The sequence below is a fragment of the Massilia sp. genome (assembly GCF_032106685.1).
Taxonomy (GTDB): Bacteria; Pseudomonadota; Gammaproteobacteria; order Burkholderiales; family Burkholderiaceae_D; genus Telluria.
The window spans coordinates 57,198-158,184 of record NZ_DAMCPG010000007.1 but is presented as its reverse complement, the minus strand read 5'-3'; the positions used below and the strand labels follow the sequence as shown (position 1 = coordinate 158,184).

74 protein-coding genes and 1 other RNA gene (1 of these 75 running past the window's edge) are annotated in these 100,987 nt (G+C 66.5%); 38 read left to right on the top strand and 37 right to left on the bottom strand.

All coding sequences use genetic code 11. From position 1 onward, the window contains the following. Positions 1-150 precede the first annotated feature (150 nt). The 3 genes from lpdA to aceE form a co-directional block, all read right to left on the bottom strand. A complete protein-coding gene (gene lpdA / locus RT688_RS06880) occupies positions 151-2,007 on the bottom strand; it encodes a dihydrolipoyl dehydrogenase (RefSeq protein ID WP_313704100.1) in 1,857 nt (618 codons plus the stop codon). A gap of 12 nt (positions 2,008-2,019) precedes the next feature. After that, on the bottom strand, positions 2,020-3,666 hold the full coding sequence (aceF, locus tag RT688_RS06875; RefSeq protein ID WP_313704099.1) for a dihydrolipoyllysine-residue acetyltransferase: 1,647 nt from the start codon (positions 3,664-3,666) through the stop codon (positions 2,020-2,022). 75 nt (positions 3,667-3,741) lie between these two features. Then, positions 3,742-6,438, bottom strand: coding sequence for a pyruvate dehydrogenase (acetyl-transferring), homodimeric type (gene aceE, locus RT688_RS06870; protein ID WP_313704098.1), 2,697 nt, complete (start codon positions 6,436-6,438; stop codon positions 3,742-3,744). Positions 6,439-6,912: 474 nt separating this feature from the next. On the opposite strand from aceE, the gene folD reads away from it, so the two are divergent. From folD to RT688_RS06845, 5 genes are all read left to right on the top strand, one after another. Next, complete coding sequence (gene folD / locus RT688_RS06865) at positions 6,913-7,821, top strand: bifunctional methylenetetrahydrofolate dehydrogenase/methenyltetrahydrofolate cyclohydrolase FolD (RefSeq protein ID WP_313704097.1); 909 nt, start codon at positions 6,913-6,915, stop codon at positions 7,819-7,821. A 67-nt stretch (positions 7,822-7,888) separates the two neighbouring features. Continuing rightward, complete coding sequence (locus RT688_RS06860) at positions 7,889-9,973, top strand: M3 family metallopeptidase (protein ID WP_313704096.1); 2,085 nt, start codon at positions 7,889-7,891, stop codon at positions 9,971-9,973. A gap of 81 nt (positions 9,974-10,054) precedes the next feature. After that, entirely contained in the window at positions 10,055-10,480 is a 426-nt protein-coding gene (locus tag RT688_RS06855; protein WP_313704095.1) for a DNA polymerase III subunit chi, read from the top strand. Further along, positions 10,477-10,809, top strand: coding sequence for a hypothetical protein (locus RT688_RS06850; RefSeq protein WP_313704094.1), 333 nt, complete (start codon positions 10,477-10,479; stop codon positions 10,807-10,809). The genes RT688_RS06855 and RT688_RS06850 overlap by 4 nt, the downstream gene beginning before the upstream one ends. A gap of 303 nt (positions 10,810-11,112) precedes the next feature. Continuing rightward, positions 11,113-12,249 (top strand): branched-chain amino acid ABC transporter substrate-binding protein, encoded by a 1,137-nt coding sequence (locus RT688_RS06845; protein WP_313704093.1) that lies wholly within the window; start codon positions 11,113-11,115, stop codon positions 12,247-12,249. A 222-nt stretch (positions 12,250-12,471) separates the two neighbouring features. Here RT688_RS06845 and RT688_RS06840 read toward each other — a convergent pair whose 3' ends face one another. Then, the gene (locus RT688_RS06840; protein WP_312551878.1) at positions 12,472-12,780 is read right to left on the bottom strand and encodes a c-type cytochrome; all 309 of its coding nucleotides are present in this window, start codon (positions 12,778-12,780) and stop codon (positions 12,472-12,474) included. A 178-nt stretch (positions 12,781-12,958) separates the two neighbouring features. Here RT688_RS06840 and RT688_RS06835 point away from each other — a divergent pair, with 178 nt between their 5' ends. Further along, positions 12,959-13,183 carry a TIGR04438 family Trp-rich protein gene (locus RT688_RS06835; protein ID WP_313704092.1) on the top strand — a complete coding sequence of 75 codons (225 nt, stop codon included), beginning with the start codon at positions 12,959-12,961 and terminating at the stop codon, positions 13,181-13,183. A gap of 115 nt (positions 13,184-13,298) precedes the next feature. Here the strand turns inward: RT688_RS06835 and ilvD are convergent, their stop codons facing one another. Beyond that, positions 13,299-14,984, bottom strand: a complete 1,686-nt coding sequence (ilvD, locus tag RT688_RS06830; RefSeq protein ID WP_313704091.1) for a dihydroxy-acid dehydratase — start codon at positions 14,982-14,984, stop codon at positions 13,299-13,301. A gap of 125 nt (positions 14,985-15,109) precedes the next feature. Between ilvD and RT688_RS06825 the strand changes: the two genes are divergently transcribed. Continuing rightward, positions 15,110-16,000, top strand: coding sequence for a LysR family transcriptional regulator (locus tag RT688_RS06825; RefSeq protein ID WP_313704090.1), 891 nt, complete (start codon positions 15,110-15,112; stop codon positions 15,998-16,000). Position 16,001: 1 nt separating this feature from the next. Then, positions 16,002-16,835 (top strand): prolipoprotein diacylglyceryl transferase, encoded by an 834-nt coding sequence (gene lgt, locus RT688_RS06820; RefSeq protein WP_313704089.1) that lies wholly within the window; start codon positions 16,002-16,004, stop codon positions 16,833-16,835. A gap of 143 nt (positions 16,836-16,978) precedes the next feature. On the opposite strand, the gene RT688_RS06815 is transcribed toward lgt, so the two are convergent. Beyond that, entirely contained in the window at positions 16,979-17,782 is an 804-nt protein-coding gene (locus tag RT688_RS06815) for a sulfite exporter TauE/SafE family protein (protein ID WP_313704088.1), read from the bottom strand. A 156-nt stretch (positions 17,783-17,938) separates the two neighbouring features. Continuing rightward, complete coding sequence (gene senA / locus RT688_RS06810; protein ID WP_313704087.1) at positions 17,939-19,168, bottom strand: selenoneine synthase SenA; 1,230 nt, start codon at positions 19,166-19,168, stop codon at positions 17,939-17,941. Positions 19,169-19,287: 119 nt separating this feature from the next. On the opposite strand from senA, the gene RT688_RS06805 reads away from it, so the two are divergent. After that, positions 19,288-19,602: an EthD family reductase gene (locus RT688_RS06805; RefSeq protein WP_313704086.1), complete on the top strand. Its 315-nt coding sequence runs from the start codon at positions 19,288-19,290 to the stop codon at positions 19,600-19,602. Positions 19,603-19,666: 64 nt separating this feature from the next. Here the strand turns inward: RT688_RS06805 and RT688_RS06800 are convergent, their stop codons facing one another. From RT688_RS06800 to RT688_RS06775, 6 genes are all read right to left on the bottom strand, one after another. Beyond that, entirely contained in the window at positions 19,667-20,053 is a 387-nt protein-coding gene (locus RT688_RS06800) for a hypothetical protein (protein ID WP_313704085.1), read from the bottom strand. Next, a complete protein-coding gene (locus RT688_RS06795; RefSeq protein ID WP_313704084.1) occupies positions 20,050-20,367 on the bottom strand; it encodes a metalloregulator ArsR/SmtB family transcription factor in 318 nt (105 codons plus the stop codon). The genes RT688_RS06800 and RT688_RS06795 overlap by 4 nt, the downstream gene beginning before the upstream one ends. Positions 20,368-20,574: 207 nt before the next feature. After that, positions 20,575-21,036, bottom strand: a complete 462-nt coding sequence (locus RT688_RS06790; protein WP_313704102.1) for an EVE domain-containing protein — start codon at positions 21,034-21,036, stop codon at positions 20,575-20,577. Positions 21,037-21,128: 92 nt separating this feature from the next. Beyond that, positions 21,129-21,310, bottom strand: a non-coding RNA gene (gene ssrS / locus RT688_RS06785) — 6S RNA. A gap of 46 nt (positions 21,311-21,356) precedes the next feature. Then, positions 21,357-21,668: a cell division protein ZapA gene (locus RT688_RS06780; protein WP_312550970.1), complete on the bottom strand. Its 312-nt coding sequence runs from the start codon at positions 21,666-21,668 to the stop codon at positions 21,357-21,359. Then, positions 21,665-21,904, bottom strand: coding sequence for a hypothetical protein (locus tag RT688_RS06775; protein ID WP_313704083.1), 240 nt, complete (start codon positions 21,902-21,904; stop codon positions 21,665-21,667). Before RT688_RS06775 ends, RT688_RS06780 begins: the two co-directional genes overlap by 4 nt. 541 nt (positions 21,905-22,445) lie before the next feature. On the opposite strand from RT688_RS06775, the gene groES reads away from it, so the two are divergent. The 5 genes from groES (at position 22,446) to RT688_RS06750 (ending at position 27,043) form a co-directional block, all read left to right on the top strand. Further along, complete coding sequence (groES, locus tag RT688_RS06770; protein WP_313704082.1) at positions 22,446-22,736, top strand: co-chaperone GroES; 291 nt, start codon at positions 22,446-22,448, stop codon at positions 22,734-22,736. A gap of 44 nt (positions 22,737-22,780) precedes the next feature. Beyond that, on the top strand, positions 22,781-24,427 hold the full coding sequence (gene groL / locus RT688_RS06765; protein WP_312550976.1) for a chaperonin GroEL: 1,647 nt from the start codon (positions 22,781-22,783) through the stop codon (positions 24,425-24,427). Positions 24,428-24,547: 120 nt separating this feature from the next. Next, positions 24,548-25,006: a UPF0158 family protein gene (locus RT688_RS06760; RefSeq protein ID WP_313704081.1), complete on the top strand. Its 459-nt coding sequence runs from the start codon at positions 24,548-24,550 to the stop codon at positions 25,004-25,006. A 157-nt stretch (positions 25,007-25,163) separates the two neighbouring features. Then, positions 25,164-26,438, top strand: a complete 1,275-nt coding sequence (locus RT688_RS06755; protein ID WP_313704080.1) for an oligosaccharide flippase family protein — start codon at positions 25,164-25,166, stop codon at positions 26,436-26,438. Between the two features lie 128 nt (positions 26,439-26,566). Beyond that, positions 26,567-27,043: a hypothetical protein gene (locus RT688_RS06750; protein ID WP_313704079.1), complete on the top strand. Its 477-nt coding sequence runs from the start codon at positions 26,567-26,569 to the stop codon at positions 27,041-27,043. A gap of 517 nt (positions 27,044-27,560) precedes the next feature. Here the strand turns inward: RT688_RS06750 and RT688_RS06745 are convergent. Both RT688_RS06745 and RT688_RS06740 read right to left on the bottom strand, forming a co-directional pair. Then, on the bottom strand, positions 27,561-29,423 hold the full coding sequence (locus RT688_RS06745) for a glucokinase (protein ID WP_313704078.1): 1,863 nt from the start codon (positions 29,421-29,423) through the stop codon (positions 27,561-27,563). Continuing rightward, positions 29,423-31,066, bottom strand: coding sequence for an alpha-glucosidase family protein (locus RT688_RS06740; RefSeq protein ID WP_313704077.1), 1,644 nt, complete (start codon positions 31,064-31,066; stop codon positions 29,423-29,425). Before RT688_RS06740 ends, RT688_RS06745 begins: the two co-directional genes overlap by 1 nt. A 268-nt stretch (positions 31,067-31,334) precedes the next feature. Here RT688_RS06740 and RT688_RS06735 point away from each other — a divergent pair, with 268 nt between their 5' ends. Together RT688_RS06735 and RT688_RS06730 are read left to right on the top strand one after the other, a co-directional pair. After that, entirely contained in the window at positions 31,335-32,930 is a 1,596-nt protein-coding gene (locus RT688_RS06735; protein WP_313704076.1) for an oligopeptide:H+ symporter, read from the top strand. 270 nt (positions 32,931-33,200) lie between these two features. Next, positions 33,201-35,921, top strand: a complete 2,721-nt coding sequence (locus tag RT688_RS06730) for an alpha-1,6-glucosidase domain-containing protein (RefSeq protein WP_313704075.1) — start codon at positions 33,201-33,203, stop codon at positions 35,919-35,921. Between the two features lie 33 nt (positions 35,922-35,954). Here RT688_RS06730 and RT688_RS06725 read toward each other — a convergent pair whose 3' ends face one another. Further along, positions 35,955-37,613: a response regulator gene (locus RT688_RS06725; protein ID WP_313704074.1), complete on the bottom strand. Its 1,659-nt coding sequence runs from the start codon at positions 37,611-37,613 to the stop codon at positions 35,955-35,957. A gap of 7 nt (positions 37,614-37,620) precedes the next feature. Beyond that, positions 37,621-39,066, bottom strand: a complete 1,446-nt coding sequence (locus RT688_RS06720) for an ATPase domain-containing protein (protein WP_313704073.1) — start codon at positions 39,064-39,066, stop codon at positions 37,621-37,623. A 258-nt stretch (positions 39,067-39,324) separates the two neighbouring features. Here RT688_RS06720 and RT688_RS06715 point away from each other — a divergent pair, with 258 nt between their 5' ends. Then, entirely contained in the window at positions 39,325-40,071 is a 747-nt protein-coding gene (locus tag RT688_RS06715) for an AAA family ATPase (RefSeq protein WP_313704072.1), read from the top strand. A gap of 13 nt (positions 40,072-40,084) precedes the next feature. Here RT688_RS06715 and RT688_RS06710 read toward each other — a convergent pair whose 3' ends face one another. The 8 genes from RT688_RS06710 to RT688_RS06675 form a co-directional block, all read right to left on the bottom strand. Continuing rightward, positions 40,085-40,531 carry a GNAT family N-acetyltransferase gene (locus tag RT688_RS06710; protein WP_313704071.1) on the bottom strand — a complete coding sequence of 149 codons (447 nt, stop codon included), beginning with the start codon at positions 40,529-40,531 and terminating at the stop codon, positions 40,085-40,087. Between the two features lie 4 nt (positions 40,532-40,535). Next, a complete protein-coding gene (gene glk / locus RT688_RS06705; RefSeq protein ID WP_313704070.1) occupies positions 40,536-42,389 on the bottom strand; it encodes a glucokinase in 1,854 nt (617 codons plus the stop codon). Positions 42,390-42,494: 105 nt separating this feature from the next. After that, entirely contained in the window at positions 42,495-43,370 is an 876-nt protein-coding gene (locus tag RT688_RS06700) for a hypothetical protein (protein ID WP_313704069.1), read from the bottom strand. A 94-nt stretch (positions 43,371-43,464) separates the two neighbouring features. Next, positions 43,465-44,100 carry an SAM-dependent methyltransferase gene (locus RT688_RS06695; protein ID WP_313704068.1) on the bottom strand — a complete coding sequence of 212 codons (636 nt, stop codon included), beginning with the start codon at positions 44,098-44,100 and terminating at the stop codon, positions 43,465-43,467. A gap of 57 nt (positions 44,101-44,157) precedes the next feature. Beyond that, positions 44,158-45,192 carry an alpha/beta hydrolase gene (locus tag RT688_RS06690; RefSeq protein WP_313704067.1) on the bottom strand — a complete coding sequence of 345 codons (1,035 nt, stop codon included), beginning with the start codon at positions 45,190-45,192 and terminating at the stop codon, positions 44,158-44,160. 297 nt (positions 45,193-45,489) lie between these two features. Further along, positions 45,490-47,184: an alpha-amylase family glycosyl hydrolase gene (locus RT688_RS06685; protein ID WP_313704066.1), complete on the bottom strand. Its 1,695-nt coding sequence runs from the start codon at positions 47,182-47,184 to the stop codon at positions 45,490-45,492. Between the two features lie 28 nt (positions 47,185-47,212). Continuing rightward, positions 47,213-48,844 (bottom strand): alpha-D-glucose phosphate-specific phosphoglucomutase, encoded by a 1,632-nt coding sequence (locus RT688_RS06680; RefSeq protein WP_313704065.1) that lies wholly within the window; start codon positions 48,842-48,844, stop codon positions 47,213-47,215. Positions 48,845-49,114: 270 nt separating this feature from the next. Continuing rightward, a complete protein-coding gene (locus RT688_RS06675) occupies positions 49,115-50,443 on the bottom strand; it encodes an MFS transporter (protein WP_313704064.1) in 1,329 nt (442 codons plus the stop codon). A gap of 276 nt (positions 50,444-50,719) precedes the next feature. Here RT688_RS06675 and RT688_RS06670 point away from each other — a divergent pair, with 276 nt between their 5' ends. Both RT688_RS06670 and RT688_RS06665 read left to right on the top strand, forming a co-directional pair. Beyond that, on the top strand, positions 50,720-52,009 hold the full coding sequence (locus RT688_RS06670) for an MFS transporter (protein WP_313704063.1): 1,290 nt from the start codon (positions 50,720-50,722) through the stop codon (positions 52,007-52,009). A 15-nt stretch (positions 52,010-52,024) separates the two neighbouring features. After that, positions 52,025-52,882: an alpha/beta hydrolase gene (locus RT688_RS06665; RefSeq protein WP_313704062.1), complete on the top strand. Its 858-nt coding sequence runs from the start codon at positions 52,025-52,027 to the stop codon at positions 52,880-52,882. Between the two features lie 144 nt (positions 52,883-53,026). On the opposite strand, the gene RT688_RS06660 is transcribed toward RT688_RS06665, so the two are convergent. Together RT688_RS06660 and RT688_RS06655 are read right to left on the bottom strand one after the other, a co-directional pair. Beyond that, entirely contained in the window at positions 53,027-54,865 is a 1,839-nt protein-coding gene (locus RT688_RS06660; RefSeq protein WP_313704061.1) for a DEAD/DEAH box helicase, read from the bottom strand. 277 nt (positions 54,866-55,142) lie between these two features. Continuing rightward, positions 55,143-57,815, bottom strand: a complete 2,673-nt coding sequence (locus RT688_RS06655; RefSeq protein ID WP_313704060.1) for a TonB-dependent receptor — start codon at positions 57,813-57,815, stop codon at positions 55,143-55,145. Positions 57,816-58,401: 586 nt separating this feature from the next. Between RT688_RS06655 and RT688_RS06650 the strand changes: the two genes are divergently transcribed. From RT688_RS06650 to RT688_RS06640, 3 genes are read left to right on the top strand one after another with little or no spacing between them, the layout of a single operon-like run. Then, positions 58,402-60,264, top strand: a complete 1,863-nt coding sequence (locus RT688_RS06650) for a glycoside hydrolase family 13 protein (RefSeq protein ID WP_313704059.1) — start codon at positions 58,402-58,404, stop codon at positions 60,262-60,264. Beyond that, positions 60,264-62,588: an amylo-alpha-1,6-glucosidase gene (locus tag RT688_RS06645; RefSeq protein ID WP_313704058.1), complete on the top strand. Its 2,325-nt coding sequence runs from the start codon at positions 60,264-60,266 to the stop codon at positions 62,586-62,588. The genes RT688_RS06650 and RT688_RS06645 overlap by 1 nt, the downstream gene beginning before the upstream one ends. Positions 62,589-62,599: 11 nt before the next feature. Then, positions 62,600-65,524 carry an MGH1-like glycoside hydrolase domain-containing protein gene (locus RT688_RS06640; RefSeq protein ID WP_313704057.1) on the top strand — a complete coding sequence of 975 codons (2,925 nt, stop codon included), beginning with the start codon at positions 62,600-62,602 and terminating at the stop codon, positions 65,522-65,524. Here RT688_RS06640 and RT688_RS06635 read toward each other — a convergent pair. The 3 genes from RT688_RS06635 to RT688_RS06625 all read right to left on the bottom strand — a co-directional run bounded on the left by RT688_RS06635 (position 65,521) and on the right by RT688_RS06625 (position 68,538). After that, positions 65,521-66,492: a diacylglycerol kinase family protein gene (locus RT688_RS06635; protein ID WP_313704056.1), complete on the bottom strand. Its 972-nt coding sequence runs from the start codon at positions 66,490-66,492 to the stop codon at positions 65,521-65,523. The genes RT688_RS06640 and RT688_RS06635 overlap by 4 nt on opposite strands. Before the next feature lie 172 nt (positions 66,493-66,664). Beyond that, positions 66,665-67,189, bottom strand: coding sequence for a GNAT family N-acetyltransferase (locus RT688_RS06630; RefSeq protein ID WP_313704055.1), 525 nt, complete (start codon positions 67,187-67,189; stop codon positions 66,665-66,667). 62 nt (positions 67,190-67,251) lie between these two features. Then, positions 67,252-68,538: an amidohydrolase family protein gene (locus tag RT688_RS06625; RefSeq protein ID WP_313704054.1), complete on the bottom strand. Its 1,287-nt coding sequence runs from the start codon at positions 68,536-68,538 to the stop codon at positions 67,252-67,254. 197 nt (positions 68,539-68,735) lie between these two features. On the opposite strand from RT688_RS06625, the gene RT688_RS06620 reads away from it, so the two are divergent. From RT688_RS06620 to RT688_RS06605, 4 genes are all read left to right on the top strand, one after another. Continuing rightward, complete coding sequence (locus RT688_RS06620; protein WP_313704053.1) at positions 68,736-69,518, top strand: phasin family protein; 783 nt, start codon at positions 68,736-68,738, stop codon at positions 69,516-69,518. 108 nt (positions 69,519-69,626) lie between these two features. Further along, positions 69,627-71,378, top strand: coding sequence for an ABC transporter ATP-binding protein (locus RT688_RS06615; RefSeq protein WP_313704052.1), 1,752 nt, complete (start codon positions 69,627-69,629; stop codon positions 71,376-71,378). Further along, a complete protein-coding gene (locus RT688_RS06610) occupies positions 71,368-73,167 on the top strand; it encodes an ABC transporter transmembrane domain-containing protein (protein ID WP_313704051.1) in 1,800 nt (599 codons plus the stop codon). Before RT688_RS06615 ends, RT688_RS06610 begins: the two co-directional genes overlap by 11 nt. A 227-nt stretch (positions 73,168-73,394) precedes the next feature. Beyond that, positions 73,395-75,419, top strand: coding sequence for a GGDEF domain-containing protein (locus RT688_RS06605; RefSeq protein ID WP_313704050.1), 2,025 nt, complete (start codon positions 73,395-73,397; stop codon positions 75,417-75,419). A gap of 346 nt (positions 75,420-75,765) precedes the next feature. Here RT688_RS06605 and RT688_RS06600 read toward each other — a convergent pair whose 3' ends face one another. The 6 genes from RT688_RS06600 to RT688_RS06575 form a co-directional block, all read right to left on the bottom strand. Further along, positions 75,766-76,131, bottom strand: a complete 366-nt coding sequence (locus RT688_RS06600) for a hypothetical protein (RefSeq protein ID WP_313704049.1) — start codon at positions 76,129-76,131, stop codon at positions 75,766-75,768. 73 nt (positions 76,132-76,204) lie between these two features. Next, positions 76,205-77,056, bottom strand: coding sequence for a hypothetical protein (locus tag RT688_RS06595; protein ID WP_313704048.1), 852 nt, complete (start codon positions 77,054-77,056; stop codon positions 76,205-76,207). A gap of 75 nt (positions 77,057-77,131) precedes the next feature. Beyond that, positions 77,132-80,746, bottom strand: a complete 3,615-nt coding sequence (locus tag RT688_RS06590) for a tubulin-like doman-containing protein (protein WP_313704047.1) — start codon at positions 80,744-80,746, stop codon at positions 77,132-77,134. A gap of 17 nt (positions 80,747-80,763) precedes the next feature. Beyond that, a complete protein-coding gene (locus RT688_RS06585; RefSeq protein ID WP_313704046.1) occupies positions 80,764-81,213 on the bottom strand; it encodes a hypothetical protein in 450 nt (149 codons plus the stop codon). 12 nt (positions 81,214-81,225) lie between these two features. Next, positions 81,226-82,710: a hypothetical protein gene (locus tag RT688_RS06580; protein ID WP_313704045.1), complete on the bottom strand. Its 1,485-nt coding sequence runs from the start codon at positions 82,708-82,710 to the stop codon at positions 81,226-81,228. Then, complete coding sequence (locus tag RT688_RS06575; RefSeq protein WP_313704044.1) at positions 82,707-84,188, bottom strand: hypothetical protein; 1,482 nt, start codon at positions 84,186-84,188, stop codon at positions 82,707-82,709. Before RT688_RS06575 ends, RT688_RS06580 begins: the two co-directional genes overlap by 4 nt. A 211-nt stretch (positions 84,189-84,399) precedes the next feature. Here RT688_RS06575 and RT688_RS06570 point away from each other — a divergent pair, with 211 nt between their 5' ends. From RT688_RS06570 to RT688_RS06545, 6 genes are all read left to right on the top strand, one after another. Further along, entirely contained in the window at positions 84,400-85,491 is a 1,092-nt protein-coding gene (locus RT688_RS06570) for a hypothetical protein (RefSeq protein ID WP_313704043.1), read from the top strand. Positions 85,492-85,516: 25 nt separating this feature from the next. Further along, positions 85,517-86,695: an ATP-binding protein gene (locus tag RT688_RS06565; protein WP_409521889.1), complete on the top strand. Its 1,179-nt coding sequence runs from the start codon at positions 85,517-85,519 to the stop codon at positions 86,693-86,695. A gap of 37 nt (positions 86,696-86,732) precedes the next feature. Further along, entirely contained in the window at positions 86,733-87,572 is an 840-nt protein-coding gene (locus tag RT688_RS06560; protein ID WP_313704041.1) for a phytanoyl-CoA dioxygenase family protein, read from the top strand. A 205-nt stretch (positions 87,573-87,777) separates the two neighbouring features. Further along, a complete protein-coding gene (locus tag RT688_RS06555; protein ID WP_313704040.1) occupies positions 87,778-89,049 on the top strand; it encodes a glucan 1,4-alpha-maltotetraohydrolase domain-containing protein in 1,272 nt (423 codons plus the stop codon). Positions 89,050-89,401: 352 nt separating this feature from the next. Further along, positions 89,402-90,217: a HipA domain-containing protein gene (locus RT688_RS06550; protein ID WP_313704039.1), complete on the top strand. Its 816-nt coding sequence runs from the start codon at positions 89,402-89,404 to the stop codon at positions 90,215-90,217. Positions 90,218-90,219: 2 nt separating this feature from the next. After that, complete coding sequence (locus RT688_RS06545) at positions 90,220-90,648, top strand: helix-turn-helix transcriptional regulator (RefSeq protein ID WP_313704038.1); 429 nt, start codon at positions 90,220-90,222, stop codon at positions 90,646-90,648. A gap of 91 nt (positions 90,649-90,739) precedes the next feature. On the opposite strand, the gene RT688_RS06540 is transcribed toward RT688_RS06545, so the two are convergent. Beyond that, on the bottom strand, positions 90,740-91,981 hold the full coding sequence (locus tag RT688_RS06540) for a Gfo/Idh/MocA family oxidoreductase (protein ID WP_313704037.1): 1,242 nt from the start codon (positions 91,979-91,981) through the stop codon (positions 90,740-90,742). Between the two features lie 240 nt (positions 91,982-92,221). Here RT688_RS06540 and RT688_RS06535 point away from each other — a divergent pair, with 240 nt between their 5' ends. The 6 genes from RT688_RS06535 to RT688_RS06510 all read left to right on the top strand — a co-directional run. After that, positions 92,222-93,103 carry an alpha/beta hydrolase gene (locus RT688_RS06535; protein WP_313704036.1) on the top strand — a complete coding sequence of 294 codons (882 nt, stop codon included), beginning with the start codon at positions 92,222-92,224 and terminating at the stop codon, positions 93,101-93,103. Between the two features lie 149 nt (positions 93,104-93,252). Next, the gene (locus RT688_RS06530; RefSeq protein ID WP_313704035.1) at positions 93,253-95,646 is read left to right on the top strand and encodes a M1 family metallopeptidase; all 2,394 of its coding nucleotides are present in this window, start codon (positions 93,253-93,255) and stop codon (positions 95,644-95,646) included. Between the two features lie 201 nt (positions 95,647-95,847). Then, positions 95,848-98,235, top strand: a complete 2,388-nt coding sequence (locus tag RT688_RS06525) for a M1 family metallopeptidase (protein ID WP_313704034.1) — start codon at positions 95,848-95,850, stop codon at positions 98,233-98,235. Further along, entirely contained in the window at positions 98,232-98,762 is a 531-nt protein-coding gene (locus RT688_RS06520; protein ID WP_313704033.1) for a DUF6702 family protein, read from the top strand. The genes RT688_RS06525 and RT688_RS06520 overlap by 4 nt, the downstream gene beginning before the upstream one ends. Further along, a complete protein-coding gene (locus RT688_RS06515; RefSeq protein ID WP_313704032.1) occupies positions 98,759-100,816 on the top strand; it encodes a TonB-dependent receptor domain-containing protein in 2,058 nt (685 codons plus the stop codon). Before RT688_RS06520 ends, RT688_RS06515 begins: the two co-directional genes overlap by 4 nt. A gap of 85 nt (positions 100,817-100,901) precedes the next feature. After that, a protein-coding gene (locus tag RT688_RS06510) for a 2OG-Fe dioxygenase family protein (protein ID WP_313704031.1) crosses the window boundary here: on the top strand, positions 100,902-100,987 show its start. The gene runs 652 nt beyond the window's last position; 86 of the gene's 738 nt are visible here — the first part of the coding sequence; its start codon is at positions 100,902-100,904; its stop codon lies beyond the right edge, outside the window.

The following is a 100,987-nucleotide window of genomic DNA, read 5'->3' as shown; positions in this document are numbered from 1 at the left end:
CCTCGTCGCTGGTCTGGATACATACTCAGACCACGCCGCAGCTCGGCAGTTCAATCAAACCAACAGGTAACGGTGACAGCGCCACGAAAAAAAACGGGACCATCCGGTCCCGTTTTCCTTGCCAGTGCGACGTTGCCGCCTGGCTGCCGATCAGCGCTTGCGCGGCGGCGGCAAGTCGGTGCAGACGCCCTTGTAGACCTCCGCCGCCATGCCGATCGACTCGCCCAGGGTCGGGTGCGGGTGGATGGTCTTGCCGATGTCCACGCCGTCCGCGCCCATCTCGATGGCCAGCGCGATCTCGCCGATCATGTCGCCGGCGCTGGTGCCGACGATGGTGCCGCCGATGATGCGGTGGGTTTCGGCGTCGAACAGCAGCTTGGTGAAGCCTTCCGCGCGGCCGTTGGCCACCGCGCGGCCCGAGGCGGCCCACGGGAAGTGGCCCTTCTCGACCGCGATGCCCTTCTGCTTGGCTTCGTCCTCGGTCAGGCCGACCCATGCCACTTCCGGATCGGTGTAGGCCACCGACGGGATCACCTTGGCGTCGAAGAATGCCTTCTCGCCGTGGGCGGCTTCGGCCGCGACGTGGGCTTCATGCACGGCCTTGTGCGCCAGCATCGGCTGGCCCACCAGGTCGCCGATGGCGAAGATGTGCGGCACGTTGGTGCGCATCTGGCCGTCGACCGGGATGAAGCCGCGGTCGGTGACCGCCACGCCGGCCTTGTCGGCGGCGATCTTCTTGCCGTTCGGGCTGCGGCCCACGGCCACCAGCACCAGGTCGTAGACCTGCGGCGCGGGCGCTGCCACGCCTGCCTCGGCCGACTCGAAGGTCACCTTGATCCCTTCCGGCAGCGCTTCCACGCCGACCGTCTTGGTCTTCAACATGATGTTGTCGAAGCGGTGGGCGTTGAACTTCTGCCAGACCTTGACGGCCTCGCGGTCCGCGCCCTGCATCAGGCCGTCCATCATCTCGACCACGTCGATGCGCGCACCCAGGGTCGAGTACACGGTCGCCATTTCCAGGCCGATGATGCCGCCGCCGATGACCAGCATGCGCTTGGGCACCTGGCGCAGTTCCAGCGCGCCGGTCGAGTCGACGATGCGCGGATCTTCCGGCACGAAGGGCAGCTTCACGACCGCGGAACCGGCGGCGATGATCGCTTTCGCGAACTTCACGACCTTCTTCGCGCCGTCCGGGCCGGTAACTTCGATGTGGTTCGGGCTGAGGAACTGGCCCACGCCCTGCACCACGTTGACCTTGCGCGCCTTGGCCATGCCGGCCAGGCCGCCGGTCATGGTCTTGATGACCTTGTCCTTGTAGGCGCGCAGCTTGTCGATGTCCACGTCCGGCTTGGCGAAGGAGACGCCAAGGTCGGCCATGTGCGCGGTCTCGTCCATGATGTGCGCCACGTGCAGCAGCGCCTTCGACGGGATGCAGCCCACGTTCAGGCAGACGCCGCCGAGGGTGGCGTACTTCTCGACCAGCACCGTGTTCATGCCGAGGTCGGCCGAACGGAAGGCGGCCGAGTAGCCGCCGGGGCCGGCGCCCAGCACCATCATGTCGCATTCGACGTCGACCTGGCCGCTGTAGCTGGCCGCGTTCGGGGCGGACACGGCGTTCGGTGCGGCGGCGTCGGCTTTATGGGCCGGCGCGTAGGAATCGGTCGGGGCTGCGGCCGCGGTCGGCGCCACGGCTTGCGCGCCGATCTGGGCGGCAGGCGCAGCCGATGCGGCCGGCTTGGCTTCGGCAGCCGGAGCCGCAGCACCCGCACCGCTTTCCTCGACGGTCAGCAGCAGCGAACCTTCGTTCACCTTGTCGCCGACCTTGACCTTCAGTTCCTGCACCACGCCGGCGTGGGTCGACGGAATCTCCATCGAGGCCTTGTCCGACTCGACGGTGACCAGCGACTGGTCGACCTTGATCGTGTCGCCCGGCTTGACCATCAGTTCGATGATCTCGACGTCCTTGAAGTCGCCGATGTTCGGGACCTTTACTTCAACAGTACTCATGCTCGGCGCTCCTTACAGAAGGGTCTTGCGCAGGTCGGCCAGGACGTCGGCCAGGTAGGCGGCGAAGCGCGCGGCGCCGGCGCCGTCGATCACGCGGTGGTCGTACGACAGCGACAGCGGCAGCATCAGGCGCGGCTGGAAGGCCGAGCCGTCCCAGACCGGCTTCATCGCCGACTTCGACAGGCCGAGGATCGCGACTTCCGGTGCGTTGATGATCGGCGTAAAGGCGGTGCCGCCGATGCCGCCCAGCGACGAGATGGTGAAGGTCGCGCCCTGCATGTTCGCCGGCGAGAGCTTGCCTTCGCGCGCCTGGCTTGATAGTTCGCCCATTTCGACGGCGATCTGCGAGATGGTCTTCTTGTCGGCATCCTTCACGACCGGGACCACCAGGCCGTTCGGGGTGTCGGCGGCGAAGCCGATGTTGTAGTACTGCTTGACGATCAGGCTGGCGCCGTCTTCCGACAGCGACGAGTTAAATTGCGGGAACTTCTTCAGCGCGGCGACCGACGCCTTGATGACGAAGGCCAGCATGGTCAGCTTGACGCTTGATTTCTGCTTGGCCAGCGCCGCGTTCGAATCGACGCGGAACTGCTCCAGGTCGGTGACGTCGGCGTCCTCGAAGTGGGTCACGTGCGGGATCATGACCCAGTTGCGGTGCAGGTTCGGACCGGAGATCTTCTTGATGCGCGGCAGGGCCACGGTTTCGGTCGGACCGAACTTCGAGAAGTCCAGCGACGGCCATGGCAGCACGTCCAGGCCGACGCCCGAACCGCCTTTCGCAGGCGCCGCGGCGGCCTGCGGCGCGGCCATCACGCCCTTGACGAAGTTCTGCACGTCCTGCTGGGTGATGCGGCCTTTCGGGCCGGTGCCCGGCACGCGCGCCAGGTCGACGCCCAGTTCGCGGGCGAACTTGCGGATCGACGGCGAGGCGTGGGCTTTCGAGCCGGTGACGCCCTGGGCTGGCGCGGCTGCCGGCGCGGGCGCGGCGGCAGGGGTAGCAGCAGGTGCGGCAGCAGGGGCCGATGGTGCGGCGGCGGCAGGCGCCGGAGCCGGAGCAGCAGGTGCAGCGGCTGCGCCGCCAGTCGACTCGACCAGCAGCACCAGCGAACCCTTGGCGACCTTGTCGCCGACCTTGACCTTCACTTCCTTGACGGTGCCGGCGTGGCTGGACGGGATCTCCATGCTCGCCTTGTCCGATTCGACGGTGATCAGGGACTGGTCGACCTTGATCTGGTCGCCCGGCTTGACCATCAGTTCGATGACTTCGACTTCCTTGAAGTCGCCGATGTCCGGCACGGTGACTTCGACGATGCCGCCAGCGGCCGCAGGGGCAGCGGCAGGCGCAGGGGCGGCTTCAGCGGCCGGTGCTGCGGCTGGCGCCGGCGCTGCGGCAGCAGCCGGCGCAGGCGCGGCGGCGTCGCCGGCTTCCTCGAGCAGCAGCACGAGCGAACCTTCGGCAACCTTGTCGCCGACCTTGACTTTGACTTCCTTGACCACGCCGGCATGGCTCGACGGGATTTCCATCGATGCCTTGTCCGATTCGACGGTCACGAGCGACTGGTCGACCTTGATCGTGTCGCCCGGCTTGACCATCAGCTCGATGACCTCGACTTCCTTGAAGTCGCCGATGTCAGGGACTTTGACTTCCACAATGCTCATAGTGTTAGCTCCGTTATTTTTGATATGGGTGCACCGGCATGCGCCAGCCACAGGGACTGGCGCACACCATGAGCATTACTGGGTCACCGGATTCGGCTTGTTGGCGTCGATGCCGTACTTGGCGATCGCCTGGGCCACGACGGCCTTGTCGATCTTGCCTTCGTCGGCCAGCGCGCGCAGGGCGGCGACGGTGACGTAGTAGCGGTTCACCTCGAAGAACTCGCGCAGCTTGACACGCGAATCCGAGCGGCCGAAGCCGTCGGTGCCCAGCACTTTATAGGTGCGGTCCTTCGGCATGTAGGCGCGGATCTGCTCGGCGAACATGCGCATGTAGTCGGTGGTCGCGACGATCGGGCCGGTGGTGTTTTGCATCAGCGAGGTCACGTAAGGCACGCGCTGCTCGGCATCCGGATTCACCATGTTCCAGCGCTCGGCATCCTGGCCGTCACGGGCCAGCAGCGTCAGCGACGGCGCGGACCAGATGTCGGCGGCGACGCCCCAGTCGTTCTTCAGCAGCTCGGCGGCGAAGATCGATTCGCGCAGGATGGTGCCGCAGCCGATCAGCTGGACGCGCATCGAGGCTTTCTTGTCGCCCTCCTGGAACAGGTACATGCCCTTCAGGATGCCCTCTTCCTGGCCTGGCTTGAGGCCCGGCTGCTCGTAGTTCTCGTTCATGATGGTGATGTAGTAGAACACGTCTTCCTGTTCTTCGACCATGCGGCGCAGGCCGTCACGGATGATCACCGCCACCTCGTGGCCAAAGGTCGGGTCGTACGGCAGGCAGTTCGGGACGGTCGCCGCGATGATGTGGCTGTGGCCGTCCTCGTGCTGCAGGCCTTCACCGTTCAGCGTGGTGCGGCCGGCGGTGCCGCCCATCAGGAAGCCGCGCGCACGGATGTCGCCCGCCAGCCAGACCAGGTCGCCCACGCGCTGCATGCCGAACATCGAGTAGAACGTGTAGAACGGGATCATGGTGCGGTTGTTCGACGAGTACGAGGTCGCCGCGGCGATCCACGAGCTCATGCCGCCCGCTTCGTTGATGCCTTCCTGCAGGATCTGGCCGGCCTTGTCTTCGCGGTAGTACATGACCTGGTCCTTGTCGACCGGTTCGTACAGCTGGCCCTGCTGGTTGAAGATGCCGATCTGGCGGAACAGGCCTTCCATGCCGAAGGTACGCGATTCGTCGACCAGGATCGGGACGATGCGCTGGCCCAGGCTCTGGTCCTTCAAGAGGCTGGTCAGCACGCGCACGTAGGACTGGGTGGTCGAGATCTCGCGGCCCGGCGCGGTCGGCTCGAGCACGGCCTTGAACGACTCCAGCGGCGGCACGACCAGGGCTTCGTCGGCCTTCGAGCGGCGCTGCGGCAGGTAGCCGCCGAGGGCCTGGCGGCGCTCGTGCAGGTACTTCATTTCAGGCGCGTCGTCGGACGGCTTGAAGAACGGGATCTCGGCCAGCTTGTCGTCCGGGATCGGGATGTTGAAGCGGTCGCGCATTTCGCGGATCGCTTCGTCATCGAGCTTCTTGGTCTGGTGCGCGGTGTTGCGCGCCTCGCCCGACTTGCCCATGCCGAAGCCCTTGACGGTCTTCACCAGCAGCACGGTCGGCGAACCCTTGTTCTCCTGCGCGTTCTTGAAGGCGGCGTAGATCTTGTGCGGGTCGTGGCCGCCGCGGGTCAGGCGCCAGATGTCGTCGTCGCTCATGTTGGCGACCATCTTCAGCAGCTCGGGGTGCTTGCCGAAGAAGTGCTTGCGCACGTAGGCGCCATCCTTGGCCTTGTAGTTCTGGTATTCGCCGTCGACGGTTTCCATCATCACGCGCTGCAGGATGCCGTCCTTGTCTTTCGACAGCAGGGCATCCCACTGCGAGCCCCAGATGACCTTGACGACGTTCCAGCCGGCGCCGCGGAAGTCCGCTTCCAGTTCCTGGATGATCTTGCCGTTGCCGCGCACCGGGCCGTCCAGGCGCTGCAGGTTGCAGTTGACGACCATGACCAGGTTGTCGAGACGCTCGCGCGCGGCCATGCCGATCGCGCCCATCGATTCCGGCTCGTCCATCTCGCCGTCGCCGCAGAAGACCCAGACCTTGCGGTTGTCGGTCTTGGCGATGCCGCGCGCGTGCAGGTACTTCAGGAAGCGCGCCTGGTAGATCGCCATCAGCGGGCCGAGGCCCATCGACACGGTCGGGAACTGCCAGAAGTCCGGCATCAGTTTCGGGTGCGGATACGAAGACAGGCCCTTGCCGTCGACTTCGCGGCGGAAGTTCAGCAGCTGGTCTTCGCTCAGGCGGCCCTCCAGGAAGGCGCGCGCGTAGATGCCGGGCGAGCTGTGGCCCTGGATGTAGAGCAGGTCGCCGCCGTGCTCTTCGGTCGGAGCGTGCCAGAAGTGGTTGAAGCCGATGCCCAGCATGTTCGCCAGCGAGGCGAAGGAGGAGATGTGGCCGCCCAGGTCGCCGTCGGCGCGGTTGGCCTTGACCACCATCGCCATCGCGTTCCAGCGCATCCACGAGCGCAGGCGCTCTTCGTATTCGAGGTTGCCCGGGCAGTTCACGTTCAGGTGGGCCGGGATCGTGTTCACGTAGGCGGTGTTGCTCGAGAACGGGATGTGGGCGCCGCGGCGGCGCGCCAGGTCGACCAGGCGCTCCATCAGGTAGTGGGCGCGCTCGGTACCTTCGTTTTCGATGACCGCCTCGAGCGCGTCGAGCCATTCCTTGGTCTCGAGGGCGTCCGGGTCATTGGCGGCCTGGGCCGTCAATTGATCGAGTTGAGCTGACATATCAGTGCGTCTCCTTGGTTTGTGCCCCACCCCGATCCCCAGATCGCCGGCGGCGGATTTGATGAACAGTAAACATGAAATTAAGCCGTGCGATTCTACCAGTGCACTTAGGCTTTTTCAAATTACGATATTTCGTTTCATAATATGGAATTACCAATGCAAGACGGGTTTCGTAGGGTGGGTTCTTGAACCCACGCGGTATGAACGCATGCATCATCGCGCCGCAACCGCCGGCCCGTGAATGCGATCAGGCCGTTGTCATGTAACGCGATAACGCATCGTTTCGACCGCGTGGGTTCAAGGACCCACCCTACACCCTATACGGCGTGGACACAGATGCCTGTCGTGGCCAAGTCCACCCTACGAAAGCCATCAGCTCTCCCATCGGTAAATATGACAACGAAGCGCGCAGCGCGGCGCGCGATACCCGTGCCGGCCTTATAATTTCATCTTTGTCCAGTGATGAGCCCCACCATGCCAGCCCAACTGATCGACGGAGTCAAACTTTCCCAACAACTGCGCGCCGATATCGCCGAGCGCGCGGCCAAACTCGCCGCTGCCGGCCAGCAGCCGGGCCTGGCCGTGATCCTGGTCGGCGAAGACCCGGCCAGCCAGGTCTACGTGCGCAACAAGGTCAAGGCCTGCGGCGACGTCGGTTTTCATTCGGTGCTGGAAAAGTACGACGCCGACCTGACCGAGGCTGCCCTGCTGGCGCGCATCGCCGCCCTGAACGAGGACCCGAGCATCCACGGCATCCTGGTGCAGATGCCCCTGCCCAAGCACATCAACCCGAGCAAGGTCATCGAGGCGATCGCCACAAGCAAGGACGTCGACGGCTACTCGGTGCTGTCGGCCGGCGAACTGGTCGCCAACCTGCCGGGCTTCCGCCCCTGCACGCCCTACGGCTGCATGAAGCTGATCGAATCGACCGGCTACGACCTGCGCGGCAAGCATGCGGTCGTCATCGGCCGCTCGAACACCGTCGGCAAGCCAATGGCCCTGCTGCTCTTGCAAGCCAACGCCACCGTCACCATCTGCCATAGCGCAACGCCGGACCTGGGCTACCACACCCGCCAGGCCGACGTGATCGTCGCCGCCGTCGGCCGCCGCAACACCGTCACCGCCGACATGGTCAAGCCGGGCGCGATCGTGATCGACGTCGGCATGAACCGCGACGACGCCGGCAAGCTGTGCGGCGACGTCGACTTTGCCGGCGTCAGCGAAGTGGCCGCCCACATCACGCCGGTGCCGGGCGGTGTCGGTCCGATGACGATCACCATGCTCCTGATGAATACCGTCGAGTCCGCGGAGCGCGTGCTCGGCAAGCGCCAGGAACAGTTGGCCCAGGCCACGGGCATGGATCCGAAACCGGGCGTTGCATAATGTAAATCAGCTCGAACGAGCGGAATCGCTCCAGCGAGCGATTCCGGAACCCCTAGGAAGGAACACCATGAGCATTGACACCAGTAATCCCCTTCTCGATTTCTCGGGCCTGCCGCGCTTCGACCTGTTCCGTCCGGAACACGTCACGCCAGCCATCGAGCAACTGATCAAGGAAGCCACCGAGGTGGTGGCCAAGCTCGAAGCGCCGAGCGACAACGTGACCTGGGACAATTTCGTGGTGCCGCTGGAAGAAGCGACCGAACGCCTGGGCCGCGCCTGGGGCATCGTCAACCACCTGAACCACGTGGCCGACACGCCCGAGCTGCGCGCCGCCTACAACGAGAACCAGCCGAAGGTCACCGAGTTCTGGACCATCCTGGGTCAGAACGAGCTTCTCTTCGACAAGTACAAGGCGATCCGCGCGAATCCGGACTTCGTCAACCTGTCGCCGGCCAGGAAGCGCATCGTCGAGAACGCCCTGCGCGACTTCCGCCTGGGCGGCGCCGAACTGCCCGCCGACAAGAAAGAACGCTTCGCCGCGATCCAGGAACAGCACGCGGCCATTTCCACCCGCTTCTCTGAAAACGTGCTCGACGCCACCAACGACTACAAGCTGGTCGTCGAGAACGAAAGCGAACTGGCCGGCATCCCCGACGACGTGAAGGCCGCCGCGCGCGCCGCGGCCGAACGCGAAGGCAAGGCCGGCTGGCAATTCACCCTGCATTTCCCGTCCTACTTCCCGGTACTGCAGTTCGCCGACAACCGCGCCCTGCGCGAAACGATCTACCGCGCCAGCGCCACCAAGGCGTCGGACGCCGGCACCGTGTTCAGCGAACTGGAAAAGTGGGACAACACCGGGAACATTGCCACCCTGCTCAAGCTGCGCGACGAGGAAGCCAAGCTGCTCGACTACCGCAACTTCGCGGAAGTGTCGCTGGTGCCGAAGATGGCCGAAAGCCCGGAGCACGTGATCGGCTTCCTCGAAGACCTGGCGCGCCGCGCCCGTCCCTTCGCCGAAAAGGACCTGCTTGAGCTGCGCGCTTTCGCGAAAGACGAGCTCGGGATCGATGACATGCAGGCCTGGGACGTGGCCTATGCCTCGGAAAAGCTGCGCGAGAAGCGCTATGCCTTCTCGGCCCACGAAGTGAAGGAATACTTCCCCGAACACAAGGTGATCGAAGGCCTGTTCAAGGTCGTGCAAAATTTGTTCTCGGTGCAGATCCAGCCGGACGATGCGCCGGTCTGGCACCCGGACGTGCGCTTCTACCGCATCGAGCGCGACGGCGAGCTGGTCGGCCAGTTCTATTTTGATCTGTACGCGCGTGCCGGCAAGGGCCAGGGCGCGTGGATGGACGACGCGCGCGGACGCCGCACCACCACCGGTGGCATCATCCAGACCCCGGTCGCCTATCTGACCTGCAACTTCACCCCGCCCGCCACGGTGGACGGCAAGCTGCAGCCCTCGCTGTTCACGCACGACGAAGTCACGACCCTGTTCCACGAATTCGGCCACGGCCTGCACCACATGCTGACCGAAGTCGAAGAGCTGTCGGTGTCGGGCATCTCGGGCGTCGAGTGGGATGCGGTCGAGCTGCCTTCGCAGTTCATGGAAAACTTCTGCTGGGAGTGGGACGTGCTGCAAGGCATGACCGCCCACGTGAAGACGGGCGAACCGCTGCCGCGCGCGCTCTACGAGAAGATGTTGGCGGCGAAGAACTTCCAGTCGGGCATGCAGACCCTGCGCCAGGTGGAATTCTCGCTGATCGACATGCATCTGCACTACGACTTCGACCCGAACAGCCAGCAGACCGTGCAGGAACTGATCGACGACGTGCGCCAGAAGTTCGCGGTCCTGATCCCGCCGTCCTTCAACCGCTTCCAGCACTCCTTCGGCCACATCTTCGCGGGCGGCTATGCGGCCGGCTACTACAGCTACAAGTGGGCCGAGGTACTGTCCGCCGACGCGTATGCGGCGTTCGAAGAGGCGGTCGAAGCCGGTGGCGGCGAGATCTCGGTCGAGACCGGGCGCCGCTTCCAGCGCGAAATCCTGGCGGTCGGCGGCTCGCGTCCGGCGCTCGAATCGTTCAAGGCCTTCCGCGGCCGCGAACCTTCGATCGACGCCCTGCTGCGCCATAACGGCATGAACGGCTGAGCCAGGCCTAGTCAGCAATAAACCACGGCCCGCCCACGGTTGAACACCGTTGGCGGGCCGTTCGCATTACAATCCTGAACCATGACCCGGATCGACTTCCATACCAACATTCCCGACAAACTGAGCTACGCCTGCCGCCTGGCGCGCAAGGCCTGGTCGACGCGCGCCAAGCTCGTGCTGCTGGCCGAGGACGCGGCCCAGGCCGCCGCCCTGAACGACGCCCTGTGGACCTTGTCGGAAACGGATTTCATCCCGCATGTGCTGGCCGGCGACCCGCTGGCGGAGCAGACGCCGATCATCGTCACCGACCGCGAGGACGTGGCATTGCCGCACTACGAGATGCTGGTGAACCTGACGCGGCGCACGCCCGGCACGTTTGCCCAGTTCGCCCGCGTGTTCGAGATCATCTCCACCGACGAGCAGGATGCCGCCGCCGGCCGCCAGCGCTACGTCGCGTACAAAAAGCAGTCCTACCCGTTGACCCACTTCGTCGCAGGACAATCATGAGCCAGAACCCGGCCTTCGATAGCAGCATTCCCGTGTTGACCGAGGTTGTGCTCGACCCCCTGGTGCTGGAACCGGTGCCGGGATCGGGGCCGGCCGAGTCCGCGGCGCCGGCCGCCGAGCCCGCCCCCGTGCAGGAAGCGGCGCCGGACTGGGACGAACTCGAACGCCGGATCGCCGAGCGTGTCGTGCAGCAGCTGCAATCCCAGATCGACGCCGTCGTGCGCGGCGCACTGGCCGCGACCAACGAGCAGATCCGCCAAGGCGTGCGCCAGGCGGTCGAGCAGGTCGTGGCGCAGCAGGTGGCGGCGGTGCAGTTCGGGCAGAAATAGGTGGCGTAGGGTGGGGTCTCGACCCCACCGACCGCTGCCGACGCCTACTCGATGCGCCGGCTCCCGCCCGGCGCGCCGCGTCCCACGCCTTTTGCACGCGATTCGACCTCCCAAACGTACAACCGCGTGGGGTCGAGACCCCACCCTACCGAAAACCGGCTCCTGCCGTGGTGCCTCGCCATTGGCCCTCTTTTCCCGCTTTCCCCCGCCCGATTTTTGTTGTACCTTTTTCTCTGCATTAACCCGTAACCGGCGCACGCTGGCGGTCTAGCGCAATGGCGCCATCCCCACTTTGGAGAACACATGACCACCAAGCTCATCCTCCTGGCCGCCGCGCTGGCCGCCGCCGGGACCGCCGCCGCCCAGCAAGTCGTGAAGATCGGCCACGTCAGCCCGACCTCGGGCCCGGTCGCCCACCTCGGCAAGGACATGGAAAACGCGGCGCGCCTGGCGATCGACGACCTCAACGCCAAGGGCCTTACCCTGGGCGGCCAGAAAGTCACCTTCCAGCTCGTCGCCGAGGACGACGCCTCCGATCCGAAACAGGGCACGGCCGTGGCCCAGAAACTGGTCGACGCGAAGGTCAAGGGCGTGGTCGGCCACCTGAACTCGGGCACCTCGATTCCGGCGTCGAAAATCTACAACGAGGCCGGCATCCCGCAGATCTCGCCGGCCACCACGGCGCCGCAGTACACGCGCCAGCGCTTCCCCGGGACGTTCCGCGTGGTCGCCGACGACAGCAAGCTCGGCGGCACGCTGGCCAGGTATGCGGTCGACACCCTGAAGGCGAAGAACATCGCCGTCATCGACGACCGCACCACCTATGGCCAGGGCGTGGCGACCGAGTTCGTCAAGGGCGCCAAGGGGCCGGGCGTGAAGATCGTCGGCAAGGAGTTCACCAGCGCCACCGCGACCGACTACACCGCGATCCTGACCTCGATCCGCGCGAAGAAGCCCGACCTGGTGTTCTTCGGCGGCATGGACGCGGTCGGCGGGCCGATGCTCAAGCAGATGAAGAACCTGGGCATCACGGCCCGCTTCATGGGGGGCGACGGCGTCTGCACCGACGCGCTGGGCCGGCTCGCGGGCGACGCCGTCGGTATCGAAGGCAAGGTGATCTGCGCCGAGGCCGGGGGCGTGACTGGCGCGGAACAGGAAAAAACCATGGCCGACTTCCGCGCCCGCTTCAGGCAAAAGACCGGCAAGGACGTGCAGCTCTACGCACCCTACGTGTACGACGCGGTGATGGTGATGGCCAGCGCGATGCAGAAGGCCGGCTCGGCCGAACCGTCGAAATACCTGCCCGAACTGAAGAAGATCGCCTACCGCGGCGTGACCGGCGACATCCGCTTCGACGCCAAGGGCGACATCGAGAACGGCGCGCTGACCCTGTTCACCTACAAGGATGGGAAGAAGGCGAAACTGGATGTGATCCGTTGAGTTGTTGCCGGCGCGACGTAGGGTGGGCACTCCGTGCCCACGCGGTGATCGTTAGCAGCAAGATCGCCGCGTCCGGTATCGGAGCCGCCAACCATCACCGCGTGGGCAGCGCAGGCGCCACGATATATCACCCGGCCCGGGTCGAGCTGCCCACCCTACGTTCTGCGCCAACAATAAAAAAGCGCGCCACCAGGGCGCGCTTTTCGCGAGATTCGACGCGGATTACTTGGTGGCCAGCACCCATTTCACCAGGCTGCGCGCTTCGGCTTCGCTCACCTGCGGATTGGCCGGCATCGGGACCGGACCCCAGGCGCCCGAACCGCCTTTCATGACCTTCTGCACCAGTTTGTCTTCGGCGCCCTTCTGGCCGGCGTATTTGGCGGCAACGTCCTTGTAGGCCGGGCCGACCAGCTTGGTCGCCGCGGCGTGGCAAGCCATGCAGTTTTTCGCCTTTGCCAGGTCGGCTTGCGCGAATGCGCTCGAGGATGCGAGGGCCGACAACACTACGCACAACATCAAGGACCGTTTCATCTAAGACTCTCCATGGTTAACTAATTGCATTCTACCGCGTTTCCCAGCAAGGACATGCTGTGGTCACACTCTGTAACGACGCTTACGTTTTGATGCCGAGGCATTTCCACCACACATGAGCATTTTGCCACAGAGCATCGAAATCTTTGTAAGATGCTGGGATCCTGGAGAAATGACCATGCCCCTGATCCTGTTGATTGCCGCCCTGGTGGGCTTGCGCTTTTTTGAAGTGTGGCGCTTCGCCGAACTGTCCTGGTGGTGGATCGTCGGCCTGATGGTCTTCGCCTTCGTCTGGTTCGAGTACGTCGAAAAGCTGCTCGGCTGGGACAAGAAGAAGGCCCATGACGAGGACGAGAAGCGGCGCCGGGCGCGGGTGAAGAAGTCGTTCGACCAGCGCAAATGAACACCGGGGAGCGTTTTATCCTTCCCGATGCATTCGCCCGGAGCCGGCTTCGCCACAACGCGCCCGTGCGTTGAACGCGTGGACGGCATAGCCGTCCACCCTAAGCTCCTTTCGCTCAACCGGTCACGGCGCCCTTGCTTGCACTCGACGCCAGCGCCGCGAACTTGGCCAGCACCCCGCGCGTATAACACGGCGCCGGACGGGTCCAGGCGGCGCGGCGGCGGGCGATTTCGTCTTCCGGCACGTTCAGTTGAATGAGCAGCTGGTTGGCGTCGATCGTCACCGAATCCCCTTCCCGCACCAGCGCAATCGTCCCGCCCTCGAAGGCTTCCGGCGCCACGTGGCCGACCACCATGCCCCAGGTGCCGCCCGAGAAGCGGCCGTCGGTGATCAATCCCACCGATTCGCCCAGGCCCTTGCCGATCAGCGCGCCGGTCGGCGCCAGCATTTCCGGCATGCCCGGCCCGCCCTTCGGGCCCAGGTAGCGCAGCACCAGCACGTCGCCCGGCTGGATGCGGTTGCCGAGGATCGCGTCCATCGCCGTGTATTCGTCGTCGAACACGCGCGCAGGACCCGTGATGGCCGGATTCTTCAGGCCGCTGATCTTGGCCACCGCCCCTTCCGGCGACAGGTTGCCCTTCAGGATCGCCAGGTGGCCCTGGGCATACAAGGCCTGGTCGATGGGGCGGATCACGTCCTGGCCGGCGCGCGGTGTCGAAGGCACGTCGGCCAGTTCCTCGGCCAGGGTGCGCCCGGTGATGGTGACGCAGTCGCCGTGCAGCAGGCCGGCCTCGAGCAGGATCTTCATCACCTGCGGCACGCCGCCGGCATGGTGCAGGTCGGTCGCGACGTACTGGCCGGACGGTTTCAGGTTGCAGATGACGGGCACGCGCAGGCGCACGCGCTCGAAGTCGTCGAGCGTCCATTCGACCTCGGCGGCGTGGGCAATCGCCAGGTAGTGCAGCACGGCGTTGGTCGAGCCGCCAGTGGCCATGATCAACGACACCGCGTTCTCGATCGATCGGCGGGTGATGATGTCGCGCGGCTTCAGGTCGCGCTTCACCGCCTCGACCAGCACGCGCGCCGACTCGGCCGCCGAACCGACCTTTTCGTCGTCGGGATTGGCCATCGTCGACGAATACAGCAGCGACATGCCGAGCGCCTCGAACGAGGACGACATGGTGTTGGCCGTGTACATGCCGCCGCAGGAGCCCGACGATGGGCAGGCGTTCCTCTCGATGCCGTCGAAGTCTTCCTGGCTCATGCGCCCGGCCGTGAATTCGCCGACCGCCTCGAAGGCCGAGACAATCGTCAGGTCCTTGCCTTTCCAGTGGCCCGGCTTGATGGTGCCGCCGTAGACGTAGATCCCCGGCACGTTCGCGCGCGCCAGGGCGATCATCCCGCCCGGCATGTTCTTGTCGCAGCCGCCGATGACGACCACGCCGTCCATCCATTGGCCGTTGACGCAGGTCTCGATGCAGTCGGCGATGACTTCGCGCGAGATCAGCGAGAATTTCATGCCCTCGGTGCCCATCGACATGCCGTCGGAAATGGTCGGGGTACCGAACACCTGCGGGTTGGCGCCGGCTTCCTTGATGGCGGCGATGGCGACGTCGGCCAGCTTCTGCAGGCCGGCATTGCAGGGCGTGATCGTCGAGTGACCATTGGCCACGCCGATCATCGGCTTGTCGAAATCTTCCTTCTGGTAACCCATCGCGTAGTACATCGAGCGATTCGGGGCGCGGGCGACACCTTCGGTGACGTTGCGGGAGCGGCGGTTGTAGCGTGGCTTCTCGGGCATGGTGGCCTCCTTGAACACGTCTTGCGAGCATGCCTTGCGCGCCACGCGGCGTCAAATGTAAGATTTGCCGGGCTGTGATATGACAGGCATATCAATGATGACTAAATCCATGGAAACGCATATCGATGAATCTTGAACTGCGCCAGCTGCGCTACTTCGTGACGGTGGCCGAAGAGCTGCATTTCGGCCGCGCCGCCACGCGCCTGCACATGACCCAGCCGCCGCTGTCGCAGGCGATCGCGGCGCTGGAGGACAACCTGGGCGCGCCGCTGTTCCTGCGCACCCGGCGCCAGGTCGCGTTGACGCCGGCCGGCGCCGCCCTGCTGCCCGAGGCGCGGCGCCTGCTCGATCAGGCCGCAGGCATTCCGGAACTGGTGCGCCGCGCGGCCGCCGGGGAATCCGGACGACTGGCCTTGTCCTTCGTCACGCCGGCCGACTACAGCGTGCTGCCGCCGCTGCTGCGCGACTACAGCGCGGCCTTTCCGAAGGTCGAGCTGGTGCTGCGGGAAGCGACGACCGACGTCCAGGTCGATGACTTGCTGCACGGACGCATCGATGCCGGCCTCCTGATCCCGCCGCTGCCGGACAAGGCCCGCGACCTGCTCGACTACGCCAGCGTGCTCGAGGAACCGCTGGTGCTGTGCGCCCCAGGCGGGGTGCTGCCGGACGACGGCAAGCCGGTCGACCTGCGCACGCTTCCTCCGCTGCCGCTGATCGTCTTCCCGCGCAAGAGCGCGCCCAGCCTGTACGACGCCATCCTCGGCTGCTTCCGCGACGCCGGCCTGACGCCGGCCATCGGCCAGGAAGCGATCCAGATGCAGACCATCGTCAGCCTCGTGTCCGCGGGCATGGGCTTGGCACTTGTGCCACAATCCGTGTCGAACCTGTTGCGCCCCGGCGTAGAATACCGTGCCCTTGCCAACCCGACACCGCTGGTCGAACTCGGCTTGGCCTGGCGGCGCGACAACGCTTCTCCGGTGCTGCGGGGCTTTTTGGAATTACTGAGGAAGACATAATATGCTGGTACACCCGAATCCGGACCCGATCGCGTTCTCGATCGGCCCCGTGGACATCCACTGGTACGGCCTGATGTACGTGCTCGCGTTCGCGATGTTCATCATCCTGGGACGCGTGCGCATCAAGCAGCCGCACATCGCCGCGCAAGGCTGGAAGAACGAGGACCTGGACGACATGCTGTTCTACGGCATGCTCGGCGTCGTGCTCGGCGGCCGCCTGGGCGAAGTGCTGTTCTACCAGCCGGGCTATTTCTTCGCCAACCCGCTCGAAATCTTCAAGGTCTGGAAGGGCGGCATGTCCTTCCACGGCGGCTTCCTGGGCGTGCTGATCGCCATGGCCCTGTGGGCCCGCAAATCGAAACGCAACATCCTCGACGTCTACGACTTCATCGCCCCGATGGTCCCGCTCGGCTACGCCGCCGGCCGCCTGGGCAACTTCATCAACCACGAACTGCCGGGCCGGGTTGCCGACGCCAGCCTGCCGTGGGCGATGCGCTGGCCGAATCCCGACGGCATCGGCTATCTCGACACCCTGCGCCACCCGTCGCCGCTCTACCAGATGCTAATCGACGGCATCCTGGTGTTCCTGATCCTGTGGCCCTACGCGCGCAAGGCGCGCCCGCGCCTGGCCGTCGGCGCCATGTTCACCCTGCTCTACGGCTGCGCGCGCTTCTTCACCGAATGGTTCCGCGTGCCGGACTGGGAAACCACGGTGATGGGACTGCCGATCACCTCGGGCCAGGTGCTGTCGCTGCCGATGATCGTCGCGGCGCTGGTCATGCTGGCCTGGGCGTATTCGTCGAAGGATGGACGTAGGGTGGTCGGCTCCACCTGATCGCGTGAGCAGACTGCGGCTTGCGCGCCGCCCACGCGTTCAACCAGCGGATGAGCAGCTGCACGAGCATTCAAGCGTGCGTTGAACGCGTGGACGGCGGCGCAGCCACAAGCCGTTCATACGCACGGGCGCAGCCGTCCACCCTACGAGGCCGCCTTCCAGAACATGTAGGCCGCCAGCGCGTACAGGATCACCGCGAACACTTTCTGCAAACGCCGCACCGGCATCCGGTGCGCGGTCCGCGCGCCGACCGGCGCCATCGCCACGCTGGCAGCGACGATAATCAACAGCGCCGGTACGTAGATGAAGCCCAGCGAATAGTCGGGCAGGCCCGGTTCGCCCCAGCCATAGAACACGTTCGCCAGCGTGCCGGCAAAGGCGATCGGGAACCCGAGCGCGGCGCTGGTGGCGACCGCGTTGTGGATGCGCACGTTACACCAGGTCATGAAGGGCACCGAGACGAAGCCACCGCCCGCCCCCACCAGCCCCGCCAGGATGCCGATCACGCCGCCCGCCGCGAACATGCCGGGCGCCTTCGGTAAATCGCGCGCCGCCGCCGGCTTCTTGTTCACCAGCATTTGCGTGGCCGAGAAAGCGACGAAGGCGCCGAAGAAGAAGGACAGCATCGACGTATTCATCTGCTTGCCGATCCAGGGCCCGATGGTCGAGCCGACCAGGATGCCGGGCGCCAGCAATTTCACGATGTCCCAGCGCACCGCGCCATGCTTGTGGTGCGCGCGCACCGAGGACAGCGAGGTGAACATGATGGTGCCGAGCGAGGTCGCGATCGCCATGTGCACCACCAGTTCGTGCGGCACCTGGCGCGCGTCGAGGATCATGGTGATGAAGGGCACCAGGATCATGCCGCCGCCGATGCCGAGCAGGCCGGCGGCGAATCCGCCGAAGCAGCCCATGGCCAGCAGGGCCAGGATCAGCAGCGGGTCCATGCCGCCTCCCTGCCGGTGCGGGTGGACGGGTGCGCGCCGCTGCGCGGCGCAGCGGGGGACGGCGAAGAGAGGACTGGCATCGACAACATCATGGCCTTTCGAACATGCAAGAAATGCATACTAGTCGATGGCCCGCGAATTGTCGAAGCGGCCGGCTCAGGCGGCACAGGTGCGAAAGCCGACGAAGATGTCGTCGCGGCCGGGCAGGTAGAAGTTGCGGAAGTGCGCAGAATGCAGGCGCGCCGGCGTGGCGAAGGACGCGCCGCGCACGGACTGGCAAGCGCCGAACGACGGCGCCGAATACTCGCGGTAGCGGTCCGGGACGAAACCCGCATACGGTTGGAAGCGCGATGCCGTCCATTCCCACAGGCCGCCCCAGGCAAAGCCGGGCCGGCCGGCCTGCGCCGCATACTCCCACTCTTCTTCCAGCGGCAGGCGCCGCCCCGCCCAGCGGCAATAGGCCTCGGCCTCGTGCAGGCTGACGTGACGCACCGGCTCGGCCGGATCGAGCGCCATCCGGGCGCCGAAGCGCACGGTGCTCCAGCCCGCTCCTTCCGGCTGCCAATAACGTGGCGCCGCGCGCTGCTGCGTCCTCAGCCAGGCGCGTCCGGCCTCGCTCCAGTGCCCTTCCTGCCGGTAGCCGCCATCCTCGACGAAGGCGAGGTAGGCCGCGTTCGACACCAGCCCGGCGTCGATCGCGAACGGCGCGACCTGGCAAGGCGCCACCTGCCGTTCGTTGTCGAACACGAAGCCGCGGGCCTGCTCCCCGCCGCGCAGGAAGCTGGCAGCATCGAATGCGATGTCGCCGGCTGAGCGGGCTTCCCCGCCGCGCGCGGCGGCATCCGCGAATCCGGCGGGGGCCGGCGCGCCCAGCGTCTGCAAGGTGTACAGCAGGGCTTCGCCATGCATGTCCTCGTGCGCGAGGGCCAGGCGCCAGGGATACAGCGCAGCGTCGTCGTCCGGCGCGTCGTCCGGCGCGTCGTCCTGCATGCGCGCCAGGCGCTCCAGCATCCGGTCCAGCACCTCGCGGCAATACGATTGGATCGCGCCTGGCGCGGGCAGGCCCAGCGCCCAGCGCGTGTCGTGGGCCACCGCGTTCGAGTCGAACCAGTCGTCGCCGTGCGGTAGCAAGGACTGGCCGATGGCTTCGCCCGGCGCGCTGCCGGTGGCTGCGCGCAGGACGTACCATTCCGCGAACCAGGCGACGTGCCCCAGTTCCCACAGTGGTGGATTCAGGATGGCAAGGCGCGGCACCCGCGCCACACTGTCGTAGCCGGCCGCCGCCAGCGCGTCGAACAGGGCCAGCGTGCGCCGGCGCGCATCGCGCAGGGCGGCGTCGAGCGCGCGCGGTCCCATTCGCCGGAACGATGCATGGTCTTCTGTCATGCAGCCATTGTACGGGCAAGTACGCATGCCCCCGCGCCCGACGCGCCGCTTGCAAAGCGCCCGCCATCGGTGCACGATGTCTTCCCATACTTGAGTTACCCACCACCAGGAGGCAGGCGATGATCAAGGTAAGCGTGATGTACCCGAACGGCCCGGAAGCCCGATTCGACGAAGTCTATTACCGGGATCAGCACATGCCCATGGTAAAAAGACTGATGGGTGACTACTGCAAGTACTACACGGTCGACAAGGCGATATCGGCCGGCTCGCCGGACGCGAACGCGCCCTACATCGCCATGGGCCACCTGTTCTGCGATTCGGTCGATGCCTTCCAGGCCGGCTTCGGTCCGCATACCAGGGAAATCATGGCCGACATTCCGAACTACACCAACCAGAAGCCGGTGATCCAGATCAGCGAAGTACTGGTCGGATAAACGGGCGCCCAGTCGTTTTGCCGTGCGCCGGTGAGGCCGCCAATGTCGCAATCACGATGCCTCTTCAGGCCCGGGCCGGGCCGGCGCAGCGCAGGATCGCCGCCAGCAGGGACAGTCCGAGCAGGCTGCCGCCGATCAGGTGCATCGAGGCCAGCGGCGCGAACAGCGCTGCCAGCATGTAGCCGAGGCCGCCCAGCACCAGGCTCCAGCCGGCGAAGCGGCGTGCGGCCTGTTCGCGTTCGGGTGCGCAGCGCAGGCGGGCCAGGCTGGTCAGCGACTTCGGGATCACGTTCGCGTAGAAGACGACGATGGCGCCGAGCAGCACGCCCATGAAGCGCGGCGCCACGTCGGCGTCGAGGTAGTCAGGCGTGGCCCAGCGCAGCGCGCCGGCAACGGCGAGGATGAGTCCCGCGCCCAGCAGCGCACGGCCATACGGTAGAGCAGCGTTCATGGTTTCTCCTGTGTCGATCGAGCTTCGGGATGGCCGTCGTCCGGCCGCGTGACCTGCAATCCAAACGTCCGGGCAAACGCCAGCAGCGCCTCCTCGAGCACCGACAGCTTGAGGCGATAGGTGACGTTGCGCCCCTGCTTCTCGGCGTCGATGAGACCGGCCGACACGAGCACCGCGAAGTGCGCCGACATGGTCGGCTTGGAGACATCGAACATCTCCGCGAGTTCGCCCGCGCCGATCGGGCCGCGCTCCTGCAGCAGTTGCAGGACCTTGCGGCGGGTCGGATCGGACAGGGCTTTGAAGACGGTGCTCATGGTTTGATTATTAGCCAATTATCTAACAATAGCAAGTAAATTCGGGTGGCGATGGGCGATCTGACGGTGCGGACGGCGGCTGGACTGGAAGCGAAACGGGGAGTAGCGCGGTCGCCCGACGGGTTCTTGGCTGGCGTCGCGTCGATGCGCGCGGCTCCTGAACGCGTGGGCAGCGAAGCTGCCCACCCTACGGATCAGGCGGCGAAATCAGTTGCGGATCAATTCGAGGATCCTGTTCCACTGGCCGGGCGTCACCGGCGAAATGGACAGGCGGCTGCCTTTCTGCAGCAGGACCATGTCTTCGAGTTCGGGAATGGCGCGCATCTCGGACAGCGGCAGGTAGCGGCCCTGCTCCACCGCCTTAACGTCGACGGAAATCCAGCGCGGCTGTTCGCGCGTGGCTTTCGGGTCGAAGTATTTTCCCTTGCTGTCGAATTGCGATGCGTCGGGATACGGGCCGCTTGCGACCTGCGCGATTCCGGCGACGCCGGGCACCGGGCAACTGGAGTGGTAAAACAGGACCCCGTCGCCGGGTTGCATCGCATCGCGCATGAAATTGCGGGCCTGGTAATTGCGAACGCCGAACCAGGCGACCGTTTGCCCGGGTGCGGCCAGCACATCGTCGAAACTCACTTCGTCCGGTTCCGATTTCATCAACCAATAGCGCATCGCTGCTTCACTCCACGAAAAGACACGCTTTTCCAAAAGCGCGCGGACATAAAAAAACGGCTGCGTGCAGATGCGCGCAACCGTTTTCGGAATAATGCCCCGCCTGTGCCGTTTATGCCGGCATCCCAGAACCTGACGGTTCAAGGTGGTCGCAGTTAGCTCAATTTCGGGTTCGTCGGACTAGCGACGCTCACGCCCATCGAACATAATCCCGCAACCGATGCACAAAAATGGTTCAAGGAATATATGGCAATCTCGAACACCGCAGGGTGCCTCGCAGTTTACTCGCTTGAACGGGCATGTCAAACGAATTTGGACTGTCAGGGCAAATTTTCTTGCGGCGCCAGGGCCTGGTCGAGCACGCTATGCATGGCGGCGAGCTTTTGTTTCACTTCCAGCATCGTCATGTCCGACAGCGGCCCCTGCGGCGACTTGACCGACAGGAATTCGGCAGCCACGCTCAGCGCCGCCATGACGGCGATGCGGTCGGTGCCCTTCACCTTGCCGGAGTCGCGCAGCGCGATCATCTTGCCGTCGAGATAGCGCACGGCGTCGCGCAGCGTCGCCTGCTCGCCTTCCTTGCAGGCCAGGCGGTAGGGCTGGCCCATGATCGTCACATCCAGGTAAATCATCGGGTGGCCTCGGTGTCGGTCGGTTCGGCGTCTTCTTCCTCGGCCGGCGCGGGCAATTGCTCGATCACGGCTTCCAGCCGGCGCTGGGCCTCGACCAGACGCTCGAGGAGCGCCGCGTTCACTTCGTTGAGCAGGACGTTGGTCTGCTGCAGATGCGCATTCTCGCTGCGCAACGCCCCGACGAGCTCGGCGAGCCGCTCGATCTTGTCAGATAGGTCTTGGAATTCGGAAATCATTCGTAACTATAGGTCTGATAAGGTTTGACAGTCAACAGGATAGCGTGTTGTGCGGGCCTTCGTAGGGTGGACACCTGTGTCCACGCGGATTGAACTCATGCGAACCACTCGGCATCCGCCAGCCGGTCCCTTTGCGGATCGATGACGGCGGAGGCGCCGCCACGCAAGCGATGAGACAGCGTGGACACAGGTGTCCACCCTACAAATGCATTCTGACCTCCCTTGATTTCACTCAAGTACCCCGGCAACAGTGCGTCAACGCAGAATGTTTCAGTGCTAACCTTGCCGCCTTGTGTCCGCGGGATGAGCCCTTCGGGACAACGGCCGCGTCACCTCGACGGTTTGCGTATGCACAAACGGCCGGGTGAATTTCACAACGGGTGCGCTTGAAATGCCCCATTATCGTCCCTATAATTAGCACTCGTTAGTAGAGAGTGCTAACAACTCTTTCGAGCCGCAGCGCAGATACGGAAAACCCGGGCGCTGCGGCATACAACGCAGATAAATAGCTAGTCCAAACCACTGAATAAAGGAGTTTTGCATGAACCTTCGCCCTCTGCACGATCGCGTTATCGTGAAGCGTCTCGACCAGGAAACCAAGACTGCCTCGGGCCTGATCATCCCTGATGCAGCGGCGGAAAAGCCAGACCAGGGTGAAGTCCTGGCCATCGGCAACGGCAAGGTGCAGGACAACGGCCAGGTGCGCGCGCTGGAAGTCAAAGTCGGCGACCGCGTCCTGTTCGGCAAGTACTCGGGCCAGGCCGTCAAGGTCGATGGCCAGGAGCTGCTGGTGATGCGCGAAGAAGACATCATGGCCGTTCTGGTCTCGTAATCCTCCCTGAATAAAACAGTTCACGAATAACTGGAGAAATACACATGGCAGCTAAAGAAGTAGTGTTCGGCGACGCAGCGCGCGCCAAGATGGTCGAAGGCGTCAACATCCTCGCCAACGCAGTCAAGGTCACCCTGGGCCCGAAAGGCCGCAACGTCGTGCTCGACCGCGCATTCGGCGCACCGACCGTCACCAAGGACGGCGTCTCGGTCGCGAAAGAGATCGAACTGAAAGACAAGCTCATGAACATGGGCGCGCAGATGGTCAAGGAAGTCGCTTCGAAGACCAGCGACAACGCCGGCGACGGCACCACCACCGCGACCGTGCTGGCACAAGCCATCGTGCGCGAAGGCATGAAGTTCGTTGCCGCCGGCATGAACCCGATGGACCTGAAGCGCGGCATCGACAAGGCCGTCACCGCGACCGTCGAAGAACTGAAGAAGATCGCCAAGCCGTGCACCACCTCGAAGGAAATCGCCCAGGTCGGCGCGATCTCGGCCAACTCGGACGCATCGATCGGCGAGCGCATCGCTGAAGCGATGGAAAAAGTCGGCAAGGAAGGCGTCATCACCGTCGAAGACGGCAAGTCGCTGAACGACGAGCTGGACATCGTCGAAGGCATGCAGTTCGACCGCGGCTACCTGTCGCCGTACTTCATCAACAACCCGGACAAGCAAGTCGCCATCCACGAGAACCCGTTCGTCCTGCTGTGCGACAAGAAGATCTCGAACATCCGTGACCTGCTGCCGGTGCTGGAGCAAGTTGCCAAGGCTGGCCGTCCGTTGATGATCATCGCCGAAGACATCGAAGGCGAAGCGCTGGCGACCCTGGTCGTCAACAACATCCGCGGCATCCTGAAGACCGTTGCAGTGAAAGCCCCTGGCTTCGGCGACCGTCGCAAGGCCATGCTGGAAGACATCGCCATCCTGACCGGCGGCCAGGTGATCGCCGAAGAAGTCGGCCTGACCCTGGAAAAGGTCACGCTGGCGGAACTGGGCCAGGCCAAGCGCATCGAAGTCGGCAAGGAAAACACCATCATCATCGACGGCGCCGGCTCGGCTGAAGCGATCGAGGCACGCGTCAAGCAAGTGCGCGTCCAGATCGAAGAAGCGACCTCGGACTACGACCGCGAGAAGCTGCAGGAACGCGTGGCCAAGCTGGCCGGCGGCGTCGCAGTGATCAAGGTTGGCGCTGCCACCGAAGTCGAAATGAAGGAAAAGAAAGCACGCGTCGAAGACGCCCTGCACGCAACCCGCGCTGCCGTCGAAGAAGGCATCGTTCCGGGCGGCGGCGTGGCCCTGCTGCGCGCGCGCGCCAACCTGAACATCCAGGGCGATAACCCGGACCAGGACGCAGGCATCAAGATCGTCCTGCGCGCCATGGAAGAGCCGCTGCGCATGATCGTCCAGAACGCCGGCGAAGAAGCGTCGGTCGTCGTCTCGGGCGTGCTGGCTGGCCAGGGCAACTATGGCTACAACGCCGCCAACGGCACCTACGGCGACATGGTCGAAATGGGCGTGCTGGATCCGGCCAAGGTCACCCGTTCGGCCCTGCAAAATGCAGCGTCGATCGCCGGCCTGATGCTGACCACCGACTGCATGGTCTCGGAAATCGCCGAGGACAAGCCGGCCGGCGGCATGGGCGGCATGGGCGGCATGGGTGGCATGGGCGGCATGGACGGCATGATGTAATTGTCGTCGGCCCGACGGTCCGGCGCCTTTCGGTACCGGACTGCCAGCCCCACACAAAAGCCCGCAGGTTCGCGCCTGCGGGCTTTTTCTTTATCGAATTTTTTGATCGGTAACATGATCATGCCGCCCCTCCCCGCCATCAGCCTGGACGCCCTGCGCAACGCCCTGCTCTTCATCGACGACATGGACGGCGGCGCCGAAGCCTGGGTCGACCGCCGCAGCGGCGCCGTGCACATCGTGGCCGAGGGCCTCGATCCCGACGAACTGGCCCTGCCGGACGACCTCGGCGACCCGGAACACTTTCTCGCCCTGCCCCCTTCCCACGATCTGTACGCCGAGCGCGAGCTGGCCTTCGACTTCGTTGCCGGGCGCCTGCCGGCCGACGAGCGCCTGGTGCGCGCCATGTTCACCAAGAAAGGCGCCTACCGCGCGCTGCGCGCGCTGCTGGCCGAGCGCGGCGTGCTCGAAGACTGGTATCGCTGCAAGGACACTGCCATCGACGCCGCCCTGGCCGACTGGTGCGGCGACAACGGGCTACGCCTGCAAGACCCGCGTCGCCAGGACGGACAGGCTTCTTAACACCGTTTTACATGGATTTACATGGCGCACGCGATGCGGATGAAAGACCGCGTCGCACGCCCACGTACCATCTGCTCAACATCTAGCAAACTGAGCAGATTATGGTCATGATCGACGCTGGCCCCTGTCGCGGCCCATCGAACGCAACGGTCGCCCCATGAGCAGGCCGCGGTCCGACTTCTGGAAGAACGTGCTCACCGTGCTGGCAGGAGCGACTGGCGCCCAGGTCTTGCCGCTGCTGGCCGCGCCGCTGCTCACCCGCATGTGCACGCCGGCCGAGATGGGCGCCTTCAGCGTCTGGCTGGGTGTGATCGTCGTGAGCTCGAGCGCCGCCACCCTGCGTCTCGAGGCGGCCATGGTCCTCGACCACGACAACGCCCAGCAAGGCATCTGCTTCGGCGTGGTCGCCTATTGCGCGACCGTGCTGGCCCTCGCGCTCACGCTCGTCATGCTGGCCGGGCACGCGCTCGGCCTGCCCGTGCTGCGCGCCATGTCCTGGTTCGAACTGCTCAGCGTCGGCGCCGGCACCTGGCTCACCGCCACCATGCAGACCACGCTGGCGTACGCCGCCTCGCACAACCTGTTCGCCAAGGCCGCGAAGGCGAAGGTGCTGCAATCCGCGACCATCGCCGTGAGCCAGCTTGCGCTGCTGTATGCCGGATGGAACAGCACCGGTCTGCTGACGGGACAATTGATCGGGCTCGTCGCTGGACTTTGGGCCGCGCGGCGCCTGCTGGCGCCGCCCGCGGCGAGTTTCGGGCTGACACTCGACCGCGGCCAGCGCGCCTATTTCATCAAGCACCAGGCCTTCTGGCGCTATTCCCTGCCCTCGAGCCTGCTCAACAGCCTGGTCGGCTACCTGCCGCTGTTCATGATCGGCATCCACCACGGCGCCCTGGCCGCCGGCCTGTTCGCCCTGACCCAGCGCGTGCTGGCCGCGCCCATCGCGCTGATCGCCGCCTCGATCCGCGACGTCTTCAAGCGCGAGGCGGTGCACCAGTTCCAGTCGCTCGGCCATTGCCGCGACGCCTACCACGCCACGTTCAAGGCCCTGGTGCTGCTCGCCCTGGCGCCCTCGCTGGTCCTGTTCCTGTTTTCTCCCGAATTGTTCGGCTGGGTATTCGGCCCGGCCTGGCGGCCGGCCGGCGAGCTGGCGCGTATCCTGGCCCCGCTGTGCTTCCTGGGCTTCATCGCCAGTCCCTTGAGCTACGTGTTCTTCGTCGCCGGCAAGCAGAAGATGGAACTGCTGTGGCAGGTCGCGCTGTTCCTGATGACCTTCAGCGTGTTCATCGCCCCGTTAACGCTGCACCAGAGCCTGCTGATGTACGCGATCGGCCGCTCCTTGCTGTACCTGGTCTATTTGTACCTGTCGCACCGCTACGCGCGCCTGGGCGCCATCGCGGCCGTCGCCTCGTCCTCGCCGAACCCCTGACCGGGCAGCCGGCCAGGCGCGCGCCCGGCAGTGTGATCGATGGCGCCACCTTGATCTGCCTGCAGGGCCGATTTGCCCCCTGCCCGGCCTTCGTTTAGTATGGCCGTTCGTTTCCACGAGGTTTCATCATGACAACACGCGGCACCCGCACCGCCCCTACCGCCTTCCTTCGCCTGCTCATCGTTCCCGCCGTGCTCGGCATCGCCCTGGCGGGCTGCAAGCAAGAGCCGAAGCCCGCGCCGCCGCCCAAGCCGGTGGCGCAGCAGAAGGCCGAGCCGATGGTGACCAGGGAACAGGCGATGGCGACGCTGATGGCGCTGCCGGAAGTGAAGACCTGGTCGGCCGAGATCGAAAGGCGCTCGAAGGGCAAGGCGCACGGCGCCATCATCGAGGACGACCAGCAGCCGCGCACCATCAACGGGCGCCAGTACTGGCAACTCAGTTTCGTCGAGAACCGCGCCGACAAGGTACAGCGGTGCGAAAGCTTCCTGGTGGCGCAGACCGGCAACCAGATCCTGGTCGAAGACTTCGAGAACGATGCGGTGATGTCGCTGGACGACTGGCGGCGCGGGATCCACCGGATCCAGTTGAAGTCGGCGGACTGACGATGCCTGCCGGGCACGATTGAGCGGCATCAAGCTCGACCTTGGAGCGCCCGGTATCGTGATCGGGCCGCTGACCGATCGCCACCGTTTCGCGGTAGACGCGTGGCCCACTCCTCCCTCGGTTGGCGGCACCTGCCGCCTGATCATTTCGCGCTTTTCGACTCGCGGCGCTGTTTCGATCTTCACGCGCCGTAGCGCGTGGGCACGAGTGCCCACCCTACGAAAACCCGGACTGCCGGCGTTTTTTCGATTCGCATGCGTCGTACCGCGTGGGCACAGGTGCCCACCCTACGAAAACCCGGGCTACCGGCGTTTTTTCGACTTGCGTGTGCCGTACCGCGTGGGTACAAGTACCCACCCTACGGCAACCCGGCTTTTCGTAGGGTGGACTCCCGAGTCCACGCGGTACAACCCGTGAACACCACCTGCGGTACACGGTAGTTTCGTAGGGTGGGTACTTGTACCCACGCCGTCTCACCGCTTGCATGCCGCAGCCGGCGCACGGCAGTCCGAAAAATCACCCGCCCAGATGCGAAATCAGCATCCTGCGCTGCTCGACCTCGCCGGCTTCCTCCTCGCGCCCATTGTGCGCGTCCACCGACAAGCCCACCGCCATGATATCGATGAGCAGCAGCTGCAAGATCCGCGAGATCATCGACAGGAAGCTGGTGCTGTCCTCTGCGTGGTCGACCGCCAGGCAGACACTGGCCTTGCGCGCCAGCGGCGACTGGCTGTTGCCGATGGCGATGACGTCGGCGCCGGCGGCGCGGGCGATGTCGACCGCCTGCAGCAGCTCGGGCAGGCGGCCCGAATTCGAGATGGCGATCACCACGTCGCCCGGCCCCAGCAGATCGGCCGCCAGCGCGAACAGGTGGGCGTCGCCGTACAGCGCCGTCGGAATCCGGAAACGGAAGAATTTATGCTGGCCATCGAGCGCCACCACGCGCGCGTTGCCCATCGCGTAGAACTCGACGCGCCGCGCGCGGCTCACCAGGTCGATCGCGCGGTCGAGCGAGCGCACGTCCAGGCCGTCGCGGAACTTCAGGATCGCCGACACGGTGTTGTCGATCACCTTGGCCGACAAATCGTGGGTGCTGTCGTTGTTGCGCACCTGGCTGTGGCGCACCGGGATGGCGCCGGTCAGGCTGCTCGCGAACTTCAGCTTGAAGTCGGCCAGGCCGAGGAAGCCGAGCGAGCGGCAGAAGCGGATCACGGTCGGCTGGCTCACTTCCGCCAGGCGCGCGATGTCGGCGATCGGCTCGTTCAGCACCAGGCGCGGCTGCTCCAGCACCAGGCTGGCCACGCGCTGCTCGGCGGGCGTCAGTTCCGGCTGCAGGTGCTTGATGCGCTCCATCAGCGTGTTGGCGCCGCTGCGTCCGCGCAGGTGCTCGGACAGGATGGTCGCCACGCCGTGGAAGGCCGGGTGCGGCGTGGTGATGACGTAGGTCGGAATGCTCGACAGGTAGCTCGAGAACCTGCCTTTTGCTTCGAAGCGGGCCCGGAACGGCGAGCGCGCGAAGTACTCGGTCATGCGCGGCACGATGCCGCCGCCGATGTAGACGCCGCCGAAGGCGCCCAGCGTCACCGCCAGGTTGGCCGCGGCGCCGCCCAGCATGCCGCAAAAGACTTCCAGCACCTCCAGGCACAGCGGGTCGGCGTCGTCGAGCGCGCCGGCGACGATCTGCGCCGCCGTGCGCGGCAGCGTCTCGGCTAGCTCGTTACGCTGGGCCAGCGCCAGGTACATCAACTCCATGCCCGGCCCCGAGATCAGGCGCTCGTTCGAGACGTGCTGCCACTCGCGCCAGGCGTACTGCAAGATCGCGAACTCGCGCTCGTCGCCCGGCGCGAAGTTCACGTGGCCGCCCTCGCTGCCCAGGGTGACGAAGCCGTCGGCGGTCGGGATCAGGCCCGACACGCCCAGGCCCGTACCCGGCCCGAGCACGCCGATCACGGAACCGGCGGCCGGCTTGCCCTCGCCGACCTGCAGCAGGTCCTCGGGCCGCAGCACCGGGATCGCCATCGCCAGCGCCGTGAAGTCGTTCACCACCAGCAGCGTCGACAGGCCCAGTTCGCGCCGCAGCGCCTCGGTCGAGAACTCCCAGGCGCGGTTGGTCATGCGCACCTGGTCGCCATGCACCGGATTGGCCACCGCGAAGGCGGCGTGGTGCAGGCCCGGGTCGGCATGCTCGGCCAGGTAGTGACGCAGCAGCGGCACGATGCCGTCGAAGCGTTCGCATTCGAGCACCGCGACCGAGCGGAACACGCCGGGCGCGCTCTGCAGCGCGAAGCGCGCATGCGTCGCGCCGATGTGGGCCAGCAGGCGCGGGCCGTCGGCGAACGCGGTGCGCGCGAACTTCTCGGGCTCCTGCCCGCTCTCCATCAGGCGACCTTGCCTTGCGGGGCCCGACCGAACCAGGCGCCGTAGGCCGGCAGCGTGACGCGGCCGTTGGCGGCCTCGCCCGGCAGGCCGTGGCCTTCGAGGACCTGCGCAGCGGTGCTCTCCGGCCAGTCGAACGACACCGGCGCGTTCGACAGGTTGAAGGCGGCGAGAATGGTCGGCTCGCCGTCCAGCGTGCGGCGCAGCGCCAGCACCGGTTCCGGCGCATCGAAGAAGGAGATGCCGCCGCGGGTCAGCTGCGGCAGCGCCTGGCGCCAATGGATGATGCGGCGCGCGGCGTTCAGGGCCGAATCCTTGTCGGCTTCCTGCACCGAGGCGGCCGCGGCGATGTGCGGCGCGGCTGCCGGCAGCCACGGTTTGCCGGTGGTGAAGCCGGCGTTCGGGGTCTCGTTCGTCCACGGCATCGGCGTGCGGCAGCCGTCGCGGCCCTTGAACTCCGGCCAGAAGGTGATGCCGTAGGGGTCCTGCAGCAGTTCGAACGGCACGTCCGCTTCCGGCAGCGCCAGCTCGTCGCCCTGGTACAGGCAAGGCGTGCCCTTCAGCGACAGCTGCATCGCCAGCACCATGGCCGCGAACGCGCTCGGTGCGTCCTCGCCCTTCCAGCGCGTGACGACGCGGATGGCGTCGTGGTTGCCGACCGACCAGGAAGCCCAGCCGCCCTGCACGCGCGCCTCGAATTCCTCGACCTGGGTGCGGATGTGCTTCGCCGTGAATTCCGGGGTCAGGAGGTTGAAGCTGTAGGCCATGTGCAGCTTGTCGCCGTCCGCCGTGTACTCGGCCATGCAGGCCAGGGCGTCGTCGGCGCCGACTTCGCCGATCGACACCGCGCCGTATTCGTTCAGCAGCGCGCGGATCTTCTGCAGGAAGGCGATGTTCTCCGGGCGCGTCTTGTCGTAGATGTGCGACTGCATGCCGTAGGGGTTGACGTCGGTGACGGACGCCGTATCGCGCTTGGTCGCCGGCGGGTTGCTGCGCAGCTCGGTGTCGTGGAAGTGGTAGTTGCAGGCGTCCATGCGCACGCCGTCGACGCCGCGTTCGAGCCAGAAGCGCAGCGCGTCCAGGTGGGCCTGCTGCACGTCTGGGTTATGGAAGTTCAGTTGCGGCTGGCTGACCAGGAAGTTGTGCATGTAGTACTGCTTGCGGCGCGTGTCCCACTGCCAGGCGGAGCCGCCGAAGACCGACATCCAGTTGTTCGGCGGATTGCCGTCCGGTGCGGCGTCGGCCCAGACGTACCAGTCGGCCTTGGCGTTGTCGCGGCTGGAGCGGCTTTCGACGAACCAGGGGTGGGCGTCGGCGGTGTGCGCCATCACCTGGTCGATCATGATCTTCAGGCCCAGGCTGTGCGCCTTGGCGACCATGGCGTCGAAGTCGGCCAGGGTGCCGAACAGCGGATCGACGTCGCAGTAATCCGAGATGTCGTAGCCGAAGTCCTTCATCGGCGACTTGAAGAAGGGAGACAGCCAGACGATGTTCACGCCCAGGCTGGCGATGTAGTCGAGCTTGGCGGTGATGCCGGGGATGTCGCCGACGCCGTCGCCGTTGGTGTCGAGGTAGCTGCGCGGGTAGACCTGGTAGATGATGGCTTCGCGCCACCAGTCGTTCTGTTGCGTGGGAGTCTGGGTCATGACGGGAGATCCGGTAAGTTTCGATGAGTAAGTCGACAGCTGCTTTTTACGCAATATACAGCAGCTTTTTCAACTTTACAATCTGGCCCGAATGCCCGTATTTATGCAAATTTCCTTTGCATTCAATGGCTTGTATTCAAATAGTATTTGCAACTAGCTCAACAAAAGTAGCTAAACTACGGTTCAGTTGATGGAGCATTATTTTCCTGTTGCAAAGACCCTGCTGGCGTCATAGCATCCCGGGTTACTTCACTTCCAGGACGAGTCCATGAACCAGCCGACCACGCCCTCATCCAGCGGGCGCATGCCCCGCCAGATCCCGTACATCATCGCCAACGAAGGTTGCGAGCGCTTCAGCTTCTACGGGATGCGCAACATCCTGACGCCCTTCCTGATCTCGACCCTGCTGCTGTTCCTGCCGGAGTCCGAGCGCACCGGCGAGGCCAAGCACGTCTTCCACACCTTCGTCATCGGCGTCTACTTCTTCCCGCTGCTGGGCGGCTGGCTGGCCGACCGCTACTTCGGCAAGTACAACACCGTGTTCTGGCTCAGCCTCGTGTACTGCGCGGGCCACGCCTGCCTCGCCATTTTCGAAGACAACGTCAAGGGCTTCTATCTCGGCCTGGCCCTGATCGCGCTCGGCTCGGGCGGGATCAAGCCGCTGGTGTCGAGTTTTGTGGGCGACCAGTTCGACCAGACCAACAAGGACAAGGCGAAGATCGTGTTCGACGCCTTCTACTGGATCATCAACTTCGGCTCCTTCTTCGCTTCGCTCCTGATGCCGCTGTTCCTGAAGAACTACGGCCCCTCGGTCGCCTTCGGCATCCCGGGCATCATGATGTTCATCGCGACCATGGTGTTCTGGAGCGGGAAGAAGAAGTACGTGCACGTGCCGCCGGCCGCGCCGAACCCGCACTCGTTCTCGCGCGTCTCGCGCACCGCCCTGTCGACCAACGGCCCGGGCCGCACCGTGGCCATGGTCGGCGTGTTCGGCGCGATCGCGTCGCTGCTGATGTCGCCGCAGTGGGGCTTCGTGATCGCGGCCTGTACCGCCCTGGTGCTGCTGCTGGCCTTTGTCGGCGCCGGCATCTCGATGCAGCTCGAACGCGCGCGCGGCCACCATCCGGACGAAGCGGTCGACGGCGTGCGCGCCGTGCTGCGCATCCTGGTCGTGTTCGCGCTGGTCACGCCGTTCTGGTCGCTGTTCGACCAGAAAGCCTCGACCTGGATCGTGCAGGCCAATTCGATGACCACCCAGTTCTCGGTGTTCGGCAACGAGTTCACCCTGCTGCCGGCCCAGATGCAGGCCCTGAATCCGCTGCTGGTGATGCTGCTCATCCCCTTCAACAACCTGGTGCTGTTCCCGATGCTGGAAAAGTTCGGCCTGCGGCCCACGGCGCTGCGCCGCATGACGGCCGGCATCGCCTTCTCGGCCCTGTCCTGGCTGGTGATCGGCGCGATCCAGGTCTCGATGGACGCCGGCACCCCGACCTCGATGGCCTGGCAGATCCTGCCCTACGCGCTGCTGACGATGGGCGAAGTCCTGGTCTCGGCCACCGGCCTGGAATTCGCCTACAGCCAGGCCCCGGCCTCGATGAAGGGCGCGATCATGGCGCTGTGGAGCCTGGCCGTCACGGTCGGCAACCTGTGGGTGCTGGTGGTGAACGCGGCGGTCAAGAACGACGCCGTGGTCAACTCGATCGCCGACTCGGGCCTGTCCGTGATCGCTTTCCAGATGTTCTTCTTCGCCGGCTTCGCGGCCCTCGCCGCGATCGCGTTCGGGTTGTACGCCAAGCGCTACAAGATGGTGGACCACTACCGCAGCACCGAAGGCGCCAAGGCGCCGGCGGCGGCCAAGGTCTGACTCGTCTCCTGCGGCGGGAGTGCCCGCCGCACCACGTAGGGTGGGCGGGGCTCCCGCCCACGCGGTGATCGCTACCGGCTCCGATAACGCGCCTGATGATCTCCCTGCCAACGTCCACCGCGTGGGCGGCACGGCCGCCCACCCTACAAACCGGGGCCTTCAGCAAACCTAGTAAAATTACATCAGCAGTCGCCGCCGGCTCAGCTGATCTCCTAGGTATGATCTGAGTAAGCTGTAGCAAAATTACGTCAACCGTAACCTCAGCCGAACATGATTCGATACGCTCCCCTCCCCGCCCTCCTCGCCGCCGCCTTCAGCGCCTCCGCCCACGCCGCCATTCCGCTGGAGACCTGCGACAGCCCCGCCTTCGCGCAGACGCTGGCCGCGGCGCCGCAGGCCTTCGAGGCGCACGCCGTCTGGCTCGACCGCCGGCTGGCGAAGTGGCCCGGCGCGCCGGCCGGTGGCCGTTACCGGCTGTATCACTCGCCCAAGGCCGGCATCGAGGCGAAGGTCGGCGCCAGAGTCGACGGCGCGGCGGGCGCACTCCAGCTCGACGTCGTCGAAGCCGTCCCGCCGGAAGCCGCCGCACGCTTCAAGTACGTTCGCGACGGCGCCGTGCTGGCGGTGCGCGCAGCCGACCTCGAACGCCTCCCCGCCCTGCACCGCGAACAACTGGTGCTGGTGCGCGAAGCGGGCGACGGCACGGTCCTGGCCGCGACCCGCCTGCAAGCCGCCGGCGCGCTCGACGACCTGTATGCCGAAGCCGAACAGGTGCCTGGGCTCGGCGCCACGCCGGCGAAGAAGCGCACCGGCTTCAAGCTGTGGGCGCCGACCGCGCAGCAGGCGGCCGTCTGCGTGTTCGAGACCGGCAGCGGCCGCGCCGGCGCCGTGCACCAGATGAACCTCGACGCCGCCACCGGCGTCTGGAGCGCGCAAGTCCCGGGCGACCTGTCGGGCCGCTACTACAAGTACGCCGTCGACGTGGTCGCCAATGACGCCGGCCTGGTGCGCAACCTGGTCACCGACCCGTATTCGGTCAGCCTGACCACGGACTCGCGGCGCAGCTACGTCGCCGACCTCGACGCGCCGGCGCTGAAGCCAGCAGGCTGGGACAAGGACACCGCGCCCAGGACCGTGAAGGCCGCCACCGACATGGCCGTCTACGAGCTGCACGTGCGCGACTTCTCGCGCGACGACGAGACCGTGCCGCCGGCGAAGCGCGGCAAGTACACGGCCTTTGGGGAAGCCGACTCGAACGGCATGCGCCACCTGAAGGCGCTGGCGAAGGCCGGCATGACCGACATCCACCTGCTGCCGGTGTACGACATCGCGACCATCCCCGAACAGGGCTGCGCGCTGCCGCGGCCATCGGGTGCGCCGGACGACGAAGCCCAGCAGGCCCTGATCCGCAAGACCGCGCATACCGACTGCTACAACTGGGGCTACGACCCCTGGCACTACAACGCGCCGGAAGGCAGCTACGCCAGCGACCCGCAAGACGGCGCGCGCCGCATCGTCGAGTTCCGCGAATTGGTGATGAACCTGCACCGCGCCGGCCTGCGCGTCGGGCTCGACGTGGTCTACAACCACACCTTCGTCGCCGGCCAGGACGAAAAGTCGGTGCTCGACCGCATCGTGCCCGGCTACTACCACCGCCTCGATGCGAAGGGCGGCGTCGAGCGCTCGACCTGCTGCGACAACACCGCCACCGAGAACCGCATGATGGGTAAACTCATGATCGACTCGGCAGTGTTGTGGGCGAAGCACTACAAGATCGATTCCTTCCGCTTCGACCTGATGGGCCACCAGCCGCGCGACACGATGGAGCGCCTGGAAGCGGCGGTGAACAAGGCGACCGGCCGCAAGGTGCAGCTGATCGGCGAAGGCTGGAATTTCGGCGAAGTGGCGAACGGCGCGCGCTTCGTGCAGGCCTCCCAATTGTCGCTGAACGGCAGCGGCATCGGCACCTTCAGCGACCGCGGGCGCGACGCGGCGCGCGGCGGCGGCGCGGGCGATGCGGGCGACGCCGTGGTCAAGCAGCAGGGCTGGATCAACGGCCTGGTCTACGACGCCAACGCCCGCGCCGGCGAGCGCCCGGCCAGCGACCTGCTGCGCAGCGCCGACATGGTGCGCATCGGTCTCGCCGGCACCCTGCGCGGCTACCCGCTCACGACCTACGACGGCAGCACCCGCAAGCTGGAGGACATCCGCTACGGCGACCAGCCGGCCGGCTATGCCAGCCAGCCCGGCGAGACCGTCAACTACGTCGAGAACCACGACAACCAGACCCTCTACGACAGCAACGCGCTCAAGCTGCCGCTGGCGACCAGCACCGCCGACCGCGCCCGCGTGCAGGTGCTGGGCCTGGCCCTGACCGCCTTCAGCCAGGGCGTGGCCTATTTCCACGCCGGCTCGGACATCCTGCGTTCGAAGTCCCTGGACCGCAACAGCTTCAATTCGGGCGACTGGTTCAACCGCCTCGACTGGACCTACCGGACGAACCACTTCGGCACCGGCCTGCCCCCGGCCGACGACAACGCGAAAGACTGGCCGCTGTTCAAGCCGCTGCTGGCCAACCCGGCGCTGGGTCCGGAGCCGGCCGATATCGCCTTTGCGCGCGACGCCTTCCGCGACCTGCTGGCGATCCGCGCCAGCTCGACCTTGCTGCGCATGCGCTCGTCCGACGACGTCGTCCAGCGCCTGCGCTTCTTCAACACCGGGCCGAAGCAGGAGCCGACCGTGATCGCGGCCCACATCGACGGCCGCGGCTACGCGGGCGCGCGCTTCGCCGGCATCACTTACCTGGTCAACGTCGACAAGGTGGCCCACGTCGTGGTCGACCCGCAGGCCGTTGGCCGCCGCATGCGGCTGCATCCGGTGCACACGGCAAAGACGGCGGGCGACAAGCGCGCCGCCAGCGCCGGCTACAACAGCGACAGCGGCACCTACAGCATCCCGCCGCGCACTGCCGTCGTCTTCGTCGAGGATTGACGAGCGGGCGCGGCGCCAGCCGGCCGGCCGCGCTCAGTCCTGTGCGCCGCCGCGCTCCAGGGCCAGCGCAATGGCATGCGCCAGCGCCGTCAGGGTGTAGGGCTTGCGCAGGAACTGGACGTGCAGCGTGTCCAGCCGCCCCGGGTCGACCATGTAGCCGCTGGTAAGCACCACCGGCAGGCCGGGGTGGCGGCTGGCGAGCCAGTTGACCAGGCCGATCCCATCCATACTGCCCGGCATCATCACATCCGACAGCACCAGGTCGATCCCGCTGTAGTCGGCCTCGAGCGCCGCGTCGGCGCTGTCGACCACCGTGATCTCGGCGTCGAGCGCGGACAGCAGCGACGACATGGTCTCCGCCACCACCGGGTCGTCCTCGACGCACAGGATGCGTGTACCCGCCAGCGCGTGCGCCGGCACTTCGGGCGCGGCCGCCTGCGCCCCGCCCGCCGCCTCGGCCGCCTCGGCACTACGCGGCAGCAGGATGCCGACCGTGGTGCCGACCTGCTCGCGGCGGATGAACGCGATGCCGTGGCTCTGGCTGGCAAAGCCGTAGACCTGCGACAGCCCGAGGCCGGTGCCCTTCCCGACCGACTTGGTCGTGAAGAAGGGTTCGAATGCCTGGCGCGCCGTTTTTTCGGACATGCCTTCGCCGTCGTCGGTGAGGGTGATGCGGACATACTCGCCGGCCAGGCTCGCCGCTTCCGGCAGGCCGGGGTCCGGCAATGCCAGGTTGTCCGCGGCAAGGACCAGGCTGCCGCCGCCGGGCATCGCATCGCGCGCGTTGCCGGCCATGTTCAGGAGCGCCGCGTCGAGCTGCGCCGGATCGACGGAGACCGGCCACAGGTCATGCGCCATGCGCAGGCTGAAGCGCACCCGGGGACCGATCGCGCCGGCCAGCATCTCGGCCGATGCGTGCAGGTACAGCGGCAGGTCGAGGACGACGTTGTTCAGGGGCTGGCGCCGCGCATACGCCAGCAGCTGCTGGGTCAGCGATGCGCCGTGGCTGGCCGCGCGGCGGATGCTGTCCAGCGCGCGCACGAGGCGCTCGTTCGCGTCCTTTGCCAGCAGCATGCGCAACAGCGTTTCCGAACCCGAGATCACCTGCAGGATATTGTTGAAGTCATGGGCGACGCCGCCCGTCAGCCGGCCCAGCGACTCCAGGCGGCGCGCCTCGGCCAAGGCCGTCTCCACCCGGCGCCGCTCGCCGATCTCGCGCTCCAGCGAGGCGGTGCGTTCCTTGACCGCGGCCTCGAGCGTGCTGGCATGCCGCTCCAGGGCCCGCCACTGGTCGCGCACGGCGAATTGCAGCCGGCGTGCACGCAGGGCCGAGCGGATCGACATCAGCAGGACGTCGCGCGAGGTCGGACGTTCGATCAGCGTGACGTTGCCGAAGCGCGCCAGGCGCGCGAAGCGGTTGCTGTCGACCTGCACGCCCGGCTGCCCGGCCAGGGTCAGCAGCGGCAGGTCGGACCATGGCGGCTGGCGCCGCAGGCTGGCGTCCAGTCCCTCCAGCGAGCACCGGTCCAGCCCTTCCTCGGTGACGATGGCGCACCAGGCCTGCTCGTCCAGGCAGGCATAGAAACCGGCAGCGTCGGCGCACGTGCGCACCTCGACGCCCTCTTCCTCGAGCATGCGGCCGAGCGCAGCCGCGTCGCCTTCGACCGGCGCGAAGACGACGACGCGGGCCAATCGGGCCTCAGGTCTCAAGGTTCGCCACTCCCACCTCGTCCACCGGAACGCCGATGCGTTCGCCGATCTCGATGCCGGCATCGGTCAGGCGCAGTTCGCGCACGTCGTGCTCGTGGCGGCCGTCGCGCCGCTTCAGGGCGCAGATGGCCTTGTAGACCACGTTGTCGTGCTCGTAGTAGCGAAGGGAGACGATGTTGTCGGTGATGATGCTCAGCGCGTCCGGCTCCTTCGAGGTATCGAGGCGGGCCGAATGGGCGCCGATGATAATCGACGTCACGTTCATGTTGCTCAGATACGAGAACAGCTCGTTCATCTGCAACAGCAGCGACTTCTCTTCCCGGATCACGTCGAGGTAGGAATTGATGCAGTCGATGATGATGAGGCGCGCGCCGCGGTCTTCGACGATGCGCCTGACGTTCCAGATGAATTCACCCGGGGAGATGCGCGAGGGATTGATGCGGCGAAGATGGAAGCGGCGCTGCTCGTCGGAAGCGCTATCCTGGTGCATGTGCTCGACCATGCGCGAGCGCAGCGTGCTCTCGGATTCGTCGAAGCTGAAGTAGCCCACGTGGCAGCCGCTCTGCACCGCGGACAAGGCATATTGCAGGGCCACCGTGGATTTGCCGACGCCCGACGGGCCGACGATCATCGTCGAGCTGCCGGCGGTGAGCGCGCCGCCGACCAGGCGGTCGAGATTGGCGACGTTGCTGGCGATGTCGAGGGCATCGTCGTCGCGCCGGTGTTCCTGGGCGATCAGGCTCGGGAAGACCAGGATCTCGCTCTTCTTGATCGCGTAGTCGTGCCAGCCGCTCTGGAAGTCGCCGCCGCGCAGCTTGACGACGCGCATGCGCCGGCGCGCGGCCCCGAAGCTGCGCTCGAGCTGCTCGAGCGTCACCACGCCATGCACGGCGCTCTGCAGTTCGTATTCGCGGCCATCGGCCGTGAGGTCGTCGAGCATCATGACCGTGGCCCCGAGCGCGGAGAGCCGTTGGCGCAGGTCGATGATCTGGCGCCGGTAGTGCGCGCTGTCGCGCGCCAGCAGGCGCACCTCGACCATCGAGTCGATGACGACGTGCACGGCGCCGCTGGCGCCGATCGTGTCGGCGATGCGGCTCACCAGGGCCGACAGTTCGGTATCGGTCGGCAGCAGGATGGTCTGCGCGGACGCCGTGTCCGGCGGCAGGGGCATGATTTCCTCGATGGCGATGCCGTCCAGGGACCAGCCGTGGCTGTTCGCGGTGGCCAGCAGCTCTTCCCGGCTTTCGGACAAGGTGACATACAGGCAGCGCTGGTCCAATGATGCGGCATGGATCAGGTAACGCAGGCCCAAAGTGGTTTTCCCGGTGCCGGGCCGGCCTTCGATCAGGTGGACCCGCTGGCGGATCAGGCCGCCGCGCAGGATGGCATCCAGCTCCGGGATGCCGGTGGGAACACGTTCAATATCGGGATTCATGGCTGCCTTTGCATAAAATGAAGGATCGCCGCAGCCGACGACCAGCGGATGTCCAAGACATTCTATTTCATGCAGGCGGCATTGATTGTTATTTGACTAACAAAGGAATGCGACAACAAGCTCTCGCGGCCGCGCCCGCGCGCGCCCTCCGGCCATGCCCGGCGCCGGTGTTCCTGACCATCGAGGGTCGGACTGCCGCTACAATACGCCTTCGCGCCGGCGCCCGCCGGGACAGCTTCCAAGGCTTCGGAATACACGATGAGAACGCGCCCCTACCTGTCGGAAGTCAGCCTCAAGCCCTCGGCCGAGGCGCATGCGGGCAGCTTTCCGTTTTCCCTGCCGGTGGTGCGCGCGCTGGGCCGGTTGCCCCTGCATCCGCAAGTGACCTTCTTCGTCGGCGAGAACGGCTCGGGCAAGTCCACCCTGCTCGAAGCGATCGCCGTGGCGATGGGCTTCAATGCGGAAGGCGGCAGCCGCAACTTCCGTTTCGCGACGCGCGAATCGCATTCCGGATTGCACGCGCACCTGCGCCTGGTGCGGGGCATCGCGCTGCCGCGCGACGGCTTCTTCCTGCGCGCGGAAAGCTTATTCAACGTCAGTACCGAGATCGAGCGGCTGGACCATGAAGGCACGGGAGGCGGCCTCCTCGCTGCTTACGGCGGCAAGTCTCTGCACGAGCAGTCGCACGGCGAAGCCTTCCTGAGCCTGTTCATGGAGCGATTCGGAGGCAACAGCTTCTACGTCCTCGACGAACCGGAAGCCGCCCTTTCCCCGCAGCGCCAGCTCGCCATGCTCAGCCGCCTGCACGACCTGGTCCAGGACGGCAGCCAGTTCCTGATCGCGACCCACTCGCCGATCCTGATGGCCTACCCGCACGCATCGATCTACGAATGCGGTGCGCAGGGCATCCGCAAGGTGGGGTACGAGGACACCGAGCACTACCGCGTCATGCACGACTTCATCGCCAACCCGCAGCGCATGCTGAAGGTGCTGCTGGAGCCGTGAATATGAACTGCGGCTAACGCAGCCGGATCTCCGCCACCATCTCCTGGTTGCAGTCGATGCCGATCTCCACGAAGCCGAAGCTCCGGTAGAAGACGCCCGCGCGCGCGTTGTGCGGGTGGTAGCAGATGTTGATGACCTCGACGTCCGGCGCCGCCTTGATTTCCTCGAGCAGGAGTTCCATCGCGCGCCGGCCGATGCCCTGCGATTGCAGCGCGAAGTCGACCATGAAGCGGTAGATGCCGTAGTGGCCGGGCCGGCCGTCGTCGGCGCGGTTGTACATCGCGAAGCCGACCGCACGCTCGCCCTGGTAGATCGCGCGCGGCACCAGGCAGTCGTAGAACTTCGCCTGCGCGATCGAATAGGCGTTCGTGTGCAGCAGGTCGCGCTGGTGCGCGGGCAGCTCCATGTCCATCAGCGTCTCGAAGTTTTCTTCGGTGACGTCGCGCAGGGTGATCGTCACGGCGTCACACGTCCAGGTGCGAAATGAGCAGCTTGCGCTTCTCGATATCGCCATCCTGCTCCGCCTGGGCGCCGAGCGAGATCCCGACCGCCATGATGTCGATGAGGAGCAGTTGCAGGATGCGCGAGATCATCGACAGGAAGGTGGTGCTGTCCTCGGTATGGTCGACCGCGAGGCAGACGTTGGCCTTCTTCGCCAGCGCCGACTTGCTGCTGGTGATGGCGATCACGCTGGCGCCGGCATGGCGCGCGGCGTCGACCGCCGCCAGCAGCTCGGGCGCCTGGCCCGCCGTCGAGATCGCGACCACCACGTCGTTCGGTTTGAGCAGTTCGGCCGCCAGCTGGAACAGGTGGGCGTCGCCGTGGGCCGTGGTCGGGATGCGGAAGCGGAAGAATTTATGCTGGCCGTCCAGCGCCACCACGCGCGCATTGCCCATGGCGTAGAACTCGACCTTGTTCGCGCGGCGCAGCATCTCGATGGCGCGGTCGATCGCGTGCACGTCGAGCCCGTCGCGGAATTTCAGGATGGCCGAGACCGTGTTGTCGATCACCTTGGCCGACAAATCGTGGGTGCTGTCGCTCATGCGCACCTGGCTGTGGCGCACCGGGATCGAGCCGGTCAGGCTGCCGGCGAACTTCAGCTTGAATTCGGCCAGGCCCTGGAAGCCGAGCGAGCGGCAGAACCGGATCACGGTCGGCTGGCTGACGTCCGCCAGGCGCGCGATCTCGGCGATCGGCTCGGACAAGACCTTCCTCGGATGCTCCAGCACCAGGCTGGCCACCCGCTGCTCGGCCGGCGACAGCTCGTGCTGCAGGTGCTGGACGCGCTCCATCAGCGTGTTCGCGCCGCTGCGCCCGCGCAGGTGTTCGGACAGGATCGTCGACACGCCGCGCAGTGACGGGTTCGGCGTCATGATGACGTAGGTCGGAATCGCGGCCAGGTAATCGCTGAAGCGCCCTTTCGCCTCGAAGCGCGCGCGGAACGGGGACGTGGCGAACCACTGCGCGATGCGCGGCACGATGCCGCCGCCGATGAAGATGCCGCCGAAAGCGCCCAGCGTCACCGCCAGGTTGGCCGCCGCGCCGCCGAGCATGCCGGCGAAGCATTCGAGCACTTCCAGGCAGAGCGCATCCTTGTCCTCGAGCGCGCAGGCGACGATTTCCGCCGCCGTGCGCGCCGGTGCATCGATGCCGTTGCGTTCGGCCAGCGCCCGGTAGACCAGCTCCATGCCGGGACCGGACAGGATGCGCTCGTTCGAGACGTGCGGCCACTCGCGCCAGGCGTACTGCAGGATCGCGAACTCGCGCTCGTCGCTTGGCGCGAAGTTCACGTGGCCGCCCTCGCTGCCGAGGGTGATGAAGCCGTCCGCGGTCGGGATCACGCCCGACACGCCCAGGCCAGTGCCGGCGCCGAGCACGCCGGCCACCGCATGCGGCGCCGGCTTGCCGCCGCCGACCTGCAGCACGTCGCCGGCGCCGAGGCCAGGCAGCGCCATCGCCAGCGCGGTGAAGTCGTTGACGATCAGGAGGGTCGACCAGCCCATGGTCCTGCGCACCTCGTCGGTGGAGAACTGCCAGTCGCGGTTGGTCATGCGCACCAGGTCGCCGCTGATCGGGTTGGCCATCGCAAAGGCCGCGTGCGCGATGCGCTCGCCGCCATGCTCGCCGAGATAGGCGGTCAAGAGCGGGACGATGCCGCCGTAGTCGTCGCAGCGCAGGACCGCGGTCTGGCGCAGCACGCCGGGCGCCGTCTCGAGCGCAAAGCGGGCATGGGTGGCGCCGATGTCGGCCAGCAGGCGCGGGCCGTCGGCGTAGGAAGCACGGCTGTTCTTGTGTTCGGTGTCTGGTACGGTGCTCATTTCATGACTGCTGGGATACCTCTGGAGCCATACAGGATAGCATTGTTTGATTGCTACCAGATGGGTATCTGCGGCCAGGCCCTGCATCGCTGCCCGGCAGGCGCGCTAGCCCTCCCTTTTCGGCTCGCAGGAGTAGGAACGTTCCAGTTCGTTGAGCACAGTCACGCTGGTGAGCTTGCCGGCGCCGTCGTAGCCGAGGGCAATCGTCTGCTTGTCCGGCATGAGCAGGCTCAGCGCCATCGTACGGCCGGCATCGTCGAAGGTGAACATCTCGGTCTCCGCGCCCGCGATGTCGAACTTCGTGCCGCCGATCTGCAGCACGTCGCCGTCGATCTCGACGTCGGTGTCGCGGCGCACCAGGAGGTTTTTGTTGTCGAGGCAGCTGACCGTCTGCCGCTTCGCGTCCAGGAGGCCCGAGAACACGGCACGCAGCGGCCTGGCGCTCAGCTTGTCGATGCCGCCGACTTCGCTGCACATGAGGCCGATGTCATCGCGATTGATGATGGCACTGCCCTTGCCGCCTTCGGCGGACTGCAGCAACAGGTCGCCGCCCTTGCCTTCGTCGACGGAAAACATGAACATCGCGCCGTAGCCGCCGTCCTTCTGGCGTTGGCGCGTCAGCATGACTTTCCTGGCCTCGCGGAAATCGAGCTCCATGCCGCTGGAAGAGGCCTTGCCGTCGGCGCCGACCGTGATCGTGGCATCCATCTTGCGCATGTCCGGCTTGCGCATGCAGGCGCCGCTGTAATCGCCGGCCACCAGCGGACCGACCACCTTCCAGTAATCCGCTTTCGGTGGCGGCGGCTCCTCGGCCTGGATGTCGGTCTCGGCTTGTTCGCCGCCCTCTGCCTGCGCCTGCGCCTGCGCCTGCGCCTGCGCCTGGGTTTCGTCTGCGTCAGCGGATTCGTCCTTGTCCTTGCTGCAGGCTGCCAGCAGGAGGGAAAGCATGAGGGCGGACAGCAATGCGGTACGGCGGATCATGAGTGGCTCCAATGAATGAGAGCCCTCACGCTAGCATACTAGTTGTATTTTTTTCAATGCGACGCGGATAATCGTTCCATCGGCGGCAGTCTCTTCAGCGCGGATACACGAATCCCGTCCGGATATCCATCGGCACCAGCTTGCCGCCCTCGCGCACCATCAGCCGCTGCGGCGGCTCCTCGCCCGCCAGTGCGCGCCAGAAGACGGGCAGGCCTTCGCCCTTGCGCAGCAACTCGTCGGTGCGTTCGAACACGTTGTTGCAGCCCGTGGCCTTGAGCAGCGCCTGCACGACAGCGACCTTCCACAGGTCGACGCCGGCGGCGTTGAATTGGCAGACCAGGTAGCCGGCGGCGCCGCCGTAGCCGTGCACCAGCAGGCCCGGCAAGCCATCCTGTTCGCCGTCGACCAGCTGCACCAGCGCCTGCGGATCGGCATCGCGCAGCGCAGCAGCGCGGCGCTCCACGGCGGCCTGCACGCGCCGCTTGATCAGCGCGTGGTCGACCGGTTCGTCCTCGCGCAGGGTCCAGACGCGGGCAGCGATCTGCGATTTCGCGTTATAGGCGGCGCGCGCCAGGAAGCGGCGCGACGAGGACTGCACGATCGCCGTGGCGCCCGGCTTGTTGCGTTCCTGCGGCTTGCCGTCGACCTTCTCGATGGCGGACAGGTAGATCCAGGGATCGCCGGCAAGGATGGATTTTTCCTTGCCCTGTCTGATGGTGATGATGAGCATGTGGGGCTTTCGTTTGCAGGGGCGGGATGATACAGCAAGCCGCCCCTGCCGCCTTGCTTACCTGGGCGCCGCCAGGCCCTTCAGCAGCGCCTCATGGAAGGCCTTCGGGTCCTGCATCTGCGGCGCATGGCCCATGTCCGGGAAGGTCACCAGGGTCGATTTCGGAATCGCCTTGGCCGTCTTCTGCGCCAGCTCCGGATAATTCCCGAGTTGCGGGCGCAGCGCTTCGGGCGCGGCGTCCTTGCCGATCGCGGTCGTGTCCTTCAGGCCGATCAGGAGCAGGGTCGGCATCGTCAACAGCGGAAACTCGTAGACCACCGGCTGGGTATAGATCATGTCGTACAGCAGGGCCGAGTTCCAGGCGACGATCTCCTTGCCCGGACCGCGGTACATCCCGGCCAGCATCTGCACCCAGGGCTCGTATTCCGGCTTCCACTGGTTGACGTAATAGGTCGCCTTCTCGTAGTTGCGGACGCGCTCGGCCGTGGTCTGCAGCTCGCGCTGGTACCACTTGTCGACGCCCAGCGAAGGCACGCCCAGCGCCTTCCAGTCTTCCAGGCCGATCGGGTTGACCAGCACCAGCTGTTCGGTCTGCTGCGGGAACATCAGGCCGTAGCGCACCGCCAGCATGCCGCCGGTGGAGTGGCCCATGATGGTCGCCTGCTTGACGCCGACCGATTCGAGCAGCGCGCGCGTGTTCTCGGCCAGTTGCTGGAAGGTGTACTGGTAGTGCCGGGGTTTGCTGGACTTGCAGAAGCCGACCTGGTCCGGCACCACCACGCGGTAGCCGGCGCTTGCCAGCGCCTTCATGCTGCCTTCCCAGGTCGCGCCGCAGAAGTTCTTGCCGTGCATGAGGACGACGGTGCGGCCGTTGGCCTTGCCGATCGGCGCGATGTCCATGTAGGCCATGTGCAGCTTCACGCCCTGGGAGGTGAAGTCGAATTGCTTGACCGGCGCCGGGTAGTCGAAGCCTTCGAGTTCGGGGCCGTAGGCGGGTTCTTTGGTAGATGCGTCGGCGGCGTGGATGGTCGTGACGGCGCCCAGCGCGAGGACGATGGCCGAGGCGATGCGGTAAGGTCGGTTGAGCGTCATGGGAGCGGCGATCGGGTTATCGGAGCTACAAAGTCTAGCCGATAACCGAAAGCCATGATGCACCGGGCCGCTATCGGAGGGACGTAGGGTGGACGGCTACACCCGGGCGTGTGCATGCCCGGGACTGTGACGCCGCCCACGCGTTCAAGTCGCGCGTGGGCAGCGGCTCCGCTCGATAGCGCGATGGGTCATACGTGCGTTGAACGCGTGGGCGGCGCACACGCCAACGATGTGCACACCGCCCGGTGTAGCCGACCACCCTACGCCGGCGGTGCGACGTGCACGTGCCCCACCGGGTCAGTTCAGCCCGATCAACGCCAGCTTGGCCGTCACCGGGAACTGCACCTTGCCGCCCTTGACCACGGCCGTCGTCCCCGTGTACCAGTCGCGCACGGTCTGGCCGTCCATGAACACGCCGGCCACCGGCACGGCGGTCGGCTTATCGAGCGGCAGGTCGAGGGCGACCACCACGCGGTCGTTCGCGTCCTTGGTTTCCCAGGTGCGCTTGAAGGTGTAGGGGTAGTGCTGGATCATCTGGTGCACGCCCGCGCCGACGGCCGGGTGGGCCTGGCGGAAGCGGCCCAGTTTCAGCCAGTGCTCGCGCACGTCGCGCACGCGGTTCAGGCCGCGCTGGGCGTTCGAGGCCAGCTCGTCCCAGTTCATGAAGGAGCGCAGCGTGGCGTCGCCCTCGGCGCCCTCCACTTTCAACAGGCGCGCGGTCTCGTCGCCGTAGTAGATCTGGGCGGCGCCCGGCGCCAGCAGCAGCTTGGTGGCGCTCTCGTAGGGGCGCTCGCGCATCGGGTCATAGGGCGCGCCATCGTCGTGCGAGCTGAGGTAGTTCAACACCGAGGACCCCTTCATCGGGCCGTTGAGGGCCTTCGAGTAGGCGCTGAACAGGGCCTCGTAGCTCTGCGTCGCATCCTCCTTCATCGCGAAGTTGATCATGCTGTCGAAACCCTGGGCCGGGTAGTCGACCTTCATGCCGCCCAGGTCGAACGCGTGGCCATGCCCGATTGCATAGTTGTAGACTTCGGCCGTCATGTAGAACGGCGTGTCGCCCAGCTTCTTCGAAGGATTGGCGCGCTTCCAGTCCTCGTAGGCCGCGCTCGCGACCTTCTTGAGGTCTTTCCACACGCCCGGCTCGGTGTGCTTGACGGTGTCGGCGCGGAAGCCGTCGAAGCCGTACTTGCGCACCCAGTCGGCGTGCCATTTCATCAGGTAGTAGCGCGGCGCGCGCGGGTAGCCGGTGCGCTTGAAGAAGTCGTCCAGCTCCTTCACCTCGCGCTCGTAGCGCCCTTCCTTCTTCCACTTCTCGACCAGCATCGGCGGCAGGACCACGGCCTTGTTGCTGTCGGTACGGATATCGGGCAGGTTCTTCACCAGGGTGCAGTCGATGGTCGTGCGCGCATCCTTGTAGGTGCAGGCCGGGCCGGTCCGCACCCAGTCGGCCGGCCATACCGGGTCCTTGTCGGTCACCGGACCGGTGTGGTTCATCACCACGTCGAGCAGCACGCGGATGCCGTGCGCGTGCGCGGTGTCGACCAGGGCGCGCACGTCTTCCTCGGTGCCGAGGTTGGCGTCGACCGCCGTGAAGTCGCGCGCCCAGTAGCCGTGGAAGCCATAGCTCCTGCCGGTGCCCTCGTCGGTGCTGCCGTGGATCTGCTCGACCGGCGGTGTGATCCAGATCGCGCTCACGCCCAGCTCGTTGAAATAACCCTCCTTGATCTTGGCCGTGATGCCCGCCAGGTCCCCGCCCATGTAACCGCGCAGCTTGGCCGCATCCTTCGCCCGGCCGTAGGCCAGGTCGTTGCCGGGGTCGCCGTTGTTGAAACGGTCGGTCAGCAGGAAGTAGACGGTCGCGTTCTCCCAGACGAAGGGCTTGGCGGGCGCCGACCAGGGCGCCGGCTGGCCCTGGACCTGGGCGTTGGCCGGGGCCTGGCCGAATGCGGCAAACGCGATCATCAGCGAGACGGCAAGTGCGGGTGGTTTCATGCAGGGTTCCTGTGGTGGTGGGTCGAAATCAGGTAATCACGCTCGGCTGCGCGCGGCCGGTACGGGCGCGCAGTGCCGAGACATCGTCGGCGATCGCGATCAGGCCGGACAGCGCCTGTTGCGTTTCCAGGTCGTGGCGGCCCGGATCGGCCTCGTAGCGCTCGAGGTAGACGCGGATGGTGGCGCCTTCGGTGCCGGTGCCGGACAGGCGGAACACGATGCGCGAACCGTCGGTCATGACGATGCGCACGCCCTGGCGCGAGGCGACCGCCTTGTCCACCGGGTCGGTGTAGACGAAGTCGTCGGCCAGCGAGACGCGGTAGCCGCCCAGCGCCTGGCCGGCCAGCGTCGGCAGTTTTTCGCGCAGCGCGGCCATCATGCCGTCGGCAGCAAGGGCGTCCACGGCTTCGTAGTCGTGGCGCGAATAATAGTTGCGGCCGAAGCGGGCCCAATGCTCGGTCACCAGTTGCGGCACCGACTTGCCGGTGGCGGCGATGATGTTCAGCCAGAACAGCACGGCCCACAGGCCGTCCTTTTCGCGCACGTGATCGGAACCGGTGCCGTAGCTCTCCTCGCCGCACAAGGTGACCATGCCGGCGTCCATCAGGTTGCCGAAGTACTTCCAGCCGGTCGGGGTCTCGAAACAGGACACGCCCAGCGCCGCGGCCACGCGGTCGGCCGCGGCCGAGGTCGGCATCGAGCGCGCGATGCCCTTGATGCCGGCGGCGTAGCCCGGCGCCAGCTTGGCATTCGCGGCGATGATGGCCAGGCTGTCCGAGGGCGTGACCGCGATGCCGCGCCCGACGATCATGTTGCGGTCGCCGTCGCCGTCGGACGCGGCGCCGAACTCGGGCGCGTCGGGGCCGTTCATCAGGGCGATCAGCTCGGCCGCGTTGACCGGGTTCGGGTCGGGATGGTGGCCGCCGAAGTCGGCCAAAGGCTCGGCGTTGATCACGGTGCCGGCGGGCGCGCCGAGGATGCCCTCGATGATCGCCCTGGCATAGGGTCCGGAGACGGCGCTCATGCCGTCGAAACGCATCGTGAAGCCGCGCGCGAACAGGGCGCGAATGGCGTCGAAGTCGAACAGGCGCCCCATCAGTTCGGCGTAATCCGCCACCGGATCGATCACCTCGACCCGCATGCCTTCGAGTTCGGTCTTGCCGACCTGGTCGAGGTTCACGGGCGGCGCGTCGCTGATGCGGTAGGAGCTCAAGGCTTGCGTTTGCGCGAAGATCGCCTCGGTGATCTTCTCCGGCGCCGGGCCGCCGTTGGCGATGTTGTACTTGATGCCGAAGTCGCCGTCCGGGCCGCCCGGATTGTGGCTGGCCGACAGCACGATGCCGCCGAAGGCCGCATGCTTGCGGATCACGCAGCTCACGGCCGGCGTGGACAGGATGCCGCCGCGCCCGACCAGGATGCGCGCCACGCCGTGGGCGGCGGCCATGTGCAGGATGGTCTGGATCGCGCTGCGGTTGAAGTAGCGCCCGTCGCCGCCCAGCACCAGGGTCTGGCCGGACAGGTCGCCGAGGGTCAGGAAGATGGCTTCGACGAAGTTCTCGAGGTAGCCCGGCTGCTGGAATTCGGTGACCTTCTTGCGCAGGCCCGAGGTGCCGGGACGCTGCCCGGCGAACGGCGTGGTCGCCACGGTGTTGATCGTCATGCTCCGCTCCTGTGTATGGACTCGTTTGTTAGCAAAACGTTACGATACGACAGGAGCAAAAATCGCGGCGCAGGGTATTCGTAGGGTGGGCACTCCGTGCCCACGCGGTACTTGCGTATCCTTCCCCCGCGGCGGAGAGAATTCGCTCGAAACCTTTCCGAAGCCGGGAAGCCGTGGCCGCCGGAAGCCGTGCGAGCGAACATTCGGCGCCATGTATGCCAGAGACGCACGCAGCGCGTGGGCACGGAGTGCCCACCCTACGCTGAAACCTCAATCCTGGTTCGGCGCCTTGTCCGTCACCGCCAGCGTCAGCAGCGCCGCCAGCAGCATGCTCGCTCCGCCCAGCACCAGGGTCTGCACGGTGTGGCCGCCGAAGAATTCGCGGGTCACGAAACCGAGCAGCAGGCCGCTGACGATCTGCGGGATCACGACGAAGAAGTTGAACAGGCCCATGAAGTAGCCCATGCGCTTGGCCGGCAGCGAGCCCGCCAGGATCGCGTAAGGCATGGTGAGAATACTGGCCCAGGCGACGCCGACGCCGATCATCGGCAGCATCAGCATGTCCTTGGAATCGATCAGGGCGATGCTCGCCAGGCTCAGGCCGCCGATGGCCAGGCAGGTGAAGTGCACGGTCTTGCGGCTGGTGGCGCGGGCGAACACGGGCAGGATGAAGGCGGCCAGCGCCGACACGCCGCTGTACACCGCGAACATGATGCCGACCTGGTTGCCGGCTTCCTGGAAGGCTGCCGACTGCGCGTCGCGCGTGCCCCAGACCGAGTCGGCGATGGCGCTGCCGGTGTAGATCCACATCGCGAACAGCGCGATCCAGGTGAAGAACTGCACGAAGGCCAGCTGCACCATGGTCTTGGGCATCTTGCCGAAGCCGCCGACGATCTCGGCCAGCGCCACGCCGATGTTGCGCGCCTGCTTGCGCTCGTGCTGGAAGCTGTCGAGGTCGGGCGGCGGCAGTTCGTCGGCGGTGAACACGGTCCAGCTGACGGCGACCATGAACACCAGCGCGCCGGCATAGAAGGAGTAGCGCACGCTGTCGGGGATCGTGCCGTCGACCGGCACGTTCGACACGCCCAGGTGGGTGAAGATGGTCGGTAGCAGCGAGGCGATCACGGCGCCGCAACCGATGAAGAAGGTCTGCATCGCGTAACCGGCGGTCTGCTGCGAGGGGTCGAGCTTGTCGCCCACGAAGGCGCGGAAGGGCTCCATCGAGACGTTGATCGCGGCGTCCATCATCCACAGCACGGCCACCGCCATCCACAGCGCCGAGGAGTTCGGCATCAGGAACAGCGCGATCGCGGCCAGCAGCGCGCCGATGAAGAAGAAGGGGCGGCGCCGGCCCCACTTCGGGTGCCAGGTGTTGTCGCTCATGTAGCCGATCACCGGCTGCACCAGGAGGCCCGTGACGGGCGCGGCGAGCCAGAACAGCGCCAGGTCGTCCGGATTCGCGCCGAGGGTCGAGAAGATGCGGCTGGTGTTGGCGTTCTGCAGCGCGAAGCCGAACTGGATGCCGAAGAAGCCGAAGCTCATGTTCCACAGCTGCCAGAACGACAGGCGCGGCTTGAGCGCGTTGGTATGCATTTCCATCTTTGTCCCCAAGCGGCCCGGCATCAACCGGACTCTCTGTATGTGGCGAACGCCCCACATGCGCGCATCGGCCGGCTGTTGGGCAGGGGCGGCGGATGTCGGTGGGAAGCGTCCCCGTCCGGAAGGCCAGGAGGACGGGCTGGTTGCAGGGTAATTTGTAGCAAAATAACATGGCGTTTTCCGAGTGTCAATCCAGCATTCGCGGTGTAAAATCGGCATGTCTACAGGCTCGACAGTAGTTTTTGTAGTCAAATAACATAACGATACGGAGACACCATGCTCGACATGCAGCGCCGGCTGAGCAATTCTTTCTACGCGTTGACCAGCTTGCCGGCCACGGCGATGGGTTTTGCGCTGTGCATCCAGATTTCCGCCCTCAGCTGGCTACTGAGCACCAAGTACTACCTCGACATCCACGAGATCGGCATCGTCTGGGCCGCCGGGCCGCTGGCCGGCATCCTGGGGCAGGTGATCATCGGCTTCATCAGCGACAAGACCTGGTTCTGGGGCGGACGCCGCCGGCCCTTCATCCTGATCGGCGGCACCCTGGCCGCCCTCTCGGTGTTCCTGCTGCCGCGCATCGAGGTCGTGGCCGACCTGCTGGGCGTGACCAACCTGCTGGTGGTGGCCGTGATCATCGCGCTGACGCTCGATTTGTCGATCAACATCAGCTTCAACCCGACCCGCTCGCTGATCGCCGACGTCACGCCGGAAGGCCAGGCGCGCACGCGCGGCTACACCTGGATGCAGACGATCTCCGGCTTCTGGGGCGTGATGGCCTACCTGATCGGCGCCTTCATCGACAACTATGCGCTGATTGCGATCGGCGTGATCGTCGTGCTGGCCTTCTCGGTGCTGCCGGTGTTCCTGGTCCAGGAGCCGCGCGAACTGGCGCCGGAGACCGCAGCCTCCGCCACGCCCGCCGCCGCGACCAGCACCGACTGGGGCCAGTTGTGGCGCCTGTGGACGGCGCACGCCTTCAGCTGGTTCGGCGTGCAGGCCATGTTCGTCTACATCATCGCCTTCATCCAGCAGCACGTGGTCGCCGCCGGCGCCACGGCCGAACAGGCGGCGGCGCAGTCGGGCCACGTGATCGCGATCTCGTTCGCGGTGATGAACGTGGTCGGCTTCCTGCTGCCCGCGCTGGTGCTGGCGCCCCTGGGCGCGCGCATCGGGCGTGTGCGCACCCAGGCGATCTGCATCGGCATCATGGCGCTGGCTTATTTTGCGATCGCCCTGTTCGCGCGCTCGCCAGCGAGCCTGTACGTGCTGATGGCGGTGGTCGGCATCGGCTGGGCGGCCGTGGTCAGCCTGCCCTTCGCGATCATGAGCGAAAAGGTCGACAAGCGCCGCATGGGCTTCTTCATGGGCCTGTTCAACCTGTCGGTGGTGCTGCCGCAGCTGGCGACGACGGGCGTCGGCTACGTGCTCAGGGACGCGGCCGACAAGAGCCTGCTGTTCCTGATCTGCGGCGGCTGCCTCGCGGTATCGGCCGTGTTGTGGACCTTCGTCAGCGACGCCAGGGCCGCAGAGGCGCTCGAGCCCGCGCTCGCCAATTCGCACTAAGAGAAGGAATCACACATGCACCCACTGCGCCGCCTGCTCTCGCCGCTGTGCCTGGCCATGTTGCTGGCCGCCCCTGTCCTCGCCGCGGCCGCCGACACGGCGCCGCGCAAGGCCTCGACCGCCCTGCCCGGCGTGAGCCTTCTGCCCGAGCTGCTGGACATGCCGGGCCTGGACCGCAAGCGCCAGGTCCGCCTGTATCTGCCGCCGGGCTACGCCACCTCGAACAAGCGCTACCCGGTGCTCTACATGCACGACGGCCAGAACCTGTTCGACGAAGCGACCGCCTACGCCGGCGAATGGAAAGTCGACGAGACGCTCGACGCGCTGGCGAAGGAAGGCAGGCTGGAACTGATCGTGGTCGGCATCGACAACGGCCTGGAAAAGCGCATGACGGAGCTGAACGCCTGGCCGCACGCGCAATTCGGCGCAGGCGAGGGGCGGGAATACACCGACTTCATCGTCAAGGTGCTCAAGCCCCTCATCGACGGCAAGTACCGCACCCTGCCCGACCGCGCCCACACGGCCGTCATGGGCAGCTCGATGGGCGGCCTGGCCTCGCACTACGCGATCGCCCGGTATCCGCAAGTGTTCGGCAAGGCCGGCGTGTTCTCGCCCGCCTACTGGACGGCGCAACCCGCGTTCGACTTCATGACGCAACACCCGGTGCCGAAGGATGCGCGGCTGTTCATGCTGATGGGAGAAAAGGAAGGCGGGACCATGGTGCCGGACGTCGAGCGCATGGCGGCCGTGGTCAAGAAGAGCGGGCATCCGGCGGCGAATACGGTGCTGAAGATCGTGCCGGGGGCGGAACACAACGAGGCGTTCTGGAGCGGGGAACTGCGCGAGGCGTTGTTGTGGATGTTTGCGCAGTAACGCAGGATGAACCGGGCCACGCATGTAATGTAGGGTGGGCGCCCCGGACTCGCGGTCGGGGCGCCGGCTTTCATGTGGCGACACCGCGTGGACACAGGCGCATCGCGCGGCCCGGTCCACCCTGCGGCGCAAGCCGCAGTCCAATCAGCCCTTGCGCGGCTTCTTGAAACCCGGCTTCTCCGCCATGCGGCGCTCGGCGCCGAAGGACTTCTTCGGTGCGCCGGCCTTTTTCGGCGGCGGTGCTTCCTCGCCGTCGCGCGTGATGTTGAGCTGCTGGCCGGCGACCCATACGGTCTTCAGGTGGTCGACCAGGTCCTTCGGCAAATCGTCCGGCAGGTCGAGCGTGGTGAAGTCGTCGTAGATCTCGATGCGGCCGATGTACTTCGACTCGATGCCGCCTTCGTTGGCAATCGCCCCGACGATGTTGCCCGGCTTGACGCCGTTCGCGTGGCCGACTTCGATGCGGTAGGTCGCCATGCCCGGCTCCGGATCGCGCATCACGCGTTCCTTCTTCACGCCGAACTCGCGCTGGCCGCGCGCCGGACGCTCTTCCCAGGTATCGCCGCGCGGCGCACGCGCGGGACGCTCTTCCCAGCCGCCTTCGCGCGGGGCGCGCGCCGGACGGTCTTCCCAGGCGGGCGCCGGACGCGCTTCGCGGTCCGGCTTTTCCAGCAGCAGCGGCACGTCGCCGCGGCCGAGTTTCGCCAGCGCGGCGGCGATGTCGACCGCCGGCACGTTCTGCTCGCGCTCGTATTCCTCGATCAGGGAGCGGAACTGCTCCAGACCGCCCGCGGCCAGGGTCTCGGTGATCTGGTCCTTGAATTTCGCGATGCGCACGTCGTTGACCGCCTTCACGGTCGGCAGCGTCAGCGGCGACACCGGCTGGCGCGTGGCGCGCTCGATGGCTTTCAGCAGGCCGCGCTCGCGCGGGGTGATGAACAGGATCGCCTCGCCACTGCGTCCCGCGCGGCCGGTGCGGCCGATGCGGTGGGTGTAGCTCTCCGGGTCCGACGGCACGTCGTAGTTGATGACGTGGCTGATGCGGTCCACGTCCAGGCCGCGCGCGGCGACGTCGGTGGCGACCAGGATGTCGATCTTGCCGTTCTTGAGCTGCTCGATGGTGCGCTCGCGCTGCTGCTGGGCCATGTCGCCGTTGATGGCGGTCGCCGCGAAGCCGCGCGCCTGCAGCTTGGTCGCCAGTTCCTCGGTGCCCAGCTTGGTGCGGGCGAAGATGATCATGCCGTCGAAGGGCTCGGCCTCAAGGATGCGGGTCAGCGCGTCGAGCTTCTGCATGCCGGCTACCAGCCAGTAGCGCTGGGTGATGTTCTCGGCGGTGCCGGTCTTCGCGGCGACCGTCACTTCGGCCGGATCGCGCAGGTAGGTCTTGGCGATACGCTTGATCGCCGGCGGCATGGTGGCCGAGAACAGCGCGATCTGGCGCTGTTCCGGGGTCTGCTGCAGGATGTGCTCGACGTCGTCGATGAAGCCCATGCGCAGCATCTCGTCGGCCTCGTCCAGCACCAGGGTGGTCAGCTGCGACAGGTCGAGCGAACCCTTTTCGATGTGATCGATCACGCGGCCCGGGGTGCCGACGACGATCTGCACGCCGCGGCGCAGGGCCGACAATTGCGGGCCGTAGCTCTGGCCGCCGTAGATCGGCAGCACGTGGAAACTCTTCATGTGCGCGGCATAGCTCTGGAAGGCTTCGGCCACCTGGATCGCGAGTTCACGCGTGGGCGCCAGCACCAGCGCCTGCGGCGCGCTCTGCTTGGTGTCGATGCGCGACAGGACCGGCAGCGCGAAGGCGGCGGTCTTGCCGGTGCCGGTCTGCGCCTGTCCCAGCACGTCGCGGCCTTCCATCAGCAGGGGAATGGTGGCGGCCTGGATCGGCGACGGCGTTTCGTAGCCGACGTCCTTCAGCGCCTTGAGGATGGGCGCCGGGAGGTTCAGGTCGGAAAACGATGGGATGGGGGTGTCAGACATGGATGAGTTGCTCTTAAATTAATGCGAAAGCGATAGTTTACACCGTCGCCCAGGCAGACGTGGGCCGATTGGCTTGCGTCGCCGATATTGCAATAGAAAAAAGCCCCTGCAGGCATGGTTGCCTGCAAGGGCTCGCTAGTGCTGCCGGGGCAGCTTAGTAAGTGCGAGAAACCGTAGCGAGCGGAAGGAGTGCTGGCCGAGAAGCGCAGCTGTACGGCTGTACAGCGAGCATCGCAGGCCGGCAATCCGACGCGCAGTAGGTTTATCGCACTTACTCTTACAGTTTGTAGTTCAGGCCGAGCAGCATCTGGCGGCCATATTTCGTGTAGCCGCGCGGACGGTCCTTCGTGCCGGCATAGGTCTCGAAGTTGGTGTCGGTCAGGTTGTTGACCTGGAACAGCACCGACAGACCCTTGACTTGCGGGAAGTCGTAGCCCAGCTGCAGGTCGACGACCTTGTCCGCCTTCACGAAGGTCAGTTCGTTGGCGCCGCCGATGCCGCCGATCTCGCCGACGAAGTCGCTGCGATAACGCTGGCTGACGCGGGCCGAGAAACCATCCTTCTCGTAGTAGCCGGTCACGTTGAAGACACGCTTGGACAGGCCCGGCAGCGGGATGTCCATGCCGCCGAAGCGCTGGTCTTCGATGGTGATCTGGCTGCTGGTGAACGAGGCGTTGGCGGTGATGCCGAAGCCGTCGAGCATCGGGTGGATCATGTCCAGCGGGGTCGAGACCGCGAACTCCAGGCCCGACAGGCGGCCGCCTTCGCCGTTGCGCGGCTGGCTCATGGTGCCGATGTCGCTGGTCGCGCCTTCCAGGCGGTACTCGGAGAAGTCACGCGGCATGGTGATGTTGTAGATGTACGACTTCAGGTCCTTGTAGAAACCTGCGGCCGACACATAACCCTTGTTGCCGAAGTACTTTTCGTACGACAGGTCGATCTGCGAGGCGCGCCACGGATCGAGCTGGGCGTTGCCGCCGTTGCCCCATGGGGTGCCGGTGCTTTGCTGGGTCAGGCCGACTTCCAGCGCCGCGTTCAGCTCGTTGAGCTTGGCGCGTGCCAGGGTCTTGCCCAGGCCCAGGCGCACCACCTGCTCGTTCGGCAGGGTCCAGGCCAGGTTCAGGCTCGGCAGGTAGTCGGTGTACGACTTGCCGTCGGTCAGCGGGACCAGGTCGGCGAACGGCCAGGCGCGCAGCGTGTTGGCGGTCGAGCTCTGGTCGGTCTTGACGACCTGCACGCCGACGTTACCGCGCAGCGGCATGGCCATCAGCTCGGTGTCGATGTTCAGCTTGACGTAGCCGGTCTTGACCTTCTCGTCGATGCTCCAGTTCTTGGTCGCGCCCCATGGCACCAGGATCGACGGGGTGTACGGGCCGAAGTTCTGGGCCAGCACGCCGTTGATGTCCCAGCTCAGGGTGTTCGGCAGCGCGTACAGGCTTTGCGAGCCGTTGATCACGTTGGCGGCGAAGCTGCCGTCGCCGATCTTGTTGAAACCGGTTTCCAGGTGCTCTTTTTCCTTCGAGCGCTTGGAGACGTTGAAGCCGACTTCGACGCTGTTGAACGGACCGTCGGCGAACTTGTACTCGACGCTGGCGCGGGCCGAGTTCAGCTTGTCGGTCAGGTTCGGGGCATTGACGTAGCCTTCGCCGAACTGGCCGCCGATGCGGATGTCGTTCGGGTTATCGTAGGTGCCCGACAGGTTCAGCGCGGGAATGGCGCCGCCGCCCGTGTAGTCGAAGCCCAGGGTCTGGCGCGCCTGGCGGCCGGCGTTGATCTCGACCAGCTCTTCCTTGTGGTCGGCCTTCGAGTGGCTCAGGTCGATGACGCCGACCCAGTCGCCCGAGGTGAAGCGGTTGTTCCAGCCGATCGCGGTCAGCTTGTCCTCGCGGGTCATGCGGTTGTTGCGCACCACCGGGTTGACGTCGTTGGCAAGGCCGGCGCGCATCACGCCGTTGACGATGGTCGGGTTGGCGAAGCTGACGGTGCCGTCATCCTTCATCGGGATTTCCATGCCGCGGCGGATCTCTTCCTGGTCGAAGCGCGAGTGGTAGGCGTCGATGGTCGAGGTGAAATTGCGGTTCGGACGGTATTCGAGCACGCCCATCAGGCCGTCGCGCACCTGGTCGCCGGTGACGGCCAGGGCCTTGATGCCCTTCGGTACCTTGACGGTCTGGCCGTTGACGGTGGCGTCCACCCAGTCCCAGGTCTCGAAGGTTTCCGAGACGTTCGGCTTGTCCTGGCGCGCGTAGCCGATCGCCACGCCGATGGTGCGGTTGGCGAACTGGTCGACGTAGGACGCGCTGATGCGGCTGCCGGTGTCCGGCGAACCGGCGCTGACCGAACCCTTGGAATTCTTTTCGCCGCGCACGTTGACGCTGATCGCGCGCTCGCGCAGCGACAGCGGCTTGATGGTCTGCATGTCGACCGTGCCCGACAGGCCCTGGCCGACGACGCCGGCGTCCGAGGTCTTGTACACGGTGACGCCGTTGATCAGCTCCGACGGGTACTGGTCGTATTCGACGGTACGGTTGGCGCTGGTGCTGACCTGCTCGCGGCCGTTCAGCAGCGCGGTCGACAGGTCGCCCGAGGTGCCGCGGATGCTGATCTGCTGCGCCTGGCCATTCACGCGCTGCGACGACAGGCCCGGCAGGCGGGCCAGCGACTCGGCGATCGAGATGTCCGGCAGCTTGCCGATGTCTTCGGCGGAAATGGCTTCGACGATGCCGGTGGCATCGCGCTTGACGGTGATGGCGTCCTCGATGGCGCGGCGAATGCCCGTGACCTGCACGGTCTGGATCGGCGCTTCGGCGGCCGGCTCGGTGACGGCGGTTTGCGCGTAGGCATTACCCGCCATAGCGGTCACGAAGATGGCGCAGCCGGTTGCAACCGGGCTCAGCTGGAATACAAGGCCTGCCGTGTTCGCAGCGCGCTTGTTTGCGAAAATTTTCATTTGTCCCCTCAGTCAGAACTACATAATTTCCCGGAAACAGCTTCAGAGCCACGGCACGGGATCCAAACCAACGTCTTTTTTAGACGTTCTGTCAACGATTCTGTACTAAAACTAGATGCACTGTCAACGGGAGTTGCTTGACACTACGGCGAACCGCAGGCTTTCTCTCTATTGTATAGAATGAAAATAGAAGAACGTTGTATTCGGGCTACAGAACACCGTATGCACGGGTGTAGTCGGACTACAAACCGCTTACTTTTCACCACATGAGTGCAGGAACGCACCAGCTTGGTGCGCCCCTCAGCATCTTTCTGTGATCCAAACGTCAACCGAATGGTCTTGACGCTTGTGCCCGCGGCCGCCTCGCGAATCCCACCGATGTACTTACCGACAACCGCAAGTCCGTCAGTATGTACTTAAACTAGCAACTCATCCGCATTGTCCCATGGGCAGCGCTATAGTATGCTCCCCCAATAATAGAGAGACAACCGGACGCCAACGGCGTATCCGACCAATAATATGTAGCGAAACTACCTCTCCAGCCGCCTGCGCCCCACGCAGCCCTCCATTTCTTGCCGAGTCCGCCATGAGACGTTCTTTTGCAACACTTTTCCTTGCCGCCAGCTGCGCCGGCGCCTTTGCCGCTGCGCCGACCGCCATCGAACACATGGAACCGCCCTTCTGGTGGGCCGGCATGCAGCACAAGGGCCTGCAGCTGATGGTCCACGGCAGGGACATCGGCCGCATGGAAGCGGCGCTCGACTATCCGGGCGTGCGCCTGGTCTCGACCACCCGGGTGCCGAATGCGAACTACCTGTTCGTCGACCTCGAGATCGGCCCCGAGGCGCAGCCGGGCAGCTTCGACATCGTGTTCAAGGGCGATGGCCGCAGCGAACGCTATCGCTACCGGCTGCTGGCGCGCGAACAGGGCTCGGCGCAGCGCCAGGGCTTCGGGCCGGGCGACGCCATCTACCAGATCATGCCGGACCGCTTCGCCAACGGTGACCCGTCGAACGACAACGTGGCCGGGATGCGTGAGCAGGCCGACCGCAGGCATGGCGGCGGGCGCCACGGCGGCGACATCCGGGGCACCATCGACCACCTCGACTACATCGCCGGCCTGGGCTTTACCCAGTTGTGGCCGACGCCGCTGGTCGAGAACGACGCCGCGGCGTACTCGTATCACGGCTACGCCGCCACCGACCATTACAGGATCGACCCGCGCTACGGCAGCAACGAGGACTTCGTGCGCTTGTCGACCGAGGCCAGGAAGCGCGGCATGGGCCTGATCCAGGACGTGGTGCTGTCCCACATCGGCAAGCACCACTGGTGGATGAAGGACTTGCCGACGCCGGACTGGATCAACTACGGCGGCAAGTTCGTTCCGACCCAGCACCACCGCGTCGCCGTGCAGGACCCGTATGCCGCGCAGGCCGACAGCGAGAACTTCACCAAGGGCTGGTTCGTCGAAGGCATGCCGGACCTGAACCAGACCAATCCGCTGGTCGCCAACTACCTCATCCAGAACAACATCTGGTGGATCGAGTACGCCGGCCTGTCCGGCCTGCGCATCGACACCTATGGTTATTCCGACGGCGCCTTCCTGACCGAGTACACCCGGCGCCTGATGGCCGAGTACCCGCGCCTGAACATGGTGGGCGAGGAATGGAGCACGCGCGTTCCCGTCGTGGCGCGCTGGCAGCGCGGAAAGGCCAACTTCGACGGCTACACCAGCCACCTGCCCAGCCTGATGGATTTTCCATTGGTCGATGCGATGCGCAATGCGCTCTCGAAGACCGGCGAGGAAAACGGCCTGAACGAGGTCTACGAGACGCTCTCGCTCGACTACCTGTATCCGGAGCCGCAGAACCTCGTGCTCTTCGGCGGCAACCACGACATGGCGCGCATGTTCAGCGCCGCCGGCGAGGACTTCGACCGCTGGCGCATGAACCTGGTGTTCCTGATGACGATGCCGCGCATCCCGCAGTTCTACAGCGGCGACGAGATCCTGATGACCAGCACGGTGAAAGGCCGCGACGACGCCAGCTACCGCCGCGACTTTCCCGGCGGCTGGGCGGGCGACAAGGCGAATGCCTTCAGCGGCGCCGGCCTCACCAGCCAGCAGCGCGCGGCGCAGGACCTGGTGCGCAAGCTTGCCAACTGGCGCAAGAACCAGCCGGTCATCCACAACGGGCGCCTGATGCACTTCGGCCCCGAGGAGAACACCTGGGTCTACTTCCGATATAACAAGGACAAACGCATCATGGTCGCCATGAACAACAACGATAAACCGATGACCCTGCCCACCGCGCGCTTCCAGGAGATGCTCAAGGGCGCCCCTTCCGGCGTCGATTTCCTGAGCGGGAAGACGGTCGGCCTGGGCCGCGAACTGCGCCTGGCGCCGAAGTCGGTCGTCGTGATCGAACTTCCAGGACTGCCGGAGGCATGATGAAAACTTCCGTACTCGCACGCTCGCTCGCCCTTGCCCTCTCCTTCTCGTTCGGCAGCGCCGGCGCAGTGGAAAAGCCCGGCGTCGACGCCTTCTTCGACGCCATGGCCATCCATGCCAAACCCGGCCAACAGGCGCGCTTCGTCGCCGGCGACAACCTGGCCGGCTACTTCGAGGCCTTCACCCACAGCTACGACAAGGGCGAAGGCTACGTCTTCAAGAGCGGCACCGTCTTCCACAACTACATGAGCTTCGCCGACGGCGTGCAGAACGACCGCACGGGCGGGAGCGAGGAAGTGCTGCCCTGGGGGCACCGCGTGCGCTACGCGAACGGCGCGCGCGAGGAGCTGGCGCTGCTCTCGAAGCAGCAGGCGCTGGCGCTGCGCGTGAGCAGCACGAAGGACGCGACGCTGGCGCTGCGCCCCCTGCTCAAGACCGCGGGCAGCGTGACCCAGGCCGACGGCATCGTCGCCGTGGCGCCCGGCAAGGGCGCGGCCATGTTCATGGCGCTCGCCGCCGACCGGCCGTTCGTCCTGCGCGAAGACCTGACGCTGGCGACGAAGGCGCCCGCGACGTCGTTCACCGTGATCGCCGCCTTCGGCGCCACCGCCGCCGAAGCGGCCGCACGCGCGCGCACGCTGGTCAAGGGCGACGCGATCGCCGCCGAGCGCCGGGTGACGTACGAGGCGCTGACGCGCAGCTACCTCACCACCAGCGACCTTGAATACAACAAGGCCCTGAACTGGGCCAAGGCCTCGGCGCGCATGTTCGTGGTCGAGGAATACGGCGCCGGCATGTGGGCCGGCCTGCCCTGGTTCCGCGAGAACTGGGGCCGCGACACCTTCATCGCCCTGCCCGGCACGTTGCTGGTGGCGGGCGACTTCGCCGCCGCCAAGGCCGTGCTGGCCAACTTCGCGCGCTACCAGAACCTGCGCACGCCGCGCGACAAGGATTACGGCCGCATCCCGAACCGCGTCTCACCCTCCGAGATCATCTACAACACGGTGGACGGCACGCCCTGGATGCTGCGCGAGGCGATCGAGACCATCCGCTACACCGGCGACCGCGCCTTCGCCGCCGAGATGTACAAGCTGGCCGTGCCCTACTTCGAGGGCGCGATCGCCAACTACATGGACCCGGACGGCCTGCTGCGCCATGCCGCGTCCGATACCTGGATGGATGCGCGCGTCGAGAACCCGACGCATCAACCCTGGTCGGACCGCGGCCCGCACGCGGTCGAGATCCAGGCCCTGTGGTACACCGCGCTGCAGTCCGGCGCCATGCTGGCCAGCCAGACCGGCGACGACACCCGCGCGCGCGCATGGTCGGCGCTGGCGGCCAAGGTGCAGGCCAGCTTCCTGCGCCGCTTCTGGGACGGCAAGACCATGGCCGACCGCCTGCGCATGGATGGCAGCCGCGACACCAAGCTGCGCCCGAACCAGCTGATGCTGGCCTCGATTCCCTTCGACGACTTCGTGCCGGGCGAGGTGCAGGCCAAGGTGACCAGGAATGCGGTGTCGGGCCTGCTCTACCCCTACGGCATCGCCTCGCTGGCCCAGGACGACGTCTACTTCCACCCGCGCCACGAGAACCCGGCCTTCCACCACAAGGACGCGGCCTACCACAACGGCACGATCTGGGGCTGGAACGCCGGCTTTACGGTGACCGCCCTGAACCGCTTCGGCTACCAGGACCTGAGCTGGCCGCTCACGCAGAACCTGGGCGCCCAGATCCTGGGCCTGGGGACCCTGGGCAGCATGAGCGAAAACCTCGACGCCCTGCCGCGCGAAGACGGCAGCCTGACCCCGACCGGCACCTTCGCCCAGTCCTGGAGCGTGGCCGAGTACGCGCGCAACGCCTACCAGGACTACGTCGGCTTCCGTCCCGACCTGCTTGCCGATACGCTGGTGTTCGAGCCGGCCATTCCGGCCGGCTGGCGCGATTTCGGCGCGGTCCTGCCGTTCGGCGTGGACGAAGCCCTGGACGTCGACTTCAAGCGGGCCAAAGGCGGCGAAAACTGGACCTTCACCCTGCGCGGCAAGACGGCGCGCACGCTGCGGATGATCTACCTGAACCCGGACAAGAGCCGCTCGCAGGCCGCCTTCACCCTGGAACCGGGCAAGGCGGCGACGCTGGCGATCGCCGGCGGACGCGCCCAGCTCGACGGCCGCGCGCTGGCAGCGCAAGCCGCCCGTCCCTCGCATGCCGCGGCCATCGGCAAGCTGGACTTCGCGCGGCCGAAGGTCTACCGTAGCCAGGACTTCCCGATGCTGCGCGGCCAGGATGTCCTGCGCGGCATCGTCGAACGCAACGAATACCGCTGACAGGAGCACGCATGGTCTCTTCGCACTGGCTGCTCGGTGCAGCCTTCTTCGCCAACGCCGCGGCCGCCGTCGCAGCCGATCCCGGCCCGCTGCGCCAGGAGTTTTTCGTGCGCGGCGGCTTCAACGGCTGGGGCACCGAGCACCAGCTCCAGTACCAGGGCGACGGCGTCTATGCAGCCGAGGTGCTGATCGGCCCCGGCAACCACGGCTTCAAGATCGGCAGCCGCGACTGGAGCCAGGAATGGGTGCTCGATAGCGGCAAGAGCGTGCGCGTGCAGCCCGACCAGGCGCTGCGCCTGGAGACCCAGGCCGGCCCCGAGGACTACCTGTTCGTGCGCAGCACGGCGACCTACCGCTTCACGGTCGATGCCCGCAACCCGGCCGCGCCGCTGCTGCGCGTCACGCGGCTGGCGCCTCTTGCTGCGGCTTCGAACGCAGACCCGCGCGCCGGCCGCGCGCGCGTCGCCACCCTGGCCTGGCCCACCTGGGACGGCAAGCAGGAACAGGCGCGCTTCTCGCTGGTCGACCCGGAAGCCGAGCTGCGCAGCTACACGCATTCGACCACGCTGGCGCTGCGCGATCCGGTGCCCCAGCACGCCACGTATTCGGAAAGAGCGGACCGCCCCTACACCCGCAGCGGCAACCTTGCCTTCGACGCGCTGTTCGCGCTGGCCGGCAGCGAGATGGCCCAGGACGCCGTCAGCGCCATCCGCGACGGCAACTACAACGGCGGCGCCGCGATTCCCTGCGACTGCTTCGAGACCGGCGAAAAGTGGCATTACGTCTGGACCCGCGACCTGTCCTACGCGGCCGACCTCGGCCTGGCCCTGCTCGACCCGGCGCGGGTGCGCAACTCGCTCGATTTCAAGCTGGCCGCCTACCGCCAGGGCGTCACGAAAGCGCCGCAGGTGCCGGGCACGAAGGACGGTGTGCAGATCGTGCAGGACACCGGCAGCGGCGGCAGCTGGCCGGTCAGCACCGACCGCGTCACCTGGGCCTTCGCGGCCGAAGAGGTGCTGCGCACCCTGCCCCCGGCCGAGCGCGCCGCCTTTGCCGCGCGGGCGCTGCGGGCGTTGGCGAACACGATCGAGATCGACCGCGTCGCCGCCTTCGATCCGCAGGACGGCCTGTACACGGGCGAGCAGAGCTTCCTCGACTGGCGCGACCAGAGCTATGCCAGCTGGATCGTCGACGACCTGGCCTCGATGTCCAGCGCCAAGGCGGTCTCGACCAACGCCACCCACTACCAGGCGCTGACGCTGGCCGCGAAGCTGGCGCGCGAACAGGGCGACACGGCGCGCGCCGCCCGCTACGACGCCTGGGCGGCGGACCTGAAGCAGGCGATCAACAAGAAGTTGTGGCTGCCGGACGCCGGCATGTACAGCAGCCTCACCGCCGCCCATTTCGACGGCGCGCCGCTGCACAAGTTCGACTGGCTGGGCCAGTCGCTGGCGATCATCACCGGCATCGCCGACCCCGGCCAGGCGCGCAGCATCCTGGCGCGCTATCCGCACGGCCCGATGGGGCCGCCCGTGATCTGGCCCCAGCAGCAGGGCGCGCCGGTCTACCATAACCGCGCCATGTGGCCCTTCGTCACCGGCTATGGATTGAAGGCGGCCGCGCTCGGCGGCAACGCCAGCGTGGCCGATGCCGCCTACGACTCGCTGATGCGCGGCGCGGCGCTGAACATCTCGAACATGGAGAACCTCGAATGGCTCTCGGGCCAGCCGCTGCTGCTCGACGAGCGGCATCCGGAGCTGATCGGGCCGGTGATCAATTCGCGGCGCCAACTGTGGTCGGTCGGCGCCTACCTCGGCATGGTGGTCGAAAACGTGTTCGGGGTGTCGGCGCGCGACGAGGGCATCGCCCTGCGCCCCTTCGTGACGGCGAAGCTGCGGCGCGAGACCTTCGGCTCGACCGACCAGGCCACCCTGCACAACCTGCGCCTGCGCGGCCAGCGCATCGCCGTGCGCCTGCTGCTGCCTGCCGCGAGCCAGGGCAACGGCTACTACCGGGTCGCGGCCATCCTGCACAACGGCGCACCGGCGGCTGCCACGATTCCCTGGTCGACGCTGCGCGACGGCGACATGATCGACGTGAAGCTGGGCGCGCTGGTGGAAGGCGACAGCGCCATCCGCCGCGTGAACGCCGATCCCTACGTCGAATCCCCAGCCGTGTTCGCGCCGCGCGAGCCGGCGATCGACGCGCTGGAACTGGGCAAGGACAGGCGCGCGCGCCTGGTCATCGGCAGCGGCGGCCGCAGTGAAAGCAGCGCCGGCACCGTCTACAACGTCTACCGCGACGGCAAGCTGGTCGCTGCCGGGCTGCCGGCCGGCGCCTGGACCGACCGCGACGCGGCGCCCTTCGCCTGCTATGCGGTGGAAGCGCAGTTCAGCGCATCGGGCAACCGCAGCCACCACAGCGTGCCGCGCTGCGCCGCGCCGGCGGACGAGATCGCGGTAACGGATGCGCGCGTGGCATCGAACCTGACGGTCACCCCGGCCGCGGGCCGCTTCGGCGCGCCGCGCCTGGCCGACTGGGGCCAGCCGGCGGACCGTTTCGAGGTGAGCGGCCTGAAGGTCGCCGAGGCCGGCGACTACCGCATCCAGGTCCGGTATCACAACGGCGCCAACCAGATCAACCTGGGCATCAGCAACGGCGTCAAATGGCTGGCGCTGCGCGACGCGCAAGGCAGGACCGTGGCCGAAGGCGTGGTCCAGCTGCCGCAGGCGAAGTTCGACAGGACCGGCACGCCGACGGTGCTGTCGACGCCGCTGGCGGCGCGCCTGCGGCCGGGCGCCTACAGCCTGCGCATGAGCGATTTTTATAACATGAGCTACCTGGAGAGCAATGCCAGCTTCAGCGGCGCGGGCGGCACGCAAGGTCCGTGGAACCGCATCGACGTCTACGGCGTGCGGATGCAGCGGGTGAATTAAGCCGCGGCGCGCTGGCTCTGGCTGTCCGGTTTCAACGGCTTGAGCAGCGCCAGGCGCCCTTCCAGCACCCGGAATTCCAGCGGCATCGGCATGCGCGTCACCTCGCCGTCGGTGGCGACCTTCACGGTGCGCCGCGGCGACAGGCGGGCATGCTTGACCGTCAGGCGCTTGAACGAGAACGCGACCACGTTCGGCGCCTCTCCCAGGCGTCCCAGGGCGCCGCGCAGCAGCAGCCCGAGCATGCCGAGCTTGCCGACCCGGCGCGGCGCGATCGCGGCCAGCTCGCCGTCCTCGACCGCCGTGGTCAGCGGTTCCATGCCGACCTGCTCCATTTGCAGCCGGTTGTTCCCGACGAACAGGGTCGCGGTGCGGAGTTTGCGCACCTGCCCTTCGGTCTCGAGCGCGATGCGCAAAGGCCGGTGGCGGCCGAGCGCGGTCTTCAGCGCCGACAGGATCGCGACCACGCGGCTGCGCCCGTACTGGCGCTTGTCGTGCTCGCGCGCCTCGAGCAGGGCCGGATACAGGCCGACGCTGGCGTTCACCAGGAAGATGCGGTCGTTGACCATCCCGATCTGCACCGGCTGCACGGTCGAGGTGACGAGGGCGCGCACCGCCTCGGCCAGGTCCTCGGGAATGCCGTGCGTGCGGCCGAAGTAATTGAAGGTGCCCTGGGGCAGCACGCCGAACACGCAGCCCTGCAGCACGGCCTGGTGGGCGACGGTATTGATGGTGCCGTCGCCGCCGGCGGCCACCAGCACGCCGCCGTTACGCCTGGCTTCTTCCGCCAGGCGGCGCGCGGTGTCGCCCAACTCGGCGGCGTCGTCGACGACGTGGAGATGGCAGGTGCGGCCGGCCTCGGCCAGCACGTCGCGGATGGTCGAGCAGCGCAGCTCGGTCTCGGCATGGCCGGAGCCGGCGTTGAGCACCACGTAGAAGGCAGCGTTCTGGTCTGGCTCGTTGATCGGCATCGCGGCAGGGCTTTCGAATGTGACTAAGGGTCTCCCTTATCCTACCACCGGATTGGACAGCTTCCGTGCTGCACCGCACACAGCCAAAAATGCGTGCGCCGTGGCGATTTCCGTGTTTCGATCGTCATCGGTTGTGCCTGGTGGGTACGAGTACCCACCGTACGGTGCGACGCTATTCGTCTGCGGTAGGCCAGTGGTCCGGGTCCTGCAGCAACTGGTACATGACGTAGGCGTCGACGTAGCCGAGGCGCTTGTGGCGGAAGGCCTTGGGCAGGGTGCCGACGATGGAGAAGCCGAGCTTCTTCCACAGCATCACGGCGGCGCTGTTGGTGCTCACCACGTAGTTGAACTGCATGGCCAGGTAGCCCTGGTTGCGCGCTTCGTCCAGGCTGTGCTCGCCGAGGATGCGGCCCACGCCCACGCCCTGGGCATTCGGGCTGACCATGTAGGAAGCGTTCGCCACGTGGTGCCCGCGCCCGAGCTGGTTCGGCACTATCCGGTACATGCCCAGCACGCGTTCGCCGAGCACGGCCACGCGCGCGGTGACGTTCGGGCCCAGCCAATAGGCGTACGCGCTCTCGCGCGTGATGTCGGGGCCGAAGGGGTAGGTCTCGCCGGCGGCGACGTGGGCGCTGAAGATGGTCCACATCGCGTCGAAATCGGCGCTGGTGGCGGGGCGGATCTGAATATCTTTCACGGGTGAAATAATGCTTATCGAAACTGCATGGGCTGGCGATTCTAGCACCGGCTCGGCACGCTTCAGCGTCCGATACGAAAGTCGACCGTGGCGGGCCGGCCCGGCAGGCGCAGCGTGGCGCGCGCGGCCGGCGCTTCGGCCACGACCGCGCCGCGCCGCACCACCAGCCGGCGCGCCGCGCGCAGGCGGATCGCCTCGACCGGGGTAGCGGCGTCGAGCAGCACGAAGTCGGCATGGCAGCCCGGCGCCAGGCCATAGCCTTCCAGGCCGAGGATGCGGGCCGGGGTCTCGGTGACGGCCAGGAAGCACTGGCGCATCGCTTCTTGCCCGGTCATCTGCGCCACGTGCAGGCCCATGTGGGCCACTTCCAGCATGTCGCCCGAGCCCAGGCCATACCAGGGATCCATCACGCAGTCGTGGCCGAAGGCGACGTCGATGCCGGCGGCCAGCAGCTCGGGCACGCGGGTCATGCCGCGCCGCTTCGGGTAGGTGTCGTGGCGGCCCTGCAGGGTGATGTTGATGAGGGGGTTGGCAATCGCCGCCACGCCGGACTCGCGCATCAGCGGCAGCAGCTTGCTCACATAATAGTTGTCCATCGAATGCATCGAGGTCAGGTGGGAACCGGCCACCCTGCCCTGCAGGCCCAGGCGCCAGGTCTCGTAGGCCAGGGTCTCGATGTGGCGCGACAGCGGATCGTCGGTCTCGTCGCAATGCATGTCCACGCGCAGGCCCTGGTCGGCCGCGAACTCGCACAGCAGGCGCACCGACTCGGCCCCTTGCGCCATGGTGCGCTCGAAATGCGGAATGCCGCCCACCACGTCCACACCCATCGCAACCGCCCGCTTCAGGTTGTCGAAGGCTCCCGGGCTGCGCAGCAGGCCGTCCTGGGGGAATGCCACCAGTTGCAGGTCGAGCCAGGGCGCGACGCGGCGCCGCACCTCGAGCAGGGCCTCGACCGCCAGCAGGCGGTCGTCGCAGACGTCGACGTGGGTGCGGATCGCCAGCAGGCCGCGCGCCACCGCCCAGTCGCAATATTGCAGGGCCCGCTCGACCAGCGCTTCCTGGACCAGTTGCGGCTTGAGCTCGCCCCACAGCGCAATACCCTCCAGCAAGGTGCCAGACGCGTTGACGCGCGGCATTCCATAACTGAGCGTGGAATCCATGTGAAAATGGGCGTCGACGAAGGGCGGCGTGACGAGGTCGCCGCCGGCATCGATCTCGCGCGCAGCCTGGCCCAGGAACGACAGCGCCAGCGCCGGGCCGACCTCCGCAATGCGTCCATCCCGCACGGCAATATCGATGCCGGTGCGTCCGTCCGGCAAACTGGCGTTGCGAATCACAAGGTCCATGGCCGCTCCTGAGGTCGTTGCTTCATTGTAGCGATTTCCGGTCACCTGCAAAGCCGATTAGCGTGTCACTTTGTAACAATGCTGCAGCGCAAGATTGCGTGAACGCGACACCACCAAATTGTTCTTTTCAACACTCTGCATCAGGGCTACACTAGGATATGTTGCAGTGCGCCATAACCGAACGATAAGGAATTCCGATGATTTCTCTTCCAGAACAGTTCCACGCAGCACGCCAGACCCAGATCGACAAGCAATTCCAGCTCCTGCGCGTCCTGGGCGACCAAGCCCTCGACTGCACCGGCCGCGTCCTCGCCCTGAACCTCGACGCCTCGCGCGCCGCGGTCGAACATTCCTCGAGCGCCATGCGCCAGCTGCTGGCCATGCGCGATCCACGCGACCTCCTGAATATCGGCGCCCAGGGCCAGCACCAGCTGCGCACCCTGTTCGACTATGGCCGCGAGCTGTTCAGCATCGCCACCGGCTTGCGCGGCATCGGCCTGCAGACCTACCCGGTGGCGCCAGGCGCACTGGCCGCCCCGGCGGCGGTCGAAGCCGCGCCGCTGAAGGAAGCGGAAATCGTCGGCGACGCCACGGCGGCGGTCGCTGCCAGCGCCGCCGCGGTGCTGTCCGAGACCGCATCGGATACCGCGTCGGCTACCGCGCCGGTCCCGGCCGCGCAGGCCGCCCACGTATCGGTATCGGCCGCGGAGACCGCGCCCGACAGCTCGCCCGTCGTGACCTCGGACGTCGCCCCGCCGGTCGCGCCGACGGCGATCGCCAGGGCCGCCAGCGAAGCGCTCGAGGTGCCGCTGGCGCCGCCGCACCCGGTCGCCGCCAGCGTGCCGGTCGAGGTCGCGGTCGAGATCGAAATCCCGAAGATCGAACCGGTCGAAGCCACGCCGCCGGTCGCCGCTCCCGCGCACGGGGCGCCCAAGGTCACGGAAATCCGCAGCGGCCGTGGCCGCAAGAAGCAAAGCTGATGCTGGAATAATGCCTAAGGGCACCCGCGCTGCGTCTTGCGGGTAAAGAAAGTAAACTAGCGGGCTTCGGCCCGCTTTCTTTTTGCGGGCGCAAAGCAAGGAATTCCAATGAGTCTAGCGAGCTTGGTGGGCAGCTTCGTGCTGCGCCACTGGAAGGCATACGCGTCCTCCGCGGCGATGCTGATCGGGGTCGCGGTGTGCAGCGTGTGGGTGCCGCGCAAGGTCGGCGCGATGATCGACGGCCTGGCCGCGCACCGCCTGTCGCAGCACGACCTGATGGTCGGAATCGCCCAGCTGCTGGCGCTGGGCGTGGCGATCTACGTCCTGCGCGTGTGCTGGCGCGTGCGCCTGTATTCGGCCGCCTACCGCCTCGGCGTCGAGCTGCGCATGCGCTTGTACGCCAGGCTGTCGAGCCAGGGACCGGCCTTCTACCAGAAGCAGCGTACCGGCGACCTGATGGCGCTCGGCACCAACGACATCGACGCCATCGAGATGGCCGCCGGCGAAGCGATGCTGGCCGGCTTCGACGGCACCCTGACCCTGGTGATGGTGCTGGGCGTGATGCTGCTCGGCGTCGACTACCGGCTGGCCCTGATCGCCCTGCTGCCCTTCCCCCTGATGGGCCTGGCCTTCTGGTACATCTCGCGCCACATCCATACCGCCGAGACCGATTCGCTCAAGCGCTTTTCCGACTTGAACGACCACGTGCAGGAATCGCTGTCGGGCGTGCGCACGCTGCGCGCCCTGGGCCTGGAAGCGCGCAGTGCCGGCCAGTTCGGCGAACTGGCCGGCAAGGCCTCCGAAGCCAGCCTCGCGGCCCAGAAATGGGAAGCGGCCTACGAGCCGGCGGTCGGCCTGACGCTCACCGCCGCCAGCACCCTGACGCTCGGCCTGGGCGGCTACCTGGTCTGGCAGGACCAGCTCACCATCGGCGCGCTGACCAGCTTCACCATGTACCTCGGCCAGCTGATCTGGCCGATGTTCGCGGCCGGCTGGGTGCTGTCCCTGATCGAGCGCGGCCGCGCCGGCCTGGCGCGCCTGCAGCCGATGCTCGACGCGCCGCTGACCGTGGTCGACGAGGGCCGCATCGAGCAGATCGAGGACGGCCCGCTGGTGCTGCGCGAGGTCAGCTTCACGTATGCCGGCGCGGCCCAGCCGGCGCTGGACAAGGTCTCGGTGGCGCTGCGCCCCGGCATGACCCTGGGCCTGGTCGGCGCCACCGGCGCCGGCAAATCGACCCTGCTGCGCGTGCTGCTGCGCCAGGCCGAGCCGCAACAGGGCGAGGTCACCTGGGGTGGTCACCGGCTGGAAGACTACAAGCTGGCGGCCTTGCGCGCGGCGACCAGCTGGGTGCCGCAGGAATCCTTCCTGTTCTCGGCCAGCATCGCCGAAAACATCGCGCTCGCGCGCCCGGGCGCCAGCCGCCTCGAAGTCGAAGAGGCCGCGAAGATGGCCGCGATCCACGACGACATCCTGCGTCTCCCGCAGGGCTACGACACGCCGGTCGGCGAAAAGGGCATCACGCTCTCGGGCGGCCAGCGCCAGCGCGTCGCGATCGCGCGTTCGCTGCTGGCCGACAGCGCGCTGCTGCTGCTCGACGACGCCCTGTCGGCGGTCGATACCGGCACCGAGACGCGCATCCTCGAGCACCTGGCCGAGCTGCGCGCCTCGCGCCCGGAACTGACCGCGATCATCGCCAGCCACCGCCTGTCGGCCGTGGTCAACGCCGACCTGATCGTGGTGCTGAAGGACGGCCGCGTGGTCGAATCGGGCGACCACGAAACCCTGCTGCTGCGCGACGGCTGGTATGCCAGCCAGTGGCGCTACCAACAACTGGAGGCCAGCATCGATGCCAGCTGAAGAAAAACAGAAAACCGTGGAAAAGGCCGGGCGCGCCGAAGCGAAACGCGCGGCGGACCTGCTGCGCCGCGCCGCCTGGCCCGACATCAGGCATTTGAAATGGGCCACCTTCTGGCTGGTCATCGCCGCCGCGCTGGAGGTCATGGGCCCGATCCTCGGCAAGGCCCTGATCGACGACCACCTGGTGCCGCGCCATGCCGACTGGACGCGCATGGGCCTGCTGCTGGCCGGCGTGCTGCTGACCGGCTGGATCTCGACCTGGCTGCGCTACCTGCAGCTGGTGCGCCTGTCGGGCCTGGCCATGCGCTCGGTGCAGCGCCTGCGCGAGTGGGTCTACGGCCACGTGCTGCGCCTGCCGATGGCTTTCTTCGACCGGGCGATCACCGGCCAGCTGGTCAGCCGCGTGACCAACGACACCGAGGCCGTAAAGAAGCTCTACATCCAGGTGCTGTTCTCGATCCTCGACAGCACCATCGTCCTGCTCGGCACCACGGTCGCCATGGCCTGGCTCGACTGGCGCCTGATGACGATCGTGCTGGCGCTGCTGCCGGCGGTGCTGGTGATCGTCTGGCTCTACCAGCGCCTGTCGGCGCCGGCGGTGACGCGCGCGCGGGCCCTGCGCAGCGACATCAACGCCCAGATGGCCGAGTCGATCGGCGGCATGACCGTGCTCCAGGCCAGCAATGCGGCGGGCCGCTTCGGCGAGCGCTTCGCCAACACCAACGACGGCCACTACCAGGCGCGCATCGCCGAGATCCGCGTCAACGCCCTGCTGCTGCGCCCCGCCCTCGACCTGCTCAACGTGGCGCTGCTGGCGGTCGTCATCTTCGCCTTCGGCCGGCGCGAGATCGGCGCGGTCGAAGTCGGCATCCTGTACGCCTTCATCAGCTACATCGCGCGCGTGGTCGAGCCGCTGATCCAGATCACGATGCAGTTCAGCGGCCTGCAGCAGGCGGTGGTGGCGAGCGCGCGCGTGGCCGCCCTGCTGGACGAGGCCAGTGCCGACGAGCATGCGGCGGGACGGGCAACGGGTGCACGGCCGGCGGTAGCGCCGCACGCGCCGGCGGTGCGCGTGCGGCACCTGGACTTCGCCTACGTGCCGGGCCAGAACGTGCTGCACGATATCTCGCTCGACATCCCGCAGGGCGCCTTCTACGGCATCGTCGGCCACACCGGCAGCGGCAAGTCGACCCTGCTGTCGCTGCTGCTGCGCTACTACGTCGCAGAACACGGGCAGATCGAGATCTGCGGCGAGCCGATCGCCGGCATCGACAACGAGCGCTTCCGCAACGAGGTCGGCCTGGTGCCGCAGGATCCCTTCATCCTGGCGGCCTCGGCGCGCGAGAACATCGACATGGGACGCGGCCTGCCCCAGGAGCGGATCGAGGCGGCGGCGCGCGCTGCGCATGCCCACGGCTTCATCGCCGCGCTCGAAGATGGCTACGAGACCTCGCTCGGCGAAGGCGGCTCGCGCCTGTCCTCGGGCCAGAAGCAGCTGATCGCGATCGCGCGCGCACTGGCCGGCGAGCCGCGCATCCTGCTGCTCGACGAGGCGACTTCGCGCATCGATTCGGCCACCGAGCAGATCGTGCAGCAGGCCCTGGTCGAGCTGCGCGGCAAGGTGACGATCATCGCGATCGCGCACCGGCTCTCGACCATCCGCGACGCCGACCGCATCGTGGTGCTGAACCACGGGCGCATCACCGAATCCGGCCCGCACGAGGAACTGATGCGGATCGAGAACGGCTTGTACCAGCGCTTGTACATGCTGCAGCAGCTGGCAGTGTAAGGCCGCCCGCGCGGCCCGCGCCGGCCGCGCGAGAGTGGGATGAGCAGTTGCCAATATTGCCGTTTTAGCGTGGCTTTTTTGCTATATTCAAGCAAAAAAAGTGAAATTTCTATTAAGCAACACGCATATAATGCTCGATGGCGTTGATCTTATGAGAAACGCATAATTACATCGGGATAGCTATGCCGGCAGCGAGAACGACGAGACAACCACGACAGCATCGCGCCGTGCTGCTGGCAACGCTATTGCTGGCATCCTCGGTCGCCGGCGCCCAGGGCCACGGCCCGTTGCAGACCCGGTTGGCCGAGATCCGCGAGATCAACCGTTTCGTTCCCGAGCGCGCGCTACCGATGCTCCTGAAGATCGAGCAGGAAGCACGCGCCGGATCGGTCGAGGACAAGGGCGAGATGCTGGCGCAGCTGTGCGGCGCCTACCACGCCCTGAGCCAGATCGACAAGGCGCTGGCGGCCTGCGACGAACTGATCGCGCTCGGCCGCGGCAGCGGCAATAACGCCGCCCTGGCCAAGGGCCTGGTGCGCAAGAGCTACATCATGTACGCCCAGAACGAGCTGGCGCTGTCGCACAACCTGACCTGGGAAGCCGAGCGCCTCGCCAACACCACCAACGACATCGAGCTGCGCGTGCGCGTGGGCGTGAACGCGGCCCAGGCTTTCTCCGAGGACGGCAATTTCCCGCGCGCGCTGGAAAAAATGCAGGCCACCCTGGCCTACGCCCGCGAGCACGGCGGCGCGATCCACCAGGCCATCGTCCTGAATGCGCTGGCCAACCTGTACTCCCATATGCGCGAGTACGACAAGGGTTTCGAGACCCTGGCCGAGGCCTTCGAGGTGGCGAAGAAGGCCGATTCGCCGGGCCGCATGGCCCAGTTGAAGTCAACCGAGTATCGCCTGGCGGTGAATGTCGGCCAGATGGGGCGCGCGCTGGCGGCGCAGATGGCCGCGCTCGAACTGCAGCGCAAGATCGGCGCGCATTCGCTGGTAACCTATTCGTTGATCAACCTGGCGGATGGCTACCTGAAGATGCGCGACTACCGCAAGGCGAGCGCATATGCGCAGCAGGCGATCGCGGCGGCGCAGGCGTTGAACGACAACGCGGCGCTGGCGACGGCGCGCATTAACCTCGGCCAGGCCTACCTCGCCACCGGGCGCCTGGCCGAAGGCAAGGCGAGCTTCGAGGCCGGCCTGGCGGAGTACGAACGCAATGGCGACAAGCCGGAACTGCAGGGGGTGCTGCTCGAATACGGCGAGGCGCTCGAACGTGCCGGCGATTATGCCGCCGCCATCAAGGCCTACCACCGCGAGCGCACCCTGTCGAACGAGCTGTTCGAGAAGCGCCGCCAGAAGGCGATGCTCGAGCTGCAGGAGAAGTACGACGCCGACAAGAAGCAGCGCCAGATCGAACTGCTGGAGCGCGAGAACCAGGTCAAGTCGGCCGAGATCGACAACCGCCGCCTGCAGCAGCGCATCTGGGCGCTCCTGATCGTGGTGTTCGCGCTGGTCTCGGTGATCGTCGGCCTGCTGTACCGCAAGGTACGCCACGCCAACGCCCAGCTGCACGAAAAGAACCAGGAGCTGAAGCAGCAAAGCGTGCGCGACCCGCTGACGGGGCTGTACAACCGCCGTCACTTCCAGGACTTCATGCGCACCCACCAGCTGCTGGACAAGCGCGGCGCCGGCACCTCGGGCGAGGAGATGGTCAGCGCCCTGTTCCTGATGGACGTCGACCACTTCAAGCACATCAACGACACTTACGGCCACGCGGCCGGCGACGCGGTCCTGATCAGGATCGCCGCCAGCCTGCGCGAGATCCTGCGCGAGACCGACATGATCGTACGCTGGGGCGGCGAGGAATTCCTGGCCTTCCTGCCGGCGATCCCGCGCAGCGGCCTGGACGAGGTCGCGCGCCGCCTCCTGAGCGGCATCGCCGAGACCCACATCGTCCACCAGGACATCACGCTGACGGCGAACGTGTCGATCGGCTTCGCGCCCTACCCGCTCGCGCCCGCGGGCCAGCCGCTGCCGTGGGAGCGTGCCGTCAACCTGGTCGACATGGCGCTGTACATGGCCAAGGGCCACGGCCGCAACCGCGCCTACGGCGTGCGCGGCTTCGCCGGCTTCGACCAGACCTCGATGGAAGAGATCGAGCAGAACCTGGAGCAGGCCTGGCGCGCCGGGTTCGTCGACATGTCGATCGTGACGGCGGGGTGGCAGGAGTTGAAGGCGGCGGGATGATGTCGCCCGGTTTCCGGGTTCGGGTTTCGGGTCGTAGGGTGGACACCTGTGTCCACGCGGTACGGCGCGTGCGATATCGCATCGTCAAGCGCTAGCCCCAGATCCGCTCGATCACCCGGATTTTCTCGAGGTCTCGTCTCATCAGGCGATGAGACCGCGTGGGTTCAAGAACCCACCCTACTTCCCGGGTTTTCGTAGGGTGGGTTCTTGAACCCATGCGGCACGGCGTTTGATATGTCGTTCCGTGAAGCGGTAGCCTCCGCCCCTCGAACACCAGGAGTTTCTCGAAGGCCTCGTCCGATCACCCGGTGAGACCGCGTGGACACGGGTGTCCACCCTACAAACCCTAGCGCGCCGCTTCCTGCATCTTCTCGCCGGCCCGCTCGACCTTCTCGCCCACCTTCACGCTGGCCTTTTCCAACCCGCGCCCGGCCTCGGCGGTCGCGTCCTTGATCTTCTCGCGCGCTTCCTCGGTACGCTCGGCCAGCCGGTCGCGCGCCTCTTCGGCGCGCTCGACCGCGCGCTGCGCGGCCTCGTCGGCCTTCTCGAGCGGCGCGCGCAGCTCGCGCGCCACCTTGTCGCCGGCCTCGTCCATCGCCTTGCCGGCCTTTTGCGCCGGCCCCATCGCGTCCTCGTCGCGCGGCGAGCAGGCGGCCAGGACCGCCAGCACGGCCACCAGCAGCGGCGCACCGATCATGTTCGTCGTCTTCATGGTCGCTCCTGTCAAAAGCTGTTTCCGGCAGCATACACCCGGCGCGCTGCGCGCGGCTCACGGGTGACGCGGATCATCGCACCTGGTCGGCGCGCGGATGCTCGGGCTGGCGCGCGTCGATCTTCGCCTTCAACGCGCGCGTGGCCTCGTCCTCGCCCCAGCGTTTGGTGAAGGCGCGCAGGCGCGTGCGCGCCCGCTCCACCGAGGACGACGCCAGCGCCGAGTCGACCGCCGCCTTCGCCTCGCGCCAGGCCTGGTTGCGCTGGCGCTGGCGGGTGCAGTCGCCGGCCGCCTCGTTGAGCGCCTGCTGCACCTTCTGCAACTGCTCGGGCGTGGCTCGGGTAGAGCGCAGGGCGATCAGCTCGCTCTGCGCCTCGCGCGGCTTGCAGGCGACGGCCAGGGCGACCGCCTTGTCCATCTGCTTTTCGATGCGCCGCTTGGCCGGATTGGCGACCAGCCAGACCGCCCACAGCACGGCCAGCGCGAGCAGCCACCAGCGCAGGCGCACCGGCTGGCGCCGCGGCGGCGCGTCCGGGGCGGGCGCGGGACGCGGCCCGGTGCGTACGCCGGGGCGCGGCGGTGGGGTGGGCGCTGCCGGCGGCGCTGGCGGCGCCGGCGCTGCCGGACCGGACGGCCTGCCCATGGCCGCAGCCGCCCCGTTCACCGCGCCCTGCGCCTGGGCGAGCGCGGCGGCAGCGGCCGGCGCGGCCGTCGTGGCCGCCGATGCGCGCGGCGGCGCGGGCGCATCCTCGCGTCCTGCCTTGCCGAGCCGGATGCCGGAGGTGCCCGGCGCTGCCGGAGCGGTCGGCACCGCTGGAACCGTCGCGGCAGCCGCCCCCTGCGCTGCCGGCGGCGCCCGATGCGCCGCCGCGTCGCCGCGCGCCACATCTGCCTGCTGCGTGCCGCAGTACGGACAGAAATTCACGGGGCGCGGCCAGATGCGGGCGCAGCCGGGTTGGATACAGCGATAAAGCGTTTCGTTCTGCACAGGCCGACCCTTTTACTGCGGATCCGGAATGCCGTCGTCCGGATCGGGAATGGCAGGTCCGCGCAATGCGTCCAGCCCCGGGATGTCGGCTACCCTGCCCCATTTGCCGAACTTCGGGTCCTGCGCCATGTTCCAGGCACGCGTGGCCAGGTCGATCTCGCCGGCCCCCAGCTGGCGTGCGATCTCGTCCACGGCGTAGGGGCCGCGCTGGGCGCCCTGCACGAACAGCTTGTAGCGCGCTCCGCTCGCCGTCATCGGCGCGGCGGCATGGGCGCGCCGCTCCATCGCCTGCGCCGCGCGCGCCTCGCTGGCCAGGAATTCGGGCTTGATCACGCGCTTGTCGACCGGCCGCTCGACTTCCCAGCTGTAGGCGTCCGATGCGGAGTCGGGTACGGGCTCGGTCCAGTCGGGCAGCGTCGCCAGGGCCGCATCGACCGCAGCGTTCGACAGCGACGGGTCGAGCGCGGCGGCGCGCCGGAACCAGGCCTCGTACAGCCGGCGCGCCGTGATGTTCGGCAGCGAGGGCGAAGGCAGCTGGGCGCCGGTCTCGTCGGTTTCCAGGCGCGGCTCGTAGACGCGCAGCTGGTAGTGGCGCATCAAGGCGGCCAGCAGCAACAACTGGTGCGCGCCGAGCTGGGCCTGGCGGCTGCGCACGGCGGCGATCACCTGCTCGCGGTAATACGGCGGCAAGCCGTTCGAGCGGATCGCGTATTCGTTCCCGATCTGCAGCCATTCTCCGGAGCCCGGCTCCACCTCGAACAGGTACTGGCCGCGCGGCTGGAAGCTGGCTTCGCGGTCGCCCAGGTCGGCTTTTCGCCGGATGACGCCCAGCGCGATCGCCTGCATGAACCACTCGTAGTCGTCGGCCAGTCGGTTCAGTTCGTCCATCGAGGGCGAGATCGGGTGCCGGAAGCGCGTCGAATCGAAATGCAGGTGGGTCGGGATCTTCGGATTCTCGATCTGGTACGAGGCGCGCCAGGTCGGCAGGCCGCGCAGCACCGTCATCGGGATGCCCGACAGTTCGATGTAGCAGACCGCCCGCCCCGGGATGCCCGTGTTGACGATCGAGACCAGGTCGCCGTGGAAGAAACCGGTCGGCACGGCGGCGCGGATTTCAAGCTCCATGCGGCGCCAGGCGGCTACGTCACCCACTCCGATAAAACACTTGAATTGGTCCGAATTCGGAGTGAACTCGGCCGAGAAGCGCGCGTTCACCCAGGGCATGGCGCTTCGGATCCATTCGGCGAAGACGCGCTGGCGCTCCTGCGGACTCATGGCGTTCAGCCGTTCGAGCAGCGGGTCGACGGGTTCGGCGCCCAGTTCGGTGGTCGAGAGCTGGGTCTGGGCGCGGCGGAACAGTTTCAGCAGCAAATCCGCCCGCATGCGCTCGTCGCCCAGTTGCGGGAACAGCTTTCCGGAGCCGCCGAATTCGAGCAGCACTTCCTCGCTCCACGCGCTCACGTCGCCGGTCAACCGAACCGGCGCCGGCGCCACGTCGCTGGCCAGCTTGATGTAGGTAGCGTGCTCGTGGCGCGCATCGGCGCGCAGCTGGCTGATGCGCTGGTCGACCGCGTGCAGGATCTCCTGCACGTGGCGCCGCCCTTCCTGGAATTCGCCGGCGATGCCGCTCCACTGCGCATTGCCCTGCTCGTCCGTCGATTGCGGATCGCCCAGCCAGGCCGACATATTGCGCATCACCTCGATCGACTGGCCGGCGGCGACCGCCAGCAAATGGAAGCGCAGGTAGTCGGCGATGTCGCGCTTCAGGTGGGCCATCACTTCGCGGCCCTGGGCATCCTTGCCGAACAGGCGCCCGGCCGCCTGGCCGAGGTTGTTCAGCGACTCCTCGACCTGGCGCGTGCGCAGCGCGTCGCGCACGTCGCGGTAGCGCCGGCCGTTGCGCTCGGCGTTGATCAGGTCGCGCTGCAGCAGGCGCGCCTTCACCTGCTCCAGCAGCGAGAGCACGAATTCCAGCCCGCCCTGCTTGCGGTCGTCGAGCAGCGCGTACAGGCGCTCGCGCACGCGCGTCTTCAGGCGTCCGGTCAGTTCACCCGTATGCCGCTTGATGCGGTCCTCGCTGGTCTCGGCGGTGGCGCCGGCCTCGCGGATCGCGTCGCGCTCGAGTTGCGGCAGCAGCTCGGCCACCTTCTCGCGCCAGAGCTTGATGTCGTAGCCGGCCATGATGCGATCGATCTCGAGCTGCACCTTGCTCTCGACCCGTTCGAGCAGCGAGCGGCCGTCCTTGTCCATCAGGAGCTGCTCGGTCAATGCGTATTCCTGGAAGGGCGTGACGTCGACGGTCCCCTTTTTAAAATCCGGGAATTCGTTGAAGGGACGCTCGCGCATCTCCATCTGCTCGCGCATGAAGCTGTCGCGCTCGGCGTCGCCGGCCCGCCGCGCGAGCGCGCCGTCACGGCCGACCAGGCCGAAGAACTCCTTCACCATCAACGCCGCCAGTTCGTAGGCGCGGATGTCCTCGCGCAGGCTTTGCTGGGTGTCGAGCACGGCCTGGCCGAAGGCCGAATACACCTTCGAGTAGGACAGACGCATGTCGCCGAAGCGCACTTCCGGCACGCGCGGATTGTAGGGACCGAGCTTGTGCTGCTGCTGGTTGACCGCGACCGAGCGCTTGCGGTTGGCGAAGTCGGCCGAGGCGAAATCCTCGAACAGAGTGTCGGCCACCATCTGGTAGACGTCCTTCACGTCCTGGGTCGCCTTGTTCGCCAGGTTCGCCGTGTCGACGAAATACACGTCGTCGAAGGGCGCGCCGCGGCCCTGGATGCTGTCCGGGTCCATCCACGACACGCGCGCATTCATGTCGCGCATCGTCGTTTCCAGCTCCATCATGGTGGCGTAGGCATTGGCCTCGGTGCGCTCCTTGTTGGCCTTGGCGAAACCCGAGGGCATGAACATCACCAGGTCGACCTGGCTGTCCGATACCTCCTGGCGCGCGATGGCTTTCGCCATCCAGCCCAGGTCGATGGCGCTGCCGGCGCCGGTGCCGCCCGCATTCGAGGCGATGACGACAATGCGGAACTTCGAGGTATCGACTTGCAGCCCGAGGCGCTGGTAATTCTCCTTGCGCTCGATGCCGGCGTTACTGCTCAGGAAGTTCAGCGCGCCCTTGATGCGCCCACGCAGCTTCGGGTATTTGTCGAACAGGTACAAGCGCGCCACCGCGCGGATCTGGCCCGCCCCTTTCGAAGGGTCGATGCCGAGCGAGCGCAGTTTTTTCGGACGCAGCGGCATCCAGCTTTCGATCAGCGGAAAGCGCGCCAGGCTGTCGTCGGACTCGTGGTACTGCGGCAGGTCGAGCGGCTCCACCAGGCGTTCTTCGTCCGTCAGGCGCACCAGTTCGTACCAGGGATCGGTGCGCTGCGACTTGCCTTCGTCGATGACGGCGTTGTTGTCGAGGTCGAAGTGCAGGAAGCGCGCGACCGGGAAGTCGGCGATCGATTCGACGCGGGTCGGATGCTGGCGGTTCCAGACCGCCGACAGGATGCGGCGCCGGATGCGCATCATGACTTCCATGCCGGTGCCGCCGGCGCCGATGAACAGCGTCGGGCGCAGGTCGACCTTCAGTTCGGCCTTGCGGTTGACGCTTGCTGGGGTAGGAATGTCTGCCATCGTTTATCTCTCTCGTTTCAACGTCGGCCAACGAACAAGGCCGCCACCAGCGTCACCAAACCGACCGCCACCAGCGGCCCGGTCACCGCCCAGGTGAGGTAGCGGCTGGCGTTGATGATCGCCAGCACGGCCGCGGCCGACAGGAAGGCCAGGCCGACGAACAGCAGCCAGCCGGCGCTGCCCGCCGACGACGGCGAGACGCGGCGCACGACCATGTGGTGCACGTAGGCGTTGCGCACGAAGAAGTACACGACCAGCAGCACCAGGAACACGCCCGCGCCGATGGCGAGGTCGCGGTCCGAAGTGTCGGTGGCCGCCGGCGGCAGCGGACCGGGCACCACTTCCACCGGGCCGCCGGCGGTGTGGGGCGTGGTCTGCGGCAGCGCCGCGTCGGGCGCGTTCTTTTCCTCGGGCAGCTTGAAGCCGGGATCGGCCTGGCCGCTGGATGGGGTTGGGCTTGCTTGCATGTGTTATTCCTTTCAGCGGCCAAGGCGCACTTGCGCGCCTTCCCGCAGGTCCGTCAATTGGTGGCCGAACAGGGTGGTCTTCAGGCGGGCCACTTCGTTGCCCGCCTTGTCGTAGATCGGTTGATCGGTGCCGGTGCGCGCATGCATGGTGCGCAGTTCGTCCTCGACCGTCACATAGGCGCGGCGCGGACGCATCCAGGCGTATGCCGCCGCGCCGGCAGCCGCCAGCAGCGCCAGCAGGCCGCCGCCCACCGCCAGCAGCGGCGCCATCCCGTAGTGCACGCGCACCTCGATCGGCAACGTGGCGGTCGAGGCCTGCACCTGGGCCGGCGGGACGAAAATGTCAGGCAGCGGATCGCCCGGGAACAGCGTGGCCATGCGCTCGCGGAAGCCCTGCGACAGCGCCAGCTTCTGGTCGGCCAAATGTACCTCGATCGTCCCCGGCAGCACGTAAGCCGAGCCGGCGGACTTGATCGCTTCCATCGACCATTTGCTCGGCAACTGCGCCACCGGCAGCTGCAGGGTGGAAGCCAGCGGCTGCGGCTTGCCCGGCGCCAGCACGCTGACGTGGCGGCTGGCCAGCGTCACCGGGCGGTTCTCCCCGCCCAGCTTCGAGCGCGCGCTCAAGCTCGCGCTGAGGATGGTGTAGGGGTACATCGTGTTTTCCAGGTTCCAGCGGATCTTCGCCGAGGGCGACACCGCGCTTGACGCCACATCGGCGCGCAGCACGCCGCCCTGCCCCATCGAGAACGTCACGCCCGGCGCATCCTCGACCTTGCGCGGCACCAGGCGCACGGTGTTGCGGTCCAGGGGTTTGAGGCGCGCGGGCGGCTCGGTGATGATCTTCGCGATGCTGCCGCCGGCCAGCAGGCGTTCGAGCGCCTGTGCCCCGCCCGCGCCGATGGCAAAGGCATACACCATCAAGCCGTTCGCGCGGTAATGCCGGCCCTGCACCTGCATGCGCAAGGGGAAGGCCAGCGCCGTGCGGATCGCGCCGCCGCGGTGGATCAGTTCGTAGAACTCGCGGTTGCGCTGGGCCGTGGCCTGGTCGTTGTTCGGGCTGTTGCGGTTGTTCGTGACCAGCCAGACGATGCCGTCCTTCCCGCCCAGTGCCTGGGTGATGGCGGCGTTGACCGCTTCGCCGAGGTCGGTGTCGGCCAGGGCGCCGCCGGGCTTGCGCGCGGTGTCGAGGCCGGCCAGCGCCTGCGTCACCTGGGCGCGCGTGCCCTCGCCGACCTTGGCGGACAACAGCGCCTTCGGCGAGGGCGCCGCCGGCAGCGATTGGTTGAAGGCGGCCAGCACCAGCGCATCTCCCGGCTGCGCCACCGCCAGCGCCAGTTCCGTCACCAGCGGCTTGAAGCGCGATTGCGGGTCGGCGTAGAAGGGCTCCATCCAGCCCGAGTTCTGGATTAGGAAGACCTGCGGCGTGGCGAAGGCCGGCCAGGCGCAGCACAGCAGCGCGCACGCGGCGATCAGACGGAGCAGGACGCCGCTCACGACAGCTCTTCCAGGCGCCAGCCGCGCATCTGGTTCCAGTCCGGGTGGTGCAGCCAGAGCGCGCCGGCATACACGAAGGGCACGCATTCCAGTGGCCGGGCCAGGCGCACGATCTCGTCGAGGATGACGTTGCGCTTGCCGATCCACTCGACCGTGGTGCGGGCGATGGTACGCGTGGACAATGCTTCCTCGGCGCGCCCCGTGTACTTGTGAAAGCGCAGCACCAGGCCACTCGGCTGGCTACGGTTGTTGTTAAAACTGCGCAGCAGCGGCAGCACCAGGGTGTCGTCATCAATCACGTCCTCGACGTGCTCGGCCGACCAGGGCTCGTCCAGCACGGCGTGGCCGCGCCGGAACAGCAAATTCGCGAAGCCCAGGCGCGCGCCGTCGATCGGTTCGACCTGGGGACTGTCGACGCCCAGCTCGAGGAAGGAATAGGCCTGGCCGTCGTGACCGATCTGCCACAGGCGCCCGTCGCGGCTCTGGGTCGGGCCACCGAAGTCGAGCTTCGGCGACCAGCCAGCCGGCCAGGGCAGCCAGCGCGGCGATTCGCCCGGACGCCACACCAGTTGCCCCGCTTCGTGCAGCCAGAACAGGCGGTTGTCGTAGCCGATCGGGCGCGTCCAGGCGCGCGCGGGCGCACCGGTGCAGTCCAGGATCTCACCCTGGTCGAGGTCGGCGCTGGTGGCGAGCAGCTTGAGCACGCCGTCGGCAACGAAGGGGCAGCCGACGTGGCGCCGCATCGCGCCCGGCGCCGCCGCCAGCGCGCCGGCGAACAGCGGTTCGAGGCGGTAGCTCTCGTTGACCGGATTGATCCACAGGCGAGCCAACCCGCTGTCGGTCGGCACGATGCCGACCTCGCCGCGCACCGGATTAAGCGCGGGCAGCCAGCCGTACTGGCCGGACGTGAAGCGCAGCTCGCTGGCCGTATCCTCGGCCGTCATCACGTGCCAGAGCTGGGCCAGCGGGTCCCAGTACTGCAGCACGCCGCGCATGGGCGCCAGCGCCAGCAGGCGCGGCTCGGGAAAACCCCAGGTGGAGGCGGCGAACACGCAATGGGCGTTGGGCGGCACCGGCATGGAAAGTTCCGCGCGGCCGATGACCGGCATGGCCGGGCACTCCTCCAGGCTGTCGCCCAGCGGCAGCGAAGTGACCGGCAAGCCGTGCGGCACGTGGCGCGGCAGGGCCTGGTCGCCGGCCGTTCCCCACCAATCCGGCTGGCGCAGGCTGCGCCCGGCCAGCTTGTGCAGGGCCTGGCCACAGGTCGGGCAGAAAGCGAAACCTTCCGGATAGATCGGCGCGCAGTCGCAGGACGCGGGCAGGGACGCGCCCAGCAGGTGGGCGACGTCGAGCAGCCGGCCGCGCGCATGCGCCTGCCAGTCGATGCGGCCGAGGCCTTCCGTGGCCTCGAGCGCGAACTGCCCGCTCCTGTCGTCTTCCAGCCAGACGCTGGATGGCGTTTCCCATCTGTATGCCATTGCGCTCCGCCGTCGAATGAAAATGGACGCAAGCGGCCCGCCACGAAAGCGGCCCTTGCTGTCGAAATCATAACGCCGCCATTGCCGCGATGGCGCGCCGTTCGCCGGGTAGCGCCAGGCGGCACTTCAGGCATCAGGATACGGGCTGTTCAAGGGAACTTCGGCGCAGAACCGTATAATGACGGGTCCGATATGCCCCACGCTGCACGCCATGAATTCCCCTGCCCTGCCCGACTCCCCCGACCTGCCCGCGCACGCCATCGATGCCGCGGCCAGCTACCTGCACGCCATCCTCGGCATCGCCATCGAGCACGGCCCCGCGCACCGGGCGCTGGTGGTGTACGACGAACGCACCGGCCTGTCGCGCGCCCTGGTCGAGGCCTACCGGCGCAATTTGCCGGACGCCGACTTCGTCGATTTCGACAGCGTGCAGCCCGACGAGGTGCTGGCGCGCTTCCGTTCCCTGGCGGCGAAGGACCTGGTGGTGCTGGTGCAGTCGACCAACTTCCGGCTGGAGGCCTTCCGCATCCGCGTCGAGCTGTTCAAGCTGGGGCTGAAGGTGATCGAGCACGTGCACCTGTCGCGCATGCCGGGCCCGCAGGCCGAGCACTACATCGAGGCGCTGGCCTACGATCCTGCCTACTTCCGCGGGGTCGGCCGGGCGCTCAAAAGCCGCATCGACGCGGCGCCGTACGGACGCGTGGTCGGCGACGGCGCCGAGCTGGTGTTTGGCTCGCCCTTCGAGCCGGCCAAGCTGAACATCGGCGACTACAGCGAGATGCACAACGTCGGCGGCCAGTTCCCGATCGGCGAAGTCTTCACCGAGGCGCTCGACCTGGAAGCGGTGAACGGCCGCGCGCGCATCCACGTGTTCGGCGACACCAGCTACCGCTCGAACCGGCCCGACATGCCGGTGACGATCATCGTCGAAAAGGGCCGCGTGGTCGGCGTGGAAAACGCAACGCCGGAATTCCAGCACATGCTCGACATCATCCGTGCCGACGAGGGCGAGGTCTGGGTGCGCGAACTGGGCTTCGGCATGAACCGCGCCTTTACCCGCGAGCGCCGCGTGGCCGACATCGGCACCTACGAGCGCATGTGCGGCATCCACCTGTCGCTGGGGGCGAAGCACGGGGTGTACCCGAAACCGGGCTTCAAGCGCAAGGATGCGAAGTACCACATCGACGTGTTCGCGGTGACGGATGCGGTGTACCTGGGCGAGGAGCGGGTGTATGCGGATGGGGCCTGGACCGTCGCCGCGGCTGCACCGCCGTCCCCCGGGAGTGGTACTATCCAAGCCTAAAAAATATTGTCGGCTGGGGATGAGCATGGCGGTGGACCTCCGTAAGCGCGTGGACGAGATCCAGGCGATCAGCGCAGTACCCAAGATTCTCGAGACCGTGGCGGCCATGACCGGCCTCGGTTTTGTCTGCATTGCCCACGTCACCAACGATGCCTGGGTCACCTGCGCCGTGCTCGACCAGCTGGAGTTCGGACTGAAACCCGGCGACGAACTCGACGTCACCACCACCTTGTGCGAGGAAGTGCGCGACACCGGCCGCGCCGTCATCATCGACAACGTCGCCGAGAGCGAACAGTACTGCGCGCATCACACGCCGCGCATCTACGGCTTCCAGAGCTACTTCTCGATTCCCATCTTCCGCACCGACGGCAGCTATTTCGGCACCCTGTGCGGGCTCGACCCGAGGCCGATCAAGCTGTCCGACACCGTCACCGTCTCGACCCTGCACCTGTTCGCCGAGCTCATCTCGAAGCAGCTCGAGGACGAAGTCCGCCTGGAGGCGACGCGCACCGACCTGTCGTCCGAGCGCGAGACAGCCGAACTGCGCGAGCAGTTCATTGCCGTGCTCGGCCACGACCTGCGCACGCCGCTGGGCGCGATCGCGATGGGCGCGGACCTGCTCGCCCTGAAGGTCGCGCAACCCGAGCTGCTGTCGGTGGTCGAACGCATCCGCCGCAGCGCCCGACGCATGTCGGCCCTGGTCGACGACGTCGTCGATTTCACGCGCGGACGCATGGGCAGCGGCATCAGCCTGAATATGCGCCGGCACGACAACATCCACGAGACACTGGAACAGGTTGTCGACGAACTGCGCGGCCTGCATCCGCAGCGCGAGATCCGCGCGGCGTTCGCGCCCCTGCACTGCCTGCACTGCGACCTCGAACGCCTGGCGCAACTCCTGTCGAACCTGCTCAAGAATGCATTGGTGCACGGCAGCGCAGAGGCGCCGGTCCAGGTGGAAGCACGCAGCGAGGATGGCCGATTCGTGCTGACGGTGTCGAACGAAGGACGGGAGCTGCCGAAAGACGTGCTCGGGCAGCTGTTCAAGCCTTACTGGCGCGCCGCCTCCCGCCCGGGCAGCGAAGGCCTCGGCCTGGGCCTGTACATCGTCGACCAGATCGCCCGCGCGCATGGCGGCAGGATCGACGCGGTCTCGAGCGCCGGCCGCACCGCGTTCACCTTCGTGCTCGACGGCCAAGCCTGAACCGTCCCTTTTTGCTCCCACTTCCACCCGCAACAGCATGCTCACTTCCGAACAACGCGCCCAATACGACCGCGACGGCTTCATCGTCCTCCCCAATTTCAAGTCGCCGGAGGAGATCGCCGCGCTGCGCCGCCGCGCCGAGGAGATCGTCGACGCCTTCGACCCGGCCAAATCGCGCGCCATCTTCACCACGCGCGACCAGGCCCGCGCCAGCGACGACTGGTTCCTCGGCTCGGACAACACGGTGCGCTGCTTTTTCGAGGAAGAAGCGTTCGACGCAAACGGCCAGCTGCGCCAGCCGAAAGCCCTGTCGATCAACAAGATCGGCCACGCCATGCACGACCTCGACCCCGTATTCGAGCGCTTCACGCGCGATCCGACACTGGCGGCCGTGGCGCGCGACCTCGGGTTGGCCCAGCCCCAGGTGTGGCAGTCGATGTACATCTTCAAGCAGCCCGGCATCGGCGGCGAAGTGCGCTGGCACCAGGACGCGACCTTCTTCGACTCGACGCCAATCAGCGTGACCACCTTCTGGTTCGCGCTGGAAGACGCCACCGTCGAGAACGGTTGCCTGTGGGCCGAACCGGGCGGCCACCGCGGGCCGTTGCGCGAGCGTTTCCTGCGCGACGGCGACCACATCACGATGGAAAAGCTCGACGCCACGCCCTGGCCCGACAACAGCACTGCCGTGCCGATCGAGGCCGCGGCCGGCACCCTGGTCTGCTTCCACGGCCTGCTGCCGCACTACAGCGCGCCGAACCGCTCGCCGGTATCGCGCCATGCCTTCACGCTGCATGCGACCGATGCGGGGACCGTCTACTCGCCGCGTAACTGGATCCAGCGCGATGAGCGCCTGCCGGTGCGCGGCTTCGACTGATTCCACCTCACGGGGCATGTAGCAAAACTACGCACATTACCCGAATTCGATTGACATGCCCTTGAGCTGCTCCGAGAATCAGAACGGCTCAGCGGCCACATCCGTAGTTTTAATACTTTTCCCTGTACGCTTACCGCTCGGGCACCGCACTTCTATTTCTTGAGGAAACACACAACAGCCAACCCCTAGCACCCAAGGAGGAGACATGAGAAACAAAACAATGCTGGCGACCATGCTCGCAAGCGCCTTTCTCGCAACGTCCTACGCTTACGCTGCCACGCCGCCGGCCCAGTCCGGCAATAGCCAGGCCATCCTGCTGCAGGGCTTCCACTGGAAGTCATCCAGCTACGCCAGCCCGAACTGGTACAACACCGTCCTCAACAACGTCGCCGACCTGAAGGCGCTGGGCGTGACCCACGTCTGGTTCCCGCCGCCGTCGGACTCGGCTGCCAGCGAAGGCTACCTGCCGCGCCAGCTCAACTCCCTGAATTCGCGCTACGGCAGCTCGGCCGAACTGACCAACGTGGTGCGCGCCTTTACCAACAACGGCATCAAGGCGATCGCCGACGTGGTGGTAAACCACCGGGTCGGCACCACCGGCTGGTCCGACTTCACCAATCCGAACTGGACCACCCACTCGATCGTCAACAACGACGAGTGCAATTGCGGCCTGGGCAATGCCGACACCGGGCCGGGTTTCAATGGCGGCCGCGACCTCGACCACAAGAACGTGGGCGAGGTCCAGAACGGCGTCATCAACTGGCTCAACTACACGATCAAGCCGGTGGGCTTTTCCGGCCTGCGCTTCGACTACGTGAAGGGCTTCGGCGCCAGCTACGTCGGCCAGTACGCGAACGCCTTCAACGCCGAGTTCTGCGTGGGCGAGCTGTGGAACGACCTGAACCTGAACAACATCGACGCCCACCGCCAGGGCATCATGGACTGGATCAACGGCACCGGCAACAGCTGCGGCGCCTTCGACTTCACGACCAAGGGCCTGCTGAACGACGCGCTGGCGAACGGGAATTACTGGCGCCTGAAGGACTCGTCCGGCAAGCCGCAGGGCGCCGTCGGCTGGTGGCCGGCGATGGCGGTCACCTTCGTCGACAACCACGACACCGGCCCGGCCGAAAGCTGCGGAACCGGTCAGAACCACTGGCCCGTGCCCTGCGGCGCGGTGATGCAGGGCTATGCCTACATCCTGAGCCATCCCGGCATCCCGACCGTCTTCTATCCGCACATCTACAACTGGAATTTGAAGACGGAAATCGCGGCGCTGATCAAGGCGCGCAAGGCGGCGGGCGTGCACTCGACCTCGCCGGTCGCGATCCAGCAGGCCACGCAGGGCCTGTACGCGGCAATTATCACCGGCAGCACGCGCCAGCTGGCCATGAAGATCGGCCCGAACAGCTGGAGCCCGGGCGCCGGCTGGACGCTCCAGACCTCGGGCAACAACTACGCGGTCTGGATGAAGTAAGCCGTGACGATGTGAGTTCCTGTGGAGCGCGCTCGTCCGGCGCGCTCCATCTATCGCTGGCTACAGCGCCCAGAAATAGTGCCGATCCTTTTGGTTTCCGAAAAAACTGTGCTGGCCAAGTGACGTCGTGATGGATTTGATGTAGGCTCCAGTATCTTTTACTGCACTTTTAGTGTTTGCCAGGCCCACTGGCGTGTGCGAGAGCCAACCATGGATTGTCACATCGAGATCTTTCACGAAGGCCAGTGGCTGGAGGCCGCCCAGGCCAGCTTCTCCGACCAGGTACGCAACGGAGTTCAACGAACTGCTTGCGCGCGCTCCCGATTTTCATGAAGCGATGATGGCACATGGCATGCTGGCCGCAGGCGGCACCGGCATCCAGGGCGTCGCGCCAAAGTATCTGCTGACCCAGGCGCTGGACGGGAAATGGTATCCGGACGCGGCGCTGTCCGACGACCGGGCGCAGCGCCACTACATCGTCAAGCGTCCGCGCGGCCCCTCGGAAGCGGACCGCAAGGTGCTGCGCAATGAAGCGCGCTACATGGAAGTCGCGCAGCGCTTCGGCATCCGCAGTGCCGACCTACCCTTCCTGCGCGAAGACATGCTGTTCATACCGCGTTTCGACCGGCGCGCGCAGGACGGCCGTGTGCTGCGTTTCCACCAGGAGAGCGCCGCCTCGATCGCCGGCCTGGGCGGCTTCGGCATCCAGGCCAACCAGTTCGACCTGCTGGCGGCGATCCGGCGCGTCGTCGATGAACCGCTCGAAGAGACCATCGAGTTCATCCGCCGCGACGTGCTGAACCTGGCAATGCGTAATCCCGACAATCACGCGCGCAATACCGCCGTGCATACCGTCGACGGCGTCACCCGCATCACGCCTCTGTTCGATTTCGCGCCGATGTACCTGGACCCTGAAGGCATCACGCGTGCGGCGCGCTGGTACCACCTCGAAACAGGAAAGGAATTGCTGCGCTGGGAAGACGTGCTGGCACACCTGGCCTTGCCCGCGCCCGAGCACCGGCAACTGGTCGACGCACTGGTCGGGTTTGGCGAAAGGCTGGCGACGCTGGCGGACTGCATGCGCGAAGCCGGCGTCGACGAGGATATCGTTGCGTTCGTCACGCCCAGCATTGAAACGCAACGCACCCAGCTTCTGGTACTGAGGTAGTCATGAGCAAAAAAAAGCCGATGGACAAGGATCAGGCCCGCGAACGGCGCAACCGGCTGCTGGAAACGGCTGCCGCGGCCGGGCTGTCGATTACCGAAGGCGTGCGCGAAATGCGCGCGATTGCCGGCATGACGCAGGAGGAGTTCGCCCGCCACCGCGGCGTCAGCGCGCGGGTCATCAAAGGGATCGAACTTGAGCAGGCAAATCCGACGATGACAACGTTGAATCAGATTGGCCAGTTCTTTGGACTCGAAGTCGGGTTTGTTCCCGTTAAGCGTGCTCTACCGAATGAAGAGCAATTGAACCAGAAGCTATCCACATCGGACGTCGTTAAAATGATTGAAGCGGCCCGACAGCAAATCATGCTGCAAACTTCCAAAGCGTTGGATGAGCTGAACGATTTGGCCCGCAATCTTCCGTCGCAAAAATAGACGAAGGGGTGCAAGCGCGGGAAGGCGCGCATACGATGTCCGCCATTTGGAAATGACGGACATTGAACTCCTCCTGACTATACTGTGCGCTTCAATCCTTCTCCTCCGGCTCCGGCCCGCGCGTCTTGGCCGGCGGCGGCGCCAGCTTCACCGGCCGCCCGCTGCGCGCCGAGGCATAGATCGCCTCGATGATGCGCTGGTCCTGCAGTCCCTCCTCGCCCGGGGTGTGCGGCTGCCTGTCCTGGCGCACGCACAGGGCGAAGTGGTCTAGCTCCTTCGCGAACTGGTTCTCCTCCTCGGCCTGGATCTCGCTCGTCTGCGCCTTGCCCTGTTCGACGCGCGAGATGCGCAGGCGGTTGCCGTTGTAGGCGTAGGCCGGATCCATTTCGGCCCAGGCGCTCGAGCCGTTCAGGCGGAACATCTGCGATTTATGGCTGCTGTAGCCCGTCGAGCAGCTGGCCGTGAAGCCGCTGGGGAAGCGCAGGACAAACTGGCAGGATTCCTCGACTTCGCGAAAGCGCGCGTCGCCCGGTGTCGACCAGGTGTGGCCGATCACTTCGACGGGCTCCTCACCGCTCAGGAAGCGCGCCTCGTTGATGCAGTACAGGCCGACGTCCGGCAGCGGGCCGCCGCCGGCCAGGGCGCGCTTCAGGCGCCAATGCTGCGGGTCGCCCATGTTCTGCGAATTCACCGACACGAACTCGCGCAGCTCGCCGAGCTTGTTCTCGCGGATCATCTTGACCAGCCCCCGCTCCATCGGCGCGTACTGGCGGCGGTAGGCGATCATCAGCTTGCGTTTGGCCTGCTTGCAGGCGTCGATCATGCCCTGGCACTCGGCCACGGAATTGGCCATCGGCTTTTCGCACAGCACGTGCTTGCCGGCGCGCGCGGCGCGGATCGTGTACTCGGCGTGCATGCTGTTCGGCAGCGCGATGTAGACGCCCTGCACCTCGGGCATGGCGGCCAGCTTCTCGTAGTCGCGGTAGTCGAGCACGGCGCTCTCGGGAATGTTGTACTGGTGCGCGATCTTGAGGGCCTTGGCGCGGTCGCCGCTCACCAGCGCCACCGGTTTCGCGTGCTTGCTCTGCGCGAAAGCCGGCAGCACTTCGTTCACCGAGATGCGCCCGACGCCGACGATCGCGATCCCGACGCGCTCGTTCCACGGGTCGCCCGGCGGCTCGGTCTTCTCGGGCTTTTCGCTTTTCGCCTCGATCGGCGGAAAAGTAACACGCTCCTTCTCGGCGGCGCCGGCCTGCAGCGCGGGCGCGGACAGGGCGGCCAGGGTACCCACATAGCGCAGGAAGTCCCTGCGCGGCGCGTCGTCGTGCTTCATCGGTTGAATCCTTTCGGCAAGGTCGGGCTCGGGAAGTCGAGCGCCATCCTCGCACAGGGCCGCGCTCGCCAGCGCTACCTTGCCCCAGGGCTAAAAAGGCGACACGTGCGGCCCGGCAGGCATGCCGGTCAGCCCCAGCCGACGGCGATCCGTCGGCTGGGATTGCCGTTCGTCGCAAGCGCCGTGCGCCATGCCACCTGGAGCGCGACACTAGGGTTTTCGGCTCACCTTCATCGCACCATGACCCTGTCGCCCACCCACAAGCCCTTGTCCACCCTCCAGCCCCTGCTCCCGCAGGCCCGCGCCCTGCCGCTGCGCGCGGCCTTCTGCTCGCTGCTCCTGCTCTGCGCGTCGGCCGCGCCGGCCGCCGAACAGGCCAGCGTCGAGACCGTCGACGGCCGCAAGCGCGAGTCGCTCGTCATCCGCAACCCCGCGGCGCAGGCGACCGTCGTCTTCGAGAACGGCTCGCGCGCCACCCTGGACGGCTGGGGCAAGGTACTCGACGCCGTCAGCCCGCACGCCACCGTGTTCGCCTACAACCGCCCCGGTTACGCCAACAGCGAAGCGACCGATGCGCCGCGCGACGGCGCCACCATCGTCGAGGAGCTGCGCGCCAGCCTGAGGCGCAAGGGACTGGCGCCGCCCTACGTGCTGGTCGGGCATTCGCTGGGCGGCCTGTACATGCAGCTGTTCGCGCGGCGCTATCCGGAGGAGGTGAAAGGCCTGGTGCTGGTCGACGCGCTGTATCCGCGCGTGGTCAAGAAACCCGGCGACTTCCCCTTCCTCACCCGCGCCGGCAAGTGGCTGTTCTTCTCGAACACCGTGCGCGAGGAGATCGATCGCATCCACGAGACCGGCGAGATGGTCGCCGCGCTCCCGGGCATCGACGACAAGCCGATCATCCGCCTGGTGAACCGGCCGCTGTCCTCGACCGCGATCCCGGTCGACTTCGGCGCGTTCAACGTCGACGAGGGCACGCGCGCCTACGTGCGCGCCCTGTACCCGAAGGCGAAGACCGTGGTGGCCGACGCCTCGCACCAGATGCAGGTTACGCATCCCGAGATCGTCGCCGCGGCGATCCGCGAAATACTGGAAGCCAGGCGCCTCGGCAGCGCGCCGTGACGCTCCTCGGGCGGCCTTGCCGCAACACCACGAGCCCGCCATATGGCCGCCCAGCCTCATGTATCAGCTTTTTTACAAATCAGCCGAGGCTTGCTCGAAAGATACCATTAGAATAGTTTCTCCAAACTAAACATAAAAACAGGGGAAACATGATCCGATTGCCACTGGCCTTGGCGGCGCTGTGCCTCGGCGCGTCCGCTTTCGCGGCCGAACCTTTCGACGACAAGTTCCGCCAGCTCGACGAGCTGCTGCCGACGCCCACCACGATCCGCACGGCGTCCGGCGCGCCGGGCCACGCCTACTGGCAGCAACGCGCGGACTACACCATCCGCGCCACCCTCGACGAAGCCAACCGCGCGATCCGCGGCGCCGAGACGATCACGTACCACAACAATTCCCCGGATACGCTCAACTATCTGTGGCTGCAGCTGGACCAGAATATCTACAAGCCGAACTCGGACGCGCGCACCTCGGCCACGGCGGTCTCGCGCGAGGCCTGGGCCAAGCCGCGCAGCCCGGAAGAAGGCATGAAGTTCGACAGCATGCGCACCACGCTCGAAGCCATGAGCTTCGACGGCGGCTTCAACATCACCGCGGTGACCGCCGGCGGACGCAAGCTCCCCTACGTCATCAACCGCACGATGATGCGCATCGACCTGCCGCAGCCGCTCAAGCCCGGCCAGCGCTTCTCGTTCGGCGTCGAGTGGAACTACAAGATCAACGAGCAGAAGGTCCTGGGCGGCCGCTCGGGCTACGAAAAGTTCGACGACAAGAACGACCTGTTCGAGATCGCCCAGTGGTTCCCGCGCATGGCGGCCTACTACGATGCCGTCGGCTGGCAGCACAAGCAGTTCCTGGGCGCCGGCGAGTTCACGCTCGAATTCGGCGACTACGACGTCGAGATCACGGTGCCGTCGGACCACATCGTGGCCTCGACCGGCGTGCTGCAGAACCCGGGTTCGGTCTTGAGCCCCACCCAGCGCGAGCGCCTGGCCAGGGCGAAGACCGCGAAGAAGCCGGTGATCATCGTGACCCAGGCCGAAGCCGAAGCCGCCGAGAAGCAGCGTGCAACCGGTACCAAGACCTGGCGCTTCAAGGCGAAGAACGTGCGCGACTTCGCGTTCGCCTCGAGCCGCAAGTTCATCTGGGACGCGCAGGGCATCAAGAGCGGCGACACCGACGTGATGGCGATGTCCTACTACCCGAAGGAAGGCAACCCGCTGTGGGAGAAGTACTCGACCCAGGCGATCATCCACACCATCGAGCAGTACAACAAGTACGCCTTCGACTACCCTTACCCGACTTCGATTTCCGTGAACGGCCCGGTGGGCGGCATGGAATACCCGATGATCACCTTCAATGGCCCGCGTCCGACCAAGGACAAGAAGACCGGCGAGATCACCTATTCGAAGCGCACCAAGTACGGCCTGATCGGCGTGATCATCCATGAAGTGGGCCACAACTACTTCCCGATGATCGTCAACTCCGACGAGCGCCAGTGGACCTGGATGGACGAGGGCCTGAACTCCTTCGTGCAGACCCTGGCCCAGGAAGCCTGGGAAGAACAATGGCCGGAGATGCGCGGCGAGCCGCGCCTGATCACCGACTACATGAAGAGCCGCAACCAGGTGCCGATCATGACCAACTCGGAGTCGCTGCTGCAGTTCGGTAACAACGCCTACGCCAAGCCGGCCGCCGCGCTGACCGTCCTGCGCGAGACCGTGCTCGGCCGCGAGCTGTTCGACTTCGCCCTGCGCGAATACGCCCAGCGCTGGAAGTTCAAGCGTCCAACCCCGGCCGACTTCTTCCGCACCATGGAAGACGCCTCCGGCACCGACCTCGACTGGTTCTGGCGCGGCTGGTTCTACACCACCGACGCGGTCGACGTCAGCGTGGACGGCATCAGCGAGTACACCATCAGCTCGCAGAATCCGGAAACGGAGAAGACCCTGCGCCGCAAGCTGAAGGAAGCCGAGCCGGTCTCGCTGTCCGACCAGCGCAACAAGGGCATGGCGCGCCGCGTCGACGCGCATCCCGAGCTGAAGGACTTCTACAACGAGCACGACGACTTCACCGTCACCAACGCCGACCGCAACAAGTACAACGAAACCCAGGGCAAGCTGGAAGACTGGGAAAAGGCGCTGCTGAACGAAGGCAAGCACCTGTACCTGGTCGACTTCTCGAACCTCGGCGGGCTGGTGACGCCGCTGGTGCTGGAGATCGAACTCAAGAGCGGCAAGAAGTATATCGAGCGCATCCCGGCCGAAGTGTGGCGTTACTCGCCGAAGAAGATCACCAAGCTGATCGTCACCGACGAGCCGATGGTGTCGCTGGTCCAGGACCCGTACTGGGAAACCGCCGACATCGACCAGTCGAACAACGCCTGGCCGCGCCGGCTGACCCCGTCGCGCCTGGAACTTTTCAAGACCGAACGCGGCGGCAACGACCTGATGAAAGACTTCAATACCAAGCTGAAGACGCCCGAGGAAAAGGCGGCGACGCAGGAAGAACCGAAGAAGGAGACGGTGCCGGTCGTGCAGTAAGCGCCTTAACGTAGGGTGGGCACTCGTGCCCACGCGGTACGGCGGTTATGCATACATTGCGATTCCGGTAGTTGTTAACCCAGATCGACCGGTGAGACCGCGTGGGCACAAGTGCCCACCCTACGCCCTCCGACACGAACCGGTGGCTACGCTCATTGCGCGGCCACCGGTTTCCCCATTTTTACATCGTAATACAAGCCCATGAACATGAAGCACCTGGCGCGCGGCGCCGCCCTCCTCTTCGCCCTGTCTTCCGGCGCCCACGCCGCCGACAAGTTCGACGACAAGTTCCGCCAGCTCGACGAGCTGCTGCCGACCCCGACCAGCACCCGCACCGCCTCCGGCGCGCCGGGCCACGCCTACTGGCAGCAGCGCGCGGACTACAAGCTGCGCGCCACGCTGGACGAGGACAAGCGCGCCATCACGGGTTCGGGCACCGTCACCTACTACAACAACTCGCCCGACACCTTGAATTACCTGTGGGTGCAGCTGGACCAGAACATGTTCCGCGGCGATTCGGACAACCGCAACATCGCGACCATCCCCTCGCGCGACGCCTGGCAGAAAGGCGGCGCCGAAGGCGTGAAGTTCGACGCCATGCGCTTCGCCTTCGAGAGCCGCAAGTTCGAGGGCGGCTTCGACGTGAAGAGCGTGAAGACGGCGGACGGCCGCGCCCTGCACCACGTCATCAACAAGACCATGATGCGCATCGACCTGCCGCAGCCGATGAAGCCGGGTTCGCGCTTCTCGTTCGCGCTGGAATGGAGCTTCAACATCCCCGAGATGAACGTGCTGGGCCGCCGCATGGGCTTCGAGCGCTTCAAGGAAGACGGCAACGACATCTTCGAGATCGCCCAGTGGTTCCCGCGCATGGCCGCCTATTACGACGCCGCCGGCTGGCAGAACAAGCAATACCTCGGCGACGGCGAGTTCACGCTGGAGTTCGGCGACTACGACGTCGAGATCACGGTGCCGTCGGACCACATCGTGGCCTCGACCGGCGTGCTGCAGAACCCGGGGGCGGTCTTGAGTCCCGCCCAGCGCGAGCGCCTGGCACAGGCGAAGAAGGCGAAGAAGCCGGTGATCGTCGTCACCCAGGCGGAAGCGGAAGCTGCCGAGAAGGGCCGCGCGAAGACCATGAAGACCTGGCGCTTCAAGGCCGACAAGGTGCGCGACTTCGCGTTTGCCTCGAGCCGCAAGTTCATCTGGGATGCGCAGGCGATCAAGAGCGGCGATACCGAGGTGATGGCGATGTCCTACTACCCGAAGGAAGGCAACCCGCTGTGGGAGAAGTACTCGACGCCGGCCATCATCCACACCATCGAGCAGTACAGCAAATACTCCTTCGACTACCCCTACCCGACCGCGATTTCCGTGAACGGCCCGGTGGGCGGCATGGAATACCCGATGATCTCGTTTAACGGCCCGCGTCCGACCAAGGACAAGAAGACCGGCGAGGTCACGTATTCGAAGGCGACCAAGTATGGCCTGATCAGCGTGATCATCCACGAGGTCGGCCACAACTACTATCCGACGATCGTCAACTCGGACGAGCGCCAGTGGACCTGGATGGACGAGGGCCTGAACAGCTTCGTGCAGTTCCTGGCCGAGCAGGCCTGGGAAGAGGGCTACCCGGCCAAGCGCGGCGAACCGCGCAACATCGTCGACTACATGCGCAGCAAGAACCAGGTGCCGATCATGACCAACGCGGAGTCGACGCTCCAGCGCGGCGCCAACGCCTATGCGAAGCCGGCGACCGCCCTGAACATCCTGCGCGAGACCGTGCTCGGCCGCGAGCTGTTCGACTTCGCCTTCCGCGAATACGCGCAGCGCTGGAAGTTCAAGCGCCCGACCCCGGCCGACTTCTTCCGCACGATGGAAGACGCTTCCGGCACCGACCTCGACTGGTTCTGGCGCGGCTGGTTCTACACCACCGACGCGGTCGACGTCAGCGTGGACGGCATCAGCGAGTACACCATCAGCTCGCAGAATCCGGAAACGGAGAAGACCCTGCGCCGCAAGCTGAAGGAAGCCGAGCCGGTCTCGCTGTCCGACCAGCGCAACAAGGGCATGGCGCGCCGCGTCGACGCGCATCCCGAGCTGAAGGACTTCTACAACGAGCACGACGACTTCACCGTCACCAACGCCGACCGCAACAAGTACAACGAAACCCAGGGCAAGCTGGAAGACTGGGAAAAGGCGCTGCTGAACGAAGGCAAGCACCTGTACCTGGTCGACTTCTCGAACCTCGGCGGGCTGGTGACGCCGCTGGTGCTGGAGATCGAACTCAAGAGCGGCAAGAAGTATATCGAGCGCATCCCGGCCGAAGTGTGGCGTTACTCGCCGAAGAAGATCACCAAGCTGATCGTCACCGACGAGCCGATGGTGTCGCTGGTCCAGGACCCGTACTGGGAAACCGCCGACATCGACACCAGCAACAACGCGTGGCCGAGGAAGCTGACGCCGTCGCGCCTGGAGCTGTTCAAGACCCAGAGCGGGCAGAACGACATGATGAAGGACTTCAATACCAAGCTGAAGACGCCTGAAGCGAAGGCGACGGACGGCGCAACGCCGAAGGCGGCGCAATGATGCGCTGGCCGACGTGGTCGAAGGTGCGGCAGTTGCTGACACTGCTGGCGGCCGGCCTGCTGCTGTGCGCGAGCACGGCGGCATGGGCGCACCGCTTCCATGCGGGGATGACGGACATCTCCTTCAATGCCCGCACCGGCAGCACCGAGATCGTCCACACCTACATGGCGCACGACATCGACGGCTTGCTGGCCAACATGTACGGGCGCCAGTTCGACCTGTCCGAGCCGGACGACCAGGAGGTACTGCGCAAGTACGTCGACGGGCGCTTCTGGCTGTACGGCCAGGACAGGACGCGCCTCCCCGTGCGCTGGGTCGGCGTCTCGGTGAATGCCGACTACGTGACCATCTACCAGGAAGTCGAGCAGACCCCGCTGTGGAAGGCCGGCGCCGTGCACCACGAGGTGCTGACCGACTTCCTGCCCGACCAGGTCAACACCGTCAACCTCAACGAGGGCAACGCCGTGCGCACCCTCACCTTCGACCGCGACAAAACAGAACAGCCGACCCGCCCGGAAACACCATGATCCAGCTTCGCCCCCTGCCCCGCGCACTGCTCTGCGCCTTGCCTGCATTATTCATCCATCACGCCGCGCAGGCCGACGACCTCGTGCTGCAGCGCGTGCTGGTCGAAGGCTCGCGCATGAGCCAGCTCGGCATCGCCGATTCCGCCAACGCCGGCACCGTCGGCCAGAAGGACCTGGCCGCGCGCACCGCTTACCGTCCCGGCGAAATGCTGGAAGCCATGCCGGGCCTGATCGCCAGCCAGCACAGCGGCGAAGGCAAGGCCAACCAGTTCTACCTGCGCGGCTTCAACCTCGATCACGGCACCGATCTCGCGACCTGGGTCGACGGCATGCCGGTCAACCAGCGCAGCCACGCCCACGGCCAGGGCTGGACCGACGTCAACTTCCTGATCCCGGAACTGGTCGGCCGTCTCGACTACCGCAAGGGCCCGTACTCGGCGCGCAGCGGCGACTTTTCCTCGGCCGGCAGCGCCGAGATCAGCTACGCCAACCGCCTGGTGAAGGACCTCGCCAGCGTGACCCTGGGCCAGGACGGCTTCGCGCGCGGCGTGCTGGCCGGCGCGCCGGAAGTGGCCGGCGGCGTGCTGCTGTATGCGATCGAGGGGATGAAGAACGACGGCCCGTGGACGCGCCCGGACGACTACCGCAAGACCAACGCCGTGCTGCGCTACAGCCGCGGCTTCGCCAACAACGGCTGGAGCGTCACGGCGATGGCCTACCGCGGCCGCTGGAACGCCACCGACCAGATCCCGCTGCGCGCGGTCGACAACGGCACGCTGGGCCGCTTCGACGCCATCGACGACACCGACGGCGGCAATGCGCGCCGCTACAGCCTGTCGGGCATCTGGCGCCGGACGGACGCCGATTCGGCCTCGAAGCTGAGCGCCTACGTGATCCGCAACCAGCTCGACCTGTTCTCGAACTTCACCTATTTTCTCAACGACCCGGTCAACGGCGACCAGTTCGCCCAGCCGGACCGGCGCGTCACCAGCGGCCTGGACGCCGCCCAGACCTGGCACGTGCACCGCGGCGCGACCATGGCCTCGGACCTGACGATCGGCGCGCGCCTGCAGAACGACAACATCTTCAATGGGCTCTACAACACGCGCGCGCGCCAGGTGCTCTCCACCACGCGCGAGGACCACATCGTCGAGACCAGCGGCGGCCTGTTCGTCGAGAGCGCCACGCGCTGGAACGAGGTGGTGCGCACGGTGGCCGGCGTGCGCGCCGACCGCTACCGCTTCGACGTGCGCAGCGACCGGTCCGAGAACAGCGGCCGCGCCAGCGACACCCAGCTCAGCCCTTCCCTGAGCCTGATCCTGGCGCCGCTCGATTCGACCGAGTTCTACCTGAACTACGGCCACGGCTTCCACAGCAACGACGCACGCGGCACGGTGGCCGGCATCGACCCGGCGACTTTCGAGGCCGTCGAGCGCACGCCGGGCCTGGTGCGTTCGCGCGGCATGGAGCTGGGCTTGCGCACGGAAGCGATTCCCAAGATGCAGACCGCCGTCTCGCTGTACCGGCTCGACTTCGATTCCGAGCTGACCTACATCGGCGACGCCGGCATGACGGAAGCGGGCGACGCCAGCCGCCGTATTGGTATCGAGTTCTCGAACTACTGGCGGCCATTGAAGTGGCTGGCGGTCGACTTCGACGCCGCCTTTGCGCGCGCGCGCTCGCGCGGCGGCAATCCGGACGGCGATCGGATTCCCGGCGCGGTCGAAGGCGTGGGCCAGCTGGCCCTGACCGTCGACAAGGTCGGGCCGTGGTCGGGCGCGCTGCGCCTGCGCTACTTTGGTCCGCGTCCGCTGGTCGAGGACAACAGCGTGCGCTCGCACGCCAGCACCACGCTCAACGGGCGGATCGGCTACCGCATCGGCAAGGACATGCAGCTCGAACTCGAGGGCTTCAACCTGGCCAACCGGCGCGACTCGGCGATCGACTACTACTATGCCTCGCAGCTGGCCGGCGAGACTGACGCGCGCGAGGACATCCACTTCCACCCGATCGAGCCGCGCTCGCTGCGCGTCACGCTCACCAAGACCTGGTGAAAGCTGACGAAACGCGTTGACGTAGCGTAAGAGGCGGCCGGCCGCCTCTTCCACCGCCCCATGGGAAAAGTGCTACGCTACCGGGATGATCACATCCGAACCACCCTATACCGATCCTTCCCGCCTCGTCGACGCCCTGCGCATCGAAGGCTATGCGCTGCTGCGTCCGCG

Bases quoted from the DNA above. Each gene is read 5' to 3' on its own strand.
- lpdA (WP_313704100.1), bottom strand. From the start codon at position 2,007: ATGAGTACTGTTGAAGTAAAGGTCCCGAACATCGGCGACTTCAAGGAC.
- aceF (WP_313704099.1), bottom strand. From the start codon at position 3,666: ATGAGCATTGTGGAAGTCAAAGTCCCTGACATCGGCGACTTCAAGGAA.
- aceE (WP_313704098.1), bottom strand. From the start codon at position 6,438: ATGTCAGCTCAACTCGATCAATTGACGGCCCAGGCCGCCAATGACCCG.
- folD (WP_313704097.1), top strand. From the start codon at position 6,913: ATGCCAGCCCAACTGATCGACGGAGTCAAACTTTCCCAACAACTGCGC.
- RT688_RS06860 (WP_313704096.1), top strand. From the start codon at position 7,889: ATGAGCATTGACACCAGTAATCCCCTTCTCGATTTCTCGGGCCTGCCG.
- RT688_RS06855 (WP_313704095.1), top strand. From the start codon at position 10,055: ATGACCCGGATCGACTTCCATACCAACATTCCCGACAAACTGAGCTAC.
- RT688_RS06850 (WP_313704094.1), top strand. From the start codon at position 10,477: ATGAGCCAGAACCCGGCCTTCGATAGCAGCATTCCCGTGTTGACCGAG.
- RT688_RS06845 (WP_313704093.1), top strand. From the start codon at position 11,113: ATGACCACCAAGCTCATCCTCCTGGCCGCCGCGCTGGCCGCCGCCGGG.
- RT688_RS06840 (WP_312551878.1), bottom strand. From the start codon at position 12,780: ATGAAACGGTCCTTGATGTTGTGCGTAGTGTTGTCGGCCCTCGCATCC.
- RT688_RS06835 (WP_313704092.1), top strand. From the start codon at position 12,959: ATGCCCCTGATCCTGTTGATTGCCGCCCTGGTGGGCTTGCGCTTTTTT.
- ilvD (WP_313704091.1), bottom strand. From the start codon at position 14,984: ATGCCCGAGAAGCCACGCTACAACCGCCGCTCCCGCAACGTCACCGAA.
- RT688_RS06825 (WP_313704090.1), top strand. From the start codon at position 15,110: ATGAATCTTGAACTGCGCCAGCTGCGCTACTTCGTGACGGTGGCCGAA.
- lgt (WP_313704089.1), top strand. From the start codon at position 16,002: ATGCTGGTACACCCGAATCCGGACCCGATCGCGTTCTCGATCGGCCCC.
- RT688_RS06815 (WP_313704088.1), bottom strand. From the start codon at position 17,782: ATGGACCCGCTGCTGATCCTGGCCCTGCTGGCCATGGGCTGCTTCGGC.
- senA (WP_313704087.1), bottom strand. From the start codon at position 19,168: ATGACAGAAGACCATGCATCGTTCCGGCGAATGGGACCGCGCGCGCTC.
- RT688_RS06805 (WP_313704086.1), top strand. From the start codon at position 19,288: ATGATCAAGGTAAGCGTGATGTACCCGAACGGCCCGGAAGCCCGATTC.
- RT688_RS06800 (WP_313704085.1), bottom strand. From the start codon at position 20,053: ATGAACGCTGCTCTACCGTATGGCCGTGCGCTGCTGGGCGCGGGACTC.
- RT688_RS06795 (WP_313704084.1), bottom strand. From the start codon at position 20,367: ATGAGCACCGTCTTCAAAGCCCTGTCCGATCCGACCCGCCGCAAGGTC.
- RT688_RS06790 (WP_313704102.1), bottom strand. From the start codon at position 21,036: ATGCGCTATTGGTTGATGAAATCGGAACCGGACGAAGTGAGTTTCGAC.
- RT688_RS06780 (WP_312550970.1), bottom strand. From the start codon at position 21,668: ATGATTTACCTGGATGTGACGATCATGGGCCAGCCCTACCGCCTGGCC.
- RT688_RS06775 (WP_313704083.1), bottom strand. From the start codon at position 21,904: ATGATTTCCGAATTCCAAGACCTATCTGACAAGATCGAGCGGCTCGCC.
- groES (WP_313704082.1), top strand. From the start codon at position 22,446: ATGAACCTTCGCCCTCTGCACGATCGCGTTATCGTGAAGCGTCTCGAC.
- groL (WP_312550976.1), top strand. From the start codon at position 22,781: ATGGCAGCTAAAGAAGTAGTGTTCGGCGACGCAGCGCGCGCCAAGATG.
- RT688_RS06760 (WP_313704081.1), top strand. From the start codon at position 24,548: ATGCCGCCCCTCCCCGCCATCAGCCTGGACGCCCTGCGCAACGCCCTG.
- RT688_RS06755 (WP_313704080.1), top strand. From the start codon at position 25,164: ATGAGCAGGCCGCGGTCCGACTTCTGGAAGAACGTGCTCACCGTGCTG.
- RT688_RS06750 (WP_313704079.1), top strand. From the start codon at position 26,567: ATGACAACACGCGGCACCCGCACCGCCCCTACCGCCTTCCTTCGCCTG.
- RT688_RS06745 (WP_313704078.1), bottom strand. From the start codon at position 29,423: ATGGAGAGCGGGCAGGAGCCCGAGAAGTTCGCGCGCACCGCGTTCGCC.
- RT688_RS06740 (WP_313704077.1), bottom strand. From the start codon at position 31,066: ATGACCCAGACTCCCACGCAACAGAACGACTGGTGGCGCGAAGCCATC.
- RT688_RS06735 (WP_313704076.1), top strand. From the start codon at position 31,335: ATGAACCAGCCGACCACGCCCTCATCCAGCGGGCGCATGCCCCGCCAG.
- RT688_RS06730 (WP_313704075.1), top strand. From the start codon at position 33,201: ATGATTCGATACGCTCCCCTCCCCGCCCTCCTCGCCGCCGCCTTCAGC.
- RT688_RS06720 (WP_313704073.1), bottom strand. From the start codon at position 39,066: ATGAATCCCGATATTGAACGTGTTCCCACCGGCATCCCGGAGCTGGAT.
- RT688_RS06715 (WP_313704072.1), top strand. From the start codon at position 39,325: ATGAGAACGCGCCCCTACCTGTCGGAAGTCAGCCTCAAGCCCTCGGCC.
- glk (WP_313704070.1), bottom strand. From the start codon at position 42,389: ATGAGCACCGTACCAGACACCGAACACAAGAACAGCCGTGCTTCCTAC.
- RT688_RS06700 (WP_313704069.1), bottom strand. From the start codon at position 43,370: ATGATCCGCCGTACCGCATTGCTGTCCGCCCTCATGCTTTCCCTCCTG.
- RT688_RS06695 (WP_313704068.1), bottom strand. From the start codon at position 44,100: ATGCTCATCATCACCATCAGACAGGGCAAGGAAAAATCCATCCTTGCC.
- RT688_RS06690 (WP_313704067.1), bottom strand. From the start codon at position 45,192: ATGACGCTCAACCGACCTTACCGCATCGCCTCGGCCATCGTCCTCGCG.
- RT688_RS06685 (WP_313704066.1), bottom strand. From the start codon at position 47,184: ATGAAACCACCCGCACTTGCCGTCTCGCTGATGATCGCGTTTGCCGCA.
- RT688_RS06680 (WP_313704065.1), bottom strand. From the start codon at position 48,844: ATGACGATCAACACCGTGGCGACCACGCCGTTCGCCGGGCAGCGTCCC.
- RT688_RS06675 (WP_313704064.1), bottom strand. From the start codon at position 50,443: ATGGAAATGCATACCAACGCGCTCAAGCCGCGCCTGTCGTTCTGGCAG.
- RT688_RS06670 (WP_313704063.1), top strand. From the start codon at position 50,720: ATGCTCGACATGCAGCGCCGGCTGAGCAATTCTTTCTACGCGTTGACC.
- RT688_RS06665 (WP_313704062.1), top strand. From the start codon at position 52,025: ATGCACCCACTGCGCCGCCTGCTCTCGCCGCTGTGCCTGGCCATGTTG.
- RT688_RS06660 (WP_313704061.1), bottom strand. From the start codon at position 54,865: ATGTCTGACACCCCCATCCCATCGTTTTCCGACCTGAACCTCCCGGCG.
- RT688_RS06655 (WP_313704060.1), bottom strand. From the start codon at position 57,815: ATGAAAATTTTCGCAAACAAGCGCGCTGCGAACACGGCAGGCCTTGTA.
- RT688_RS06650 (WP_313704059.1), top strand. From the start codon at position 58,402: ATGAGACGTTCTTTTGCAACACTTTTCCTTGCCGCCAGCTGCGCCGGC.
- RT688_RS06645 (WP_313704058.1), top strand. From the start codon at position 60,264: ATGAAAACTTCCGTACTCGCACGCTCGCTCGCCCTTGCCCTCTCCTTC.
- RT688_RS06640 (WP_313704057.1), top strand. From the start codon at position 62,600: ATGGTCTCTTCGCACTGGCTGCTCGGTGCAGCCTTCTTCGCCAACGCC.
- RT688_RS06635 (WP_313704056.1), bottom strand. From the start codon at position 66,492: ATGCCGATCAACGAGCCAGACCAGAACGCTGCCTTCTACGTGGTGCTC.
- RT688_RS06625 (WP_313704054.1), bottom strand. From the start codon at position 68,538: ATGGACCTTGTGATTCGCAACGCCAGTTTGCCGGACGGACGCACCGGC.
- RT688_RS06620 (WP_313704053.1), top strand. From the start codon at position 68,736: ATGATTTCTCTTCCAGAACAGTTCCACGCAGCACGCCAGACCCAGATC.
- RT688_RS06615 (WP_313704052.1), top strand. From the start codon at position 69,627: ATGAGTCTAGCGAGCTTGGTGGGCAGCTTCGTGCTGCGCCACTGGAAG.
- RT688_RS06610 (WP_313704051.1), top strand. From the start codon at position 71,368: ATGCCAGCTGAAGAAAAACAGAAAACCGTGGAAAAGGCCGGGCGCGCC.
- RT688_RS06600 (WP_313704049.1), bottom strand. From the start codon at position 76,131: ATGAAGACGACGAACATGATCGGTGCGCCGCTGCTGGTGGCCGTGCTG.
- RT688_RS06590 (WP_313704047.1), bottom strand. From the start codon at position 80,746: ATGGCAGACATTCCTACCCCAGCAAGCGTCAACCGCAAGGCCGAACTG.
- RT688_RS06585 (WP_313704046.1), bottom strand. From the start codon at position 81,213: ATGCAAGCAAGCCCAACCCCATCCAGCGGCCAGGCCGATCCCGGCTTC.
- RT688_RS06575 (WP_313704044.1), bottom strand. From the start codon at position 84,188: ATGGCATACAGATGGGAAACGCCATCCAGCGTCTGGCTGGAAGACGAC.
- RT688_RS06570 (WP_313704043.1), top strand. From the start codon at position 84,400: ATGAATTCCCCTGCCCTGCCCGACTCCCCCGACCTGCCCGCGCACGCC.
- RT688_RS06565 (WP_409521889.1), top strand. From the start codon at position 85,517: ATGGCGGTGGACCTCCGTAAGCGCGTGGACGAGATCCAGGCGATCAGC.
- RT688_RS06560 (WP_313704041.1), top strand. From the start codon at position 86,733: ATGCTCACTTCCGAACAACGCGCCCAATACGACCGCGACGGCTTCATC.
- RT688_RS06555 (WP_313704040.1), top strand. From the start codon at position 87,778: ATGAGAAACAAAACAATGCTGGCGACCATGCTCGCAAGCGCCTTTCTC.
- RT688_RS06550 (WP_313704039.1), top strand. From the start codon at position 89,402: ATGCTGGCCGCAGGCGGCACCGGCATCCAGGGCGTCGCGCCAAAGTAT.
- RT688_RS06545 (WP_313704038.1), top strand. From the start codon at position 90,220: ATGAGCAAAAAAAAGCCGATGGACAAGGATCAGGCCCGCGAACGGCGC.
- RT688_RS06540 (WP_313704037.1), bottom strand. From the start codon at position 91,981: ATGAAGCACGACGACGCGCCGCGCAGGGACTTCCTGCGCTATGTGGGT.
- RT688_RS06535 (WP_313704036.1), top strand. From the start codon at position 92,222: ATGACCCTGTCGCCCACCCACAAGCCCTTGTCCACCCTCCAGCCCCTG.
- RT688_RS06530 (WP_313704035.1), top strand. From the start codon at position 93,253: ATGATCCGATTGCCACTGGCCTTGGCGGCGCTGTGCCTCGGCGCGTCC.
- RT688_RS06525 (WP_313704034.1), top strand. From the start codon at position 95,848: ATGAACATGAAGCACCTGGCGCGCGGCGCCGCCCTCCTCTTCGCCCTG.
- RT688_RS06520 (WP_313704033.1), top strand. From the start codon at position 98,232: ATGATGCGCTGGCCGACGTGGTCGAAGGTGCGGCAGTTGCTGACACTG.
- RT688_RS06515 (WP_313704032.1), top strand. From the start codon at position 98,759: ATGATCCAGCTTCGCCCCCTGCCCCGCGCACTGCTCTGCGCCTTGCCT.